Annotated in this window: 93 protein-coding genes, 2 tRNA genes and 1 pseudogene (2 of these 96 running past the window's edge); 44 read left to right on the top strand and 52 right to left on the bottom strand. The window is 59.9% G+C overall.

The features are described 5' to 3' along the window. Positions 1-4,058 carry the 5' portion of a hypothetical protein gene (locus ACA068_RS03135; RefSeq protein WP_497307529.1) on the bottom strand. 430 nt of this gene lie to the left of the window's left edge, so only the first 4,058 of its 4,488 coding nucleotides appear in the window; it begins with the start codon at positions 4,056-4,058; its stop codon lies beyond the left edge, outside the window. A 702-nt stretch (positions 4,059-4,760) separates the two neighbouring features. Here ACA068_RS03135 and ACA068_RS03130 point away from each other — a divergent pair. The 13 genes from ACA068_RS03130 (at position 4,761) to ureC (ending at position 15,981) form a co-directional block, all read left to right on the top strand. Further along, a complete protein-coding gene (locus ACA068_RS03130) occupies positions 4,761-5,132 on the top strand; it encodes a DUF6124 family protein (RefSeq protein WP_497307527.1) in 372 nt (123 codons plus the stop codon). Positions 5,133-5,207: 75 nt separating this feature from the next. After that, positions 5,208-5,507 (top strand): 7(1) septoil knot domain-containing protein, encoded by a 300-nt coding sequence (locus ACA068_RS03125; protein WP_497307525.1) that lies wholly within the window; start codon positions 5,208-5,210, stop codon positions 5,505-5,507. A gap of 223 nt (positions 5,508-5,730) precedes the next feature. Continuing rightward, entirely contained in the window at positions 5,731-6,996 is a 1,266-nt protein-coding gene (gene urtA, locus ACA068_RS03120) for an urea ABC transporter substrate-binding protein (RefSeq protein WP_497307523.1), read from the top strand. A gap of 163 nt (positions 6,997-7,159) precedes the next feature. Beyond that, positions 7,160-8,662, top strand: a complete 1,503-nt coding sequence (gene urtB / locus ACA068_RS03115) for an urea ABC transporter permease subunit UrtB (RefSeq protein ID WP_497307521.1) — start codon at positions 7,160-7,162, stop codon at positions 8,660-8,662. Continuing rightward, positions 8,662-9,741: an urea ABC transporter permease subunit UrtC gene (gene urtC, locus ACA068_RS03110; protein ID WP_010464088.1), complete on the top strand. Its 1,080-nt coding sequence runs from the start codon at positions 8,662-8,664 to the stop codon at positions 9,739-9,741. The genes urtB and urtC overlap by 1 nt, the downstream gene beginning before the upstream one ends. Then, complete coding sequence (gene urtD / locus ACA068_RS03105; RefSeq protein WP_497307519.1) at positions 9,738-10,610, top strand: urea ABC transporter ATP-binding protein UrtD; 873 nt, start codon at positions 9,738-9,740, stop codon at positions 10,608-10,610. The genes urtC and urtD overlap by 4 nt, the downstream gene beginning before the upstream one ends. A gap of 122 nt (positions 10,611-10,732) precedes the next feature. Next, complete coding sequence (gene urtE, locus ACA068_RS03100) at positions 10,733-11,431, top strand: urea ABC transporter ATP-binding subunit UrtE (RefSeq protein WP_008031204.1); 699 nt, start codon at positions 10,733-10,735, stop codon at positions 11,429-11,431. A gap of 30 nt (positions 11,432-11,461) precedes the next feature. After that, positions 11,462-12,301, top strand: coding sequence for an urease accessory protein UreD (locus ACA068_RS03095; protein WP_497307517.1), 840 nt, complete (start codon positions 11,462-11,464; stop codon positions 12,299-12,301). A 138-nt stretch (positions 12,302-12,439) separates the two neighbouring features. Next, positions 12,440-12,742, top strand: a complete 303-nt coding sequence (gene ureA / locus ACA068_RS03090; RefSeq protein WP_497307515.1) for an urease subunit gamma — start codon at positions 12,440-12,442, stop codon at positions 12,740-12,742. Between the two features lie 9 nt (positions 12,743-12,751). Next, positions 12,752-13,285, top strand: coding sequence for a GNAT family N-acetyltransferase (locus tag ACA068_RS03085; protein WP_497307513.1), 534 nt, complete (start codon positions 12,752-12,754; stop codon positions 13,283-13,285). Positions 13,286-13,291: 6 nt separating this feature from the next. Beyond that, positions 13,292-13,825 carry a GNAT family N-acetyltransferase gene (locus ACA068_RS03080; protein ID WP_497307511.1) on the top strand — a complete coding sequence of 178 codons (534 nt, stop codon included), beginning with the start codon at positions 13,292-13,294 and terminating at the stop codon, positions 13,823-13,825. Continuing rightward, positions 13,825-14,130 carry an urease subunit beta gene (locus ACA068_RS03075; RefSeq protein ID WP_008146494.1) on the top strand — a complete coding sequence of 102 codons (306 nt, stop codon included), beginning with the start codon at positions 13,825-13,827 and terminating at the stop codon, positions 14,128-14,130. The genes ACA068_RS03080 and ACA068_RS03075 overlap by 1 nt, the downstream gene beginning before the upstream one ends. Positions 14,131-14,280: 150 nt before the next feature. Further along, positions 14,281-15,981, top strand: coding sequence for an urease subunit alpha (gene ureC, locus ACA068_RS03070; RefSeq protein ID WP_497307509.1), 1,701 nt, complete (start codon positions 14,281-14,283; stop codon positions 15,979-15,981). 65 nt (positions 15,982-16,046) lie between these two features. Here the strand turns inward: ureC and ACA068_RS03065 are convergent, their stop codons facing one another. Further along, positions 16,047-21,332, bottom strand: a complete 5,286-nt coding sequence (locus tag ACA068_RS03065) for an NEL-type E3 ubiquitin ligase domain-containing protein (protein ID WP_497307507.1) — start codon at positions 21,330-21,332, stop codon at positions 16,047-16,049. Between the two features lie 237 nt (positions 21,333-21,569). Here ACA068_RS03065 and ACA068_RS03060 point away from each other — a divergent pair, with 237 nt between their 5' ends. Continuing rightward, positions 21,570-22,697: a sensor histidine kinase gene (locus tag ACA068_RS03060; RefSeq protein ID WP_497307505.1), complete on the top strand. Its 1,128-nt coding sequence runs from the start codon at positions 21,570-21,572 to the stop codon at positions 22,695-22,697. Positions 22,698-22,829: 132 nt separating this feature from the next. Here ACA068_RS03060 and ACA068_RS03055 read toward each other — a convergent pair whose 3' ends face one another. Together ACA068_RS03055 and ACA068_RS03050 are read right to left on the bottom strand one after the other, a co-directional pair. Next, positions 22,830-23,135 (bottom strand): chaperone modulator CbpM, encoded by a 306-nt coding sequence (locus ACA068_RS03055; protein WP_497307503.1) that lies wholly within the window; start codon positions 23,133-23,135, stop codon positions 22,830-22,832. 23 nt (positions 23,136-23,158) lie between these two features. Next, positions 23,159-24,106, bottom strand: coding sequence for a DnaJ C-terminal domain-containing protein (locus tag ACA068_RS03050; RefSeq protein WP_497307501.1), 948 nt, complete (start codon positions 24,104-24,106; stop codon positions 23,159-23,161). Positions 24,107-24,402: 296 nt separating this feature from the next. Here ACA068_RS03050 and ACA068_RS03045 point away from each other — a divergent pair, with 296 nt between their 5' ends. After that, a complete protein-coding gene (locus ACA068_RS03045) occupies positions 24,403-25,677 on the top strand; it encodes an Hsp70 family protein (protein ID WP_497307499.1) in 1,275 nt (424 codons plus the stop codon). 143 nt (positions 25,678-25,820) lie between these two features. On the opposite strand, the gene ACA068_RS03040 is transcribed toward ACA068_RS03045, so the two are convergent. The 4 genes from ACA068_RS03040 to ACA068_RS03025 form a co-directional block, all read right to left on the bottom strand. Then, positions 25,821-26,834: an AI-2E family transporter gene (locus ACA068_RS03040; RefSeq protein ID WP_497307497.1), complete on the bottom strand. Its 1,014-nt coding sequence runs from the start codon at positions 26,832-26,834 to the stop codon at positions 25,821-25,823. Between the two features lie 234 nt (positions 26,835-27,068). Further along, on the bottom strand, positions 27,069-27,374 hold the full coding sequence (locus ACA068_RS03035) for a PsiF family protein (protein WP_497307495.1): 306 nt from the start codon (positions 27,372-27,374) through the stop codon (positions 27,069-27,071). Between the two features lie 98 nt (positions 27,375-27,472). Continuing rightward, positions 27,473-31,873 (bottom strand): dermonecrotic toxin domain-containing protein, encoded by a 4,401-nt coding sequence (locus tag ACA068_RS03030; protein WP_497307493.1) that lies wholly within the window; start codon positions 31,871-31,873, stop codon positions 27,473-27,475. A gap of 148 nt (positions 31,874-32,021) precedes the next feature. Then, positions 32,022-32,804: an AraC family transcriptional regulator gene (locus ACA068_RS03025; protein ID WP_497307491.1), complete on the bottom strand. Its 783-nt coding sequence runs from the start codon at positions 32,802-32,804 to the stop codon at positions 32,022-32,024. A 97-nt stretch (positions 32,805-32,901) separates the two neighbouring features. On the opposite strand from ACA068_RS03025, the gene ACA068_RS03020 reads away from it, so the two are divergent. After that, positions 32,902-33,789 carry a DMT family transporter gene (locus tag ACA068_RS03020; RefSeq protein WP_497307489.1) on the top strand — a complete coding sequence of 296 codons (888 nt, stop codon included), beginning with the start codon at positions 32,902-32,904 and terminating at the stop codon, positions 33,787-33,789. Positions 33,790-33,915: 126 nt separating this feature from the next. Here the strand turns inward: ACA068_RS03020 and ACA068_RS03015 are convergent, their stop codons facing one another. The 3 genes from ACA068_RS03015 to ACA068_RS03005 form a co-directional block, all read right to left on the bottom strand. Further along, entirely contained in the window at positions 33,916-34,806 is an 891-nt protein-coding gene (locus tag ACA068_RS03015) for an esterase/lipase family protein (protein ID WP_497307487.1), read from the bottom strand. 108 nt (positions 34,807-34,914) lie between these two features. Then, a complete protein-coding gene (locus ACA068_RS03010; RefSeq protein ID WP_497297194.1) occupies positions 34,915-35,220 on the bottom strand; it encodes a DMT family transporter in 306 nt (101 codons plus the stop codon). After that, positions 35,220-35,858, bottom strand: coding sequence for an FMN-dependent NADH-azoreductase (locus ACA068_RS03005; protein ID WP_497307485.1), 639 nt, complete (start codon positions 35,856-35,858; stop codon positions 35,220-35,222). The genes ACA068_RS03010 and ACA068_RS03005 overlap by 1 nt, the downstream gene beginning before the upstream one ends. Before the next feature lie 117 nt (positions 35,859-35,975). On the opposite strand from ACA068_RS03005, the gene ACA068_RS03000 reads away from it, so the two are divergent. Then, positions 35,976-36,878 carry a LysR substrate-binding domain-containing protein gene (locus ACA068_RS03000; RefSeq protein WP_497307483.1) on the top strand — a complete coding sequence of 301 codons (903 nt, stop codon included), beginning with the start codon at positions 35,976-35,978 and terminating at the stop codon, positions 36,876-36,878. 176 nt (positions 36,879-37,054) lie between these two features. Further along, positions 37,055-37,205 (top strand): annotated as a pseudogene (locus tag ACA068_RS02995) (ferritin-like domain-containing protein); the annotation flags it as partial. A gap of 102 nt (positions 37,206-37,307) precedes the next feature. Here the strand turns inward: ACA068_RS02995 and ACA068_RS02990 are convergent. Continuing rightward, a complete protein-coding gene (locus ACA068_RS02990; protein WP_497307481.1) occupies positions 37,308-39,383 on the bottom strand; it encodes an AsmA family protein in 2,076 nt (691 codons plus the stop codon). Positions 39,384-39,769: 386 nt separating this feature from the next. Between ACA068_RS02990 and ACA068_RS02985 the strand changes: the two genes are divergently transcribed. The 7 genes from ACA068_RS02985 (at position 39,770) to ACA068_RS02955 (ending at position 45,144) form a co-directional block, all read left to right on the top strand. Then, a complete protein-coding gene (locus ACA068_RS02985) occupies positions 39,770-40,324 on the top strand; it encodes a hypothetical protein (protein WP_497307479.1) in 555 nt (184 codons plus the stop codon). Between the two features lie 175 nt (positions 40,325-40,499). After that, entirely contained in the window at positions 40,500-41,132 is a 633-nt protein-coding gene (locus ACA068_RS02980) for a TetR family transcriptional regulator (protein WP_010464134.1), read from the top strand. A 284-nt stretch (positions 41,133-41,416) separates the two neighbouring features. After that, on the top strand, positions 41,417-41,917 hold the full coding sequence (gene ureE, locus ACA068_RS02975; protein ID WP_497307476.1) for an urease accessory protein UreE: 501 nt from the start codon (positions 41,417-41,419) through the stop codon (positions 41,915-41,917). Next, entirely contained in the window at positions 41,914-42,588 is a 675-nt protein-coding gene (locus ACA068_RS02970) for an urease accessory protein UreF (RefSeq protein ID WP_497307474.1), read from the top strand. The genes ureE and ACA068_RS02970 overlap by 4 nt, the downstream gene beginning before the upstream one ends. Positions 42,589-42,611: 23 nt before the next feature. Further along, the gene (gene ureG, locus ACA068_RS02965; protein ID WP_497307472.1) at positions 42,612-43,229 is read left to right on the top strand and encodes an urease accessory protein UreG; all 618 of its coding nucleotides are present in this window, start codon (positions 42,612-42,614) and stop codon (positions 43,227-43,229) included. Positions 43,230-43,258: 29 nt separating this feature from the next. After that, on the top strand, positions 43,259-43,831 hold the full coding sequence (locus tag ACA068_RS02960) for a HupE/UreJ family protein (protein WP_497307470.1): 573 nt from the start codon (positions 43,259-43,261) through the stop codon (positions 43,829-43,831). Between the two features lie 185 nt (positions 43,832-44,016). Continuing rightward, entirely contained in the window at positions 44,017-45,144 is a 1,128-nt protein-coding gene (locus tag ACA068_RS02955) for an AGE family epimerase/isomerase (protein WP_497307468.1), read from the top strand. A 123-nt stretch (positions 45,145-45,267) separates the two neighbouring features. On the opposite strand, the gene ACA068_RS02950 is transcribed toward ACA068_RS02955, so the two are convergent. The 8 genes from ACA068_RS02950 to amaB all read right to left on the bottom strand — a co-directional run bounded on the left by ACA068_RS02950 (position 45,268) and on the right by amaB (position 55,252). Continuing rightward, on the bottom strand, positions 45,268-46,038 hold the full coding sequence (locus ACA068_RS02950; RefSeq protein ID WP_497307466.1) for an SDR family oxidoreductase: 771 nt from the start codon (positions 46,036-46,038) through the stop codon (positions 45,268-45,270). Between the two features lie 853 nt (positions 46,039-46,891). After that, complete coding sequence (locus tag ACA068_RS02945; RefSeq protein ID WP_497307464.1) at positions 46,892-47,608, bottom strand: ABC transporter ATP-binding protein; 717 nt, start codon at positions 47,606-47,608, stop codon at positions 46,892-46,894. Further along, entirely contained in the window at positions 47,605-48,480 is an 876-nt protein-coding gene (locus ACA068_RS02940; RefSeq protein ID WP_497307462.1) for an ABC transporter ATP-binding protein, read from the bottom strand. The genes ACA068_RS02945 and ACA068_RS02940 overlap by 4 nt, the downstream gene beginning before the upstream one ends. Next, positions 48,477-49,760 (bottom strand): high-affinity branched-chain amino acid ABC transporter permease LivM, encoded by a 1,284-nt coding sequence (gene livM / locus ACA068_RS02935; protein WP_497307460.1) that lies wholly within the window; start codon positions 49,758-49,760, stop codon positions 48,477-48,479. The genes ACA068_RS02940 and livM overlap by 4 nt, the downstream gene beginning before the upstream one ends. Positions 49,761-49,763: 3 nt before the next feature. Continuing rightward, entirely contained in the window at positions 49,764-50,678 is a 915-nt protein-coding gene (locus tag ACA068_RS02930; protein WP_010464150.1) for an ABC transporter permease subunit, read from the bottom strand. A 171-nt stretch (positions 50,679-50,849) separates the two neighbouring features. After that, a complete protein-coding gene (locus tag ACA068_RS02925; protein ID WP_219093672.1) occupies positions 50,850-51,983 on the bottom strand; it encodes an ABC transporter substrate-binding protein in 1,134 nt (377 codons plus the stop codon). 364 nt (positions 51,984-52,347) lie between these two features. Beyond that, positions 52,348-53,631: an L-pipecolate oxidase gene (gene amaA, locus ACA068_RS02920; protein ID WP_497307458.1), complete on the bottom strand. Its 1,284-nt coding sequence runs from the start codon at positions 53,629-53,631 to the stop codon at positions 52,348-52,350. 130 nt (positions 53,632-53,761) lie between these two features. After that, positions 53,762-55,252: an L-piperidine-6-carboxylate dehydrogenase gene (amaB, locus tag ACA068_RS02915; protein WP_497307456.1), complete on the bottom strand. Its 1,491-nt coding sequence runs from the start codon at positions 55,250-55,252 to the stop codon at positions 53,762-53,764. Between the two features lie 175 nt (positions 55,253-55,427). Between amaB and ACA068_RS02910 the strand changes: the two genes are divergently transcribed. The 3 genes from ACA068_RS02910 to nadE all read left to right on the top strand — a co-directional run bounded on the left by ACA068_RS02910 (position 55,428) and on the right by nadE (position 58,636). After that, entirely contained in the window at positions 55,428-56,333 is a 906-nt protein-coding gene (locus ACA068_RS02910; protein ID WP_497307454.1) for a LysR family transcriptional regulator, read from the top strand. Between the two features lie 235 nt (positions 56,334-56,568). Further along, on the top strand, positions 56,569-57,804 hold the full coding sequence (gene pncB / locus ACA068_RS02905) for a nicotinate phosphoribosyltransferase (RefSeq protein ID WP_497307452.1): 1,236 nt from the start codon (positions 56,569-56,571) through the stop codon (positions 57,802-57,804). Positions 57,805-57,808: 4 nt separating this feature from the next. Continuing rightward, a complete protein-coding gene (gene nadE / locus ACA068_RS02900) occupies positions 57,809-58,636 on the top strand; it encodes an NAD(+) synthase (protein WP_497307450.1) in 828 nt (275 codons plus the stop codon). Between the two features lie 191 nt (positions 58,637-58,827). On the opposite strand, the gene azu is transcribed toward nadE, so the two are convergent. Beyond that, positions 58,828-59,274, bottom strand: coding sequence for an azurin (gene azu, locus ACA068_RS02895; RefSeq protein ID WP_497307448.1), 447 nt, complete (start codon positions 59,272-59,274; stop codon positions 58,828-58,830). A 343-nt stretch (positions 59,275-59,617) separates the two neighbouring features. Between azu and ACA068_RS02890 the strand changes: the two genes are divergently transcribed. Further along, a complete protein-coding gene (locus ACA068_RS02890) occupies positions 59,618-60,205 on the top strand; it encodes a cytokinin riboside 5'-monophosphate phosphoribohydrolase (RefSeq protein WP_497307447.1) in 588 nt (195 codons plus the stop codon). Between the two features lie 68 nt (positions 60,206-60,273). Beyond that, positions 60,274-60,462, top strand: a complete 189-nt coding sequence (locus ACA068_RS02885) for a hypothetical protein (RefSeq protein ID WP_007947526.1) — start codon at positions 60,274-60,276, stop codon at positions 60,460-60,462. Positions 60,463-60,683: 221 nt separating this feature from the next. Here the strand turns inward: ACA068_RS02885 and ACA068_RS02880 are convergent, their stop codons facing one another. The 11 genes from ACA068_RS02880 to rnr form a co-directional block, all read right to left on the bottom strand. Then, entirely contained in the window at positions 60,684-61,574 is an 891-nt protein-coding gene (locus ACA068_RS02880; protein WP_497307446.1) for a transglutaminase family protein, read from the bottom strand. Then, positions 61,574-64,060: a circularly permuted type 2 ATP-grasp protein gene (locus ACA068_RS02875; protein ID WP_497307444.1), complete on the bottom strand. Its 2,487-nt coding sequence runs from the start codon at positions 64,058-64,060 to the stop codon at positions 61,574-61,576. The genes ACA068_RS02880 and ACA068_RS02875 overlap by 1 nt, the downstream gene beginning before the upstream one ends. 88 nt (positions 64,061-64,148) lie before the next feature. Next, a complete protein-coding gene (locus ACA068_RS02870; protein ID WP_497307442.1) occupies positions 64,149-67,424 on the bottom strand; it encodes a transglutaminase family protein in 3,276 nt (1,091 codons plus the stop codon). 389 nt (positions 67,425-67,813) lie between these two features. Then, entirely contained in the window at positions 67,814-70,117 is a 2,304-nt protein-coding gene (locus ACA068_RS02865; RefSeq protein WP_497307440.1) for a YgiQ family radical SAM protein, read from the bottom strand. Between the two features lie 287 nt (positions 70,118-70,404). After that, the gene (dnaB, locus tag ACA068_RS02860; protein WP_497307439.1) at positions 70,405-71,799 is read right to left on the bottom strand and encodes a replicative DNA helicase; all 1,395 of its coding nucleotides are present in this window, start codon (positions 71,797-71,799) and stop codon (positions 70,405-70,407) included. Between the two features lie 109 nt (positions 71,800-71,908). Then, entirely contained in the window at positions 71,909-72,355 is a 447-nt protein-coding gene (gene rplI / locus ACA068_RS02855) for a 50S ribosomal protein L9 (RefSeq protein ID WP_003197251.1), read from the bottom strand. A gap of 19 nt (positions 72,356-72,374) precedes the next feature. Beyond that, entirely contained in the window at positions 72,375-73,268 is an 894-nt protein-coding gene (locus tag ACA068_RS02850) for a hypothetical protein (RefSeq protein ID WP_497307437.1), read from the bottom strand. A 36-nt stretch (positions 73,269-73,304) separates the two neighbouring features. Continuing rightward, the gene (gene rpsR, locus ACA068_RS02845) at positions 73,305-73,535 is read right to left on the bottom strand and encodes a 30S ribosomal protein S18 (protein ID WP_002551829.1); all 231 of its coding nucleotides are present in this window, start codon (positions 73,533-73,535) and stop codon (positions 73,305-73,307) included. A gap of 28 nt (positions 73,536-73,563) precedes the next feature. Next, on the bottom strand, positions 73,564-73,986 hold the full coding sequence (gene rpsF / locus ACA068_RS02840; RefSeq protein WP_003236224.1) for a 30S ribosomal protein S6: 423 nt from the start codon (positions 73,984-73,986) through the stop codon (positions 73,564-73,566). A gap of 318 nt (positions 73,987-74,304) precedes the next feature. Further along, positions 74,305-75,072, bottom strand: a complete 768-nt coding sequence (gene rlmB / locus ACA068_RS02835) for a 23S rRNA (guanosine(2251)-2'-O)-methyltransferase RlmB (protein ID WP_497307435.1) — start codon at positions 75,070-75,072, stop codon at positions 74,305-74,307. After that, positions 75,069-77,699, bottom strand: coding sequence for a ribonuclease R (gene rnr, locus ACA068_RS02830; RefSeq protein WP_497307432.1), 2,631 nt, complete (start codon positions 77,697-77,699; stop codon positions 75,069-75,071). The genes rlmB and rnr overlap by 4 nt, the downstream gene beginning before the upstream one ends. Positions 77,700-77,925: 226 nt before the next feature. Between rnr and ACA068_RS02825 the strand changes: the two genes are divergently transcribed. From ACA068_RS02825 to ACA068_RS02810, 4 genes are all read left to right on the top strand, one after another. Continuing rightward, positions 77,926-78,012, top strand: a tRNA-Leu gene (locus ACA068_RS02825). Between the two features lie 166 nt (positions 78,013-78,178). Continuing rightward, positions 78,179-78,265 (top strand) — tRNA-Leu (locus ACA068_RS02820). Positions 78,266-78,501: 236 nt separating this feature from the next. Next, complete coding sequence (locus tag ACA068_RS02815) at positions 78,502-79,512, top strand: iron ABC transporter substrate-binding protein (RefSeq protein WP_497307430.1); 1,011 nt, start codon at positions 78,502-78,504, stop codon at positions 79,510-79,512. Further along, positions 79,512-81,077 carry an ABC transporter permease gene (locus tag ACA068_RS02810; RefSeq protein WP_497307428.1) on the top strand — a complete coding sequence of 522 codons (1,566 nt, stop codon included), beginning with the start codon at positions 79,512-79,514 and terminating at the stop codon, positions 81,075-81,077. The genes ACA068_RS02815 and ACA068_RS02810 overlap by 1 nt, the downstream gene beginning before the upstream one ends. 127 nt (positions 81,078-81,204) lie before the next feature. Here ACA068_RS02810 and ACA068_RS02805 read toward each other — a convergent pair whose 3' ends face one another. The 12 genes from ACA068_RS02805 to ACA068_RS02750 form a co-directional block, all read right to left on the bottom strand. Next, positions 81,205-83,139 carry a methyl-accepting chemotaxis protein gene (locus ACA068_RS02805; RefSeq protein ID WP_497307426.1) on the bottom strand — a complete coding sequence of 645 codons (1,935 nt, stop codon included), beginning with the start codon at positions 83,137-83,139 and terminating at the stop codon, positions 81,205-81,207. Positions 83,140-83,289: 150 nt separating this feature from the next. Continuing rightward, on the bottom strand, positions 83,290-84,582 hold the full coding sequence (locus tag ACA068_RS02800; protein WP_497307424.1) for an adenylosuccinate synthase: 1,293 nt from the start codon (positions 84,580-84,582) through the stop codon (positions 83,290-83,292). Positions 84,583-84,636: 54 nt separating this feature from the next. Next, positions 84,637-85,824 carry an ATP phosphoribosyltransferase regulatory subunit gene (locus tag ACA068_RS02795; RefSeq protein WP_109627704.1) on the bottom strand — a complete coding sequence of 396 codons (1,188 nt, stop codon included), beginning with the start codon at positions 85,822-85,824 and terminating at the stop codon, positions 84,637-84,639. Between the two features lie 315 nt (positions 85,825-86,139). Continuing rightward, a complete protein-coding gene (gene hflC, locus ACA068_RS02790; RefSeq protein WP_497297163.1) occupies positions 86,140-87,009 on the bottom strand; it encodes a protease modulator HflC in 870 nt (289 codons plus the stop codon). Beyond that, on the bottom strand, positions 87,009-88,181 hold the full coding sequence (gene hflK / locus ACA068_RS02785) for an FtsH protease activity modulator HflK (protein WP_497307422.1): 1,173 nt from the start codon (positions 88,179-88,181) through the stop codon (positions 87,009-87,011). Before hflK ends, hflC begins: the two co-directional genes overlap by 1 nt. A 96-nt stretch (positions 88,182-88,277) precedes the next feature. Further along, complete coding sequence (gene hflX, locus ACA068_RS02780; RefSeq protein ID WP_219093612.1) at positions 88,278-89,579, bottom strand: ribosome rescue GTPase HflX; 1,302 nt, start codon at positions 89,577-89,579, stop codon at positions 88,278-88,280. Between the two features lie 12 nt (positions 89,580-89,591). Beyond that, the gene (gene hfq, locus ACA068_RS02775) at positions 89,592-89,852 is read right to left on the bottom strand and encodes an RNA chaperone Hfq (protein ID WP_007902656.1); all 261 of its coding nucleotides are present in this window, start codon (positions 89,850-89,852) and stop codon (positions 89,592-89,594) included. A 94-nt stretch (positions 89,853-89,946) separates the two neighbouring features. Further along, a complete protein-coding gene (miaA, locus tag ACA068_RS02770) occupies positions 89,947-90,918 on the bottom strand; it encodes a tRNA (adenosine(37)-N6)-dimethylallyltransferase MiaA (RefSeq protein WP_497310530.1) in 972 nt (323 codons plus the stop codon). Then, positions 90,918-92,816, bottom strand: a complete 1,899-nt coding sequence (gene mutL / locus ACA068_RS02765; protein WP_497310529.1) for a DNA mismatch repair endonuclease MutL — start codon at positions 92,814-92,816, stop codon at positions 90,918-90,920. Before mutL ends, miaA begins: the two co-directional genes overlap by 1 nt. 8 nt (positions 92,817-92,824) lie before the next feature. After that, positions 92,825-94,204, bottom strand: a complete 1,380-nt coding sequence (locus tag ACA068_RS02760) for an N-acetylmuramoyl-L-alanine amidase (RefSeq protein ID WP_403106319.1) — start codon at positions 94,202-94,204, stop codon at positions 92,825-92,827. 48 nt (positions 94,205-94,252) lie between these two features. Then, entirely contained in the window at positions 94,253-94,723 is a 471-nt protein-coding gene (tsaE, locus tag ACA068_RS02755) for a tRNA (adenosine(37)-N6)-threonylcarbamoyltransferase complex ATPase subunit type 1 TsaE (protein WP_403106167.1), read from the bottom strand. Continuing rightward, entirely contained in the window at positions 94,711-96,210 is a 1,500-nt protein-coding gene (locus ACA068_RS02750; protein WP_497307419.1) for an NAD(P)H-hydrate dehydratase, read from the bottom strand. The genes tsaE and ACA068_RS02750 overlap by 13 nt, the downstream gene beginning before the upstream one ends. 63 nt (positions 96,211-96,273) lie before the next feature. On the opposite strand from ACA068_RS02750, the gene queG reads away from it, so the two are divergent. Further along, a complete protein-coding gene (gene queG / locus ACA068_RS02745) occupies positions 96,274-97,353 on the top strand; it encodes a tRNA epoxyqueuosine(34) reductase QueG (protein WP_497307417.1) in 1,080 nt (359 codons plus the stop codon). Here the strand turns inward: queG and ACA068_RS02740 are convergent. After that, positions 97,335-97,946: a trimeric intracellular cation channel family protein gene (locus tag ACA068_RS02740; RefSeq protein WP_497307415.1), complete on the bottom strand. Its 612-nt coding sequence runs from the start codon at positions 97,944-97,946 to the stop codon at positions 97,335-97,337. The genes queG and ACA068_RS02740 overlap by 19 nt on opposite strands. Before the next feature lie 212 nt (positions 97,947-98,158). Further along, positions 98,159-98,701 (bottom strand): oligoribonuclease, encoded by a 543-nt coding sequence (gene orn / locus ACA068_RS02735; protein WP_008048058.1) that lies wholly within the window; start codon positions 98,699-98,701, stop codon positions 98,159-98,161. 107 nt (positions 98,702-98,808) lie between these two features. On the opposite strand from orn, the gene rsgA reads away from it, so the two are divergent. The 4 genes from rsgA to ACA068_RS02715 all read left to right on the top strand — a co-directional run bounded on the left by rsgA (position 98,809) and on the right by ACA068_RS02715 (position 101,908). Continuing rightward, the gene (rsgA, locus tag ACA068_RS02730; RefSeq protein ID WP_074873186.1) at positions 98,809-99,840 is read left to right on the top strand and encodes a small ribosomal subunit biogenesis GTPase RsgA; all 1,032 of its coding nucleotides are present in this window, start codon (positions 98,809-98,811) and stop codon (positions 99,838-99,840) included. Between the two features lie 212 nt (positions 99,841-100,052). After that, positions 100,053-100,460 (top strand): TIR domain-containing protein, encoded by a 408-nt coding sequence (locus tag ACA068_RS02725; protein ID WP_497297159.1) that lies wholly within the window; start codon positions 100,053-100,055, stop codon positions 100,458-100,460. Between the two features lie 3 nt (positions 100,461-100,463). Beyond that, complete coding sequence (locus ACA068_RS02720; RefSeq protein ID WP_497307413.1) at positions 100,464-101,423, top strand: caspase family protein; 960 nt, start codon at positions 100,464-100,466, stop codon at positions 101,421-101,423. Beyond that, positions 101,423-101,908: a toll/interleukin-1 receptor domain-containing protein gene (locus ACA068_RS02715; RefSeq protein WP_497307411.1), complete on the top strand. Its 486-nt coding sequence runs from the start codon at positions 101,423-101,425 to the stop codon at positions 101,906-101,908. Before ACA068_RS02720 ends, ACA068_RS02715 begins: the two co-directional genes overlap by 1 nt. 45 nt (positions 101,909-101,953) lie before the next feature. Here the strand turns inward: ACA068_RS02715 and motB are convergent, their stop codons facing one another. Further along, on the bottom strand, positions 101,954-102,985 hold the full coding sequence (gene motB, locus ACA068_RS02710) for a flagellar motor protein MotB (RefSeq protein ID WP_497307409.1): 1,032 nt from the start codon (positions 102,983-102,985) through the stop codon (positions 101,954-101,956). Between the two features lie 3 nt (positions 102,986-102,988). Continuing rightward, on the bottom strand, positions 102,989-103,840 hold the full coding sequence (gene motA / locus ACA068_RS02705; RefSeq protein WP_497307407.1) for a flagellar motor stator protein MotA: 852 nt from the start codon (positions 103,838-103,840) through the stop codon (positions 102,989-102,991). Between the two features lie 166 nt (positions 103,841-104,006). Here motA and ACA068_RS02700 point away from each other — a divergent pair, with 166 nt between their 5' ends. From ACA068_RS02700 to asd, 3 genes are read left to right on the top strand one after another with little or no spacing between them, the layout of a single operon-like run. Next, positions 104,007-105,545: an HDOD domain-containing protein gene (locus tag ACA068_RS02700; protein WP_497307406.1), complete on the top strand. Its 1,539-nt coding sequence runs from the start codon at positions 104,007-104,009 to the stop codon at positions 105,543-105,545. A 42-nt stretch (positions 105,546-105,587) separates the two neighbouring features. Next, complete coding sequence (locus tag ACA068_RS02695) at positions 105,588-106,403, top strand: rhodanese-like domain-containing protein (protein ID WP_497307404.1); 816 nt, start codon at positions 105,588-105,590, stop codon at positions 106,401-106,403. 18 nt (positions 106,404-106,421) lie between these two features. After that, a complete protein-coding gene (gene asd, locus ACA068_RS02690) occupies positions 106,422-107,282 on the top strand; it encodes an archaetidylserine decarboxylase (protein ID WP_497307402.1) in 861 nt (286 codons plus the stop codon). A 57-nt stretch (positions 107,283-107,339) separates the two neighbouring features. On the opposite strand, the gene ACA068_RS02685 is transcribed toward asd, so the two are convergent. Continuing rightward, positions 107,340-107,741, bottom strand: a complete 402-nt coding sequence (locus ACA068_RS02685; RefSeq protein ID WP_497307400.1) for a lectin OAA family protein — start codon at positions 107,739-107,741, stop codon at positions 107,340-107,342. Positions 107,742-107,938: 197 nt separating this feature from the next. On the opposite strand from ACA068_RS02685, the gene ACA068_RS02680 reads away from it, so the two are divergent. After that, positions 107,939-109,717 carry a cyclic-di-GMP receptor FimW-related protein gene (locus ACA068_RS02680; RefSeq protein ID WP_497307399.1) on the top strand — a complete coding sequence of 593 codons (1,779 nt, stop codon included), beginning with the start codon at positions 107,939-107,941 and terminating at the stop codon, positions 109,715-109,717. Between the two features lie 147 nt (positions 109,718-109,864). Here ACA068_RS02680 and serB read toward each other — a convergent pair whose 3' ends face one another. Further along, complete coding sequence (gene serB / locus ACA068_RS02675; RefSeq protein ID WP_054053330.1) at positions 109,865-111,079, bottom strand: phosphoserine phosphatase SerB; 1,215 nt, start codon at positions 111,077-111,079, stop codon at positions 109,865-109,867. 135 nt (positions 111,080-111,214) lie between these two features. Between serB and ACA068_RS02670 the strand changes: the two genes are divergently transcribed. After that, positions 111,215-112,741, top strand: coding sequence for an AhpA/YtjB family protein (locus ACA068_RS02670; protein WP_497307397.1), 1,527 nt, complete (start codon positions 111,215-111,217; stop codon positions 112,739-112,741). A 230-nt stretch (positions 112,742-112,971) separates the two neighbouring features. Here ACA068_RS02670 and ACA068_RS02665 read toward each other — a convergent pair whose 3' ends face one another. After that, positions 112,972-113,685, bottom strand: a complete 714-nt coding sequence (locus ACA068_RS02665) for a PqiC family protein (RefSeq protein WP_497307395.1) — start codon at positions 113,683-113,685, stop codon at positions 112,972-112,974. Positions 113,686-113,861: 176 nt separating this feature from the next. Continuing rightward, a protein-coding gene (gene parC, locus ACA068_RS02660) for a DNA topoisomerase IV subunit A (protein ID WP_497307394.1) crosses the window boundary here: on the bottom strand, positions 113,862-115,343 show its 3' portion. The gene runs 786 nt beyond the window's last position; the window shows 1,482 of its 2,268 coding nt (coding positions 787-2,268); the start codon falls outside the window, past its right edge — the gene reads right to left on this strand; it ends in the stop codon at positions 113,862-113,864.

The raw sequence follows: 115,343 nt of genomic DNA, 5'->3' as shown, positions 1-115,343 counted from the left end.
TGCGCACCGGGCACCGTGACCGGTGCAATAGGCCCGCCCGGCCCTGAGTAAAACAGCGCACTGGCAGCCCCACTGCTGGCACCGTCCTCAAGCGGTTCGACGGCCACGAATGAAGAAGACACCGGGTGTATCAGCACACCGCCCAGATACGGTTGGCCGACGTACTCGCCCATCAATCGCTGCGTCGAGCGAGCGGCATCATCGGCATGGGCGAAGACAGGGCCGAGCGCAAACCGGTTGTCCTGCGTCCACTTGATCAGGCTGATACCGGTTTTGACACCCCGGGCGTCAACCCTGAGCGGCGACCAGAAAGCGCTGCGCACCACAACCTGCAATTCACCGTTGGCGATGATTTTGCGCAGGTAGTCGATCAGCGACTCCCGTCCTGATTCCAATACTTTCTCGTAGGCCACCGTGGCATGAAACAGGCTCCACTCAGGTGCCTTGGCCCTGGGGGCGTAGCACAACAAGGCGCCATCAGCGCAAGACAAGTAGACGTTGAGGTACGTGGATCCTTCTGCTGTGCGCACACCGACAGCGTCCAGCCCGTAAGACAGATCACGAGGCGAGATGAAGCTGTGTGCCGCGTCACGAGGCAATCGTCCCGGACTTGTCGACGGACACAAATAGAGGCCCATGACTCGATACCCCAGCGGTAATAAGCCTTCGGGAAATACCCGCTCGACCGTGAGATGGCCTTGCCGCCCGTCGATCGGCAGCGTCGTCACGTACCGATCACCGCTCAGCGCCTTGAGCACAAAGCCGAACATCAGGCTGGCACGGGCGCCCACCGTGCGATGGACATGGCGCATGGCATCGTCCATCTGCGTGAAGACCGGACTGAGCGCCGGCTCAGCAATGGCAAATCGATGCACGTCCGACGAGATCACGCCGGGATAAGCACTCCAGTCCGACAATTGCCTGGCCTTGCCCCACAGTCGGCTCCCCTGAATCACTTGCAACCGGCCGGCTTTTGCAACCTGATTGACGTACTCGCTCGGGGTTTGCGTGCCGTTGCGCATCTGCAGTTCTATCGGGGCATGCCGGCGCTGCAACTGGCTGGGTGGCGCTAATGCCCGAGCGAGTTGCTTCTCGCCGGCGCTTGCACTGAGGGTGTAGCTGATCAGGCTGCCATCGAGCCCCAGCAGGTATTCATTGCCGGGCGACAAAGACGGGGAACGCCCGGAACCGGTCAGGATGTCCGCCAGAAAATCAGTGGAAAACATCGCGTGGTACACGTCCCGCTCGCGGTTCGACAGGGCGAAAATCGGTTCGACCGGGATTCGGGAATGGTACCGGGCAACGACCGTACTCCCCGCCAGAAGCAAGCCCTGTTGAGTCAATTCATCCAGACGAATCCAGCTGACCGGGAAGTTCTCGACCTCGACGGGCACCGGCAACGTTGCGACAAACAAGCCATCAGCGCGACGCAGCACCAGCCCACCGTAGATCCGCTCACGCCGCGACCCCAACTGCGCCAACGCATAGCGCGCAGCATCATCCTGCGCAAAAAAGACCGGGCTGAGCGCCCGCCGCTGGACCTGCGTGAAAGGCTTCCAGTCCGGGCCGACAATGCCCGACTCATCCCACAGCTCACTGGTGCGCAATACCTTCAGTTCTCCAGACTCCGCGACCTTCTGAATGACACTGGCATAGGGTGGCGTGTCCTTGCCCAGGACCGACATCAGTTGCGGCAAACCCTGATTGTCGAATTGTGTTGAGGAGGCCGAGTACTGGTAACGCAACAATGCCCCGTCCAGCGTCGCGATAAAAATGTTCAGGTCCTGAAAATGCGTCAGGCGTTGCGTGCCCTTCTCGTCGACGATCGCGGCCGCCAGCTCGCGGATGGAAGCGAAATGCCGGGCAAACCAGGCGTCCGCTGTCGATAACTCTTTGGGCATCCAGCTTGCCGCGTAATAAAGGCCGAGGGTCTGGAACTCGTCGATCAATACGGGAGCGCCAAAGTCGCTCGCCTGGTTCAGCGTCCCCAGGCGGTTGACCGGGACTGTTTCAGTCGCCACGTACTCATCGCGTTCTTTGTGCTTGAGGATAAATCCCCAACCCGCCGCAGCCGCTCGGTAGTCGAACCTGGCGCGATGGCGGGCGTTCAGCACCGCGTCTTCGGCACTGGTAAAAATCGCCCCCAGCACCGGAGCGGCAATGGCTGTGCGGGCGGCCTCGTTATTTGACTCATCCCCCGGCACCGTTCCCCGCGGCCCCCACACGTCGCTGCCGACCACCACGCGCAATTTTCCCGTGTCGGCCAGTTCGTCGACCACTGTACTGGGCTCCAGTGTGCCGGCCGCCAGCTCCCGATCTATCAGCGTTTTGCCGTCGGCGAGCACGGCCACACGCTGTTGCAGGCGGTTGCGAGCCGCCACTTTCGATGCGTCGGGGCTGTACACCAACAGGGAGTCGGCTGAGCCGGACAGGTAAAAATCCACAACATGCGCGGTCTTGTCGAACACCGAGCGAATGTCTTCGGTGGTGAACATTTGCCCGTGCGTCAGTTGCTCTTGCAAGTCAGTACGCGCAATGGACCTGGAGTCGGCTTGCCAGCGCGAAGCGTACAGTCCATGAAACGAGTGCCCCTCGACCAGCACGATCGGTGCGCCAGTGGCGTCGAGTGGGCACAGCTTGTCCAGTGCAAACCGTTTTGTGGCAAACACCGGTTCGGTGGCGACGAAGCGTTTATTTCGATCCTGCAAAATCATTCCGACAAAGCCCTGTTCACGCCGGCTGCCGATGTGTTCATGAGCAAAACGTGCGGCATCGTCCGCCATGAGGAAAGCGGGACTCAAACGCCGCGACCTGGCATAGGGTTGCCAGTCAGGCCCCACGATTCCGGCAACATCCCAAAGCGCGCTGTCCTTCAGCACCGCCAACTCGCCAGCCGCTGCCACCTGCCTGATGTAATCCGCAGGCTTGAGCGTTCCGGCCTTCAATCGGACGTTGAAATCCGCGCTGTCCTTCAGCGGTACTTCAAGAAGGTGCGCCGAAGGGCGGTACTGCAACACGGCGCCGTCCCGTGCCCGGGCGTACACCTTCAGATAATCCGGGTACGCCTGCCGATGGACTTCCAATAGCGAAAACCTGATGCCCGTAGCCAACTCCAGCGGTGAAAAAAAACGCTCATAAAGCCAGGGCTCGCCGGCACTCTGAGTCGCATCGCCCTGCGGCATGAAGTAGACGCCGTTCAGGTCGAAATCGAGCAGGCGCTCCAGCGTGCGATCAGCATTCAACGGGAATGTCTTGAACAGTTCGGCTGCCGGCTCGCTGGAAAGCACCGGGTAGGTCGCCATGCATTCCGCGCTGCCGGCAGAGGTCACGACAAACCCCAGATAAGCGCTGCCGGTGGACGCAGTTACCGTCGCGGCGGCCGCTTCGATGGCCTTGTCCACTTGATCGAACACCGCACAAAAAAACGGCTGCACTGGGATCGGACTTCGCACCGCAGCCGTACCGAGCGTCCAGTTCGCCGGCACCTTTCCTCGGACGCCGCCCCACGGCGCATTGGCTTCCAGTACGCTCAGCGTGCCGGTCTGGGCGACTTTCTGAATCAGTTGCTCAACGTCGGAGAACGGCCCGAAAGTCTTGCCCCCCTGCTCAAAGAGTTTTTTCTCTTCTGCCGGCTGAGTGGATTCGTACTTAATCAACGAGCCATCCGGCCCCGACAAATAATGGCGCTGGCCATAAGCGCCCGGGTCCTGCATGTGACTCAGCAGATGTCCTCTGGAAAAAAATCCGAGGCTTAACGTGACCTGCTCAGCCGTCCAGCCCGGATGAACCCGCAGGACTTCGGCGTGACTGGCCGAATGGGACAGGTAATACGCCGCGCCACTGTAGCCCGGTGGGGCAAACAGCTCATTGGGGTTACCGGGAGTCAGCAGAAAGTCGAAATCGAAATGCCCCATCCGACCCGCCACCGGCAATGTGGGCTGAAATTTTCCGTCGCCACGCTGCACGATCACGCCGCCGTAGGCTTTGTCACGGCTCGCGCCGATTTGCCGGTGAACCCAATAGGCCGCGTCATCCGCACTGATGAAGGTCGGTCCCAAAGCAGGAAATGTTGTCGTCTTTCGGGGGGCTGAAGGGGGACTGGTAGAGGTGCCGTTCATACGCTGCTCACTCGATTGAGAAGCCACGATGATCAAGATCCCGGAGCGCAGCGGGTGGTACATATGTATCGCCCTCCGGTTTTTTACTTTTGACGCAGCCAGCACCGATGCTGCGCACGCCGATGCACCGAAAATAAATCTGTCCCCTTTCTCCCCCTGCCGGTCGTCACTACGGCGTGTGCTGGTCAAGTCGAATGCAAACAATTGGTCAGCACGGATGCAATTGACTGCTCAGGGGCATTGCAACTGGGTGGTCAAGGCCACGCATAGACGCAAAAGCCTTCTCCCGCGGGAGGGGTGTGATTCTGGGTTTGTTTATGTGTGTTTATACGGATGTAAAAAACACAGACGTTTCCCACGGGTTTTTCAGGTTGTTCGTCGGACGTGGGCTGTCTAGTCTGGGGCTGTCACTGCACATCAGTGATCGGGCGTGAGAACCCGGCAGCCCCTGTTAATCCAACATCAGTACCACCATAATTGCCGCCGGCTTATCCGCTGCCAGCAATGTCTATGGCGGCTGTGTGCGGGCGGACTTCGGTCCGGCCGGATTTGGGGTCACCGGTTTCTCACTCCGCACATAGCTGCCACCCCTTCATCGTGTGAGAACGATTGAGTGGTGGCCTCAATTGAGTAGACCCCAAGATGAATAAGAAAATCGTTCCAGATCCACCCATCGACACCACCACTCCCGAACCCGAACCATCACGCAACGACGACCTGCTCCGAGACCGCGAAGCCATCAACCGCGCCCTCGACTACTACCTCGATCCCCCGGCGCTCTACACCGAAAAACCCCGCCGCCCCAGCACCATGTTCATGATTGCCCCGGACAACGACAGCGAAAGCCTGTTGGTTCATGCCTGTGAATCCCTGGCGTGCGCCAGTGTCCTGGCCAGCGACTTCGCCGCCGAGCTGATCGGCCCGCAACGCCATAAGGCGATGGCGATTCAGCAGGTCATCATGCTCGCGGAATTGGCCGTGAGCCGCGCGGTGGATAACGTTGTCCCCACCTAGAAACACCTGAGCCCGCTCCCACAGGGGCTCAACATTCCCTACACTGCATATCTCACGCCCCTCAGGATGAGCCTCATGTTGAAATCTGTTTTCCTGTTGTTGCTGGTGTTCGGCTCCAGCGCCGCATGGGCCGATACCACCGTCGATGTCTCGAAGATTTACGGCAAGATCCAGTTCGTCGACAGTTTCCCGGACTACAAGGTGCAGGTGGTGAACTCGTTTCCCGATCTGAAGGTGCAGCAGGTCGACTCTTTCCCGGATTCGCCAGGCAAGTGGAAAACCGTCGACAGCTTCCCGGATCACAAAGTCCAGATCGTCGATTCCTTCCCCGACTTCACCATTCAATACGTCGACTCATTTCCCGGTCCCAACTGAGCCCCTCTGCATCACCGCTGCCGCCAAGCGGCAGCACCACAATGACGCATACCCTCGCACCACCGCCCCGCCCTCGTCCCTTCGTGGTGCGCCGCCACCGCGCGCGACCGCTCTAAAACGACATTTCCCTGCCTTTTGCCGACCGGGCACAGCCTTTGCAAAACACCCTTCAGTAGTCCGCATCTGCCAACCAAAAAATTCATAAGTTCATGGAGATCGCACAATGAAGCGTCGTAGCTTGATCAAGGCTTTCACACTCACGGCAAGCATTGCCGCGATGGGCATGACCTGGACCGTCCAGGCCGCCGAGACCATCAAGGTCGGTATTCTGCATTCGTTGTCCGGGACCATGGCGATCTCCGAAACCTCGCTCAAAGACATGGCGTTGATGACCATCGACGAGATCAACGCCAAGGGCGGCGTGAATGGCAAGATGCTGGAACCGGTGGTCGTGGACCCCGCGTCGAACTGGCCGCTGTTCGCGGAAAAGGGTCGTCAGTTGCTGACGCAGGACAAGGTGGCCGTGGTGTTCGGTTGCTGGACGTCGGTGTCGCGTAAATCGGTCTTGCCGGTGTTCGAAGAACTCAATGGCTTGCTGTTCTACCCGGTGCAATACGAAGGCGAAGAGATGTCGCCGAACGTGTTCTACACCGGCGCCGCGCCGAACCAACAGGCGATCCCAGCGGTGGAATACCTGATGAGCGAAGAAGGCGGCAGCGCCAAGCGTTACTTCCTGTTGGGCACCGACTACGTTTACCCGCGTACCACCAACAAGATTCTGCGCTCGTTCCTGCACTCCAAAGGCGTGGCGGACAAGGACATCGAAGAGGTCTACACCCCGTTCGGCCACAGCGATTACCAGACCATCGTGGCCAACATCAAGAAGTTCTCGGCCGGCGGCAAGACGGCGGTCATCTCCACCGTCAACGGCGACTCTAACGTGCCGTTCTACAAAGAGCTGGCCAACCAGGGCCTGAAAGCCACTGACGTTCCGGTCGTGGCGTTCTCGGTCGGCGAAGAAGAACTGCGCGGCATTGACACCAAACCGCTGGTGGGCAACCTCGCGGCCTGGAACTACTTCGAGTCAGTCGAGAACCCGGCGAACAAGAAGTTCGTGGCCGACTGGAAAGCCTACGCGAAGAAACACAACCTGCCGGGAGCCGACAAAGCGGTGACCAACGACCCGATGGAAGCCACGTACGTGGGCATCCACATGTGGGCGCAAGCAGCTGAGAAAGCCAAATCCACCGACGTCGCTAAAGTCCGCGAAGCCCTCGCCGGCCAGACCTTTGCCGCGCCGTCGGGTTACACGCTGACCATGGACAAGACCAACCACCACTTGCACAAGCCCGTGATGATTGGCGAGATCCAGGCCGACGGTCAGTTCAACGTCGTGTGGCAGACCGAAGGGCCGATCCGTGCCCAGCCGTGGAGCCCGTTCATTTCGGGCAACGACAAGAAGCCGGACTATGCGGTGAAGAGCAACTAAGCCACTGGGTGTCGGCCTGAGCACTTCACTCAGGACCGACACAAATCCCTGTAGGAGTGAGCCTGCTCGCGATAGCGGTGGGACAGACAACAGACCTGTTGATTGATAGACCGCTATCGCGAGCAGGCTCACTCCTACATTTAGCCCGCGCAAGGCCTTACATATGCCCACCGCCCTTTACCGCTTGATCTTTGCTCTCGCGCTTTTACTGCCGATGGCCGTACAGGCCGGCGACGCCGAAGACTTTGTCGCCGCCAATCCCGTGCAGCAAGCCAAGCTTCTCGAATCCTGGGCTGCGCAGCCCGAACCGGCCCGTATCGAACTGATCAACGCCCTGCAGCAAGGCGAGTTGACCATCGACGGTCAACCGAAAACCCTGCGCCTGAACAACCGCCTGCGGGGTCTGATCGACACCGCTATGGCCAGCCATCAGCTGCTCGCCGCCGACGCCAAAATCCGACTGGACGCCGCGCAGCAATTGCAGAAAAGTGCCAAACCGGCGCAACTGAAATTTCTCGACCAGCAACTGGCCGGCGAAAAAGATGAAACCGTCCACGCGGCCCTGAGCCTGGCCCTGGCCAACCTGCAATTGGTCGACACCGACCCTGCCGTGCGCCTCGCCGCCGTGCGTTTGCTCGGTGAAACCGGCGACCCACTGGCCCGCACCCGCCTCGAAGGGTTGCTCGAACCCGGCGTCGAAGCTGATGCCGGCGTGCGCACTGCAGCCGAAACCAGCCTGGCCCAGGTCAAACGCAAACTGCTGATCGGCGAAATCCTCGGGCAAGCGTTCAGCGGCATGTCCCTCGGTTCGATCCTGCTGCTCGCCGCCCTCGGATTGGCGATCACCTTCGGCCTGCTCGGCGTGATCAACATGGCCCACGGCGAGATGCTGATGCTCGGCGCGTACTCGACCTACGTGGTGCAGCTGATGTTCCAGCGCTTTGCCCCGCAAGCCATCGAGTTCTACCCGCTGATCGCGCTGCCGGTGGCGTTTTTCGTCACCGCCGCCATCGGCATGGCGCTGGAGCGCACGGTGATTCGTCACCTTTATGGCCGCCCGCTGGAAACCCTGCTCGCGACCTGGGGCATCAGCCTCATGCTGATTCAACTGGTGCGCTTGGTGTTCGGCGCGCAGAACGTTGAAGTGGCCAACCCGGCGTGGTTGTCGGGCGGGATTCAAGTGCTGCCCAACCTCGTGCTGCCGTACAACCGCATCGTGATCATCGCCTTCGCCTTGTTTGTGGTGGTGCTGACCTGGCTGCTGTTGAACAAGACGCGCCTGGGGTTGAACGTGCGCGCCGTCACCCAGAATCGCAACATGGCCGCCTGCTGCGGTGTGCCGACCGGGCGCGTGGACATGCTCGCCTTCGGCCTCGGCTCCGGCATCGCCGGCCTCGGCGGCGTGGCCCTCAGCCAGATCGGCAACGTCGGCCCGGACCTCGGCCAAAGCTACATCATCGACTCGTTCCTGGTGGTGGTGCTCGGCGGTGTCGGTCAGTTGGCCGGTAGCGTCCTGGCCGCGTTCGGCTTGGGCATCGCCAACAAGATTCTCGAACCGCAGATCGGCGCCGTGCTCGGCAAGATTCTGATCCTCGCGCTGATCATTCTGTTCATCCAGAAGCGTCCGCAAGGCCTCTTCGCACTGAAAGGACGGGTGATCGACTGATGAACCAGCCCCTGATGCTCACGGCCAGCCAAAAGGCCGGCCCCAAAGTCACCATCGCGGTCGGCGCGGTGATTCTGGTTCTGCTGCTGGCGTTGCCGTTGCTCTCACTGTTGTCGCCGGACAGCGTGTTTCACGTCTCGGCCTACACGCTGACGCTGGTGGGCAAGATTCTTTGCTACGCCATCGTCGCCCTCGCCCTCGATTTGGTCTGGGGCTACGCCGGCCTGCTGTCCCTCGGTCACGGCCTGTTTTTCGCCCTCGGCGGCTATGCGATGGGCATGTACCTGATGCGCCAGGCGTCGGGCGACGGCTTGCCGGCGTTCATGACGTTCCTGTCGTGGACCGAGTTGCCGTGGTACTGGACCGGCACCAGCAGCTTCCTCTGGTCGATGTGCCTCGTAGTGTTAGCGCCGGGGTTGCTGGCGCTGGTCTTCGGGTTCTTCGCCTTCCGTTCGCGGATCAAGGGCGTGTATTTCTCGATCATGACCCAGGCCCTGACCTTCGCCGGGATGTTGCTGTTCTTCCGCAACGAAACCGGGTTTGGCGGCAACAACGGCTTCACCAACTTCCGCACCATTCTCGGCTTCGGCATCACTGAACCGGGCACGCGCGCGGTGCTGTTTTTTGCCACGGTGGTGTTGCTGGTGGCGAGTCTGTTTATCGGCTGGCGCCTGGCGCAAAGCAAGTTTGGCCGGGTGCTGACGGCATTGCGCGATGCGGAAAACCGCCTGATGTTCTGCGGCTACGATCCGCGCGGTTTCAAGTTGTTTGTCTGGGTCTTGAGTGCGGTGTTGTGTGGTCTGGCCGGTGCGTTATACGTGCCGCAGGTCGGGATCATCAACCCGAGTGAAATGTCGCCGACCAACTCCATTGAAGCCGCCGTCTGGGTGGCCCTCGGGGGTCGCGGCACGCTGATCGGTCCGCTGCTCGGCGCTGGCGTGGTCAACGGCATGAAGAGCTGGTTCACCGTGGCGTTTCCCGAATACTGGCTGTTCTTCCTCGGCGCGCTGTTCATCGTCGTGACCTTGTACCTGCCCAAAGGCGTGATCGGTCTGCTGAAAAAGAGAGGTGAGCAATGAGAGTCACTGCGACGGCTGAATTCATGCTCGAACCGGCGTTTTTCCCGCCGCTGGAACCGAACAAGGACGCCGGCAGCAGCCGCGATGCCATCGGCCTCGGGCAACGTGTCGGCCCCGGCCTGAATACGCGCCACGGCACCATCCTGACCCTGGAAGACATCAGCGTCAGCTTCGATGGTTTCAAGGCACTCAACGCTTTGAACCTGTACATCGGCGTCGGCGAACTGCGCTGCATCATCGGCCCCAACGGCGCGGGCAAGACCACGCTGATGGACGTGATCACCGGCAAGACTCGCCCCAGTCACGGCAAAGCCTGGTTCGGTGAAACCCTGGACCTGACGTCGATGAGCGAAGTGCAGATTGCTCAGGCCGGCATCGGTCGCAAGTTCCAGAAGCCAACGGTGTTCGAAGCCTTGAGCGTGTTCGAGAACCTGGAGCTGGCGCAGAAAACCGACAAGTCGGTGTGGGCCAGCCTGCGGGCTCGCCTCAGTGGCGAACAGAAAGATCGCATCAGCGAAGTGTTGGAAACCATTCGCCTGACGGCCTCGGTCAATCGCCCGGCGGGTCTGTTGTCCCATGGCCAGAAGCAGTTTCTGGAGATCGGCATGCTGCTCATGCAAGACCCGCAACTGCTTCTGCTCGATGAGCCGGTGGCGGGCATGACCGATGCCGAAACCGAATTCACCGCCGAGCTGTTCAAGAGCCTGGCCGGCAAGCATTCGCTGATGGTGGTGGAACATGACATGGGTTTTGTCGGGGCGATTGCCGACCACGTCACCGTGTTGCACCAGGGCAGCGTGCTGGCCGAAGGGTCGCTGGAACAGGTGCAGGATAACGAGCGGGTGATCGAGGTTTACCTCGGAAGATGAAATGGCTCTTGTAGGAGCGAGGCTTGCCCGCGAAGGGGACTCCTCGGTCCAACCGCAAGACCGCGTCATCGTTCTTCGCGGGCGAGCCTCGCTCCTACAGGGGATTTAAGGAGAATCTGAGAATGCTGCAAGTCGACAAGCTGCACCAGTATTACGGTGGTAGCCACATCCTGCGGGGCCTGACGTTTGACGTGAAGGTCGGTGAAGTCACGTGCCTGCTGGGACGCAACGGCGTGGGCAAGACCACCCTGCTCAAATGCCTGATGGGTCTGCTGCCGGCCAAGGAAGGCGCAGTGAACTGGGAAGGCAAACCGATCACCACATTCAAGCCGCACCAGCGTGTGCATGCCGGGATCGCTTATGTGCCTCAGGGCCGCGAGATTTTTGGCCGGCTGACCGTGGAAGAAAACCTGTTGATGGGCCTGTCGCGATTCCCCGGCAGCGAGGCGAAAGAAGTGCCGGCCTTCATCTACGAGCTGTTCCCGGTGTTGCTGCAAATGAAGCAACGGCGCGGCGGTGACTTGTCGGGCGGTCAACAGCAGCAATTGGCGATTGGCCGCGCACTGGCCAGCCGTCCACGGCTGTTGATTCTCGATGAGCCCACCGAAGGCATCCAGCCGTCGGTGATCAAGGAGATCGGCGCGGTGATCAAGAAGCTCGCAGCCCGGGGCGACATGGCGATACTGTTGGTGGAGCAGTTCTACGATTTCGCCGCCGAACTGGCCGACCAGTACCTGGTGATGTCCCGCGGCGAGATCGTGCAGCAAGGTCGCGGCGAAAATATGGAAGCCGAGGGTGTACGTGGTCTGGTTACGATCTAATCTGAAGCGTCCTGACGATAATTAGAAGACATGAATTTACCTCTCCCCACTGCCCTGTTTACCCCGAGCTGGCATGCCGAGCTGGAATTGGGCTACGCCCGGTTCGGCGACAGCACACGCCCGGTTCAGCGCCGACATCAAGGTCCGCTACGGGTGCAAAAGCACCTGTATGCCGAAGGACCGCAAGTGTGCCAACACATCATCGTTCATCCGCCGGGCGGCATTGCAGGCGGTGATCGACTGGATATCTCGGCCAGCGTCGGCACGGATGCCTGGGCGCAAATCACCAGCCCGGGCGCTGCCAAATGGTATCGCGCGGCGGGGCCTGCCTATCAGCAGCTGACGTTGAAGGTGGCGTGCGGTGCAACACTGGAATGGCTGCCACAAGAGACGATTATCTTCAGCGACGCTCAGGCTGAGCTCAGCACTTCGATTGATCTGGAGGGCGACGCCCGGCTGTTTTACTGGGACGTCGTGGCGCTGGGCCGACCGGCCAGTGGCGAACGCTTTGACCTCGGGCATTTTCAGGCACAACTGGACATCCGCCGCGACGGCCAGTTGCTCTGGCACGAACGCCAGCGCATTGTCGGGGATGATGGGCTGCTCGACTCACCGATTGGCCTGGATGGGCAGCCGGTGTTTGCGACGTTGCTAGTGACGGGGGAGATTGATAGCGAACTGCTGGAAACCTGTCGCTCGCTGCCCAATGAAGTGCGCGGGGACTTGACGCAATTGCCGGGGCTTTTGGTGGCTCGGTGTCTGGCCAGTGAAGCGCTGTTGGCGCGGGGCTGGATGATTGATTTGTGGCGTTTGCTCCGGCCTGCGTTACTCGGCCGAGAAGCCCTCCCACCCAGAATATGGAGCACCTGAACACCAATCCCCTGTAGGAGCGAGGCTTGCCCGCGAAGAACGATTACGCGGACTCCCCGTTAAACCGAGGCGCACCCTTCGCGGGCAAGCCTCGCTCCTACGGAAGCTTTTTTAACTGCCGAATTTGGATTCCAAACGATGGACCTGACCCCACGCGAAAAAGACAAGCTGCTGATCTTCACCGCCGGCCTCGTGGCCGAGCGGCGTTTGACGCGCGGCGTGAAACTCAATTACCCGGAAGCCATGGCTTACATCTCCGCTGCGCTGCTCGAAGGCGCGCGTGACGGCCAGACCGTGGCCGAGCTGATGCACTTTGGCACCACCCTGCTCAGCCGCGAACAAGTGATGGAAGGCATTCCGGAAATGATCCCGGAAATCCAGGTCGAAGCGACGTTCCCCGACGGCACCAAACTGGTCACCGTTCACCAACCCATCGCCTGAGGACGCGTCATGACCTATCAAATCCGCGATGCGCTGCACACCGACCTGCCGGCGATCCGCGACATCTACAACGACGCCGTACTCAACACCACGGCGATATGGAATGAACAGGCCGTGGACCTGGGCAACCGCCAGGCCTGGTTCAGCGCCCGGCAAGCCCAGGGTTATCCGATCCTGGTGATTGTTGACGGTGATAACAACGTGCTGGGCTACGCTTCATTTGGTGACTGGCGGCCATTCGACGGCTTCCGCCACACCGTCGAGCACTCGGTCTACGTGCGAAGCGACCAGCGTGGCAACGGCCTCGGCCCGCAATTGATGACGGTGCTGATCGAGCGCGCCAAAGGTTGCGACAAGCATGTCATGGTCGCTGCCATCGAAAGCGGGAATGCCGCTTCCATCCGTTTGCATGAACGGGCCGGTTTCGTGATGACCGGTGAGATGCCGCAAGTGGGCACCAAGTTCGGCCGCTGGCTGGACCTGACCTTCATGCAACTGACCCTCAATCCTGGCGCGGAGCCGCCGCCTGCCAACAAGGAGTAACGCCCGATGAACGCTGCCCAACTGCGCCGCGTCAATGTTGAAAGTTTTGCGCACTATCGACAGGGTTTGATTGATCTGCTGCTCGACGCTGTCGGCTATGGCGCCAGTGTCGGGTTCATGGCCGATCTGGATGCCGCTGCGGCCCGCGCCTATTTCGATGACGTTCAGGACAACCTGAACAAGGGCAACGTGCTGCTGTGGGTGGTGGTCAAGGACGAGCAAGTGCAGGCCAGTGTGCAACTGACCCTGTGCCAGAAAGCCAACGGCCTGAACCGTGCCGAAGTGCAGAAACTGCTGGTGCGTGAACATGCGCGCCGTCGTGGCCTGGGCCAACAATTGATGAGCGCGCTGGAAAAAGCCGCGCTCCAGCACCAGCGCGGCATGCTCTACCTCGACACCGAGGCCGGCTCACCGGCCGAAGATTTCTATAAGGCATTGGGTTACACCAAAGCGGGTGAAATCCCTGATTACGCCTGCGACCCGAGCGGCCAGTACAAACCGACCGCCCTCTACTACAAGATTCTTCAGGGAGCCCACTGATGATTCCTGGTGAATACCAGATCCAGCCCGGTGACATCGAACTCAACGTCGGCCGTCGCACTGTCAGCCTGAAAGTGGCCAACAGCGGCGACCGGCCGATCCAGGTCGGCTCGCATTACCACTTCTTCGAAACCAACGACGCCCTGACCTTCGACCGCGCGGCCAGTCGTGGCATGCGCCTGAACATCCCCGCCGGCACCGCCGTGCGCTTCGAGCCGGGGCAGAGTCGCGAGGTTGAACTGGTCGACCTGGCCGGGCATCGCCGGGTGTTCGGGTTTGCCGGCAGGATCATGGGTGATCTTTAAATTCTATGGCGTCTGAACTGGCCCCTTCGCGGGCAAGCCTCGCTCCTACCGTTTTGTGTCGTCGCGGATAATACGTTCGACGCGGACCTGTTGGAGCGAGGCTTGCCCGCGAATGCGATTTCACATCTAACTTATTACCAAGGCGTGCACATGAAGATTTCCAGACAAGCCTACGCCGACATGTTCGGCCCCACCGTCGGTGACAAGGTCCGTCTGGCCGATACCGAGCTGTGGATCGAAGTGGAAAAAGACTTCACCACCTACGGCGAAGAGGTGAAATTCGGCGGCGGCAAAGTCATCCGTGATGGTCAGGGCCAGAGTCAATTGCTGGCCGCCGAAGTGGTCGACACCTTGATCACCAACGCGCTGATCATCGACCACTGGGGCATCGTCAAAGCTGACGTCGGCCTCAAGGACGGCCGCATCGCCGCCATCGGCAAGGCCGGCAATCCGGACATCCAGCCGAACGTGACCATCGCGGTCGGCGCCAGCACCGAAGTCATCGCCGGTGAAGGCATGATCCTCACCGCAGGCGGCATCGACACGCACATTCATTTCATCTGCCCGCAACAGATCGAAGAAGCGCTGATGAGCGGCGTCACCACCATGATCGGCGGCGGCACCGGCCCGGCCACCGGTACCAACGCCACCACCTGCACGTCGGGGCCTTGGCACCTGGCGCGGATGCTCCAGGCCGCCGATGCGTTCCCGATGAACATCGGTTTCACCGGCAAGGGCAACGCGAGCCTGCCGGAGCCGCTGATCGAGCAGGTCAAGGCCGGCGCCATCGGCCTCAAGCTGCACGAAGACTGGGGCACCACCCCGGCGAGTATTGACAACTGCCTGAACGTCGCCGACCAGTACGATGTGCAGGTGGCGATCCACACCGACACCCTCAACGAGTCGGGCTTCGTCGAAACCACCCTTGCCGCCTTCAAGGGCCGCACCATCCACACCTATCACACCGAAGGCGCGGGTGGCGGTCATGCCCCGGACATCATCAAGGCCTGCGGCTTTGCCAACGTGTTGCCGAGTTCGACCAATCCGACCCGACCGTTCACCCGCAACACCATCGATGAACACCTCGACATGTTGATGGTCTGCCACCACCTGGACCCGAGCATTGCCGAAGACGTGGCCTTCGCCGAAAGCCGCATCCGCCGCGAAACCATCGCCGCCGAAGACATCCTGCACGACCTCGGCGCGTTCTCGATGATCAGCTCCGACAGTCAGGCCATGGGCCGCGTCGGTGAAGTGATCACGCGCACCTGGCAGACCGCCGACAAGATGAAAAAGCAGCGCGGCCCGCTGCCCGGTGATGGCGAGGGCAACGACAACTTCCGCGCCAAACGCTACATCGCCAAGTACACGATCAACCCGGCAATCACCCATGGCATCAGCCATGAAGTGGGCTCGGTCGAAGTGGGGAAATGGGCGGATCTGGTGCTCTGGCGTCCGGCATTTTTCGGCGTCAAACCGACCCTGATCCTTAAGGGTGGGGCCATTGCGGCCAGCCTGATGGGCGATGCCAATGCTTCCATTCCGACTCCGCAACCGGTGCATTACCGACCGATGTTTGCCAGCTACGGCGGCTCGTTGCACGCTACCAGCCTGACCTTCATCAGCCAGGCCGCGCAGGAGGCTGGCCTGCCTGAGGCGTTGGGTTTGAAAAAGAAAATCGCAGTGGTCAAAGGGTGCCGCGAGGTGCAGAAAACCGACTTGATCCACAACGACTATCTGCCGACTATCGATGTCGACCCACAGACCTATCAAGTCAAGGCAGACGGCGTGCTGCTGTGGTGTGAGCCAGCGGATGTGTTGCCGATGGCCCAGCGATATTTCCTGTTTTGATCGGTGGATCGGACTGAAATCCCGGGGGGCCTGGCGTACCAGGTCCCCGGAAAAAGCAGCAGCAATCAAACGTCCGGCTGTACGACAAAGGGGAGTTCTACCCTTTGCAGTTTTGCCCGGTCGATCGCCTGTTGGGTGAAGGTTTTGACCAACGCCTTTTGCTCTTCATCGATCGCATTCAACTCAGCGGCGTATTGCGCATCGGTCATGGTGCGTCCCGGTGCAAAGTCGCTTTCCGGTTTTTTCAGTTCAGCACCGAGCACCCTGAGCTCTTCCTTTAGCTGAGCCTTTTGCTCAAGGGAAAGCGTTGTGTCGTTCGCGCGCTTGTCCAACGCCATGTAGAAGTCTGTCGTGGCATCGATCCGGCGCCTGAACACTTTGAAAGCACGTCGGTTGACACCCTCGACATAGGATGACCAGAACGGCTGCTCGACCAGCAAATCACTGAGCAACTCCCCTTCCTCAAGGTCCAGCACACGCAGATAAGCATCATTGATCATCTGCGATGTGACACCCGCGATCCCTCTGAACTGCATGTTGCGAGACTGCCAGGGCAGGTCCAGCCGGTCGGCAAGATCGGTCATGAACGCCAGGTGAACTTCAACCTCATCAATCGTGCCCGTCACCTCCCCCGCGGCGTTGACACGCCTGAACGCCTCGCCCATCGCCTCGCGCTCGGAGATCGTTTTGCGGGCAATCCTGCTCAGTTCATCCAGACGCGACTTGCCTCGCGCCAGCGACACAAGCTCTCCCTCCACCAGCGCGGGATTGGCCAGCTCATAGGCCTCATGAACCAGCACTTCCAGGCCCATGGCATTGAACAGCTGCGCGCCGGCATCGACGCACGCCGTGGGCACCGTGGTCATGGTGAAGAGTTTTTGCCGAAGCTCGGTGTTTTTGAACATCGCCTCGAGCATGCGCCAGACCTTGGCGGTCATATCGACCCGAAACCCGAGGTCGTTCTTGAAATGCGCCGACTCGGTGAGTTTACGTATCTCGTTGAAAAACCCGACCGAGCCGCGGTCATCCTCGACGCTGTTCCAGACCGCTTGTTTCGCTACCCATTCCGGCCGGGGCATGCCCGCCTCCCAGTCGAGACTGTCGCGCACGCCGCGTGGTGGATACGGTCGATCCGGGTCAAGGCCGACGGACTCGATGTAGTCCCTGAGCGTCTGCAGATTGGCCTCCGCCAACCACTGCGGCTCGCGGTTCAGCACCGTGCGAGCCAGCAATTCCGCCTGCACGGAACCCAGGGGTACCGCCGGAATTTGCGTGATTTCGTTGCCCTGCATATCCAGGAAAAAATGCCGGTACCGCGGTTGTGCGAACAGCCCCTGCGGCCAGGTATGAACGCCGGTGTCAGTCAGGATCAGTGTATGCAACATTCTCATGCTGCCGATATCCGGGGCTTGCCCCAACGGATTGCCAAACAGGTCCAGTGCCTCAAGTCGTGTCAGGTTGCGCAGGTCCGCGATGCCTTGGGCATCCAGGACAATACGGTTGCCTCGCATGCTGAGTTCCGTCAGCCCGCGCATGCGGCGGATGGCAAGTGGAACACCGGTGAGCGCATTGCCGTTGACGTTGAGCAAACGCAAACGGGGGAAATGATCGAGGAAGGAACTGTGTGCGTCGGTCAATTCGGTCAGGGTCAGATTGAGGTTTGTGACGTGATCGAAATGGCCTTCCAGGGCGGGCATGGTGCGCAAATGACGCCCAAGTGGAATGTTTTCCAGGTCAAGCACAACGCCCTGCAGATGACCGAATGAATCCACATGGCGCAACCCGGTGTGTTGCCAGCACTCCCTGACCGCTTTGTACAAGGCGTTTCTGGATTGCCATTCGGCGACGCCGGCAGGCGTGAAGCTGTACGCTTCGGTCGGCGATTTCAACCAGCGTTGAAAATTGGCGTTGAGCCGATCGAATTCCGCTTCGAGTGCGCTCGCCCTCTGCTCCGGACTGAGTTCGCTGCCACTCGCCTGCAGATAGGCCAAGGCTTCGTCCTCGGTCCATCCGGGACGCACGACACGCACCCGCTCTTGCGGCGTCATGGGCTCGTTGACTCTGTGCAGCCCATGAGCAACCCCACGCATGCCGCCCCGCAGACGCATCGTGGCGGGGTCATACGCCGGTTTGCGCACAGGGTTCTCCCCGAGAAGCGCGCTCAACGTGTCCCGTGGTAATGGCGCTTTTTGAATGGCGAGCTTGAGCGTGGCGCCTTGATTGACGTGATACCCCAGCGCGTTTCGTTCGGCATCAGGCAGGGCATGCAACACCGAAGCGTAAAGATCATCGGCCCCGTGCAAATGAAGATCATCGGTATTGCGCGCCTGGTACTCGCCGTCCTCGCTGACCAGGATTCTGCGGTGGGTGGCATCCGTCGGGCCGACGCTGTCGCGCAACGGTCCGTCGAATGAAAACGCACGGATTTCAATCCTGACGTTCGCGGGCCAGTCGGGTAGCGCCTGCATCGAATGCAAGGCCAGCCGCTCGGTGTCCACACCGTAGGGCGCATCGAGGAAGAGCCCTTCATAAGCGCGCGCGGTTCGTATCGCCTGCAAGGTGACTCTCACCCGTTCCTTGAGTTGCAAGGGGATGCGCGACGGCTCGGTGATGTTGAGCAGGTCTTGCGGCTCAATGTCGGCGAGCAACTCCCGGGCTACCGCAATGGGGAGCCCATTGAACGCATCCTGAAGCACCCGAACTTGCGGGTTGTCGGTCAGCTGCAAACGGCGATTCAGCGCGTCAAACAGAGGTCCGCGACGACTGCCTGCTCGTCCGGCAAGCAGGTTTTTCAAGGCGTAGATGCGGACTCGCTCGTCTGTTGAAATGCCCTGCCCGAGCATCGCGTGGATGTCGGTCTCGCTCGCAAACTTCACGGCAAGTTCCGGCAGTTTCCCTGTACTGACCTCGGCACGACTGATCTTCAGCGTGTCGGCCGGCAGTGCATCGACGTTGCCAAACTTGATAGAGCGCCCGCTGTGCCCGGGGCCGTCAAACAGCTCGATGCTTTTTTGCTCAGGCCATCTCGGCCATTCAACCAGCAACCGCGGCACCTGCTCGACGAACGCTTGCGGAACCTCGTTGAGCCTTATCTGCCCGGGCAGTTTTTGCACTTCGGCCCAGGCCCGGAAGCGTTCGATCGTGTCGGTCAGCAACGCGGGCGGCGGGTCGCTGACGACATGCAACCGACGCAATTCGTCCTCACCCATACCGCTGACGAGACGAATCTGCTCCAGGGTGTTATCAGAGAAGCCCTCGACCGTCGGGCCCAAGCGCCGCATGAGGGTGGTTTTGTCCCACTCGATGGGGCGGTCGAGTTCGGTCTTCCACGCGCCGCAACCGTTGTGCTCCAGTGTCGGCTGATAAGCCTTTGGCCGGGTCGGATGTTGCAGGCGTGGCTGGCCGGTGCGTGGATCGTTTATGACTTCGAAGTGTTGGTTTTCATGCTTGAGGATGTCCTTTTCGCTGTGCCGGTACAGCCCCTGCTCGTTTGGCTTTGCCTCTGCGGGCAACACCATGTCATGGGCGTAGGGCGAAAGGTCCGGGTTCCAGAGGCGCGTCTTGCCGTCAGCCAGCTCAACCTTTTTCAACCGGTCGATAAACGCCGAGGGTTTGACGGCCGCCGCCGCGCCGGACGGCAAGACATGCCCGGCGCCCATAATGGCCAACTGTGCGAAATTGATCATGACGCTGGTGAGATGGGACGCCGCTTCTTCCTTGTCCCCTTTGCTCCAGTCCTCGATGCCTTCCAGGGTTTCCAAAACCATCTGCCCGGCCATGACGGCCAGCATCGCTTCGCCCAGACCGGGAACCAACATGGCGCCGAAGTTGAACACGTTCCAGCCGATGTTCAGATAGCTGTTCAACCGGTTCCAGCGGGTGGTGGCATCTTCGTCGCCGGTCGGCACGGCAATCTGCCGCGCATCTGCAATCGCCTTCTCCCTGCGCCACAGACTTGTTTGCGCCCAGAGATCCCCTGAAATGAGATGGGTGACAGGCTCTGCATTGGCGTTTTCAACTGCGGTTTCCCGCCACCACGGCCCCATGTCCAGCGGCTCGCGTTGTTTCCAGGTGAATGTCGAGAGGCGCTCGCGAACCCGGGCAAAAAACTTGCCCTGGTCTTTTTGCGCGACAAAACGGCTGAAAAACTGTTGATAACCTGGCGAGCGCAACTGGCTCGTCAGTTCCTTCATGAAATCAGTGAAGGACTCATATTCTTTGAAGGGGTGGTCGGGATCATCGGGAACATACGCAATCAGCGTCCCCTCCAGACGACTTTGTTGATAAGCATCATCCCGTTGCAACATGGCCTCAACGAGACCAGCGGGGCCATTGGCGAAAAACGCCTGGAGCAGCTTGAACTGTTCAAACTCCTGCCCCGGGAGCAGTGCCAGGCGTCGCGACCATTCCAGCATCGTTCGTTGATGCTGTGGAATCAGCGCGTCGTAAACCCGTTTGATTTTTGAAGGGTCCGCCACCGCACTGAACAACACAATGCCAGACAGTCTGAACCCCATGATTGAAAGCCGATGGCTTTGCAGGGGCCGACGCATTATCAGAATGCCTTGTTCGTTGTCACGGATCTGCCGGAGCTTCCCGTAGCCATAGAACGTGATGTCTTTCTTCAGATACGCGATCAGCGCCGATTCGTGAAACGCGGCTTTTTCACTGGCCGTGCATTGCCGCACGACAGTCGCTCTGGCCGTGACCGCCTCGGGCATCAGCAATGCTTTGATGTGACGTTGGTATCGCGCACCGATATCGAGCGTCCGGCACAGGGCGGCAAATCTTTCGACCGTGAGCGTATGTCGCGAAAGTTCGTTTTCGTCGTCCCGGGTGAAGATGCCCGAGCCATCGCGAAACGCGCCCGCCTGCGTTTCGGGGGCTTCGAAATTGTGTAAGGCCGCTTCCAGCAATGACGATTGCCTGAGCCGACTGGCATGGGTATCGATGCCAATGGCCAGATTGGCTGGGACGTACAGCCGAATCAGCGTCGCGTTGACGTCCAGTTCCAGATTCAAATGCTCTTTCAATGCCTGGACCAGCAAGGGCTCGGCGAAGGCAAGAATGTCCTGCTGCACATTCTTCAGCGTCTCGTCCAATGGCCCCTGCAGGCGCCAGCGCTCGTCGATCAACTCCTTGAGGTACTGGCGATCCATGGCCCTTGAATTCAAATACCATTCTGGAAATTCCGGTTTCGAATGGGCAAGGGCAACCAGGCGCGAAGCGGGTGCGTCTTTGACCGGCGAGGGCAGTTTGCCCAGCAGATAATCACGATAAACATTGCGCTCTGCGTCTCTTGCCTGCCCGGCAATGACGGGTCGATCCAGAGTGTCCGAACGTTCGCTCATTTCGCAAATCCTTATGCGATGAATTGAACCATCAGAGTATTGAGTGGCGACGAAAACAAAAGATCAAAAAGCAGCGCCGAAATCACGAATACATCAACGTCGCATCTGATTTAAGAATCTAAAAAACAAGTAATTACCACCCGAACCCCGCCCAAAGGAGCGCCCCCGCGTAACGGTAGTTTTTAGCGGGCGGCAAAGGGGCTAAGATGCGCCAGACTTCCCATCAGGAAACCGGACATGCGCCTACCCGACTTCATCAGGCAACACGTAGACCGTATCGTCGATGAATGGGAGCAGTTCGCCAGCACCATTACCCCGGCGGCCGAGCACATGGACAGGCTCGCTTTGCGCGATCACGCCAAGGCCATTTTGCTGGCCGCCGCGCGTGACATGACCACCGCGCAAACCTCCAGCGAACAGATGGCCAAGGCCAAGGGCGAAGGCCCGGAAAAAACCCCGAGCCTGGACGAGGCCGGCGCCAGTCATGGCGAACTGCGGCATACCGTGGGGTTTGATCTGGTGCAGATGACATCGGAGTTCCGTCATTTGCGTGCGTGCGTCATCCGTTTGTGGGTCGACAGCCTGGCGTCACCGGACCTGGACTATTTCCAGGACATGATCCGCTTCAACGAGGCCGTTGACGAAGCACTCGCCGAATCCACCGCTGCCTACGCCGAGCAGGTCAATCATTCGCGGGATATCTTTCTGGCGATCCTGGGGCATGACCTGCGGGCACCGTTGCAAGCGGTGAGCATGTCTGCCGAATTGCTGCTGCGCAAAGCAACACTTGAAGGCGATACCCTGGCCTGCGCGGTCAACATCAAGCATAGCGCGCGGCACATGGCGGCGATGGTCAGTGATTTGCTGGAACTGGTGCGCAGTCGCCTGGGTAAGAGCCTGCCGATCGAACCGGCACCCATGGACTTGGCCGATGCCGTACATGCGGCGATTGCCGTAGCCTGCGCCGGTAACCCCGAGTGCGATCCGACGGTCCACGTAAAGGGTGACACCCAAGGTGCCTGGGATGCCGGACGGGTGGCTCAACTGTTGCAGAACCTGATCGGCAACGCGTTGCAGCATGGTTTGAACAAGCGGGACACGACGCTGACCCTGACAGGCGAGCCAGACACGGTTCGCCTCACGGTGCACAACTACGGCGCTCCGATACCCGAGGATGCGATCGGCACGATTTTCGATCCGCTGGTGCGCAGCGCGGACGAGCAACTCGGCCACCCCTCCACCAGCCTTGGCCTGGGCTTGTTTATCGTCAAGGAAGTGGTCGATGCGCACGGGGGAACGATCGAGGTCAGTTCCAGTGAGGCGCAGGGGACGATGTTTACCGTGGTGTTGCCGCGCAAGGTTTAACACCGACGGACCGCGTCATCGTTCTTCGCGAGCAAGCCCGCTCCCACACTGGATCTGTGTACACCGCACTCATGTGGGAGCGGGCTTGCTCGCGAAGGGGCCCTGTCAAACGACACGAAACCGTCAGAATGCTTACTCGACGACCAACCGCCCCAACCGCTGCTTGAGCATGCGATTCTCGGCCCGCAACTGCTGGACCTCTTCAAGCAGGTCCAGCGCCAGGGCGACGCCTTCCCACTCCAGTTCCAGATCGCGCCGCAGCTTGGCGGCGCGCTTGGCCAGTGCCAGCTCATAATCGTTGAAGAGCCAATCCTTGGGCTGCTTGCCCTGAGGTTCGAGGATGCCGTGTTCGACGATTTCGATCACGTAGACGTCCGACAGGTCGGTCGCCTCACAGAATTCTGCCATGTCCAGTTGAACGATCAGGGGGTTGCTCATGATGGGCTACTCCGTCTCTTGGATCAGAAATTTTCTCTCGGGTCGAAAGCGGCTTTTTTCGCCAGTTCCTGCCACAGCGCCTTGACCTCATCGCTCGAGGTCTTGGGCATGACCGCCTTCAATTGCACGAACAGGTAGCCACGCTCGCCCGCCTTGTTCAGCAGACCGTGCCCCTTGGCACGCATGCGCTGGCCATTCTGACTGCCGGCCGGCACCTTCAGGTTGATCTTGCCTGTGAGTGTAGGCACGGCCACTTCGGCACCCAACGCCAACTCCCAGGGAGCCAGCGGCAAGGTAATGATCAGGTTCTCGCCTTCGACGTCGAATTTCGGGTGCGGCGCAAAGCGAATGATCAGGAACAAGTCGCCATTGGCGCCGCCACCGACACCCGGTGCACCCTGTCCCTTGAGGCGGATGCGCTCGCCGTCGGTCACGCCGGCCGGGATTTTCACGTTCAGGCTTTTGCTGGTGTTGCTGACGTGCTGGCCGGCAGCGTTGTATTGCGGCACCTGGAAGGTGACCTTCTTCGACTCGTTCGAAAGGGTTTCTTCCAGGAAAATCCCAAGTTCCATTTCCACGTCTTGCCCCCGACGTCCCGCACTGCGACGCGACTCTCCACCACCAAAACCAGGACCACGGTTGCCGAAGATCGAACTGAAGAAGTCCGAAAAATCGCCCGTGTCCTGACCACCACCAAAACCACCGCCGCCACGACCCTGCCAACCCGGCGGCCCCTGGAACGGTTGGCCGTGCTGGCCGTATTTGCGCAAGTCGTCGTATTCGGCGCGCTTGTCGGCACTTTTCAGCGCTTCATAGGCTTCCGAGGCGTCCTTGAACTTGGCCTCGGCGTCCTTTTCCTTGCTGACATCGGGGTGGTATTTGCGCGCCAGTTTCCGATAAGCCGCCTTGATGGTCTTATCGTCCGCGGTCGGTTCCACACCGAGAATCTTGTAATAGTCTTTGAAGTCCATCGAGGGAATCACCATCCGTTATCGATATCGCGCCGTCACCGGCAGTCTGCGCGTATTTCCAGGCGCCGGGTTGACCGATCTCAAGTTTGTGACCGGGTAGCGCGTCAGAAGTTTATCGGCAGCGGTGGGCGGTTCTTGCGACCGTCCGATGGCTGCCAGGCTCAATGCAGACAAGTTTGGGGCATCCGGCCATCTTATCAAGGCGCCATTGGTGGATTTAGCGGATAGTCGGCCTTCGAATCTGCGCCGCACTGACATACACTGCGCGGCCGTTTTTTAACCGGAACCTGAAAGTCATGAAAAACGCATCTCCAGCCCGTGCCTGTGGTATCGACTTCGGCACGTCCAACTCCACCGTCGGCTGGCTACGCCCCGGCATGGAAACGCTGATCGCGCTGGAGGACGACAAGATCACCCTGCCCTCGGTGGTGTTCTTCAACATGGAAGAACGCCGCCCGGTGTACGGCCGGCTGGCGCTGCACGAATACCTGGAAGGCTACGAAGGCCGGCTGATGCGCTCACTCAAGAGCCTGCTGGGTTCCAAGCTGATCAAGCACGACACCAGCGTCCTCGGCACGGCGATGCCGTTCAAGGACCTGCTCGGGCTGTTCATCGGCCAGTTGAAGAAGCGTGCCGAAGCCGCCGCTGGTCGCGAATTCGAAGAAGTGGTGCTGGGTCGTCCGGTGTTCTTCGTCGACGACGATGAGCTGGCCGACCAGGAAGCCGAAAACACCTTGGTGGATGTGGCTCGCGCCATTGGCTTCAAGGACGTGTCGTTCCAGTACGAGCCGATTGCCGCGGCGTTCGACTACGAGTCGACCATCGAAAAAGAAGAGTTGGTGCTGATTGTCGACATCGGCGGTGGTACCTCCGACTTCTCGCTGGTGCGCCTGTCCCCTGAGCGCCGCATGCACGACAACCGCCATGACGACATCCTCGCCACCGGCGGCGTGCACATCGGCGGGACCGATTTCGACAAGCAGTTGAGCCTGCAAGGCCTGATGCCGCTGTTCGGCTACGGCAGCCGCATGAAGAGCGGCGCCTACATGCCGACCAGCCACCACATGAACCTGGCAACCTGGCACACCATCAACTCGGTGTACTCGCAGAAGTCGACCCTGGCCCTGGGCAGCATGCGCTACGACATCGAAGACACCGGCGGCATTGATCGCCTGTTCAAGCTGATCGACCAGCGCGCCGGCCACTGGCTGGCCATGGAAGTGGAAGAAACCAAGATCCAGCTGACCCACGCCGACAGCCGCCACGTGCCGCTCGACCGCATCGAGCCGGGGTTGAGCGTGGAGCTGAGCCGCGCGCTGTTCGAGTCGGCCATCGACAACCTGCTGGAGCGCGTGCGCAACAGCGTGACCCAACTGCTGAACGACGCCAACGTGCGCGTCGATCAGGTCGACACGGTGTTCTTCACGGGCGGTTCGAGCGGAATTCCGGCGCTGCGCAACAGCGTGTCGGCGATGTTGCCGAATGCACAGCATGTGGAAGGGAACATCTTCGGCAGCATCGGCAGCGGGTTGGCGATCGAGGCGATGAAGCGCTACGGCAACATGGACTGATCCAAAACCCTGTGGCGAGGGGGCTGGGTGGCGAGGGGATTTATCCCCGTTGGGCTGCGAAGCAGCCCACTTATAGCTAAATGCGGGGACTGCTGCGCAGTCCAACGGGGATAAATCCCCTCGCCACAGAGATCAACCGCGGATCAAACCATTCCCACCTGCTTCAACTCGCTCTTGAGGTACGCGTAATAAATCGGCCCCGCCACCACCCCCGGCAGGCCGAACGCGGCCTCGAACACCAGCATCGCCAGCAGCAACTCCCACGACTTGGCACTGATCTGCCCGCCGACAATGCGCGCGTTGAGGAAGTACTCGAGCTTGTGGATAAAAATCAGATAGCCCAGCGCCGCCATGGCGACCCAGATCGACAGCGACAAGCCGACGATGGTGATCAGCGTGTTCGACATCAGGTTACCGATCACCGGCAGCAGGCCGAGCAGGAAGGTCAGCACGATCAGGGTTTTGGTCAGCGGCAGCGTGATGCCGAACATCGGCAGGATCACCGCCAGGAAGATCCCGGTGAAGAAGGTGTTGAGCAGGGAAATCTTGATCTGTGCGAACACGATGTTGCGAAACGCCTGGACCAGCAGGTGCAAGCGGTCGAACAACGCGGCAGCGAGAGGCTTGCGCTTGGTCAAGTCCGGTATGCGCTGCAAGGCGATGATCGCCCCGAGCACCATGCCGATCAGCAGCGTCACAAACATGTGCGCCGCGTCCTTGCCGACCAGTTGCAAGTCGCTCAGGTGTTTGCTCATCCACTCGCCGATGGCCACGCGGAATTCGGCGGCACTGGCGGGCAGATAGGCGTCGATAAACGGCGGCAATTGTCCGCGCGCGCGGTCAACCACGTGCATGAATTTGTCGAGGGACGCGCCGGGGTTTTCCGCCTCGTGCAGCAAAAAGCTGATGGCGCCGGCGAAGATCAGGGTCAACACGCTGACCACCAAAGTCCCCAGCAACGCCACCGCCAGCCAGCGCGCGCGCCGACCTTCGATCAGCCGCTGCAATTGTGGGGTGAGCATGTTGACCAGTTCGAACACCAGCAACCCGGCCAGCAGGCTGGGCAGCAGTCGCAGTGGGATCACCAGCAGCAAACCACCAAAGATGATGACCCAACTGATCAGCAGCAAAACGTGGCGTTGAGAAAACGTTGGCATACAGCCTCAAAACGAACGACGTAAAAGGATTGGCAGTCTGCCAGCGTTCGCAGGCCAGCACTAGGGATTGTGTAGGTCGACCTTAGTGGGGCATTGGCGATTTTTTGCAGCGCCCATGCCGGCCTCTTCGCGAGCAGGCTCGCTCCCACAGTTGTCTTGCGCACACAGATCCATTGTGGGAGCGAGCCTGCTCGCGATGGGGCCATTACAGCCACCGCACATCTCCCGCTCCAGTTATTTTTTCTTCAGGCAATCACTCATGAACGCTTTGCGCTCGTCACCCTTAAACGCTTTGGTCGCAGCATCGGCGTTGCAGGTTTTCATTTTCTCTTGCTGAGGGGTCAGGGTCTTGGCGTCATTGGCGGCCGGCGCCGCCTTGAGGCAGGTGCTCATGAAGGCTTTGCGCTCGTCGCCCTTGAGGCTTTTCGCGGTGGCGTCAGCGTTGCAGGTGGTCATCTTGTTCTGTTGCGCAGTGGCGGCGAACCCCTGGGCACTAAGCAGCAAACCGATCATCAACAAAGGGACACGCAACATCTTCATGGAGTTTTCTCCTTGTTGCCGCACCGAGGGGTGCGGCCTCATTCTGGAGTGTAGACAACCCCTGTTACACCTTCATCCACCGACGCAACAGATGGCCCTCAATCGACCTCCGATTCCAGAAGATCCTTAAAGGCTTCCCGGTATCGCTGATAGGCCTCAATCCGGTTATCAATAACCGATGCGGGCATCCGCTCGAACAAGACCGGCGTGCCCCCCTCGACCGCATAAGTCTGTCCAAGCTCACGTAACGACGTCCATTGGGCATATGCCGCATCCTCCTCATAGAGCTTGTTGATTTTTATCTGCCGGAACGTGTTCGCCTCGGAAACCGCAGGCAATGCCGCAGCCCCGGGTGGTGTTTCATTGATAAAGTCGTACTCGGCCAAGGCCGGCCCGGGGGCTAGTGTGGTCACCGGCGGCATTTCAAAGTTGAAGTGTGCATTGCTGGCCACGTGCGCCGCGGGAAATTCCGGCCAGGAGTCAGCGACGACCAGTGCATCGAGATTGCTCAGATCATCCCCAATCACTACATATTGATGGTCAAAAAGGGTGGCCCTGACAATGTGAACACTGGACGTCCGGGGCTGGCTCGCCAGAATCGATAACGTGACCTTCGAGTTCTCCGAGCAATTGCCCCCCTTGATTTCAATGGCTTTGCGAGCAGCTTCGGCGGTGGTCAGTTTGGCGGAGAATCCGCCCTCCTCAAGGTCCATCCCTCGCAGGCCTTTGATTTTGGCAATGGCCGAACCGCCGTTTTGCCAAATGCTCGGCAACTGATTACCGGACAACGGCAGGAGCTCCTTGGATCGATAGATCGCTTCCTGCGCCATTTTCAAGTTGGCCATGGTTTGAGCCGATACCTGAATCGGCTCCCCGGACGTGGTTACGTCTGCGGACAGCAACTCTCCATATTCACTTAAATCCCTCAGCTCCGGACTTGGCGTTACACCGTTCTCCCGGACTGAACGTAACAGCGCCTGGTAGGCATTGGTCCGCCCGGTCTGTTCCAGATTGCGCGCATTCAAACCCAGGTTTCGCTCCAACTCCGTAAGCGGCACCAAGCCCTCGTCGGTAAACAGGCGCCCGGTCAATGCGCTGAACTGCCCTGGCAGCATCAGCTTCTGAAGATCGGGCAACGCCTCGATACTTTGGACGATGTCCAGGCCTGGCCCGGCCTCGCCGGTCGCATTGGCGGCGTTCAGGGCCTCGAACAGATCGAAGAGGTAATCCTGTGGAAAGCTGTCGTGAATCAGTTTCAGGCCACGCAGATAATCGAATTGCTTGAACGCTGAAACAGAAGGATGGAACGCTACCGTGACCAGATCGCTGTATTGGCCGCCGATGTCTTCCAGAGCTGTACGTTCGCCGCCAGCACCCAGCGCGCCGCCACGCAGGCGCATCCATTGAGGATCGTAAGTGAGAGGCTCAAGCACCGGCAGACCGTCCAGCACCTTCAGCAACTGATAGGGCTTCAACGCGTTGTCCCGCAAGGCCAGCTTCAGTTTTAGTCCTTGGCCGATATGGATGTTCAGCGCGATACGCTCGGCATCCGGTAACGCCTGCAAAATCGAGGAAAACAAATCCATGCCCGAATGCAGGGCGTTACCGTCTCCGTCATAAGCGATGAACGTCGAGTCGTGAAGCTCGACGAGCGTGCGGCGAATCCCAGCGTCGTCCTTGCCGATACTGTCGAGCAGGTGGCCGTCGTACTCGAACCGTCTGACTTCAATGCGCACATCGGAATTCCAGCCGCGAAGATGCTCAAGGGAGTGCAGCGCCAGTCTGTCCAGGTCAGCACTCTCGACCGAGTCCAGGTAAAAACCTTCATAAGCACGACTCATGCGCACATCTCGAAGCGCCCAACGCGCAAGGTTTTCCAGCCTTGCGGGCAACTGCCCACGCTCAATCGCCTGGACTTCGGAGGGCCTGGCGATGGACAGCAACTCGCGGGCGACAGTGCCGGGAAGGCCCGGCACTTTGGCCTGGATGGTTTTTGCGCTGTTACTCGTGGCAGCTTCGATACGACGATAACGTGCGTCGAATAGCGACGTGCGCTTGCTCTTGGCCCGTTTCGCCAACTCGGCCCGCAGATTTTTGACGTTCATTTCCTGCGTGCTGGGCGCAATACGAAACTCGACGTTCAACAAGGTGTTCAGCTGTGCGTCATCCAGGTGCGATAACAGCCTCTTGACCAGATCAACATCAGACAGACGATTGCTGTTTATCCGGACACGCGGCCCATCCACGCGACCAATGACCCGAAGCACTTCGCCACGTGCGTCTACCAGTTCAATCGCATTGCCCGGCCACAGACCATCGAGCAGTTGAAATTGCATCTTGGGATCGGCGCTTGAGTAATCTTGCGCACGTTCGCTACCCATCTGCTCGATGAAGGTCTGAATGTCGCGATCGATGCGGAACCGGGTTACGGTATCGCTGAGTAAAGGCGACGGCCGCTGATTGTCGGCATACATTCGGCGGATCGCGCTGGCGTCGGTCTGGCTGACCGCGCGGATGTCGCCGTAGGATTCAGCCAACTCACCCATGTCTGGCCCGAGTCGCGCCATCAAAGTCGAGTCATCCCAGGTGTGGGGCTGCTCGCCTTCAATCACGAAGGCACCTTCGCCGTTGCTGTCCACCACGGGTTGATAGGCATCGGATCGAGTCGGATGTTTAACCCTGTGCTGGCCGGTCTGTGGATCTTTCGTCAGTTCGAAGTGCCGGGTGTCCAGCTTGAGAATCGGCTTGCCCTCATGCCGGTGCAGCCAGGTTTCATCAGGCTTTGAATCCGCAGCCAGGGTCAGGTTTTGTTTTTGATAGGGTTCCAGGTCCCGGCTCCACAGTCGTTTGGCGCCGTTGGCAAGCGTGACCGGTGTTGTCGACTCGATGAACGATGACAACCTGGGCAGTACAACCTCCCTGCCGATTTTCATGCCGCCGGCGAAGGCCACCAACTGGATCACGCTTTCGACAAACCCGATGATGTGCTCGGCCCCCTCCAGATAGAGACCTTCAGCCAGATCCACAACGCCTTCGACGACCTCGCTGACCAACTGATAAACCATGTAACCCATCATTATCTCGCCCACAAAGGGTATGAAAGGCCCCACCACCATCAACGCGGCATTGAAGATATCGGAAAGCATTTTTTCCAGATTATCGAACCACGCCCAGCGCTCCATGCGATCAGCGTCTTGCGTCGAGATGACCATTTCCCGGGCATCGTTCAGGATTTTGTTTTGCTGTTGCTGATAGAGATAGAGCCAAGGGTCGCCCGTAAAAAAGGTATGGGTGTCGTTCTCGAACCGAACGTGGTCAAAGTGCAGGCGCGGATTCTCGATGGGCGTTTCGCGCCATACCGGCTGATCGACGCCCGGGACCTTTTCATTCAGGGTGATTTCTACCAGCGCGGCGTTGAGCGCTGCGAAGAAGCGCCCCCTTTGTTGATGGTCGACAAAACGGCTGAAGAACTGCTGATAGCTGTTTGTGGAATTCTTTGGGGAGTCACGCAATTGACGAGTGAGCTCACGGGCGAACTCGGCCTTCGAGGCGTACTCTTTCAGTGGATGTTGCGGATCGTGCGGCACATAGGCAATGACTCGCCGGGCGGCGCCGTCGTGGATATGCAGATCAGGGGCGATCAGTACGATGCCTCTCAACTGAACATCGAGCATTTTCAGCTGATAGTAATGAACGGGAAGGCCATCCATCTTCCACTCTTTAATATCCTTGAGCAGGCTTTGTACAGCCAGGTAGCCACTTCCCGAGATATCATTTTTAAGGCTGGCCAGATACAGGGCTGCTTTTAACGCAGCCTTTTGGCTTTTAGTAATTTTTTGCTGCACCACAGCGCGCGCCAGTCCATCGACCGGGCGCACATAGTTTTCAAGATAGATTTTATATTGAGCACCGATATCCAGACTGCGGCACAGCGTCTTGAATTGGTCGACACTCATTTTGTTGCGGACACCGGTTATGTCGAACCGATTCGACTTGTCCGGTCGGGTAATAAACTGCGAATCAGAGGTTAATACTTCTTTATCCGAAAAATTATGCAATGCCGCATCCAACAGCGAAACAATGCGCGATTCCACGCCGTTATTGAAATTGTTGGCCCAGGGGGATAAATGAGGTGGAGAAAACAACTGCAAAAAAGTTTCCTTTACATCGACGTCAACACCGTATTGATCTTTCAACGCCTGACGAAGCAGCGGTTCAGCAAAGGCGTAGACATCTTGCGCCTCGCTCAGCATCTGGTCGACGTCGTTTTGTGCGCGCCAGCCTTCCTCCGAGGCACGCTGCAGGGCTGCGCGCTGCATCGGTGAAGCGCAGATGATCCATTCTGGAACAGGGGCAATCGCGCTTTTTAACGCGCTGATCCTGTGGGGTGAAGTCTGGCGTATCCATTCGGGGATAGCTTTTTTTATAAGTTCGTGGTGAATGCTTTTTTGTTGTGTCGCGGCTGTTGATGTTTCATCGATTCGGGTTGAAGTGGCCACATTGATACTCTGCATAAGTAAGCTGAACAGGAACGGCTTATGCAACTAGCGTACAACGTTAATCACTCGATCAAATGAAGTGCGATTCCGATTAGCCTGTAAGAAACTTCACCACTTAAAACCTCTAATACAAACTTACTTCTTTAACTCAGATAATTCGTTGCCGCCGATATTGCTCTGGTGTACACCCGGCCTGACGTTGAAACATCGCAATAAATGCCGATCCCGTGCTGTAACCCATGTCAAAGGCAATGTTCTGAACACTGCGTTGACTGTCCAGCGCTTCGATCGCCGCGAGAAAACGCAAGCGTTGCCGCCACTCGCCGAAACTCATGCCCAGTTCACGGACAAACTGCCGCGCCAAGGTGCGTTCGCTGACATGGATCTGCGCGGCCCAATGCGCCAATGGCCGATTGTCCCCGGGCTCGGCTTGCAGGGCTTCAAGTATTACGAGCAATCCTGAACGGCTGGCGTAAGGCAAATAACACTCTTGGATGGGCGCCTGTTGCAACTGGTCCACCAACACCTGCGCCAGACGTTTGTCCGCGTCGTGTTCGGGAATTTTCACGTCGCGGACGGCGAAGTCCTTGAGGATCGCCTTGAGAATGTCGCTGATCGCCAGCGTGCATGCTTGCTGCGGCAACGCGCGGCACAACGCCGGCGCCAGGCAGACAGCACGGTAGTTGATCGGTTGATTGCTATAAAAACTGTGCTCGGTCTCAGGCGGCACCCATACGGCGTATTGCGGCGGCGACATGAAGCGGCGGCTGCCGATTTCCATGTGCAAGACTCCGTTGGCCGAATACTCGAGGGTGCCCCACGGGTGACGGTGGGCCGAGGCATATTCGTGGGTGTCGAAGTCGGCATAACGGAAATAGACAGGGGACGGCAATTCTGCGAAGTCGAGCAGATCGATGTGTTTACTGGTCATGCTGTCCGTCATCAGGGGCAGGTTGTCTGGATTGAAGTATAGGCTTGTATCCAGACAGGCGGATAATCGCTCCTCACTAACGTTGATGGTTTTTCTGATGCAATACGCTTATCCCCTGCTGGCCATTTTCATTTGGGCCGGCAACACCGTGATCAACAAACTGGCGGTCGGCGCGATCTTCCCTGCGGAAATCGGCTTCTACCGCTGGCTGCTGGCCGGGATTCTGTTCACGCCGTTCATGCTCAAACCGGTGATTGCGCATTGGCCAAAAATTCGCCCGAACCTGGGCAAGATTTTCATCCTGGGCGTGCTCGGCATGGCCGTCTATCAGAGCCTGGCGTACTTCGCCGCAACGCTGACTACAGCCACCAACATGGGGATCATCTTGTCGCTGATGCCCTTGATGTCGCTGGCCATGGCAATCGTCAGCCTGGGCCAACGCCTGACGGCGGGCGCATTGGCCGGCGCGGTGCTGTCGTTCGCCGGGGTATTGGTGGTGGTGTCGTCCGGCAGCCTTGGCGCGCTGCTGGAACATGGCGTGAACCTGGGGGATGCGATGATGCTGATCGCCACGCTGGCCTATGCGATTTACAGCACGCTGCTGAAAAAATGGCAGCTGCGCTTACCGCCGCTGGTGTTGTTGTATTTGCAGGTGCTGGTGGCGGTGGTGGTGCTGTTTCCGCTGTTTGTCGCTTCACCGAAGGTCGGACCGACCTTGCAGAATATTCCGCTGGTGCTTTATGCCTGTTTGCTGGCTTCGATGCTGGCGCCGCTGGCGTGGATGCAGGCCGTGGTGCGTCTGGGCCCGAGCCGGACCACGCTGTTTTTCAATTTGCTGCCGTTGATTACGGCGTTGATTGCGGCGGTGGTGCTGAATGAACAGTTGGCGATGTATCACCTGGTGGGTGGGGTGTTGACGCTGGGCGGGGTGGTGCTTTCGGAGCGGTGGACTACCGTGCTCGGCCGTAAGGTTAGTGTTGCCTGAGCCGACGCTTTCGCGGGCAAGCCTCGCTCCCACAGGTTTTGTGTCGTGCCCGAAATCGGCGAACCACACAAAACCTGTGGGAGCGTGGCTTGCCCGCGAAGAACGATAACGCGGTCTAACTGACGTTTACACGCCGGCCGCTTTCAACCGCGCCGCATGCTCGACAAATAACCGCACCGGATCCGCCCCCTTCCCCACCAGCCCCAGCGACTGATTAACGATGTCGAAGTGATCCATCGGATATTCATCGCCAATCACCGTCCCCAGGTGCGAGCTGTAACGCCCGACCATTCCGTCGCAGTGCCCGGTTTCGCGCACAAAGGTTCTGGCAAACAACCGGCAACTGCGGTTGGTGCCGTCGAACAGGTTACCGCCGCGATCCGTCTTGCCTGGTTGCAGCGTCCCGGACCACGAGTAATAGCGCACGCCGTTGACCTCTTCCGGCCCGTGTCCGCCCCAGGTTTCAGGCAGGCCCTGTGGATAAAGCTGGTTGAACGCTGCCACACCTGTACTGGTCAGGGACTCATGGGAAGCGTGGATATCCACGGGCAATTTTGGTCCGCGATACCCGGTCTCCAACAGGCTCATCAATGCGCCGATCAGCCGCAGCAGTGCGGCGAGAAGCCGACCTTTGGCGCTGTCCGCCGGGTAATGTTTTTCCAGATAATCCGCCAGCTCCGAGCCATGGTTGGGGCCTGCGACCGACGTGACAGACGCCACGCGATCAGGGCGTTTGGCGGCCGCGTAACGGGCTGTGAGCGAGCCTTGGCTATGACCGATCAAGTTGACTTTGTCAGCCCCGGTTTCCCGCAGAATCTCCTCGATTCGCGCCAACAACTGCTCGCCGCGCACCTCGCTGGAATTGAGCGGCGAGACCTGCACCGCAAACACCGTCGCCCCTCCCCGGCGCAACGCCGAAATGATCCCGTACCAGTACGGATACAGCACCAGACGGATAAACCCGAGCATTCCCGGGACCAGCACCAACGGATAACGCGTGGCAGAACCTTGCGACATGGGCGGACATCCTTGTGATCGGTGAGATGAAGCAAGGCGCGATGCAAGACATTAGCCAAGCATCGTCACCCAAGATGACAACTCGACGACCAGTCTATGACATCCACCCTACTTCAGCCCCACCACGCCCACCACGATCAGCCCCACCGACACCAGTTTGATCGCCGTCAGGCTTTCGCCCAGCAGCGCAAAGCCGAGAAACACCGTGCCCAGTGAACCGATGGCGGTCCAGATCGGGTAGGCGATGCTCACCGGCAACTCGCGCATGGCCAGGGTCAGGAAGTAAATCCCGCCGACGGCGGCCACCCCCGTGATCAGCGATGGCCAGAGCCGGGTAAAGCCTTCGGCGTACTTCATGCCCATGGCGAAGGTGACTTCGAACCCGGCGGCGATCAGCAGAAACAGCCAGGCCATCAGAACTCTCGGGCCAGCGCCAGCAAACGCTGCTCGGCCTCGGCCAGCGAAATCGCGAACGTGCGCTCGGCCGACTCTTCGCCTTCGGCAGCCACCACGGTGATGTCGGTGATGCCGATGAACCCCAGCGCGGTGCGCAGCAACGGATCGGCATGGTTCATCGCCTCCAGTTCGCCGCCAGGCCCGAAACCGAAGCCGCCGCGGCTGGTGACGATCAGCGCTTTTTTGCCGTGCACCAGCGGCTCGTACTGCGCCACGCCATTGTCCAGGGTGTGATTGAACGTCAGCCCGAGCCGCACAATCTGATCGATCCACGCCTTGAGGCCGCTGGGTACGCTGAAGTTGTACATCGGCGTGGATATCACCAGCAAATCGTGACCGAGCAACTCGCCGACCAATTCATCGCTGAACGCCAGATCGGCCTGCATCGACAGGGGGCGTGCATGGGGCTCGGGGTAAAACGCCGCAGCCACAAAGGCTTCGTTGGCCGGAGGTATCAATGCCCGACCGATTTCCCGGCGAGTCAGCTGCGACTGAGGATGTCGCGCCTGCCAGGCGCAGAGAAACACTTCCGCCAGACGCCGGGAGTGGGACCGCTCGCCACGGGGGCTGGCATGGATCGCAAGAATCTTACTCATCTGAATCTCCTTAAGGGCTAAACTGCCTGTGGCTTGCAGATTGAAGCTCACAGCCGCCCCTCTTCAACTGAGTAGAAATCAGTCAGGATGAATTAATTTCATCCATGGAGTATTTGAATGTTTGCCTCGCTGCCGCTGACCGCCCTGCGCGCCTTTGAATCCGCCTCGCGCCTGCTGAGTTTCAAGGCTGCCGCCGAAGAACTCTCGGTGACGCCGACGGCGGTGTCCCATCAGATCCGCTCGCTGGAGAGTTGGCTCGGTGTGCCGCTGTTCGAGCGGCTGCCACGGCAGGTGCGCCTCACCGATGGCGGCGAACGGTTGTTCCGCAGCCTGCACGGCGCGCTGCTGGACGTGGCGCAAAGCGTCGATACCCTGCGCCCGCAACGTAGCGGCGCGAGCCTGACGATCTCCACCACGGCCGCCTTCGCGGCGCTGTGGCTGGTGCCGCGGCTGGGTCGGTTCTACGCTCGCCATCCGAATATCAACCTGCGCCTGGACACCCACTGCGAAGTCATCGATCTGCATCAGGACGCCAGCGTCGACCTGGTGGTGCGCTACAGTCTTGATGACTACCCGAACCTGTATGGGCTGTGCCTGTTCGACGAATCGTTCGGCGTCTATGGCTCGCCCGAGCAGGTGGCCCTGGCGGCTGATCGGGCACCCACGCTGATTAGCGTGCGCTGGCACAACTCCAAACTCTACGCCCACGGCTGGGCGGCCTGGTGCGCTCAGTCCGGAGAGACCTGGCTGACAGGGCAACCGGCGGTCCGTGAATACGACGAAGAGCATTACGCCCTGCAAGCGGCGATCGCCGGGCAAGGCCTGGTGTTGGCAAGCAATATTCTGGTGTCGGAAAGCGTGGCCAATGGTTTGCTGGTGGCTTACCGGGACGAGGTTCAGGTCAACGGCGCCGGCTACAGTGCGCTTTGCGTGCCGGGACGTGAACGACATCCACCCGTGCGGGCGTTTTTTGCATGGTTGCGCGAGGAGGCGTTGCTGTCCGGGCATGCGCTGGCTTGATCGTCTCGGGGCAAATCACATAAAACTTTTCGCCGCGCCCATCACTCACACCTCAAGTCGCGATCACTTCCCTAGAAGGTGACGCAAACCGGATTAGCCTCCAGGAGAACGAGATGAGTGACATACATTTGTCCGATGTAACCACCCTTCGCGAACGGGCCCGCAAGAACGTCGAGAACGCCGAACGGATTGCCATCGACAGCTACCGCGAGATCATTCAGTACATCGGCGAAAAAGACCCGACGACCCCGGCGCATCTTTGAAGACATCCTGGCGCAGGAAGAAAAGCATGCGCATGACATGGCTGACATTCTGAAAGATCTTTAGCGCCTTTCAGATCGCCTTCGCGGGCAAGCCTCGCTCCTACGGGTTCAGTATTCCCCTGTGGGAGCGAGGCTTGCCCGCGAAGGCGCCCACACTGACACCCCATTATTTTTTGGGCTTGACGGTCACCGGTGCCTTCCCCGCCTTCATCTGTTCCAGCAACGGCGCACACTGGTTCGGCTCACCCCCGCTCGGTGCCACCAACGCCAGCAGCCCCGCCGCCGGCGCTGCAATCACGCCCAACGCAACCATTCCCGCGCCTCGCAAAATCAGCGGCACCGCCTTCACACCCGCATCCGGCTTGATGAACTTGCCCCGCACATACAGCGGCGAGCGCAACGAAATCAACCGCCAGCCTTTGGATTCCGGGGTAATGGTCAGGTCCAACTGCTCCGTCGCCATGTTCGCGGTGCCGTCGATATAGATGATCGCGTTCTCGGTGTCGAAGACGAACAGTCGGGTAGTGGCCAAACCGGTCTTAATGTCGAAGTCGGCCGCCGCGCAATTGATCTTCACTTCCTTGTCGCCAAAGATCTTGCCCACCACGTAGTTGCCGACGTTGAGCCCGGCCAGTTCCATCAACTCGCGGCTGATGGCGCCGTCGTTAATCAGCATTTTCAAGTTGCCATTGGCGCTGCCCAACAGCTTGGCCACCGAGTTGCCACGGCCGGTGATGTCGGCATCGCCGTTGAGCTCGCCGAAACTGGTTTTCATCGGTTCAAAGGTCGGGAACAACTGCTTGAGCTGGAACTTGCGCGCAGTGAGCCTGGCCCGACCTTCCAACGGTTCGGTGCGGCCATTGAGGCGAATCTGCGCATCCAGAGTGCCGCCCGCCACGCCGAAACGCAGGGGTTCAAGACTCAGGACGCCGTCTGTCAGTACCAGATGCGTGTAGAGGTCATTGAACGGCAGTTTTTCGCTGTGGACGATGCGCTTGCCGGTGAATTCGACATCGGCGTCCATGTCGCGCCAGCGCTCGGTCTTGAACTCCTCGACCGGCAACACCTTGTCCGTCGGCTGTTTGCTTTCGCCGCCACGGGCCTTTTGCTTGGCGTTGGAATCGGCGCCGATCAGCGGGGCCAGGTCGGCGAACAGCAGTTGATTGGAGATCAATGAACCGCTGAGTTTCGGCCGCGGTTGGCTGGCGACATAGGCCAGGCTGCCGTGGATGTCGCTCTCGCCGATCTTGCCGTTGAACGCTTCATAGCGGAACACCGCGCCACCCGGCTCATGCAGTTTGGCGATCAAATGCCCGTCTGTCTCGTAGGGCGGCGTATCCGGCAGCGTCACACCGGTCAGCGGGTAGAGATTGCCCAGGCTGGCGCCAGCCAGCTTCAAGCGCAGGTCCAGGGCGCCGAGGTTCATCGGATCGGTCAACGTGCCGGCCAGTTCGACGCGGGTATCGGCGATCTTCACTTGCGCCTGGAGCGGGAACGGCCTGGCCGCGTCCTGCAACGCCAGCAACCCGCCGATCTTGCCTTCGCCTGCGAGTTTCTGGTCGTGGTATTGGCCTTTGACCTTCAGCGCGAACGCGTAATCCTGGGGAGCCGCGCCTTTCTCCTGCGCGGTTTTCGCAGCTTTTTCGCCGACGATATCGCTGAACGGAATGGGTTTGCCCAGCGGATCAATCAGCACATCGAGCTGAGTCTTGAGGTTCTGGTCGTCGAGGGTGACGTGGCCCTTGTCAAAGCCGATGGCACCGATGTCCACCACCCAGCTTGAAGGTTCGGCATTCGGGTCTTTGGGGTCGAACTGGAACGTCCAGTTGGCGCGACCATCGGCCAGACGTTGAAGGTCCGCATTCGGCTCAGTCAGGTCAATACGAGGGATCACCACCCGTTGCGCCAGCAGTGCCAGGGGAGAAATGCGCAGTTCGACGCGTTTAAGGGTGACCATCTGTGGTTTTTTCGACCAGTCCGGGTTGCCCAGGCTCAGGTCTTCTGCCACCACGTGCGGCCACGGCACCCAGGCCCGCCAACCGCCCTCGTCGGGCTCGCGCTGCCAGACCACCGCGAGGTTGCCATTGATGGCGAACGGACGATGCAGCTCTTCAGAAACTTTGGCGTTAAGGGGCGGTTTGATCCGGTTCCAATCGAAGAACACGATGATCAGAACCAATACCGCCAGCAAGACAATTAGGCTGGCGAAGGTCCAGGTAACAATTTTACGAGTGCGCGTCATTGCACAGGGCTCCTGATACGACTGAGCGCCCTGATTGCGACGCACGTGTGAAACGTTAGGCCAGAACCGGCCTGCCATGGAATCTACGACTGAAAAACGGCCCGCAGGTTTAAACCAAACGCCGATTAATCCTCAAATAATCGACTGGGGAGAGACTGCCCCCGAATCCGGCGTTACCGCCCCCGCACTTTTGTGCGGCACGAGTGGGTCGAAAATACCCACCCCAGTGCAAAAACGATCGCCGGAGACGCCCGTTCTAGAGCGCTTCGGCAGAACAATCAATTCCGTTGATTATTACCATTGCGTTTATGAACTTTTATATCGACTTATCGAGAGTAGCATTGCCCTCGTACCCACTTTATCGCCCTCCCAAGGAGCAACCCATCATGAAACGCCAATTACTGCTTAGCCTTACCCTCTCAATGCTGGCCAGCACCGCTTTCGCTCTACCCGCTGCTGATCAGGCCACTCCGCAAGTCAAAGACAGCCACTCGGTGTTCAGCCAAACCGTTGCTGCCGATGGTTCGGACCGCACTCCACAAGGCCAGACCCTTGCCGAAGGCGGTAATGATCGCCTGAAAGAAAAAGGCCTGATCACCCAGGATGGCTCGGATCGTACTCCACAAGGTCAAACCCTGGCTGCTGACGGTTCCGATCGCACCCCACAAGGTCAAACCCTGGCTGCTGACGGCTCCGATCGCACTCCACAAGGCCAGACCCTGGCTGCTGACGGTTCCGATCGCACTCCACAAGGTCAAACCCTGGCTGCTGACGGTTCCGATCGCACTCCACAAGGTCAAACCCTGGCTGCTGACGGTTCCGATCGCACTCCACAAGGTCAAACCCTGGCTGCTGACGGTTCCGATCGCACCCCACAGGGTCAAACCCTCGCTGAAGGTGGTGGTGACCGTGTAATCGAACGCAACAGCGCTGTGAGCTGAGCCCATGGTGGCCCTGAAAAAAAGCCCAATCCCCGGATTGGGCTTTTGACTTTATAGGGTTTGGCCTTGTTGGAAGTTGCATCTCCCCCGCTTGATCCCCCGATAGTCGTTCGACGCCAGCGAAGCCGATTTGCTAGAGTGCGCCGCTGTCCCTGTCCAGAAAAACACCCTTGCGATGCTGCCCCGCGCCGAACAGAAACAACAAACCCGCAACGCCCTGATGGACGCTGCCCGTCACCTGATGGAATGTGGCCGAGGATTCGGCAGCCTGAGCCTGCGCGAAGTCGCGAAAACCGCCGGGATCGTGCCCACCGGTTTCTACCGGCATTTCGCCGATATGGATGAACTGGGCCTGGTGCTGGTGAGCGAAGTCGGCCAGACCTTTCGCGAAACCATTCGCCTGGTACGCCATAACGAGTTTGTCATGGGCGGCATCATTGACGCTTCGGTTCGCATATTCCTCGACGTGGTCTCGGCCAATCGCTCGCAGTTCCTGTTTCTGGCCCGTGAGCAGTACGGCGGATCGCTACCCGTGCGCCAGGCCATTGGCCGTCTGCGTGAAGACATCAGCTCGGACTTGGCAGCCGACCTGTCCTTGATGCCGAAATTGCAGCATCTGGACATCGCCGGCCTGAGCGTCATGGCGGACCTGATCGTCAAAAGCGTGTTCGCGACCCTTCCGGACATCATCGATCCACCGGCCGAGGCGCTACCCGAGCACCTCACGCCACAGGCAAAAATCACTCAGCAACTGCGCTTCATCTTCATTGGCCTCAAGCATTGGCAAGGCCTGGGCAGCACCGAATAACCCCTGCAGGAATGAGCCTGCTCGCGATAGCGGAATGTCAGCCACATCAATGTTGATTGTGCCGACGCTTTCGCGGGCAAGTCGAATCGTCGCACCGCCGCTCCCACAAAAAACAGTCAAAAGCATCAATTTGGTGCCGCCGAACAATCCTCGCACCATTGCAGTTCAAAATCCTGCAGCATCCTGAAACACCCACTCAGCTCCGACAGGCATTTCCTACGTATCGCCCGATTGGCAAGCCCCTTGCTCTAGCCTGAACATTGTCCATTGCTGGAAGCCTCCCGATGCTGGTGATTCATCGCAGAATCGACCCTCAACCCGTCTGGGCCTCCGAGCTGCACCTGATCTTCGAAGCCCGGAGCAAAAGCCGTTTGCGCTGTTTCAGTGCCGAAGGCGAAGACGTCGGGTTGTTTTTGGAGCGCGGTCAGCCGCCACTGTATGACGGCGAGTGCCTGCAAGCCGAAGACGGGCGCATCGTCCGCGTCTGCGCCCGGCCCGAACAATTGCTGCACGTCACTTGCGCCAACGCGTTCGAACTGACTCGCGCGGCCTATCACCTGGGCAACCGCCACGTCCCGCTGCAAGTCGGCGACGGCTGGTTGCGCCTGCTCGACGATTACGTGCTCAAGGCGATGCTCGAACAGTTGGAGGCCAAGGTCGACAACATCGAGGCACCGTTCCAGCCGGAACACGGCGCCTATGGCGGCGGCCATCACCATTCCCGCCACGGCGACGAGGACTTCAACTACCCGCCGAAACTGCACCAGTTCGGCGTCCGGTTATGAACCCTGCCTGGGCGCTGCTGCGCCTGGCCAGCCCACAACTGCCGATTGGCGGTTACAGCTATTCGCAAGGCCTGGAAATGGCGGTGGATAACGGCCGGGTGAAGGATGCAGACAGCGCGCGATGCTGGATCAGCGATCAATTACTGCTGAACCTGGCACGCTTCGAAGCGCCGCTGCTGCTCGCCCACTGCTCCGCTGCCGCCGAAGAAAACTGGGCAGCATTGCTGCAACGCTGCGAGGAACATCGCGCCAGCCGGGAAACCCGCGAGCTGCATCAGGAGAGCCGGCAGATGGGCTATTCGCTACAGCAACTGCTCAACGGCTTGCCGGAACTCGATGCGCCGGCCCGCGCCTTTCTGCAACAGCGCCCCGAACCGCACTTGGCCCTCTGCTGGGCGCTGGCGGCTCGCGCCTGGCAGATCAGCCCGCAAGATGCGCTGGCCGCGTGGCTCTGGAGTTGGCTGGAAAATCAATTGGCGGTGCTGATGAAAACTTTGCCGCTGGGCCAGCAAGCCGCGCAACGCCTGACCAGCGAACTGCTGCCGCTGCTGCAACAAGCGCAGCAGGACGCCACCCGAATCAACCCCGAGCACTATGGCAGCGCCGCGTTCGGCCTGTCCCTGGCGTGCATGGCCCATGAACGTCAGTACAGCCGTCTGTTCCGTTCCTAGGGCCTTTAAATTTGGAGAACAACATGAACACACAACCCCTGCGCGTCGGCATTGGCGGCCCGGTCGGTTCCGGTAAAACCGCCCTGACGCTGGCGCTTTGCCTGGCCCTGCGCGACCGCTACAACCTGGCCGTCGTCACCAACGACATCTACACCCGCGAAGACGCCGATTTTCTGGTGCGCAACGAAGCCCTGGCACCTGAGCGCATCATCGGCGTGGAAACCGGCGGCTGCCCGCACACGGCGATCCGCGAAGACGCCTCGATCAACCTCGAAGCGGTGGATCAACTGAACCGCCGCTTTCCGGGGCTGGATCTGATTCTGGTGGAGTCCGGCGGCGATAACCTGTCGGCGACCTTCAGCCCGGAACTGTCCGACCTGACCATTTACGTGATCGACGTCTCGGCGGGCGACAAGCTGCCGCGCAAGGGCGGGCCGGGGATCTGCAAATCCGACTTGCTGGTGATCAACAAGGTCGACCTCGCGCCGCAGGTGGGGGCGTCGCTGGAACTGATGGACAGCGACACCCAGCGCATGCGCAACGGCAAGCCGTTTGTCTTCAGCAATCAGAAAACCGGTTTGGGCCTGGAAGCAATCATCGCCTTCATCGAACGCCAAGGCCTGCTGACCGACGCCGCCTGATCACGACTTATCAACAAGGAAGCTTATCCATGACACTTAAACGCATCCTGGGCGCCATGGCCCTGCTGCTGACCCCGGCCATCGCCTTCGCCCACCCGGGCCATGGCGATAACGGTTTAATCGCCGGCATCAGCCATCCGATTGGCGGCCTTGATCACTTGCTGGCAATGGTGGCGGTGGGCTTGTGGGCGGCGCAGCAGAAAGGCGCCGCGCGCTGGGCGCTGCCGTGCACGTTCGTTGGCATCATGCTGATTGGCGGGTTGCTGGGTTTTGAAGGACTGAACCTGCCGGCGCTGGAAAGCGGCATCGCGGCGTCGGTGCTGGCGCTGGGCCTGGCGGTGGCCTTGGCGGTGCGTCCGCCGTTGAGCGTGGCAGTCGGTGCGACGGCTTTGTTTGCGCTGTTCCATGGCGTGGCCCATGGGCTGGAGCTGCCTGATATGTCGAGCCCTTGGGCGTATGCGGCAGGATTTGTGGCGGCGACGGCTGCGTTACATGCCGCGGGTTATGGCGTAGTGCGCGTGTTGCCGCAAGCGGCGGCGCCGTTGGTTCGATTGGCCGGTGTGGCTTCGGCGGCGACCGGGGCCTGGTTGTTGGCGGGCTGATTTCTTGATTGGCTGTGACGGCCTCTTCGCGAGCAAGCCCGCTCCCACACTCCACCGCATTCCATCTGGAGAAACCCGGTCCCATGTGGGAGCGAGCCTGCTCGCGAAGGCGGCCTGACAGACACCACTTCTCTCAGGCCTGCTAACATGTCGCGCAATCAACCCTGCCGTGACGACGCCAGCCAATGCCGCCTGTTTCCCGCTCCGCCTCCCAGCCTGAATTGACCGCTCTGTTCGCCTCGGTGCAACAGCATTTCCAGGACGTGATCGTGCCGCTCTGGCAAGGTCCCGGCTGGAATGCCGACATGGCGTTGCCTTATGAAGCGCTGGATGCCGGGCATCAACCGCTGCCACCCCAGCGCTATCGGGCGATGGCCTGCGCGCGGCAGCTGTATCTTTTTTCCAGCCTGATCGGCCAGGTGCCGGGCGCCGAGGAGCGTGCTGCAGCGCTGTTCCGTTCCTTGCAACAGCATTTCCACGACGCCGAGCACGGCGGCTGGTTCTACAGCATCGACCCACAAGGTGCGCCGCTGGATCAGCACAAAGACCTCTACACCCATGCCTTCATCCTGTTCGCGTGCGCCCATTACTGGGACAAGGTTCGCGAGCCGCTGGTGGAATCGGTGCTCAACGCCACGCTGGAAGTACTGGCACGGCGCTTCTCCACAGGCGATGGTCTGTATGAAGCCAGCCTCGACCGTGACTGGTCCTCGCTCGACTCCGGCCCCCTGCAAAACCCCCTGATGCACTTGGCCGAAGCCTTCCTCGCGACCCTGTCGGTGCGCGACGACATCGCCGTACAGCGCGCGCTGGTCGAGTTATGCACAGCCATGCAGAAGCGTTTTATCGACCCGCAGCACAGCGTGTTGATGGAGAAGCCGCTGGGCGCTGTGGATAACTGGTTTGAACCGGGGCATCAGTTCGAGTGGTATTTCCTGCTGGAGTCGTCGCCACTGCTGCGAGGTTCAAAACTGCATGTTTCGCTGGACCGTGCATTTGTACTCACCGAACAACTGGGGGTTGATCCAAAGACGGGTGCCGTAGCGGCAATGCTTGATCTCGATGGCTCTGCGAAGGATGCCACCCAGCGCATCTGGGCCCAGGCTGAATACCTGCGCGCCCTGACCTTGCGTCGAAATAGCGAAGGCTCGGTGCAACGCCAGTTGCAGGCATTGCAGCAACGGTTTTTGCATGCAGGGGGGTGGTATGAATGTCGCGACGAGCAGGGCGAAGTCAGCCGCAAGGACATGCCATCGACCACGCCTTATCACTTGGCAACCTGCTATCGCGGGCTGGTCGACTATCTCCGCTGACTGTCCGGCCGCTTTCGCGAGCAAGCCCGCTCCCACACTTGACTTGTAGTGTGTCCAAAATAGCAGACACGCCATAAATCCAATGTGGGAGTGGGCTTGCTCGCGAAGAACGATAACGCGGACTTATGCCTTGCCACCATTGCGCTCAATGGAAAAACCAGCCCACGTCTGGCTCACCGGCATCAGCTCCAGGCTGTTGATGTTGATGTGCGCCGGCGCATTGAGCACCCAGAAAATGGTCTCGGCGATGTCCTGCGGCTGGATCGGCTCGGCACCGGCGTAGGTCGCGTTGTAACGCTCCTGGTCACCGGCGAAACGCACCAGCGAGAACTCGCTCTCGCACAGGCCTGGCTCAATGTTGCTGACACGCACGCCAGTGCCTTGCAGGTCGCAGCGCAGGTTCAGTGAGAACTGCTTAACGAACGCCTTGCTCGCGCCGTACACATGGCTGCCCGGGTACGGGTAGTTACCGGCAATGGAGCCGAGGTTGACGATACCGGCACCGCGACCGTGGGCGATCAGGCGTGGCAACAGCAGGCGAGTGCTGTACATCAGGCCTTTGATGTTGGTGTCGACCATGGTGTCCCAATCGTCGAGGTCGCACTTCGGCGCCGGGTCAACGCCCAGTGCCAGACCGGCGTTGTTGATCAGCCCGCGCAGCTTGGCAAAGGACGGCGGCAAATTGGCGATCGCCTCCTCCATGGCCTTGCGATCACGCACGTCGAGCACCAGGCCATGGACCTCGGTCTGCTTCGACAACTCGGCGCACAAGGCATTGAGGCGTTCTTCACGACGGCCCGTCAGCACCAGTTTCCAGCCTGCGTCGGCAAAACGACGGGCACAGGCTTCACCAAAACCGGAGGTCGCGCCGGTAATAAACAGGGTGTTGGACATCGTGTTCTCCTTGCTTCGGCTGATGGACAGCCATTGGAATAGAAAATCAGCTGGCAGCATGCCCGGCCTTGCCCACAGCGGCAACCACCGCAAAAACTGTATAAAAAACAACCAGACCTTGCGAAGCCACAGGCGCCGTGGCTTGCAGCCATGTACGCGCACCTTATCCACAGGCCGGTCCACAGTTTCCGGGGGCAAGTGGAAAAGCTGGAAGCCGCTATCCACAAGGCTTTGCGGGCAGATTACAAAGTTTTTTGCTTGACCCTCGGGTGCCAGCTGTGTAGCCCATGGCATTTTGCACGATGGGCTGGTCAAACCGACGATGGCGCCAAGCCAGTAACTACGGCCCTCAGCCGAGTCTTTCCAGAGTTTAACCACAGACTTATCCACAGGCTGGCCCATCACATTTCCAGCCACTGTGGTCACCAACAAAAAGGTTGACAAAGCCTGTTCCGGGTCAAGCAAAAATACCTGATCAAAAAACAACCACATCGCTGCAAGCCACGGATTCAAAGGCTCTCAGACAGCTACTCCCACGTTATTCACAGCCAGTTCCACAGTAAACGGGGACAAGTCAAAAGCGTGACAAAACAACTATTTGCAGCGGCTTTATGTCGCGCTTTGAGAGCTTGTGAATATTGTTTTCCACAATTTCCGGAAAGCACACAGATACACCTGGGGAAGATACCTGTGGGAGTGAGCCTGCTCGCGATAGCGGTAGGTCAGTCAACGTTGAAGTGACTGATCCACCGCTATCCCGAGCAGGCTCACTCCCACATTAATTTGCGATGTTTGGGAATGTAAAAAAGCCCCGGCGATTGCTCGTCGGGGCTGTGGGTATTTCAGCGGGGCATCAATGCCCGCCGAGATAGGCGTTACGCACTTCCTCGTTGACCAGCAGTTCCTTGCCGGTGCCCGTGATGCGGATCTCGCCGTTGACCATCACGTATGCCCGGTCCGACAGCTTCAACGCATGGTTGGCGTTCTGCTCGACCAGAAAGATGGTCATGCCGGTACTTGCCAGTTCCCGCAGGGTCGAGAAGATCTGTTTCACCACGATCGGCGCCAGCCCCAGGCTCGGCTCATCGAGCAACAACAGTTTGGGTCGACTCATCAACGCACGGGCGATGGCGAGCATCTGCTGCTCGCCGCCGGACATGGTCATGGCGCGCTGGTTACGGCGTTCCTTGAGCCGCGGAAACAGCTCGAACATGCGTTGCATGTCCTCGGCGGCGTACTTGTCGCCGATAGGGATGGTGCCCATCAGCAGGTTTTCCTCGACGGTCATGTCGGGGAACACCCGCCGGCCTTCAGGCGACTGAGCGATGCCGTTGGACGCGATGTAGTGCGACGACTTGTGGGTGATGTCCACGCCCTGATAAATGATCTGCCCGTTAGCCGCTCGCGGTTGGCCGAAGATCGACATCAGCAAGGTCGATTTACCGGCGCCGTTGGAGCCGATCAGGCTGACGGTTTCACCTACTTCGATATGCAGCGAGACCTTCTTCAGGGCCTGGATCGGCCCGTAAAACACATCCAGATCCTTGAGTTCGAGGATGGGTTGACTCATAGCGCCACTTCCTCTTCATCAGCGCCCAGATAGGCCGCAATCACTTTCGGGTCGTTACGAATCGCTTCAGGCCCGCCCTCGGCGATGACGATGCCGTGGTCCAGCACCACGATGTGGTCGGAAATGCTCATTACCATGCCCATGTCGTGTTCGATCAGCACCACGGTCAGATCGTGCTCGTCGCGCAGCAGACGGATCATCGCGCTCAGCGCTTCGGTTTCCTGAGGGTTGAGGCCGGCAGCCGGTTCGTCGAGGCAGATGATCTGCGGACGGGTACACATGGCCCGGGCGATTTCCAGACGGCGCTGTTGGCCGTAGGACAGCTCGCCGGCCAGACGGTTGGCGCAGTCCACCAGGTCCACGACTTCCAGCCAGTAGAAGGCGTGGTCCAGCGCATCGCTTTCGGCCTTGCGGTAGCCCTTGGTGTTGAGGATGCCGGCCAACATGTTGCGGTTGACCCACATGTGCTGGGCCACCAGCAGGTTTTCCAGCACCGACATTTCCTTGAACAGGCGAATGTTCTGGAAGGTGCGCGCCAGTCCGGCACGGTTCACCAGGTGGGTGCCGCCGAACATCTTGTAGCGCATCCGGGTGATGAAGCTTTTCGGCGAAACAAAATCCGTGGCTTTGAACGATTCGCCCAGCAGCTGGATGACATCGGTGCGCTCGCCGCGGGTATTGAGTTCGATCTTGCCGCCGGAGGCCTTGTAGAAACCGGTCAGGCAGTTGAACACGGTGGTCTTGCCGGCGCCGTTGGGGCCGATCAGGGCAAAGATCGAGTTGCGATGCACCTTGAGGCTGACATCGCTCAACGCCTTGATGCCGCCGAAGTGCATCATCAGCTTCTCGACCGAGAGTACGACTTCGCTCATGGCGCTACTCCTTTACGCGGGGTCACACCGGTACGGCTGATCCGAATCAGGCCGCGCGGTCGCCAGATCATCATCAACACCATCAGGACGCCGAACAGCAGCACGCGATACTCCGCAAAGCCGCGCAGCAGTTCCGGGGCAACGGTCAGCACGAAGGCTGCAATCACCACGCCGATGGTCGAGCCCATCCCGCCGAGTACTACGATGGCGAGGATCAGGGCCGATTCGAAAAAGGTGAACGAGGTCGGGTTGACGAAGCCTTGATACGTGGCGAAGAACACCCCGGCCAGGCCGGCCGTCGAGGCACCGATGGTGAATGCCGAGAGCTTGACCAGTACGTGGTTCAGGCCCATGGAGCGGCAGGCGATTTCGTCTTCACGCAAGGCTTCCCAGGCGCGGCCGACCGGCATCTTGACCAGACGATGCTTGATGTACAGCACGGCCAGCACCACCAGGAACAACACCGCATAGATGAAGTAATACTTCACGTCCGGGTTATAGGCGATGCCGAAGAACTCATGGAACGGGACACCCCCTTCCTTCGCGCGCTTGCCGAACTCGAGGCCGAAGAAAGTTGGCAACGGAGCCGCCATGCCATTCGGGCCGCCGGTCAGGGACAGCCAGTTGTTGAGGACCAGGCGAATGATTTCACCGAAACCCAGGGTCACGATCGCCAGGTAGTCACCGTGCAGTCGCAACACCGGGAACCCGAGGATGCAACCGGCCAGGCCAGCGGTGATGGCCGCCAGCGGCAGCACCGTCCAGAAACCCAGTCCGAGGTATTGATAACCCAGCGCCAGGCCGTAGGCACCGATGGCGTAGAACGCCACGTAACCCAGGTCGAGCAGGCCGGCCAGGCCGACCACGATATTCAGGCCCAGGCCCAGCAATACGTAAATCAGCCCGAGAATGACAACGCCCAGCAGGTAGGAGTTGGAGAAAAACGGGAACACCACGGCAACGAGGATCAACAGCGGGATGATCCAGCGCAAGCGGGATTTGTAATCAGGTGGCAGTACATGAACCCCGGAGCCGGTGCTTTCAAAGCCTTCAAGGATTTTCAGGCCCTTGGGCGTTTGCAGGAACAGGCTCAGGGCAAACCGGCCAGCCATGACGATGGCGACAATCCAGGCCACCCGGGTCGTTTCCAGATTGAAGCCGTAGCCGTCGAGGACCACGCCGACAATCGGGCCGAACACAATCAGGGCGACAAGGCCGGCAAGAATCGCGTCAACCAGGCTTCTTTTGAGATCAATGGTTTTTTTAGTGGTTGAAGACATCGCTTACACCTTCGACACAAGAGGACGGCCGAGCAGGCCTTGGGGCCGAAAGACCAGAACGAGAACGAGCAGCGAGAAGCTGAAAACGTCTTTGTAGTCCGAGTTGACCAAACCTGAGAACAGCGACTCGGAGATCCCGAGAATAATCCCGCCAAGCATCGCACCAGGCAGCGAGCCGATGCCGCCGAGTACCGCGGCGGTGAACGCCTTGATGCCGATGATGAAGCCGGCATAGAAGTCGAACGTGCCGTAGTTCATGGTGATCAGTACGCCGGCCAGGGCCGCCATCGCTGCACCGATGATGAACACGTAGGAAATCACGCGGTCGGTGTTGATCCCCAGGATCGAGGCCATCTTGCGGTCTTGCTGGGTGGCGCGGCACATGCGGCCGAGCTTGGTGTACTTGATGATGTAGGTCAGCAGGGCCATGCCGGCGAATGCGGCAATCAGGATAAACACCTTGGTGTAGGTCAACTGCACGAAGCCGGTGCCGATTTCGACGCGCCAGGCTCCCGTCAACAAGGTCGGAACGCCCTGTTGCTTGGCGCCTTGGGCGATTTGGGCATAGTTTTGCAGGATCAGCGAAATCCCGATGGCGCTGATCAGCGGTGCCAGTCGGGTAGAGTTGCGCAGGGGCTTGTAGGCGACGCGCTCGATGACCCAGCCATACACCGCCGTGACCACGATGGTGAAGATCAAGGTGCCGAGCATCAACAGCGGGAAGGATTCAATACCGAAGTATGCCAGCAGAGCCAGACTGATTGCCGCGAGGTAAGCGGAAATCATGTAAACCTCGCCGTGGGCGAAGTTGATCATGCCGATGATGCCATAGACCATTGTGTAGCCGATGGCGATCAGGCCATAGACCGACCCGAGGGTCAGGCCGTTGACCAGTTGCTGCAGGAAAATACCATCCATAACGCAATCTCACGCATTTGAGAGACTGCACAGAAGCCGGGTGCGACGGACCGGGGTTCAGCCGCCGACGCAACTCGGTTGTGTGCAGCTCTACGAGAAAAGACAGGTACTGCACGGACATGTTGGTTGATTGCCCGGCGTACAAGGTGCCGGGCAGATCAGCAAGTCATATCACTTCTGTTTTTCCAGTTGGTGGTATTTGCCGTCCTTGTCCCACTCGTAAACCACGTAGTCGGAGACTTTCAGGTCGCCCTTGGCGTCCCAGGTCTTCTCGCCCATCACGGTTTTGACCGGGTTTTTCTTCAGCCACTCGGCGGCTTTTTCGCCACTGTTGGACTTCGCGCCATTGAAGGCAGCAGCCAGGGTCTGGACCGAAGCGTAAGCGTAGAGGGTGTAGCCTTCAGGCTCGGTACCGGCCTTGCGGAACGCGTCTACCACGGTTTTGCTGTCTGGCAGCAGGCGTGGGTCGGCGCCGAAGGTCATCAGCACGCCGTCAACGAATTGCGGGCCGCCAGCAGTGGTCACCAGTTCGTCGGTCACGATGCCGTCATCGGACATGAACTTGACGTCTTTGAGGCCTTGCTCACGCAGTTGACGGACCAGTGGACCGGCTTCCGGGTGCAGACCGCCGAAGTAGACGACGTCGGCGCCAGCGCCGCGGATCTTGGTGACGATGGTGCTGAAGTCTTTCTCACCACGGGTCAGGCCTTCATACAGCACAGGCTTCACGCCGCGTTTTTCCAGTTGGGCCTTGGTAGCGTCCGCCAGGCCTTGACCGTAGGTGTCCTTGTCGTGAAGGACGACGACTTTCTTGCCTTTGAGCACGTCGACGATGTAGTCACCGGCCACGATGCCTTGCTGATCGTCACGCCCGCACATACGGAACATGGCGCTCAGGCCGCGTTCGGTGACTGCCGGGTTGGTGGAACCAGGGGTGATTGCAATGATGCCCGCTTCGTCGTAGATCTCGGAGGCCGGGATGGTCGACGAGGAGCAGAAGTGACCGACCACGCCGGCGACTTTCTGGTTGGTCAGGTCCTTGGCGACCGTCACAGCCTGTTTCGGTTCGCAGGCGTCATCGCCCTTCACCAGTACGATTTTTTCCCCGTTGACGCCTCCCGCCGCGTTGACCGCGTCGGCTGCAGCCTGTGCACCCTTCATGTACTGCTCGCCAAATGCCGCGTTGGCACCTGTCATCGGACCCGCCACACCGATTTTCACATCAGCCTGTGCAAACGCAGAAACACCCAACGCAGTTGCCACTGCGAGGGCCAGAAAGCCTTTCTTGTAAAACGTCTGGGACATGAGGTGGTGCTCCAAGGTTTTTTTTAGTTGGCACTTCGACTTCTCTGAATGCTCAGAGCAAGGGCCGTGCCATCGGTTTTTTATTCTGAAAAAAGTCGCTGCTTTATTGTTATTTCGACTGTTTCGATCCCATTTTCATTGGGCGTGCAACCGTCTAAACCGCGGAAGGTGAAACCATTTATTTTTAAAGGCGCAACCCTCGCGCGCCATCATTGCAACCGCGGCGCCAAACGACGTGCAACCAGCCTGTAACAACGTGCGTCACCGAAGTGCACACTGCTGGTGCGGTACTGCTACGACCCGCACCTTTTACAGGCTAGTCGCTGCGCGAAAAAGCGCCGCTCCCAGCAACAAATTTCAACAATCAAATAACGATCCGCAAGCACTGGCCTGCGTGATACAGCGAGAAACCGGCCTCGTACAAACAGCTGCGCAAACCCACCCCCGCCAAGGGCTGCATGGGGGCGAAGGGAATCGGCAGTGCCTGAGGATTTCCGTTACACAGATAATCGGCAAAGGCTTTGCCGACCACCGTCCCCGTTGTCACGCCCCGGCCGTTATAACCGGTGACTGCCACTAAACCGGGCGCCGGCTCGAATAAACGCATCAGGTGGTCGGGGGTAAACGCAATGCAACCGGTCCAGGTGCATTCCCATTCCACGGGTTTGAGGTAGGGAAAATAGTGCTGCTGCACCCGATCGGCCCAGGCCTTGAGGAACCAGGCCGGTTTCTGATTGCCGTTACCGAGGCTACCCAGCAACAGACGACCGTCTTTGTCGCGCCGAATACTGCTCAGTACCTGACGCGTGTCCCAGGAACCCTGGCCGCCAGGCAGAATTTGCTGCGCGGCGTCTTCGGTCAGCGGGACCGACGCTACTTGATAGTAATAACCGGGGAAGAAATTGCGCCGCAACTCCGTCCAGTCACCTTCGGTATAAGCATTGGAGGCGATGACCACTTGCTCGGCGAGCACTGACCCCTGAGCGGTTTGTACCGACCAGCGTTGGCCCTGACGTTCGAGTCGGGTCACCGGAGAATGATCGAACAGCTGACCACCGAGGCCGATGGCCGCTTTGGCGAGCCCCGTGGTGTAGGCCATCGGGTTGATCGTGCCAGCACGCTTGTCGAGCAGCGCGGCAGCAATCTTTTTGGTCCCCGTCGCTTGTTCGCACGCTTGTCCGGTCAGCAGTTCGACCGGTGCCCCCCGACGTTTCCATTGTTCTTCACGACTGCGCAAGTCCGCTTCACCACGGGCGTTGTGCGCCATGTGCAGCGTGCCTTCGCGACGTAACTGGCAATCGATGTTGTATTTGTCGACCAGGCTGAACACCAGGGAGGGCGCGGCACCCAGCATGCGATTGAGCTGACTGCCCACCGCTTCGCCGAACCCGGCTTCGATCTCGTCCGGTGGAATCCACATCCCGGCGTTGACCAGACCGACATTGCGCCCCGAACCACCATGACCCGCGCGATGGGCTTCGAGCACGCAGACCGTTTTACCTTTTTCCAGCAGATGCACCGCCGCCGACAGACCGGTGAAACCGGCGCCAATGACGCAGACATCGACGGTTACTTCGCCCTTGAGCGCGGCATTGTCGGGCCTTTGCGGCGTCAGTTTTTCCCACAGACACTCTTCGCGTAACGGCATTGCCAGACTCCAACAGAAACCTAACAAACAACAAAGCAAAAGCTTCGCGGGCAAGCCTCGCTTCTACAGGTGTTGAGTGATCCTGTAGGAGCGAGCGGGCGGCGATCCGACTTGCCCGCGAAGGGGCCTATCAGTCGAACGTAATACCCTGAGCCAACGGCAACTCCAGCGAGTAGTTCACGGTGTTGGTCTGACGGCGCATGTAGCCGCGCCATGCATCGGAGCCCGACTCACGACCACCACCGGTTTCTTTCTCGCCACCGAACGCGCCGCCGATTTCCGCGCCGCTCGGGCCGATGTTGACGTTGGCGATCCCGCAGTCGCTGCCGACCGCCGACATGAACTGCTCGGCTTCACGCACGTCGGTGGTGAAGATGCACGAGGACAGGCCTTGTGGCACCGAGTTGTTCAGGCGCAGGGCTTCGTCGAAATCCTTGTAACCGACCACGTACAGGATCGGCGCGAAGGTTTCGTTGCAGACCACATCGCTCTGCTCCGGCATTTCGACGATGGCTGGCGAGACGTAGTAAGCGTTCGGATATTTGTCTTCCAACTGACGCTTGCCGCCAAACACCCGGCCGCCTTCGCTCAAGGCCTGTTCCAGCGCGTCCTGCATGTTTTCGAAACTGTTTTTGTCGATCAGCGGACCGATCAGGTTGCCCTCGAGCGGATTGCCGATGCGGACCTTGGAATAGGCAGCCTTGAGGCGGGTGACGATTTCTTCCTTCACCGACTCATGGGCAATCAGCCGACGCAGGGTGGTGCAACGCTGACCGGCGGTGCCGACGGCGCTGAACAGGATGGCGCGAACGGCCATGTCCAGATCGGCACTTGGGGCGAGGATCATGGCGTTGTTGCCGCCCAGTTCCAGGATGCTGCGGGCAAAACGTGCGGCGATTTTCGGCGCCACTTCTCGGCCCATGCGGGTGCTGCCGGTGGCGCTGATCAGCGCGACACGCGGGTCATCGACCAGTGCTTCACCGGCATCGCGGCCGCCGATGATCACTTGGCTCAGGTGTGGAGGTGCGTCGCTGAAGTTCTTCAGTACGCGGTCGAACAACGCCTGGCAGGCCAGTGCGGTCAGCGGGGTTTTCTCGGACGGTTTCCAGATCACCGGGTTACCGCAGACCAGCGCCAGCGTGGTGTTCCAGGCCCAGACCGCAACAGGGAAGTTGAAGGCGCTGATGACGCCGACGACGCCCAGCGGGTGCCAGGTTTCGCGCATGTGGTGGCCAGGACGCTCGGAGGCGATGGTCAAGCCGTACAGCTGACGGGACAGGCCGACCGCGAAATCACAGATGTCGATCATTTCCTGAACTTCACCCAGGCCTTCCTGAGTGATCTTGCCCGCTTCCCAGGACACCAGCTCACCGAGGTCAGCCTTGTATTCGCGCAAAATGTCGCCCAGTTGGCGCACCAGCTCGCCACGGCGCGGAGCCGGGACCTTGCGCCACAATTCGAACGCATGATCTGCACGACTGATGTGCTGCTCGACTTCAGCGGCGCCTTCCCAGTTCACAGCGGCAATCCGGCTGCCATCGATCGGCGAATGCACCGGCACTTTGCCGTTCTGGTACAGGGCCGGGTTCACACCAAGACGATCAAGCAATGCAGCAACCATGGGTTACTCCTCAAGCAAAAAACAGAAAACGTGCAGCCGGATATTCACGGCTGATCAGGCCTGTAGTTTTAGCTCCCCGGAGGTTACCCAACAAACGACCTTTAAGAGAGATATCATTCCGTTTATTCATGCTTTGAATTGCTGGCAGTAAAAGAAACAAGAAAAAGGACCGTCCATGCTGAATAAACGCTACTTGCCGTCGATCACCGCGCTGCAGTGTTTCGAGGCCGTGACCCGGCATTTGAGCTTCACCCGGGCCGCCGAAGAGCTGAACCTGACCCAGAGCGCCGTCAGCAAACAAGTCGCGCAACTCGAAGAGTTGTTGCAGCACTTGTTGTTCCGCCGGGTGCGCCGACGCCTGCAAATGACCCCGGCCGGAGATTTGTACCTGGTGGAGGTACGAAAAATCCTCACGCAGGTCGAAATGTCGACCCATTACCTGCGTTCCTACGGTGGCGAGACCGAAGTCTTGCGAGTTTCGACGCCGCCGACCTTCGGCGCGCGCTGGCTGGTGCCACGCCTGAAAGGCTGGCGCCTGCGCCACCCGTCAATCCATCTGGACCTGTGCAGCGAGCAGGAAGCCGATGATTTGCTGCAAGGTCGCAGCGACCTGGCGTTCTACTTCGGCCAGGGCTCGCGGCCAGGCACCGAATGCCTGAAGCTGTTTGGCGAGGAGCTTGTTCCTGTGTGTGCACCGGGCAGCCTGCCGGACACGCCGTTCACCGATCCTACGCAGCTTACCGATTTGGTCCTGCTGCAAAACGCCTCGCGCCCCCAGGCCTGGCACGACTGGTTCGGCAGCCAGGGCTACCACACCGAACACAGCTACCACGGCCCACGCTTCGAAACGTTCTATATGTGCATCCGCGCCGCGCAAGTCGGCTGCGGCGTCGCGCTGTTGCCACGGTTTCTGGTGGAAGAGGAATTGGCCGACGGCAAACTGGTCATACCCTGGCAGCACGCGATGCCCAGCGCTGATGCCTATTACCTGGCATATCCCGAGCACTCGGCGGAAGTGCCCAAGGTGCGGGATTTTGTGAAGTGGATGCTGGAGCAGATTGATGGCCCGGCTGCACCGTAGATTTGAAGCCCCTGCATATATTTGTGGCGAGGGAGCTTGCTCCCGTTGGACTGCGCAGCAGTCCTGTATTGGGGGCGCTTCGCACCCCAGCGGGAGCAAGCTCCCTCGCCACAAGGATATGCACTGTCTAAAAAATCGCTGGCAATACCCACCACTGATATGCGCCACTAGCCCCATTCATTGAACAGCTGAAACGTCGCGACCACGGGCCGCGGCAAGCCTGGAGAATCCCGTTATGAGCGAGAGCGTGTTTGGCGATCGCATCGTGCAGAACCTGCTCGACACCGACTTCTACAAACTGACGATGATGCAGGCGGTGCTGCACAACTACCCGAATGTGGAAGTCGAATGGGAGTTTCGTTGCCGTAACAGCGAAGATCTGCGCCCGTATCTGGCAGAGATCCGCTTCCAGATCGAACGCCTGGCCGACTTGAGCCTGAGCGCCGACCAGTTGAGCTTCATGGAGCGCATCAGCTTCATGAAACCGGATTTCCTGCGTTTTCTCGGGTTGTTCCGCTTCAACCTGCGTTACGTCCACACGGGTATCGAAAACGGCGAGCTGTTCATTCGCCTGCGCGGGCCGTGGTTGCATGTGATTCTGTTCGAGGTGCCGCTGCTGTCCATCGTCAGCGAAGTGCGCAACCGTTATCGCTACCGGGAAATCGTTCTCGAGCAGGCTCGCGAGCAGCTCTATCGCAAGTTTGACTGGCTGACCGCAAACGCCAGCAGCGAGGAACTATCCGAATTGCAGGTCGCCGATTTCGGCACCCGCCGGCGCTTTTCGTACCGCGTGCAGGAAGAAGTCGTAAACGTGCTCAAGCACGATTTCCCCGGGCGTTTTGTCGGCACCAGCAACGTGCACCTTTCACGCGAATTGGACATGAAACCCTTGGGCACCATGGCCCACGAATGGATCATGGCGCATCAGCAACTCGGTCCCCGGCTGATCGACAGCCAGATTGCCGCCCTCGATTGCTGGGTCCGCGAGTACCGGGGCCTGCTGGGGATTGCGCTCACCGACTGCATCACCACCGATGCTTTCCTCAATGATTTCGACCTGTATTTCGCCAAACTCTTTGACGGTTTGCGCCACGATTCCGGTGACCCGGTCATCTGGGCGGAAAAGGCCATCGCTCACTACCACAAGCTCGGCATCGACCCGATGAGCAAGACGCTGGTGTTCTCCGACAGCCTGACACTGCCCAAATCCCTGGAAATATTCCGGGCGTTGCGCGGTCGGATCAATGTCAGCTTCGGTATCGGCACCAACCTGACGTGCGATATTCCGGGTGTTGAACCGATGAGCATCGTGCTTAAAATGGCGGCCTGCAACGGCCAGCCCGTGGCAAAGATTTCCGATGAGCCTGGCAAGACTCACTGCAAAGACCCGAATTTCGTCGCCTATTTGCGACACGTTTTCAAAGTACCTGCCGCCCCTTCCAGCACATCTGGCACCACTAGCAAGGAGTGAGTTCATGCAAGCCGTACAGCGTGAGATTGCTGAGCAGCTCAAGGTTCAGCCGCCATTCGCCGACCACGCCGCCCTCGAGGCCGAAGTCGCCCGGCGGGTCAGCTTCATTCAGGATTGCCTGGTCAATTCCGGTCTCAAGACCCTGGTGCTCGGCATCAGCGGCGGCGTCGATTCGCTGACCGCCGGCCTGCTGGCCCAACGCGCCATGCGTGAGTTGCGCGAGCAAACCAGCGACAAAAGCTACAAGTTCATCGCCGTGCGCCTGCCTTACGAGACCCAGTTCGATGAACACGACGCCCAGGCCTCGGTGGATTTCATCGCCCCGGACGAACGTCACACCGTGAACATCGGCCCGGCGGTCAAATCCCTGGCCAATGAAGTGGCGGCCTTCGAAGGCAAGCACGCGGTCTCGGTGGATTTCGTGCTTGGCAACACCAAGGCGCGGATGCGCATGGTCGCCCAATACACCATCGCCGGCGCGTCGCACGGCCTGGTCATTGGTACCGACCACGCGGCGGAAGCAGTGATGGGTTTCTTTACCAAGTTCGGTGATGGCGCCTGCGACCTGGCCCCGTTGAGTGGCCTGGTGAAAAACCAGGTTCGAGACATCGCCCGCAGTTTCGGCGCACCGGAATCGCTAGTGGAAAAAATCCCGACCGCCGACCTTGAAGACCTGTCGCCCGGCAAACCGGACGAAGCGTCCCATGGCGTGACCTACGCCGAGATCGACGCGTTCTTGCACGGTAAGCCTGTGCGTGAGGAAGCGTTCAAGATCATTTGCGACACGTATAAGAAGACGCATCACAAGCGCGTGATGCCGTTCGCGCCATAAGGACGGAGGCGTCTGTGCCGACGCCTTCGCGGGCAAGCCTCGCTCCTACAGAATCTGCGTCGTGCCCATTTTCGGGTCCGACACAAAATCTGTGGGAGCGAGGCTTGCCCGCGAAGAACGACGACTCGGTCTTTCGTCAGGCACAAAAAAAGCGTCCCAATCGGGACGCTTTTTTTATGAACTTGATTCGATTACTTCAGCGTAACCGTGCCTTTCATCATCGAGATGTGGCCTGGGAACGAGCAGAAGAAGCCGTACTTTTCGTTAGCATCAAGCTTCGACACGTCGAAGGTCACCGAGTCGGTTTCCTTGGCACCAATGATTTTGGTGTGGGCGATGACGCGCGCGTCACCCGCTGGCAGGTAGTCTTTGTCGATGCCCGCAGCCAGGCCTGCGGTGGCGATGGGCTGCATGTCAGCTTCTTTACTCAGCACCCAGTTATGGCCCATGACGTTTTTCGGCAAGCTGCCGGAGTGAGTCAGTTCTACGGTGAACGTCTTGCAGCTTTTGTCGATTTCAATGGCCTTGGTGTTGAAGGACATTTGATCGGTGGAGTCGACAGTGACCTTGCATTCGGCAGCCATCAGTTGGCTGCTGGCCAGTGTCAGCAGGGATACCGCAACAAGTTTGGCAAACATGGTGAATCTCCAAGGCAGGGTTATCAAAAGTGCGAATGGACAGAAGACTGCCTGAAAACTTCGCAAGTTCCTATGACCTGAATCAAAAATTGTATACAACTTTCGGGCTATGACACCTATCGAAACAATCTACCAGCCAGACGTCTGGCCCAGCCCTATCATCAGGCCGTCATCCCTCATCTGGAGCGCCTGTCATGTCCTTTAACAGCCTGTTGCGCAGTTTGCTCGCCGCCTATGCCTGTGGCGCCAGCGGCAGCTACGAAACACCTGAACGCGAAGTTTAGACCTTGGAGCGCCGTGCGCCTGCCTTTACTCTGTGGCCATCCTGACCGTGGAGTAAGGCATGTCTTTAGCGTCCGTTTGTGTATTTTGCGGTGCCAGCACCGGCACCCACCCGGCTTATCGTGAAGCGGCTGTCGCCTTGGGGCGAACTCTGGCCGAGCGCAAGCTGACCCTGGTCTATGGCGGCGGCGCCGTCGGGCTGATGGGCATTGTCGCCGATGCGGCACTGGCGGCCGGCGGCGAAGTGATCGGGATCATCCCGCAAAGCCTCAAAGACAAGGAAATCGGCCACAGCGGGCTGACTCGCCTGGAAGTGGTCGACGGCATGCATGCACGCAAGGCGCGGATGGCAGAGCTCAGCGACGCCTTCATCGCGCTGCCCGGCGGCCTCGGCACCCTCGAAGAACTGTTCGAAGTCTGGACCTGGGGCCAGCTCGGCTACCACGGCAAACCGCTCGGCTTGCTGGAAGTGAACGGTTTCTACAGCAAATTGACCGGTTTTCTTGATCATATCGTCGGCGAAGGCTTCGTTCGCGAAGCACACCGTGACATGCTGCAAGTGAGCGAATCGCCGCAAACCCTGATCGATGCGCTGGACGCTTGGCAGCCGACAGTGGCGCCCAAATGGACAGAGCAAAAACCCAGCTAACGGCTCGACACCGATACAGGGCAGAATATGCGCCGCTCAACCTCACCTTCGACCCCAGAGGATCGCCCATGGCTAAACCTAATTATTCCTTCGCCAAACGTCAGAGAGACTTGGCCAAGGAGCAGAAGAAAGAGGAAAAGCTTCAGCGCAAGAAAGCTACAGCTGAAGAAGAAGCAGCAGCACTGAACCCGGATGCCGAAGGCGAAGTGGCTACAGACGAAACTGAAGCACCGAAAGATCAGGCGCCCGACGCCTGAGACCCTCAGGGCCCGATGATCTGATCAGGCCCACCGGATCTGTGTCCAGGGTCAGCAGTCACATTGCTGACCCTCACAGTCCCCTCTGAAATATCCCTATCTAAAGTAAGCACACAGTCCCTGTGGGAGTAAGCCTGCTCGCGATAGCGGTGGCACATTCAGCATTTAATTTTCTTATACACCGCTATCGCGAGCAGGCTCGCTCCCACAGGGGATCATTGCTACTCCAGTGGCATCACGGTGACGCGGACCTCGGGGTCGTGATTGCCCCCCCCCAGAATCACCCCACGCAACGGCGACACATCGGAGAAATCCCGGCCCCAGGCCAGGGTGATGTGTTCCTGCGCCGGTTGCACATTGTTGGTCGGGTCGAAATCCACCCAACCGAGCGCCGGGCAAAACACCGAAACCCAGGCATGCGAAGCATCGGCGCCGATCAGTCGCGGCTGGCCGGGCGGTGGCTGGGTCAGCAGGTAGCCGCTGATATAACGCGCCGCCAATCCGCGGGAACGCACACACGCGAGCATCAAGTGGGCAAAGTCCTGACAGACCCCGCGCCGACGCTCCAGCACCTCCACCAGCGGCGTTGCCACTTGCGTCGCCTCGGCGTCGAAGGTGAACTCGCTGAAAATCTTCTCCATCAACGCCTGGACACCCAGCAACAAAGGCTGTCCTGATGGAAAACAGCTTTCCGAGAACTCGACAAAGTTGCGTTTCAAATGCACATAGGGCGATTCAAACCGGTAACGGCACGCTTCCAGCAGCTCAGGGGAAAGCGGCTGACTGCTGTAGGTCAGCGCGTTGCGGGTTTCCTCCCACGCGGGGGATTGATTGAAATCCAGCGTCGGCCGGGCCAGGACCTCGACGGTGAGCCGGGCGTTGACCAGCAATTCATCGTGCGGCCGCTCAAACGCCAGCCGGGTGAGCGGATTGCCAAACACATCCAGCTCATCCCGGCGCGAGGTCGGGTCAGGACTTATCTGCAAGTGCTGCTCGGTGCAACGCTGCCAGGCACAGGCCCGTGGCCACAGGTGTGCGAGTTGTTGGGCTAGGGACACCGGGCTGTCGTAGTGATAATGGGTGTCGTGGAGAATCTGGTAACGGGCGCTCATCAGACGGACACCGTGCGCTGGCTGACATCATCGACATGGGCGAAATGGCGCAAGGCCAGACGATCCGACACTTGCCCGCTGGCATCGGCGATTTCTTGCAGCAAATCGGCCAGACCGTTGATGGCGGCGCGAACGCTGGCTTCGCCGAACAGCGAGTTTTCCAGGCAGCCCAGATCGAAACGCGCCAAGCGCTCCACCAGTTGCGGCAGACCCGCTTCGCGAGGCACGCCAAAATCGTCGTTCAAGCGTTTCAGTGTGCGCGTCACCAGTTTCAACTGGAACAGCACCGCGTGAGGGTTTTGCTCGTCGAGCAACAAAAGGTCGAGCACCGGAATCAACTGCGCCACCGCCAGGTACCTCGAGCGGTAAGTAATGCTGCTATTGCCCAGCTCCAGCAGCCATTCCAGCCCGGCCTGATCGAAAGCACCAGCACCACGCAGAAACGCCGCGAGGCTGCCGCTGAGAAACTGCAAGCGCTCGATCCGCCGGCCGATCATCAGGAAGCGCCAGCCTTCGTCCCGGGTCATGTCGTCCAAGGCAAAACCGGACAGTGCCGCCAGGGACATCACCAGCCGGTTGAGGAAATCCAGCAGCTCGCCGAAATCCGGCTCTTCGGTTTCCAGCTCCATTGCTTCGCGCTGCAATTCCACCAGCGCCTGCCAGTTTTCCCGCGAAAGTTTGCCGCGTACTTGCGAAGCAGCCCACTGCAAGCGCTGCAGGTTGGAGCGCAGGCTGAAGGGCCAATCATCGCCGAGTAGGGCAGCCAACAGCCGCTCGGGCAACTCACCTTCGTCTGGCAACAGATTCAGTCGCTCGCCGAGGTCGACCGCCGCTTCCAGGGCCTGCGGGTCATCGCCATCGACGTAGCGTGCCAGCATGATCCGCAGCAATCGCGCGCTGTCATCACACCGTTCGCAATAGCGGCCAAACCAGAACAGATTCTCGACCACCCGCGACGGCAGGTAAGGATCGCGTCGGACCAGGTCATGCACACCGATCGTGCGCTGGGTTTTCCATTGCTCGCCGCTGGGAGGACGATCCCCCAACACCCACGTGTCCTTGCTCGCGCCGCCGCGCTGCATCGACACCACTTCGGCATCCGCTTCGGCGGCCACCCGGGTCAATCCGCCCGGCAACACCCGATAACCGTCTTGACTGGCCACCGCATACACACGCATCCCAATGGCTCGCGGTTGCAGTTGACCGTCTTCGGCCTGCCAGATCGGTGCCTGGGACAACTGCGCCAATTCTTGCGCAACGTAGGCATATGGACGAGCCTGCATGCGCTCAGCCAGGGCCTGACGCTGTTTTTCACTCAAATCGCGGCCAAACACAGGGGCGAAGCTTTGCGACGGGAAGGCGGGTTTGATCAGCAATTCCGGCAGTTTCTCCAACGCCTGGGCCAGTACCGGCGCTTCGCCACACCACCACGTCGCGATGGACGGAAGGATCAGCTCTTCGCCGAACAGGAATTGATTGATCTTCGGCAGAAAGCCCAGCAACCCCGGCGATTCCAGCACACCGCTGCCGAGGGCATTCGCCACCAATACGCGCCCCTGCCGCACGGCTTCAAGCAAACCCGGCACACCGAGTGCCGAATCGGTACGCAATTCCAGCGGATCGCAGAAGTCGTCGTCGAGCCGACGCATAATCGCGTGAACCCGGCGCAGGCCACTGAGGGTTTTCAGGTAGACCGTGGCATCGCGCACCGTGAGGTCGCCGCCTTCTACCAGTGGATAACCGAGCTGTCGCGCCAGGTACAAATGTTCGAAATAGCTTTCGTTGAAACGCCCCGGTGTCAGCAGCACGATCAGCGGCACGTCATCATCGCTTGGCGCCTGGCGGGCGAGGGTTTCCTGAAGCGTGCGGAAGAACCCGGCCAAGTGCTGCACCTTCAGGTCGCGGTACAACTCGGGAAAGGCCCGGGACACGATGGTGCGGTTTTCCAGCGCATAACCGGCGCCGGAGGGTGCTTGAGTCCGATCCGCCGTCACCCACCAACGGCCGTCCGGCGTGCGCGCCAGATCGACAGCGTATAGATGCAGGAAGGCCCCGTCCGGCGGCGTAATGCCCTGACAGGGCCAGAGGAAATTGTTGTGACCGAACACCAGTTCAGCCGGCAGCAGCCCTTCGGCAATCAACCGCTGTGGGCCGTAGAGATCAGCCAGCACGGCGTTCAACAGCCGAGCTCGCTGGGCGATCCCGGCCGATAACTGCTGCCACTCATCAGCGGCAATCACATGCGGCAGCAAGTCCAGTTCCCACGGCCGATCCGCGCCCTTGGGGTCGGCGTAGACGTTGTAGGTCACGCCGTTTTCCTGGATCTGCCGGGTCAACAGGGCCTGACGCTGCACCAATTGCGCTGGCGTGCTGCGTTGCAATTGGTCGAACAACCGGCGCCAGTGCGGGCGCACGGCGCCGCTGTCGTCGAGCAGTTCGTGATAAGTGCCCGCCGTCAGCGGGTAGCGGTCAAGCAGGTCAGGCATGGAAAGCTCGGCAGACAACAAAGTACGGTCAGACTAACGCAGGCTCATGACGCCCGGATATACGAAAAGTCCGAGCGTCGTGTACGGTTTAGAAACGTCGCAAATCGAGCGTCATCGGCAGCTCGTCGTTAATTTCCACATTCGGTATAGGAAGTTTCCCAGGGCTGTGTCCGATACGGAAGAATCGCGCCATTCGACGGCTCTCGGCCTCATTCGCGTTGACCGGCAGGCTGTCGTAGTTGCGCCCGCCCGGATGGGCAACGTGGTACTGACAGCCACCCAGAGAACGTTGCATCCAGGTGTCGAGCAGGTCGAACACCAGCGGTGCGTGGACCGGGATGGTGGGTTGCAGGCAGTTGGCCGGTTGCCAGGCGCGGAAACGCACACCCGCGACAAACTCGCCGACTCTCCCGGTGGGCTGCAAGGGCACCGGAACACCGTTGCAGGTCAGCAAATAGCGCTGCGGCGGCAGACCGGTGAGTTTGACCTGCAAGCGCTCCAGCGACGAATCCACATATCGCACCGTGCCGCCGACCGCGCCCTCCTCGCCCAGCACATGCCAAGGCTCCAGCGCCTGACGCACTTCCAGCTCGATGCCGCTGACCGCGTAATCGCCAACCTTGGGAAAACGAAATTCCAGATGCGCGGCAAACCACTCTGCGCGCACGGGATAACCGGCGGCATTGAGATCGACGATCACATCAGCGAAATCCTGCTCGATAAAGTGTGGCAACAGGAACCGGTCATGCAGCTCAGTGCCCCAGCGCGCCAGTTTCGGCGGCGCATAAGGCTCGCGCCAGAACCGCGCTACCAGCGCCCGCAGCAGCAACTGTTGCGCCAGGCTCATGCGCGCATGCGGTGGCATTTCAAAGGCGCGCAACTCAAGCAATCCAAGACGCCCCGTCGCGCCATCCGGCGAATAGAGCTTGTCGATGCAGAACTCGGCGCGGTGCGTGTTGCCGGTCACGTCGATCAGCAAGTTACGCAGCAACCGGTCGACCAGCCACGGCGCGCACTCCTCGCCTGGTTCGGGCATCTGGGCGAAGGCGATTTCCAGTTCGTACAAGGCATCGTTGCGCGCTTCATCGACACGCGGCGCCTGGGACGTCGGGCCGATGAACAATCCGGAAAACAGGTAGGACAAGGACGGGTGGTTATGCCAGTAACTGATCAGGCTGCGCAGCAGATCGGGACGACGCAGGAACGGGGAGTCAGCCGGCGTCGCGCCACCCAGGACGAAATGGTTGCCGCCGCCCGTACCGGTGTGCCGGCCGTCGATCATGAATTTCTCGGTGGTCAGTCGAGTCTGGCGCGCTTCTTCGTAGAGAAACTCGGTGCGTTCGACCAGCTCATCCCACGTGGCGGACGGCTGCACATTGACCTCGATCACACCCGGATCGGGGGTGATGCGGAAGTTGCTCAGGCGTGGATCGCTCGGCGGCTCGTAGCCTTCCAGCAACACCGGGCAATGCAGTTCCTGAGCCGTCGCCTCGATTGCGGTGACCAGCTCCAGATAATCCTCGACCCGCTCCAGCGGCGGCATGAACAGGTACAACCGGCCTTCCCGAGCCTCGGCGCAAAACGCGGTGCGGGTCAGCCAATCGGCGGATTCATCGACCTCCAGATCCCGCTCGAGCGCTTCGGCCGGCGCCCCCGGGCTGTTCAATTGCTGAGTGTCTGGAAGCGCGGGGAATTCCTGGTTGGGGTCGTTCGGGTAGATGAACGGGTACTCGGCGGCTTTCACCCAAGGCTGCGAGCCCAGCGGCAGACGATAACCCAGCGGAGAGTCTCCAGGCACCAGCCGACAATGCTCGTCACGCAGGTACCAGCGACCGGTTTGCCATTGATCGCCCTTGGCGGTGCGCGCCAGCGGCAGGACCTGGCCGATCACCTTGTCCAGGCCCTGGCTGAAGACTTTACGCAGGCGCGCCCGCTCCAACGGTTCTTCGAGACGTGAATCTTCAGCGCTGACGTTCAGCGGCAACGTGCCTTCGCGCCAGAGGTAATAGAAATTGTCTTCGTAGGCAGGAAAAACAAAGCGTGGCGGAATGTTCAGGCGTTCGGCGACACTCGACAGAAAACGCCCGGCCAGTTCGCCATCGGCGCCGTAGTCTTGCTGCTCATCAGCGATCAGCGCGCTGTTGTGCCAGATCGGCACGCCATCGCGGCGCCAATAGCAGTTCAGCGACCAGCGCGGCAATTGCTCGCCGGGGTACCACTTGCCCTGACCAAAATGCACCAGGCCTTTGGGCGCGTAGTGTTTACGCATGCGCTGGAACAATTCTGCGGACAAATGACGCTTGTCCGGCCCGAGCGCGGCGGTGTTCCACTCGGCACCGTCCGGATCGTCGATGGAAACAAACGTCGGCTCGCCGCCCATGGTCAGGCGCACGTCGCCTTCCAGCAGGTCGGCATCGATCTGCCGCCCCAGCGCCTGAATCGCCAGCCACTGGTCTTCGGTGTAGGGTTTGGTGACCCGCGGCGCTTCCCAGATCCGCTCCACGGACATTTCGTGGGTGAATTCGCACTCGCACGGTTCCACCAGGCCACTGATCGGTGCCGCAGAGCCCGGATCGGGGCTGCACGCCAACGGAATGTGTCCTTCACCGGCAAACAGCCCTGACGTCGCGTCCAGGCCGATCCAGCCGGCACCGGGCAAATAGACCTCGCACCAGGCGTGCAAGTCGGTGAAGTCCACTTCCGTGCCCGAGGGGCCGTCGAGGCTTTTGACGTCGGCAGTGAGTTGAATCAGGTAGCCGGAGACGAAACGCGCCGCCAGCCCGAGGTTGCGCAGCAATTGCACCAGCAGCCACGCCGAATCACGGCACGAACCGGAGGCGTGTTCGAGGGTGTGCTCGGGGGTTTGTACGCCGGGCTCCATGCGGATCAGGTAGCCGATGTCTTCGCTCAGGCGCTGATTGAGCGCCACGAGGAAATCCACGCTCGGCAGTGGCGTGCGGTCGATGCCGTCCAGATAGGCCTTGAACTTCGGCGTCAGGGGCAGGGTTTCCAGGTACGGTGCCAGTTCCTTGCGCTCGTCTGCGGCGTAGGTGAACGGGATCTTTTCCGCATAGGGCTCGAGGAAGAAGTCGAACGGATTGAAGACCGCCATCTCTGCCAGCAGATCGACTTCGATTCGCAGCTCATCGGTTTTCTCCGGGAACACCAACCGCGCCAGGTAATTACCCTGGGGGTCTTGCTGCCAGTTGATGAAATGCTGCTCGGGAGAGACTTTCAGCGCATAGGACAGAATCCGCGTGCGGCTGTGGGCGGCCGGGCGCAGGCGAACGATCTGCGGACCGAGCTCGACGGCGCGGTCGTAGCGGTAATGCGTGACGTGGTGCAATGCGACATGAATCGACACGGCGTGCCTCCTGCGAGCCTTAAGCGTATTGGGAAAGCGCGCAAGACTTATGCCATCCAGCGGTGCTGGCGCTTTCTTCGGTTGCTTGAGGCAGTACAGCACCAAAATCGGGCGATGCGGGAAATTGGTTCGAGGGAGTTGCACGAAAATGTTGCGGCCGGTGACCGCCAGCCTGGATGTGTAATGGCTGTGCTGGCCTCTTCGCGAGCAAGCCCGCTCCCACATTTGATCGGCGCCTTCTTTGCGAGCACGGTCTAATGTGGGAGCGGGCTTGCTCGCGAAGAGGCCAGTTGCCCCGAAACAGCTACCGCCCGGCGCCCTGTTTTTCGTAGCCCAGAAACGCAAAACGCCAACCCGAAGGTTGGCGTTCTGTTCAGCTCAAACGAGGCTTAGCGCGGCACAACCGGTTTGCGCGCAGGCTTGGGCCCTTTGCCTTTGGCCGCGTCCTTGCGCTCCTTGGCCGCCTGCTGGTTGCGGGCAAATGCCGCCGCCTTGGCCTGTTCACGCTTGTCCCACGGATTGCCGCCATCGCTGGCACGCGGTGGCAGGCCGGTATGCTGGGTCAGGATCTTGGTGGTCTTTTCCGTGGCCACTTTATGGCTGCCGGCCGGCGTCGAGTTCTTGCGACGGGCGCTCTGGTAGCTGTCGGTCGCCGGCTGATGCAGCGGGATCAACTGGTTCTTGCCCGGCCCGATCAGGTCGGCGCGGCCCATGCGGGTCAGCGCTTCACGCAGCATAGGCCAGCCTTTCGGGTCGTGATAACGCAAGAACGCCTTGTGCAGACGACGCTGCTCTTCGCTCTTGACGATGGTCACGGCGTCACTCTTGTAAGTGACCTTGCGCAGCGGGTTCTTGCCCGAGTGGTACATCGCGGTGGCGGTGGCCATTGGCGACGGATAGAACGCCTGCACCTGGTCGGCACGGAAGCCGTTGCCCTTGAGCCACAGGGCCAGGTTCATCATGTCTTCATCGGTGGTACCCGGGTGGGCGGCGATGAAGTATGGAATCAGGTACTGCTCTTTCCCGGCTTCCTTGGAGTACTTCTCGAACATGCGCTTGAACTTGTCATAGCTGCCGATGCCCGGTTTCATCATCTGGTTGAGCGGACCTTCCTCGGTGTGTTCCGGGGCGATCTTCAGGTAACCACCGACGTGGTGGGTCACCAGCTCTTTGACGTATTCCGGCGACTCGACCGCGAGGTCGTAGCGCAGACCGGAAGCGATCAGGATCTTCTTCACACCCGGCAAGGCACGGGCGCTGCGGTACAGCTGGATCAGCGACGAGTGATCGGTGTTCAGGTTCGGGCAAATGCCCGGGAACACACACGACGGCTTGCGGCACGCGGATTCGATTTCCGGGCTCTTGCACGCGATGCGGTACATGTTCGCGGTCGGGCCGCCGAGATCGGAAATCACGCCGGTGAAGCCTGGGACCTTGTCGCGGATCTCTTCGATTTCGCGAATGATCGACTCTTCGGAACGGTTCTGGATGATCCGGCCTTCGTGCTCGGTGATCGAGCAGAACGTGCAGCCACCGAAGCAGCCACGCATGATGTTCACCGAGAAGCGGATCATGTCGTAGGCCGGGATTTTTTCCTTGCCATACGCCGGGTGCGGAATACGCGCATAAGGCATGCCGAACACGTAGTCCATTTCTTCAGTGGTCATCGGAATCGGCGGCGGGTTGAACCAGACGTCGACTTCGCCATGCTTCTGCACCAGCGCACGGGCGTTGCCCGGGTTGGTTTCCAGGTGAAGCACGCGGTTGGCGTGAGCGTACAGAACCGCGTCGCCACGGACTTTCTCGACCGATGGCAGACGAATCACGGTTTTGTCACGGGTCATTTTCGGGCTGGCCAGGATCTGTACGACCTTGGCTTCGCTCGGGTCTTCAACCGGGCCTTTTTCCTGCTCGATGACGCAAGCCTGGGTGTCTTGAGTATTCACGTACGGGTTGATGATCTTGTCGACCTTACCCGGACGGTCGATACGCGTGGAGTCGACCTCGTACCAGTCTTTGGGCGTGTCACGACGAATGAACGCGGTACCGCGCACGTCGGTGATGTCTTCGATCTTGTGACCGTAAGACAGACGCTGAGCGACTTCGACGATCGCACGCTCGGCGTTGCCGTAGAGCAGGATGTCGGCGCTGGCGTCGATCAGGATCGAGTTGCGCACCCGGTCCTGCCAGTAATCGTAGTGGGCAATGCGGCGCAGGGAAGCTTCGATGCCACCGAGTACGATCGGTACGTTCTTGTAGGCTTCCTTGCAGCGCTGGCTGTAAACCAGGCTCGCGCGGTCCGGACGTTTGCCCGCCAGGCCACCGGGGGTGTAGGCGTCATCGGAACGGATTTTCTTGTCGGCGGTGTAGCGGTTGATCATCGAGTCCATGTTGCCGGCCGCGACGCCGAAAAACAGGTTCGGCTCGCCGAGCTTCATGAAGTCGTCTTTGGACTGCCAGTTCGGCTGGGCAATGATCCCGACGCGAAAGCCTTGCGACTCCAGCAGCCGGCCGATGATTGCCATACCGAAAGACGGGTGATCGACGTAGGCATCACCGGTGACGATGATGATGTCGCAGGAATCCCAGCCAAGCTGATCCATCTCCTCCCTGCTCATCGGCAGGAATGGCGCTGGACCGAAACATTCGGCCCAGTACTTGGGATAGTCAAATAACGGCTTGGCTGTTTGCATGACGATGACCGGTGTTGAGATGAAAAATCGCGGGCGCGGAATATAGCACAAAAAATAACCAATTCCGACGGCTATGGTCGGAAATTGGTGTCGACCGTTTTGCGCAAAGATCCAGAGACTAGGCGCAACCCTTGTGGCGAGGGAGCTTGCTCCCGCTGGGCAGCGAAGCGGCCCCAAAACCTTCGACCGAATTTTTCCAGACGGACCGCATTTCTCAGCTTTGCGACTGCTGCGCAGCCGAGCGGGAGCAAGCTCCCTCGCCACAGGGCAAGCGTCCTGCCTGGGCGTTATTCGTCGTCGAAGTTATAGCTGCCCGGCGCGAGGTTTTCGAAGCGGGTGTATTTACCGATGAACGCCAGTCGCGACGTGCCGATCGGGCCGTTTCGCTGCTTGCCGATGATGATCTCGGCGATGCCTTTATGCTCGGTCTCCGGGTGATACACCTCGTCCCGATACACAAACATGATCACGTCAGCATCCTGCTCGATCGCTCCGGATTCCCGGAGGTCGGAGTTGATCGGGCGCTTGTTCGGTCGTTGCTCCAGGGAGCGGTTGAGCTGCGACAGCGCCACCACCGGGCAGTTGAATTCCTTGGCCAGGGCCTTAAGGGAACGGGAGATCTCGGAAATCTCGTTGGTCCGGTTGTCGCCGCCGGAACCTGGAATCTGCATCAATTGCAGGTAGTCGATCATGATCAGGGCGACATCGCCGTGCTCACGCACCAGACGCCGGGTCCGCGCACGCATTTCCGACGGGCTGATACCGGCCGTATCGTCGATGAACAGCTTGCGATCATTCAGCAGATTGACCGCCGACGTCAGGCGCGGCCAATCGTCATCGTCCAGGCGACCGGCACGAACCTTGGTCTGGTCGATACGGCCCAGGGACGACAACATACGCATGATCAGCGATTCGCCTGGCATCTCGAGCGAGTAAACCAAAACGCACTTGTCACTGCGCAACACGGCGTTTTCCACCAGGTTCATCGCAAAGGTGGTTTTGCCCATGGACGGACGGCCGGCGACGATGATCAGGTCAGACGGTTGCAGGCCGCTGGTCATCTCGTCGAGGTCGGTGTAACCGGTGGACAGGCCGGTAATGGCGTTGTCGGTGTTGAACAAGGTGTCGATGCGGTCGATGGCCTTGGTCAGCAGGTCATTCACGCTCACCGGGCCGCCGGTTTTTGGCCGGGCCTCGGCGATCTGGAAGATCTGCCGTTCAGCTTCGTCGAGAATCTCTTCAGCCGTGCGGCCTTCGGGGTTGAAGGCACTGTCGGCAATTTCGGAAGCAATGCCGATCAGCTGTCGCAAGGTTGCCCGCGCGCGGACAATCTGCGCATAGGCCTTGATGTTCGCGACGGACGGCGTGTTTTTTGCCAGTTCACCGAGGTAACCGAGGCCACCAACCTGCGAAGTCTGACCTTCCTTGTCCAATTGCTCGGCCAGGGTCACGACGTCGATTGGCGAGTTCAGGTCCGCCAGTTTGGCGATTGCACGGAAGATCAAGCGGTGGTCATGCCGATAGAAATCACCGTCCGAAACTTGATCGAGCACGCGTTCCCAGGCGTTGTTGTCCAGCATCAAACCACCGAGCACAGCCTGTTCGGCCTCGATGGAATGCGGCGGTACCTTCAGGGCAGCGGTTTGCAGATCGTATTGCTCGGGAGCGGAGATATCGTTCATGGCCACTTGGAATTAGGAATTTCAGAAAAACAAAAGGCACGACCTGTAAACAGGATCGTGCCCGATGTTAACCGTCTGACGGGCAAGCCGCCAGTCGATCAAGTGCTGCTTAAGCTGCTACCACGACAACGCGTACAGTGGCTTCAACTTCGGCGTGCAAGTGCACGGCTACGTCGAATTCACCTACGTTGCGGATGGTGCCGTTCGGCAGACGAACTTCGCTTTTTGCCACTTCAACGCCAGAGGCGGTCAGTGCATCAGCGATGTCGTGAGTACCGATCGAACCGAACAGCTTGCCTTCGTCACCAGCGGTGGCAGTGATAGTCACTTCCAGCTCAGCCAGTTGGGCGGCACGGCTTTCAGCCGAAGTTTTACGGTCTGCTGCGGCTTTTTCCAGCTCAGCGCGACGCTCTTCGAACGCAGCCAGGTTGGCAGCGGTCGCAGCGGTAGCTTTGCCGTAAGGCAGCAGGTAGTTACGACCGTAACCAGCCTTAACGTTTACTTTGTCACCCAGGTTGCCCAGGTTGGTGACTTTTTCCAGAAGGATCAGTTGCATGTGAAAATCCTCTTAACTTTTAACCTTCACCGTTCGCGCTATCGGCATCTTTCGGTGCCGAACGACCGCGAAAATCAATCAGGCTGTCGACGATGGCCAAGACCACCAGCAACGGATAGATCAGCTGCATGAACAGCAACAGCGTGACGTACAACCCCACCAGCCAGAACCTGGCCAGTCGCTTTTGCGCCACCAGCCCGTGAATCAGGGCCAGCCCGGCGAACACCAGCGGTACGCTGCACAACGGCGTCAACATCGCCATCTGTGGGCCAATATTCGGCCCCAGAAGCATGAACGCCAGCAGCAACATCGCTGGTAAAAGCGGGAATCGGATGGCGCGAAACTCGCGACCAAAACCACCCGGGTTGTACAACAACGCCTGCCAGTAGCGCCCGACAATCAGGCTCAGCACACTGACGATTTGCAACAAGGCCGCAATCAGGCCGGTCAGGACCGGTGCAATCAGGGACGCAAAATGCGCTTGCTCGTCTACCGACAACTTCTGGTAGACATCACCGAGTAGCGACGGCATGACTTTTATCAAAGCCTGCGCCAGCATCTCGATTTGGGGAGCAAAAACTGTCCCCAGCACCACTGCAAACACCACTCCCATCGCTATGCTGACCAGCAGCACGCGGTTCCAGGACTCGCTTGCGCGTAAAACCAACGCAAGGCTCGTAGACCCCAGCAGCACCAGAAGTGCTCGTGGGTCATCGGAGTAAAGCCACCAGATCAACGCCGGCAGCAGTCCCAGAGCAAGTACGCCAATGGCGTCCTTCAATCCGCGCCGCAGAAGCACGAGGCATCCAGCGGCAGCACCCAACCAATACAACAACGGCAATATTGCGCATCCAGCCACTACCAGAGTGGCCTGCATACGGCCGCGCATGATGAACTCAGCTATGGCGCGCATGCATTCAATCCTTTGCTACGTGTCGACTGCCCGGTCTCAGCGGCCGTGGCTGTCGGTGTAGGCCAGCAGGGCCAGGAAGCGGGCGCGCTTGATAGCGGTGGCCAGCTGACGCTGATAACGAGCTTTGGTACCGGTGATGCGGCTTGGAACGATTTTGCCGGTCTCGGATACGTAGGCTTTCAGAGTGTTGAGATCTTTGTAATCGATCTCTTTCACGTCTTCAGCGGTGAAGCGGCAGAATTTACGACGACGGAAGAAACGTGCCATTTGATAGGCTCCTTAAAAGGTCCGTGGATTACTCGTCAGCGTTATCGCTGTTGTCGCTGTCATCACTATCAGCGCTATCAGCGCCTTCGTGCTCAGGACGGTCGCGACGCTCACGGCGCTCACTGCGGTTTTCTTCAGCCTTGAGCATCTCGGATTGGCCGGTAACGGCTTCTTCGCGACGGATGACCAGGTTACGGATCACTGCATCGTTGTAGCGGAAGTTGTCTTCCAGCTCGGCCAGGGCCTTGCCAGTGCATTCAACGTTCAGCATCACGTAGTGAGCCTTGTGAACATTGTTGATTGCGTAGGCCAGTTGACGACGGCCCCAATCTTCCAGACGGTGGATTTTGCCGCCGTCTTCTTCGATCAGCTTGGTGTAACGCTCTACCATGCCGCCGACTTGCTCGCTTTGATCCGGGTGGACCAAAAAGATGATTTCGTAATGACGCATGAATGCTCCTTACGGGTTGTAGCCTGCCGTTCAAAAACGGTCAGACAAGGAGTGAATGACACTTATGGACTTGCTTGCGATAGACACATCAGTGCCTGCCGTCACAGCAAGGGGCGCAATTGTAGAGAAGGGGCGGGAGAGGTGCAAGGCAATTGGTGATTATTTGAACAGTTCGTTCGCACCACAGATCTTTGCTCCAACACAGAACCAATGTGGGAGCGGGCTTGCTCGCGAAAGCGGTACATCAGTCAACATTGATGTCGACTGACACTCCCTCTTCGCGAGCAAGCCCGCTCCCACATTTGAATCGCGTGCAAATCAGGACTTCTTGGCGGCTCCGGCGGCCTTGACGCTACGCTGGCGCTGGGCCTCGAACAGGCAGACGCCGGTCGCCACGGACACGTTGAGACTGCTGACGCTGCCAGTCATCGGCAGATGCACCAGGTAGTCGCAAAGATCGCGAGTCAGGCGACGCATGCCGCTGCCTTCCGCCCCCATGATCAGGATGGTCGGGCCGGTCATGTCTTGCTGATACAGACTCTGCTCAGCCTCGCCCGCCGTACCGACAACCCACAAGCCACGCTGCTTGAGTTTTTCCAGAGTGCGCGCCAGGTTGGTCACGGCAACCAACGGAATCACTTCCGCCGCACCGCAGGCCACCTTCCGTACCGTCGGGGTCAGGGTGGCTGACTTGTCCTTCGGCACGATCACCGCCAGCGCACCGGCCGCATCGGCCGAGCGCAGGCAAGCGCCAAGGTTGTGCGGATCGGTCACGCCGTCGAGCACCAGCAACAGTGGTGCGCCTTCGGTGCGATCGAGCAACTCGTCGAGCATCGCCTCGCCCCAGACCTGGCTCGGGCTCACATCCGCCACGACGCCCTGGTGCACGCCTTCAACCCAGGCATCCAGCTCACGGCGCTCAGCCTGGCCGACGGCCACGCGATTTTCCGCAGCCAGGGCGATCAGTGTCTGAACCCGCGGATCACTGCGGCCTTCAGCCAGCCAGATCTGCTTGACGCGTTTCGGGTGGTGACGCAACAACGCTTCTACAGCGTGCACGCCGTAGATCTTTTCCAAATGACTCATGACTTGGCCTTAGGTTTACGCGCCCCGCCGCTTTTGGCTGGGGCCGAACCCGCTTTCGGCGGGCCCTTACGGTGTTTGCTTGGCTTGCTGCCGGGAGCCTTGTCAGGCGCCGACCGTCCGGTCTTTCCCCCAGACGCCGCTTTACCGCCGCTTTTCGCTTCAGACAGCAACGCCTGCTTCAGTTCACGACTTTTACGCAGCTCGGCATTTTTCGCCGCGGCATCGCTTGGGCGATAGGCCTCGACAGCCTTTTCCTTGGCAGGACGACGACCGGTTTTAGCCGGGGCCGGCTCTGCAGCGGTTTTAGCCGCGGTCTTGGCGGCAGGCTCAGTCTTTTCAGTGCCGCGCTTCTTGCGGCCGATCGGCGCGCTGATGGTTTTTTCAGCCATCTCGAAGTCGATCTTGCGCTCGTCGAGGTCAACGCGCATCACGCGCACTTCAACGGTGTCGCCCAGGCGGAAGCTGCGACCGGTACGCTCACCGGCGAGGCGGTGGTGCACTGGATCGAAGTGGTAGTAATCGCCCGGCAGCGCGGTGACGTGCACCAGGCCTTCGACGTAGATGTCGGTCAGCTCGACGAACAGGCCAAAACCGGTCACCGCGGTGATCACACCTGGGAACGATTCGCCCACTCGGTCTTTCATGAACTCGCACTTGAGCCAGTTCACCACGTCGCGGGTTGCTTCGTCGGCACGGCGTTCGCTCATCGAGCATTGCTCGCCAAGCTGTTCCAGCGCCGCTTCGTCGTACGGATAGATACGCGCTTTCGGAATGGTCATCGCGCCGGCACGGCGAACGTGCGGGGTGTCTTGCTTGGAATGGATGACGCTGCGGATCGCCCGGTGCGTGAGCAAGTCCGGGTAGCGGCGGATCGGCGAGGTGAAGTGGGTATAGGCTTCGTAATTCAGGCCGAAGTGGCCCTGGTTATCGGCGCTGTACACCGCTTGGCTCAACGAGCGCAGCATGACGGTCTGGATCAGGTGGAAATCCGGACGATCCTTGATGCTCGCCAGCAATGCCTGGTAATCCTTCGGCGACGGGCCGTCCTTGCCTTTGTGCAGGGACAGACCGAGCTCGCCGAGGAAGGCGCGCAGTTTTTCCAGACGTTCCGGTGGCGGACCATCGTGGACGCGATACAACGCAGGGATTTCGTGCTTCTTCAGGAATTCGGCGGTGGCCACGTTGGCCGCCAGCATGCATTCCTCGATCAGCTTGTGCGCATCGTTACGGACGGTCGGACGGATTTCGGCAATTTTGCGCTCGGTCCCGAAGATGATCCGGGTTTCCTGAGTTTCGAAATCGATCGCGCCACGCACGTGACGAGCGGCCAGCAGCACCTTGTACAGTGCGTAAAGCTGCTTGAGGTGCGGCAGAACGTCGGTGTACTCGCCACGAAGCTGACGCGCTTCGGTGAGTTTCGGCGTTTCCAGCATCGCGCTGACCTTGTTGTAGGTCAGGCGAGCATGGGAATGAATCACCGCTTCGTAGAAGCAGTAGTCGGTCATCTCGCCGGATTTGGAGATGGTCATCTCGCAAACCATGGCCAGGCGATCGACGTGCGGGTTCAGCGAGCACAGGCCGTTGGACAACTGCTCCGGCAGCATCGGCACGACGCGCTCGGGGAAGTACACCGAGTTGCCGCGAACCTGGGATTCGTTATCCAGGGCCGAACCGATCTTCACGTAGCTGGAAACGTCGGCAATCGCCACGTACAACTTCCAGCCGCCGGAGAACAGCCGCAGCTTGCCTGGCTTGGCTTCGCAGTAAACCGCGTCATCGAAATCGCGCGCGTCTTCACCGTCAATGGTGACGAACGGCAGATGACGCAGGTCGATGCGCTTCTCTTTGCCTTTCTCTTCAACTTCCGGCTTGAGCTTGGCGGCTTCTTTGAGCACAGCCTCAGGCCAGACGTGAGGAATATCGTAGGTGCGCAGGGCAATGTCGATTTCCATGCCCGGCGCCATGTAGTTACCCACGACTTCAACCACGTCGCCTTGCGGCTGGAAGCGTGGCGTCGGCCAGTGAGTGATCTTCACTTCGACGAACTGACCGACCTGCGCGTTGGCGTTACGGCCCGGGGTGACCAGCACTTCTTGCTGGATCTTCGGATTGTCCGCAACCACAAAACCGATACCGCCCTCTTCGAAGTAGCGGCCGACGATGGTCTCGTGGGCACGGGATACCACTTCGACGATCATGCCTTCGCGGCGACCGCGACGGTCGAGGCCGGAAACACGGGCCAGGGCCCGGTCACCATCGAACACCAGGCGCATTTGCGCCGGGCTCATGAACAGGTCGTCACTGCCATCGTCCGGGACCAGGAAGCCGAAGCCGTCACGGTGACCGCTGATGCGGCCGAGGATCAGGTCGAGCTTGTCCACCGGCGCATAGGTGCCGCGACGGGTATAGATGAGTTGGGCATCGCGCTCCATGGCGCGCAGGCGGCGACGCAGGGCTTCGATCTGGTCTTCTGTGGTCAGACCAAACTCCTCCACCAGCTGCTCGCGGTTAGCAGGCGAACCCCGATCAGCAAGGTGCTGAAGGATCAGTTCGCGGCTAGGAATAGGGTTGTCATATTTTTCCGCTTCACGAGCGGCCTCGGGATCGAGGGACTGCCAATCGGCCATTAGAGAGTTTTCACCTTGTCTATATGCGGGTTAGTTTGGCATAGGCGTAATGAAACGGGAAATTTCAGGCTGTGACAGCCTGTCTAAAGCCTTATATCGACCGCGTGAAGCTGATTTAAATGCCGCTGGTAAAATTTTCAAGGTTTTTTTGATGCCAGGGGTTTACAGTTAAAAAGACGCTCCGTATAGTGCGCGCCATCGACGACGCACTAGCATTGCCGATACTGCCCAGATGGTGAAATTGGTAGACACGCCAGCTTCAGGTGCTGGTGACCGCAAGGTCGTGGAAGTTCGAGTCTTCTTCTGGGCACCAATTTAGAGCTTGAGATTAGATCAATTTCAAGGCTCACACAAAAACCCGCGAAAGCGGGTTTTTTGCATTCTAAACATCTGATTTATTAAATTTAAATCAGGGGTTTACAGATCAAAACGCTCTCCGTATAGTGCGCCACATCGACAGCGGTGACGCTGAAGATTATGCCCAGATGGTGAAATTGGTAGACACGCCAGCTTCAGGTGCTGGTGACCGCAAGGTCGTGGAAGTTCGAGTCTTCTTCTGGGCACCAATTCAAATTCAAGGTCACGATCTTGAATTTCACAGAAACCCGCGAAAGCGGGTTTTTGCGTTTCTGGCCCCCTAAAAAACAAGCCAACACCCCTTCCTGAGTGAAAGGGCTTTTTGTGGCGAGGGGATCGCAACCCCTTTAGCAAAACCCTCCCAACCCCGCAAGGCGCACTTGAGAAACAATATCGTTTATCATTGTTTCAAGTTTTTGCAATGCGACAGTGAGGAACCCTGCGAATGATGTTTCGAAATACCCTGCGCCGAGGCCTGACCTTCACCCTGCTCGGCCTGGCACTCGCCACTCCCCTCACCCAGGCTGCTGATCCAGTTTCCCTGACCCTCTACAACGGCCAACACAAGGAAGTCGGTGACGCCATCGCCAAAGCCTTCGAAGCCAAGACCGGCATTCACGTCAACGTGCGCAAAGGCAGCAGCAACCAGCTCGCCAGCCAGGTCGTCGAAGAAGGTGATCGCTCCCCTGCCGATGTGATCTACACCGAAGAATCGCCACCGCTGAACAAGCTCGGTGAACAGGGTCTGCTGGCCGAGACCGACGCCGCCACCCTCGCCGTTCTGCCGAAAGACTACGTCGCCGGCAATGGCACCTGGATCGGCATCACCGCCCGGGTCCGTGTGGTCGCCTTCAATCCGAAACTGATCGATGAAAAAGACCTGCCCAAGTCGGTGATGGAATTCTCCGATCCGAAATGGCAAGGCAAGGTCGGCTTCGTACCCACCAGCGGCGCGTTCCAGGAACAGGCCGTGGCAATCATCAAAGTGCACGGCATGGACGCGGCCGAAGAATGGCTGACCGGCCTGCGCGCGTTCGGCAAGACTTACAGCAACAACATGGTGGCGCTGAAGGCAGTGGAAAACGGCGAAGTCGCCACCGTACTGGTGAACAACTACTACTGGTTCGCTTTGCAACGTGAAAAAGGCCAGCTCGACTCGAAACTGCATTACTTCACCGGCGGCGACGTCGGTGGGCTGATCACTGTTTCCAGCGCCGCCGTGCTGAAATCCAGCAAACATCCAAAAGAAGCCCAGCAATTCCTCGCCTACATGGCCAGCGAAGAAGGCCAGCGCGTGATCACCCAGACCACCGCCGAATACCCGCTGCACAAAGGCATGGAATCGGATCGCGGCCTCAAGCCATTCAGCGAACTGGAGGCACCGAAAGTCACCCCGGCCGACCTCGGCAACGCCGAAGAAGCCCTGGACCTGGAACGTGACGTTGGCCTGAACTGATGAGCGCATCGTTATCCGCCCCCGCCTCGCGCGGGGGTTACGTGCCACGGCGCAAGCAGCCGTCGATATGGCTGCTGCTGCCGGTTTTGCTGTTGGTGGTGCTCAGTCTTTTGCCGCTGGTGTATGTCGGGCTGAAGGCCTGGCAGGCCGGCTGGGCTGAGGCACTGCACCTGCTGTGGCGGCCTTATGTGTTCGGGCTGCTGCGCAATACGTTGGCGCTAATGATCGGTGTGACAGTCGCGTGCGGCGTGATCGGCTTGTCCCTTGCCTGGTTGCTGGAACGCAGCAATCTTCCGGGGCGGCGTTTGTGGGGCGTGATCCTGTGCTTGCCGTTCGCCGTGCCGGCGTTCGTCAGCAGCTTTACCTGGGTGTCCCTGAGCGCGCATTTCGAAGGCTTGGGCGGGGCGATCCTGGTGATGACCCTGTCAAAGTACCCACTGATATTTCTGCCCGTCGCAGCGACCCTGCGCAACCTTGATCCATCCCTGGAAGAATCTGCCCGCACCCTGGGACAGAATCGCTGGGGCGTATTTTTCAGGATTACCCTCCCCCTGCTTTGGCCGTCCCTGCTTGCCGGTTCACTGTTGATAGCCCTGCACATGCTGGTGGAGTTCGGCGCCCTGTCGATCATCGGCCTGCAAACCTTCACCACCGCAATCTATCAGCAGTTCGAACTGGAATTCAGCAACGCCAACGCGGCGATGCTGTCGGCGGTGCTTCTGGCGCTTTGCCTGGTGCTGTTGTGGCTTGAGTTGCGAGTACGCGGCAAGGGCCGGCACGTGCGCACCGGCCAGGGCGCAGCGCGGCAGGCGGGACAAGTTCGACTGGGGCCGTGGACAGTCGCCGGACAGGTTTACTGCCTGGCATTGGCGATCATCGGCAGCGGCATTCCGCTGGGGATGCTGGCGTACTGGCTGGCGGTAGGTTCGTCGGCGGCATTCCCGGTGGCGGCGATCAGCGAGGCACTGCTGTCGTCCCTGGCGCTGTCGCTGGGTGGCGCCGCGCTGTGCCTGGTGCTGGCGGTGCCGGTGGGATTGCTGGTAGTGCGGCATAAAGGCCGGCTGGCGATCTGGGCCGAGCGCTTGCCGTATCTGCTCCACGCGCTGCCAGGCTTGGTCATTGCGCTGACGCTGGTGTATTTCGCTCTGCATTATGTGCCAGTGCTGTACCAGACGTCGGCACTGCTGCTGATCGCTTATGCGCTGCTGTTTCTGCCCTTGGCGCAGGCGCCGATTCGCACGGCGCTGAACAAGGCAGCGCCGCAACTGGAAGAGGCGGCACGCACGCTGGGGGCGTCGTCTTTCAGCGCGTTTTGCCGGGTGACGCTGCCGATCATTTTCCCGGCGCTGGGTGCGGCGTTCGCGTTGGTGTTTCTGGATGCAATGAAGGAACTGACGGCGACACTGCTGTTGAGTCCGACCGGGCTCAATACGCTGGCAACGGAGGTTTGGGCGCATACCGCGAACGTGGAGTTTGCGGCGGCGGCGCCTTATGCGGCGCTGTTGATTTTGGTGTCGGGGCTGCCTGTGTACCTGTTAACAACCCGGATGTATTTGAGCCGCTGAAAAGCTTCGCGGGCAAGTCGAATCGTCGCACCGCTCGCTCCTACAGGGAATGCGTGATCCCTTGTAGGAGCGAGCGGTGCGACGATTCGACTTGCCCGCAAAGGCGTCAGACCCGCCAATACAAATCTTACGCCCTGAACTGCCCCAGGCTCGCCTTCAACTGCGCCGCCAACCCATCCAGCACCTTGCCGCTGGCCGTGGTTTCCACCACCGCCTGAGCCGCTTTCTCAGCCTGCGCATGAATCGTCTCAACCCGACCCCGCACCGCTTGCGCACCTTGTGCCTGATGCGCCGCTGCCTGGGTCGCCAGACCAATCGCAGCATGCACCTGCTCGACCGACGCCTGCACCGATTGCTGCAACCTAGCGCTGTCACGCAACACCAGCAACCCTTCATTGGCCTGACGCCCGGCCTGACCAATCGCAGCCACCGCTTCTCGCGCACCTTGCTGCAGGGCCACGATATGCGCCTGGATGTCGCCGGTAGAACTTTGGGTCTTGCTCGCCAACGCCCGGACTTCGTCCGCCACCACGGCAAAGCCGCGACCGGTTTCTCCGGCACGCGCCGCTTCGATGGCGGCGTTCAGGGCCAGCAGGTTGGTTTGCTCGGCGATCCCGTGAATCACGGTCAGTACCACTTCAATCTGCTCACTCTGCTGCGCCAGCCGCTCGATGACTTTCGCCCCGGTATCGACCTGCCCGGCCAATGCCTCGATGAGGCTGCCGACCTTGGCCGAAGTCCGAGTGTTTTCATCGGTGGCAGAACGAATGTCCACCACTTGCTGCAACGCCGCTTGCATGGCGTGGCTTTCTGATTGAGCTTCATCCGCCATCTGTGACAACGCACGCAGGCTTTCGGCCACTTCATCGCGCTGCATGCCCGCCGCCGCATCGGCTCCGGCATTGCGCAGGGTCATGGCGCCGATTTCCACGCCGGTGCGCTGGGCCACATCGCCCGCTTCGCGCACGATCGGCTGCAACTTATCCACAAAGCGATTGACCGCCGCGGCCATGTCGCCGATTTCGTCTTTGCTGTTGATCTGCACGCGCTTGGTCAGGTCACCCTCGCCCGCCGCTAAGTCATCCATCGCAGCGATGAGCATTTTCAAGCGATTGACCACTCGACGGCCCAACACAACAGCGAGCAACAGCAGCACACCGCAACCGACCAACGCCAGGAACATCCCGATGCGCCAGCGCAAGGTCGCCGCCGCTTCCTGCACGGTGCTGGTGGTGTTGGCTTTCATTTCAGAGGCCGTGGCCTGCGCGGAGGTGAGACGCGCACGCATCGCGGTGGCACTGTCGGCAGCCGCACCCTTGAGGCTGTCGCCGACCAGTTGATCTCCGCTGGCGATCAGCGCCGCAAAACGTTTATCCAGGGCCGCCAGATCGGTTTCCACTGAGGCGGTCGAGACACCCATCAAGACCTTGCCGATTTCCACGCCGTTGGGGTTGATCGAGGCTTCGAGGTAGTAGACCGACGGATCGTTCTTCGCCGCGTCCAGCACTTTGTCCAGCGCCCGCTCGCCCTGGCCTTTCTCCAACAGCGCCTTGTTGATCGGGTTTTCGCGATTGAGGTAGCGCGTCAAGTGCTGACCTGTCGCGTCGTCATATACCACGAACAACACGTTGGGATTGCGTTGGGCCCGACGGGCAAATTCGGACAGGGTTGGAACGTCGCTGTCCCACATGGCGCGAGGCGCGACCGAGGCCAACAACTGCGCCATATCGTTGGCTGAATCCTTGAGATCCTTTTCCAACGTCGCACGCAATTGCACCTGCTCGTCTTTCAATCGCGTCGACAAGCCGGCGGTGAGTCGCTGACGGGTACTGGTGGAGAGATTGTCCAGGCTCGACGTGACTTCACGCCCCGCCTGCTCGAGTTCGCCAGACAGTTTTTGACTATCCGTCCCAAGACGCACGCCGAGATCGGCTTCAAGCGCAGTCACCGTGCTCCGAGTTAGGGCGACAGCCACCAGCACCTGCACCAAAAGGGCGATACCAAGGGTAACGAACACTGGCCGCAACAAACGGCTTTGTAACAATGAGAGAACGGCCGACACTTGGAATCCCTCTGCTTTGGCGCCATTAAATTGATGGCGCACTGGAAGCGATGCTTTTATTCAACATCACAGCAAAGGTCATGCCGTCCGGCAGGTATAAACGACAAAGGGCCCAATCAAGGGCCCTTTGCTTTCTACATCAACGACTTATTAAGCGAACGGGTGACGCAAAACGATGGTTTCGTTGCGGTCCGGGCCCGTCGAAATAATGTCAATCGGCGCACCGACCAACTCTTCGACGCGCTTGATGTAGTTGCGAGCAGCTTGTGGCAGCTCTTCCAGCGTCTTGGCACCGACGGTGGATTCAGTCCAGCCTGGCATCTCTTCGTACACCGGCTCCAGGCCGATGTAGCTGTCGGCGTCAGTCGGTGCGTCGATCACTGCACCATCCTGGTTCTTGTAGCCAACACAGATGTTGATGGTTTCCAGACCGTCCAGCACGTCCAGCTTGGTCAGGCACAGGCCCGAGATGCTGTTGACGTCGATAGCGCGACGCAGGATGACGGCATCGAACCAGCCGCAACGACGGGCACGGCCAGTGGTAGCGCCGAACTCGTGGCCACGCTTGGCCAGGAATGCACCCACGTCATCGAACAGCTCAGTCGGGAACGGACCCGAACCGACACGAGTGGTGTAAGCCTTGGTGATGCCCAGGATGTAATCCAGGTACATCGGGCCAAAACCGGAACCGGTGGCAATGCCGCCCGCGGTGGTATTGGAGCTGGTGACGTATGGGTAGGTACCATGGTCAATGTCCAGCAAGGAGCCCTGGGCGCCTTCGAACATGATGTCTTTGCCAGCGCGACGCAGCTCGTGCAGCTCGGCGGTGACGTCGAGCATCATCGGCTTCAGCAGCTCGGCGTGTTCCATGCACTCGTCGAGCGTCTTCTGGAAATCGATGGCTGGTTCTTTGTAGTAATTGACCAGAACGAAGTTGTGGTAATCCAGCAACTCGCCCAGTTTGGCGGCGAAACGCTCACGGTGGAACAGGTCGCCGATGCGCAGGCCACGACGTGCAACCTTGTCTTCGTAAGCCGGGCCGATGCCGCGCCCGGTGGTGCCGATCTTCAGCTCGCCACGAGCCTTTTCACGGGCCTGGTCCAGCGCTACGTGGTAGGACAGGATCAGCGGGCAGGACGGGCTGATACGCAGGCGCTCACGCACCGGTACGCCTTTCTCTTCCAGCTTGATGATTTCCCGCAGCAGAGCGTCGGGTGCAACCACCACGCCGTTGCCGATCAGGCACTGCACGCCTTCACGCAGCACGCCCGACGGGATCAGGTGCAAGACGGTTTTTTCACCATCGATCACCAAGGTGTGACCCGCGTTGTGGCCACCCTGGTAGCGCACTACGGCGGCAGCATGTTCGGTCAGCAGATCAACGATCTTGCCTTTGCCCTCATCACCCCATTGGGTGCCCAGGACTACGACATTCTTACCCATAACACTTGTCCTCATTCGCGCAAACTTGGTGCCGGCCGCAGCCGACAGGAAAACTCAAGAAGCCAGTGGCGATACTTGCCAAAGCCCGTTCTGCTGAATCAATTGCCGGTCGCAGTCCGCTTCACGGGCGGCGGCCAAAGGTTGTCCAGGCAATGCCTGAACGACACGCTGACCCTCACTGCGCAACTGGCAAACCTGCTGCCAGAGTGCCGCATCCGTACTGTCAGGCATCCAGATACCGCCAGACGGTAGCTCGATCTCAGCACGCCCCAGGGTCACCAGGGTTTTCAAATCGGTAGAGAAGCCGGTTGCCGGACGAGCGCGACCGAAGTCGGCGCCGATGTCGTCGTAACGACCGCCCTGGGCAATGGACTGGCCAACACCCGGTACGAACACCGCGAACACGACACCGGTGTGGTAGTGGTAACCGCGCAACTCGCCCAGGTCGAAGTAAAGCGGTAATTCCGGGAAACGCGTGGACAGACGCTCGGCAATCGCCAGCAAATCGTCCAGCGCCGCCAGAACCGGTGCCGGCGCATTCGCCAGACGCTCGCGGGCAGCGCTCAATACTTCGCGACCGCCACACAGATCGACCAACGCGCGCAGCATGCCCGACAGATCGGCAGGCAAGCCTTCGGTCAAGGTAATGACCTCGTCGATTGCCTTGCGTTGCAATGCATCGAACAACTGTTGTTCAACTTCACCGGAAAGACCGGCCGCACGGGCCAAGCCGCGGTAGATGCCGACATGACCGAGGTCCATGTGCACATCCGGCACATCGGCCAGTTGCAGCATGGCCAGCATCAGGCTGATGACTTCCACGTCGCTGCTCGGGCTGGCATCGCCGTACAACTCGGCGCCCAGCTGGATCGGGCTGCGCGAGGACGACAAGGCGCGCGGCTGCGCATGCAGCACGCTGCCGGCGTAGCACAGACGGCTCGGGCCTTCGCGGCGCAGGGTGTGCGCATCGATGCGCGCCACTTGCGGCGTGATGTCGGCACGGAAACCCATCTGCCGGCCCGATTGCGGGTCGATGACCTTGAAGGTACGCAGATCGAGGTCCGAGCCCGCGCCGGTCAGCAGGGATTCCAGGTACTCGATATGGGGAGTTACGACAAACTCGTAACCCCAGCTCTGGAACAGATCCAACACCTGACGACGCGCGACTTCAATGCGCGCCGCCTCTGGTGGCAGTACTTCTTCGATGCCATCTGGCAGCAGCCAGCGGTCTACCGTTGCCATTACGCCATTCCCCTATGATCCGGGCGGCCAGCCGTTGGGCGAGCCTTGAGTGAAGCAGAAAATGGTCGGCTCATGTGCAAACCACGCGCATAAACAACGTGGCGAAAAGCCTGAAACCGGCTTCGCCAACCACTTTCCTCGAAAAACCTGTCGAGTCATTCAACTCGGGCGCCCGCTTAAAACAGCAATCAAACGTGCAGACGCAAAAAAGCCGGGAATTTCCCGGCTGCCGCATCATACACACGTTTTCCCAAAGGATCACCCCGCCCGAGGCTTTAGCCGCCAGGCGGGGGGATGATTCAGGTCAACGTCGTATCAAGGCTTGGCTTTTTCCAGGTAACGGAAGAAGTCGCTGCTTGGGTCCAGGACCATGACGTCGGATTTGTTCGCGAAGCTTTCACGGTAGGCGCGCAGGCTACGGTAGAAACCGTAGAACTCCTGATCCTGGCCGTAGGCCTTGGAGTAGATCGCAGCAGCCTGGGCATCACCGTCACCGCGAACCTCTTCAGATTCACGATAGGCTTCAGCCAGCAGCACGCGGCGTTGACGATCGGCGTCGGCACGGATGCCTTCTGCCAGCTCGTTACCCTTGGCGCGGTGCTCGCGAGCTTCACGCTCACGCTCGGAGCTCATACGCTCGAACACACTGCGGTTCACTTCTTTCGGCAGATCGATGGCCTTGACCCGGACATCGACCACTTCGATACCCAGCTCTTTTTCCGCCATCTTGTTAAGCGAGGCGGTGATGTCGGACATCAGCGCATCACGCTCACCGGACACCACTTCGTGCAGCGTGCGCTTACCGAACTGGTCACGCAGGCCCGATTCCAGACGACGGGACAGACGTTCGTCGGCAATCTGCTTGAGGCCGGAGGTCGCGGTGTAGTAACGCTCAGCGTCCTTCACGCGCCACTTGGCGTAGGCATCGACCATCACGGCTTTCTTTTCCAGCGTCAGGAAGCGTTGCGTCGGCGCATCCAGCGTCATCAGGCGTGCGTCAAATTTGCGCACCTGGTTAACGTAAGGCACTTTCACATGCAGGCCCGGCTGAACATCGGTCTGGACCACGCGACCGAACTGCAGCAGCACCGCACGCTCGGTCTGAGCCACGATGTAGAAGCAGTTCCAGGCAGCGATGGCCACGACGACGCCGACAATAAGGGCGATCAGCGATTTATTGCTCATCAGCGACTCTCCCTGGTACGTGCTTGCTGTTGCTGCAGATCAGCTGCCGCACGTGCATTCGCTTCATTGCTGGTGGCTGCCGCACCGGTCACCGGAGTGCTGGTGTTGCGACCACTTTCGACCATCTTGTCCAGCGGCAAGTACAGCAGATTGCTCTGGCCATTCTTGTTGCCGGTCACGAGCACCTTGCTGGTGTTGGTGAAGACTTCCTGCATGGTGTCCAGGTACAGACGCTCACGGGTCACTTCAGGAGCCTTGCGGTACTCGCTCACCAGTTTGGTGAAGCGATCGGCCTCACCCTTGGCGCGCGAGACGGTTTCGTCACGGTAGCCGTTGGCATCCTCGAGGATACGCTGGGCCTGACCACGGGCTTCCGGCACGACGCCGTTGGCGTAGGTTTCAGCCTGGTTGCGCGAACGCTGCTCGTCTTCACGGGCACGGATCACGTCATCGAAGGCTTCCTGCACTTCACGCGGTGCCGCTGCGCTCTGCACGTTCACCTGAGTGATGGTGATACCGGTGCGATAGGTATCCATGAAGCGTTGCAGACGCTCCTTGATCTCGCTGGCCATCAATTCACGACCTTCGGTCAGCACCTGATCCATCGCAGTGGAACCCACCACATGGCGCAAGGCACTTTCGGTCGCGTGCTGCAGGCTGATTTCCGGCTGATCAACGCTCAGCACGAAGTCCTGCAGGTTGCTGATCTTGTACTGCACGGTCAGCGGCACTTCGACGATGTTCTCGTCTTCAGTGAGCATTTGCCCCTGCTTGGTATAGGCACGCTCACGCGTGACGTTTTCCAGGTACTTGCGATCGATCGGCGGGAAGTAGATGTTCAGGCCCGGGCCGACGGTTTCGTAATACTTGCCGAAGCGCAGTACCACGGCTTGCTCCTGCTCGTCGACTACGTAGACCGCGCTGTACAGCCAGACGGCCGCCAACACGACCAGGCCGATGCCGAGCAGGCCGCCAAAGCCGCCACTCTTGCCCGAACCACCGCCGTCATCACCGCGTTTCTTACCACCACCGAACAACCCGTTCAGGCTTTCCTGCAGCTTTCGGAAGGCCTCGTCGAGATCCGGTGGTCCCTTGCGGTCGCCGTTATTGCGGCGTTTGCCACCCCAAGGATCCTGATTATTCGAGTTGCCACCCGGCTCATTCCAAGCCATAGCGCTCTCCATCTGATAAAGCAAAGACGCACCCACGGCGCGCCGACCAATGCTACAGAATGCCTGTCACCACGGCACAACCGCTTTCTCAGGCTTTTATTGCAAAGTGTGTTGCTCGATAAACTCCGTCGGCACAACGCCTTCACGGCTGACCAGCCGATTGAGCTCCGAACGCGGCAATCGAACGGCCAGCAAGCTGACACCTTCTTCGTCGTGTTCTTCTTTCTGCACCGCACCGAGTTCAAAAAACTGTGCACGCAGTCGAGCGAATCGTTGCGGCAGGCGCAAGGTACCGATAAACAACTCACTGCCAAGCAACTCGGCAATGGCTTGCTCAAGCAATTCCAGACCAGTGCCATCACGCGCCGACAGCCAGACCCGCTGGGGCTTGCCGTTTTCGTCGCGCTGAATTTGTGGCTCAACGCCTTCAAGCAAATCGAGTTTGTTATAGACCTCGAGGATCGGCAAGTCCTGGGCACCAATCTCGCCCAACACCACCATCACCTGCTCGATCTGCAACATGCGGTCTGGTTCGGCCGCATCGATCACGTGCAACAACAGATCGGAGTTGCTCGACTCTTCGAGGGTAGACCGAAATGCCTCGACCAGCTTGTGGGGCAAGTGGCGAATGAAACCCACAGTGTCAGCCAGGACAATCGGCCCCAGGTCGTCTAGCTCCAGACGGCGCAAGGTCGGGTCCAGCGTGGCAAACAACTGGTCAGCCGCGTACACGTCGGATTTCGTCACGTTATTGAAGAGCGTGGATTTACCGGCGTTGGTGTACCCCACCAGCGACACGGTAGGGATATCCGCACGCATACGGCCACGTCGCGACTGTTCGCGCTGGCTGCGCACTTTCTCCAGCCTGCCCTTGATCTGTCGCAGGCGAACCCGCAGCAAACGGCGGTCGGTTTCGAGTTGGGTTTCACCCGGGCCACGCATGCCGATACCGCCACCTTGACGCTCAAGGTGAGTCCAGCCACGAACCAGCCGGGTGCTCATGTGATCAAGCTGGGCCAGTTCTACCTGGAGCTTGCCTTCATGGGTACGGGCGCGCTGGGCGAAAATATCGAGAATCAGACCGGTGCGGTCGATCACGCGACACTCGAAAACACGTTCGAGGTTACGTTCCTGACTGGGCGTAAGGATGTGATTGAAGATCACCAGATCTGCCTTCTCGGCATGGACCAGGTCGCGAAGTTCCTCGACCTTGCCGCTGCCAATCAGGAATTTGGCGGTTGGCCGATGACGCGGCACGTTAAAAAACGCAACGGTCTCGGCGCCGGCCGAATTAGCCAACTCCTGAAACTCCTGCGGATCTTCGCGCGCCTCAGGGTCCTGTCCATCCAAGTGAACGAGAATTACTCGTTCACCACCACCGTGGCGCTCAAAGAACAAAGGAGACTCCTATCAGGCGTTACCTGGCTCAGCGTCACCCGCTTCGGATTCGGTTGCGCTAGGCAGACGAATTGGACGAACCGGCACCACTGTAGAGATAGCGTGTTTGTAAACCATCTGGCTGACGGTGTTTTTCAGCAGGATAACGAACTGGTCGAAAGACTCGATCGTGCCTTGCAGTTTGATCCCGTTCACCAGGTAGATGGACACCCCAACTTTCTCTTTACGTAAAGTATTCAAGTAAGGGTCTTGTAGCGAATGCCCTTTTGACATGTGCCGCACTCCTTTAAGGATTCAATATAAAAAATAGGTAAACAGATGGCTTGTGGCCGTCACACCCCCAAGGATAGACGGCAATTGCAAGGACTCAGCTCAATATGGAGATGGTCCCCAGGTATTTCAAGGCGCGCGGCAGATTGTCGCAATCCAGGCTGTCCAACCAGTGTAAATCAGCCCAACTGCGCAGCCAGGTGAACTGACGCTTTGCCAATTGGCGCGTGGCAATGATTCCACGCTCCTGCATTTCGGCTTGGGTCAGCTTGCCATCCAGGTAGTCCCAGACTTGTCGGTAGCCTACCGCACGTATAGACGGCAACCCTGAATGCAGGTCACTTCGCTTACGCAGGGCTACGACCTCGTCAATGAATCCCTGTTCCAACATAACTGTGAATCTTTGTTTAATTCGCTCGTGCAGTACCTGGCGATTTGCCGGAGCAATGGCCAAGTTCGCGACAGTATAGGGCAATTGTTGCAGTCCCGAAGCGGCTGCTTCAGTACTTTGCGCACTTTGTCTCAGTCGCAGCTCGGTCATGCTCTGACCGCTGACGCGATAAACTTCCAGCGCTCGACTGAGCCGCTGCGGATCGTTCGGATGAATTCGCGCCGCCGAAACCGGATCAATGAGCGCCAATTGTTCGTGCAGGGCTTGCCAGCCAAGGCGTGCAGCCTCTTCTTCGATCTGCGCACGAACCTCGGGATCGGCCGCCGGCATTTCTGCCAGTCCTTCGACCAAAGCCTTGTAGTAGAGCATCGTGCCGCCTACAAGCAGCGGAATTTTGCCCCGCGAAGTGATCTCGGCCATCGCCTCAAGCGCATCACGGCGAAAATCCGCCGCCGAATAGCTCTCGGCCGGGTCAAGAATATCGATCAACCGGTGCGGAAACTCGGCCAGAATCTCTTTCGAAGGCTTGGCGGTGCCGATGTCCATGCCGCGATAGACCAGCGCCGAGTCGACACTGATCAGCTCGCAAGGCAGCACTTTGGTGAGTTCGATCGCCAGATCAGTCTTGCCCGCTGCGGTCGGGCCCATCAGGAAAATCGCAGGTGGGAGCTGGCTCATCAACGACCGCGCAAGAACAGTTTGTCCAGATCGTCCAGGCCCAATTGGGTCCAGGTCGGTCGGCCATGGTTGCATTGACCGCTGCGCTCGGTGTTTTCCATGTCCCGCAGCAGACCGTTCATTTCCGGCAGCGCCAGACGCCGGTTCGCCCGAATCGCGCCGTGACAGGCCATGGTGCCAAGCAGTTCGTTGAGGTGCGCCTGGATACGGTCACTGGTGCCGTATTCCATCAGATCGGCCAATACATCACTCACCAATCGATTGGCTTCGGCTTGCTTGAGCAAGGCCGGGATCTGCCGGATCGCCAATGTTTCCGGGCCAAGTCGCTGCAGTTCGAAGCCCAGACGCTGGAACCAGGCGACGTTTTCTTCGGCACAATCGCCTTCGCGCTCACTCACCGCCAACGATTCCGGCACCAACAGCGGCTGGCCGCTCAGGCCTTCGCTGGCCATGGCGATTTTCAGGCGCTCGTACATGATCCGTTCGTGGGCCGCGTGCATGTCCACCAGCACCAGCCCTTGGGCGTTTTCCGAAAGAATGTAGATGCCTTTGAGTTGCGCCAAGGCGTAACCCAGCGGTGGAATATCGTCCTGCCCGGCCGGAAGTGCAGCTGCGTTGGCTTCTGGCAGCGGCGCAAAAAATTCCTTGTACGCAGCCTGAGCCTCAGCCGCCGGCACGCCGGACTGAGGACGTGGCGTGTATTGATACTGATAACCGGCGCCAGCGCCCGAGCCCGCCAGCGTATTGAACGACGGTTGTGCCTGCGGCTGCTCCAGCAACGCGTTGGCCGCCAGGCGCATTTCACCCTGCGGACCGAACTCGCCCGCATCGATACCGCTCGGTCGAACGATCGCCGTCGCCACCGGTGCAGCCAGATGATCATCCGGACGCACGTCGCCCAAGGCGCGGTGCAAGGTGCCGTAGAGGAAGTCGTGAACCATGCGCCCGTCACGGAAGCGTACTTCGTGCTTGGTCGGGTGCACGTTGACGTCGACACCGGCCGGATCGACTTCGAAAAACAGCACGAACGTCGGGTGCCGACCATTGAACAGCACGTCGCGATACGCCTGGCGCACCGCGTGGGCCACCAGTTTGTCGCGCACGGCACGGCCGTTCACAAAGAAATACTGCAAATCCGCCTGGCTGCGGTTGAACGTCGGCAACCCAACCCAACCCCACAAATGCAGGCCATTGCGCTCGATCTCGATCGGCAGCGCCTGCTCCAGGAAACCCGAGCCGCAAATCGCCGCCACTCGCCGCGCGCGGGCAGCGTCGTCATGTGCTTCATGCAGGCTGAGGATGGTCTTGCCGTTGTGGCGCAAATGAAACGCCACGTCGAAACGCGCCAACGCCAGCCGCTTGATCACTTCTTGCAGGTGATCGAATTCGGTTTTTTCGGTCTTGAGGAATTTTCGCCGCGCCGGGGTGTTGAAGAACAGGTCGCGGACTTCCACCGAGGTGCCCACAGGATGGGCTGCGGGTTGGACACGAGGCGCCATGTCCCGGCCTTCGGTCTCGACCTGCCAAGCCTGATCGGCATCCTTGGTCCGGGACGTCAGGGTCAAACGTGCCACGGAGCTGATCGAGGCGAGTGCTTCGCCGCGAAACCCGAGGCTCATGACCTGCTCGAGGTCTTCCAGGTTGCGGATCTTGCTGGTGGCGTGTCGCGCCAGGGCCAGCGGCAAGTCATCGGCCGAAATGCCGCTGCCGTCATCGCGCACCCGCAGCAGCTTGACACCGCCCTGTTCCACATCGACATCGATACGCTTGGCGCCGGAGTCGAGGCTGTTTTCCAACAGCTCCTTGATCACCGAGGCCGGACGTTCAACCACCTCACCGGCGGCAATCTGGTTCGCCAGTCGCGGGCTGAGCAGCTCGATGCGAGCCGTGTTGGACAGCACCTGATTCATTCTTTGGACGCCAGTTCTGTGCCGGGAATGGTCAGGGTCTGACCGATTTTCAGCTCGTCGCTTTTCAGGTTATTAGCGCTGCGCAAGGTGGCCGGAGACACCTGGTAACGCACGGCAATCATCGCCAGCGTCTCGCCCGGGTTTACCCGGTGGTCACGCGGGCCTTGGGCGATCTTGCCGGAATCACGCAGCCAGGCGATGTAGGTGCCCGGTGGCGGGTTCTGCTGGAAGAACTGGCGCACGCCGCTGCTGATCGAACGCGCCAGCGCCTGCTGGTGGTTCGCCGCAGCTAGCTTGGAGGCTTCGTTGGCGTTGGAGATGAACCCGGTTTCCACCAGGATCGACGGGATGTCCGGCGACTTCAACACCATGAACCCGGCCTGCTCCACGCGCTGTTTGTGCAGCGGCGTGACGCGACCGATGTTGCTCAAGACTTTTTGGCCAACGTTCAGGCTGGACGTCAGGGAGGCGGTCATCGACAAATCAAGGAGCACACCCGCGAGCATGCGGTCCTTGTCGTCGAGGCTGACGTTGCCGGCACCGCCGATCAAGTCGGAACGGTTTTCGCTATCGGCCAGCCAGCGGGCAGTCTCCGAGGTTGCGCCGCGATCAGACAGAGCGAACACCGACGCACCGAACGCTGCAGTCGAAGGGGCGGCATCGGCGTGGATCGAGACAAACAGGTCGGCGCCTTTTTTGCGGGCGATTTCGGTACGGCCGCGCAATGGAATGAAGTAGTCGCCGGTGCGGGTCAGTTCGGCGCGGAAGCCTTTCATGCCGTTGACCTGACGCTGCAGTTCTCGGGCGATGGCCAGCACCACGTCTTTTTCACGCTGACCGCGAGAGCCCGAAGCACCCGGGTCTTCGCCGCCGTGGCCGGCGTCGATCACCACGATGATGTCGCGTTTGCCGGCAGGCGCAGGCGGCAGCTTCACTGCGGGCTCTACCGGAGTCACCGGCACCGGGGCCACCGTCGCGACGTTGGTCGGCACCGGTATAGGTGCGGCATCGGCGGCGTTATCGAACAGGTCGACCACCAGGCGATTGCCGTACTGGGCGTTTGGCGCCAGGGTGAAGCTTTTTGGTGTGACTGCTTTTTTCAGGTCGATGACCACCCGCAGGTCGGTCGGCGTGCGTTGAGCCGAGCGCATGGCGGTGATCGGGGTATTGGCGCTGTTGACGTTCAGTGGCGCACCAAGGGTGGCGCCATTGATGTCGATCACCAGCCGATCCGGGGAGGTCAGGGTGAAAACACTGTGCTGCACCGGCCCCGTCAAGTCGAACACCAACCGTGTGTTGTCCGGCGCCCGCCACAGGCGCACGCTGTTGACCTTAGTCTCGGCCACAGCGTCGACGGTCACCGCCAAAAACAACATCCCTACGGCAGCTACCATCGCGCGAAAGCGCATACCTGACCCCATCATTTAATTGGTTTCCAATGCCAAAGCGGCACACCACGACTCGCCGCGCGAGCCCTGGGACAAAATTTTCAGCGAACGCCCGCTGTCTTGCGGGCTAATGGTAATGGTCAGGTCGGGCTTTGGCAAAAAGCCTGCACCCTTCTGGGGCCATTCGATCAGGCACATCGCGTCGTCTTCGAAGTAATCGCGGATGCCGAGGTACTCCAGCTCTTCCGGATCGACCAGTCGATAGAGGTCGAAATGGAAGGCCCGGATGTCACCGATCTCGTAGGGCTCGACCAGGGTGAATGTAGGGCTCTTTACTGCTCCGACATGCCCCAGACCACGGATGATGCCCCGTGACAGCGTGGTTTTCCCCGCCCCCAGATCGCCCTCCAGAAAAATCAGACCGTGCCCTTGGGTGGTTTGTGCGATGCGTGCGCCAAATGCGGTCATCGCCTCTTCATCGGCCAGGTACAGGGTTACTTCAGACACGGTGCTTGCTCCTCCAACAACTGACGAATGGCTGGGATCAGATCACTGGCCGCCAGCCCGCGGCCCGATTTACCTTGTTGCGCGCCGGCATTGGCGTGCAGCCAGACCGCCAGGCAGGCGGCGTCGAACGCGGCCATGCCCTGGGCCAGCAATGCGCCGACCAGACCGGCCAACACATCCCCCAACCCCGCGGTGGCCATGGCTGGATGCCCCTGATGACACAACGACAGGCGCCCATCGGGGCTGGCGATGAGGCTGCCGGCGCCTTTGAGAATCACAACAGCTGTATACTTTTTGCTCAACGCGCGAGCCGCAGCCGGGCGATCAGCCTGAACCTCGGCAGTGCTGATCCCCAGCAACCGCGCCGCCTCACCCGGATGCGGCGTGATCACGCAGTCGGTGGGCAGGCTCACGTGCTTCGAAGCCAGCAAATTCAACGCATCGGCGTCCCAGACTTGCGGCAACGGCGCGTTGGCCGCCGCCGACAAAAGGCTGCGCCCCCAGGCAGCCTGACCCAGGCCCGGGCCGACCACCAGCACGGAAACCTTTTGCAGCAGTTCCATCAGTTGATTGGCCGACGAAGCCCCCAACACCATGGCCTCGGGAATTCTCGCCAACGCCGCCGGGACATGCTCATTGCGCGTGGCCACAGACACCATGCCCGCACCACTGCGCAACGCGCTCTGTGCGCTCAGCAAAATGGCACCGCCGAAGCCACGATCACCGCCGATCAGCAAGACGTGGCCGAATATACCTTTATGGGCGGTTGGCGCACGACCCGCCAGACGCGGCAAATTGCCGGCTGTCAGACGACGGGCATCAACGGCAACCCCATTAAAAGACTCGGCGCTGGCTTGCAGATCATTGAACACCAACTCACCGACCACATCCGCCGCGTCGCCCGTAAACAGTCCCAACTTCAATCCAATGAACGTCACAGTCAGATCAGCTCGAACAGCGGTGCCCAATATGCGCCCTGTATCGGCGCACAATCCCGAAGGGATATCCACCGCCGCCACCGACAATCCACTGGCGTTGATCGCAGCGATCGCGCTGGCGAAGGGCTCTCGCACTTCCCCGGTCAAACCGGTGCCGAGCAAGGCGTCCAGCACGATCCCACGCAATTCCGACTGCGCAGTGAAGGTTTGAACCGCAATGCCCTCGGACACAGCCTCGGCATGAGCCAGCGCCGCATCGCCCTGCAAACACTGGGGATCACCGGCCGCCAGCACCCGGACATGCCAACCGGCACGCCGCGCCAGCACCGCCACCAGATAACCATCGCCCGCGTTATTGCCGTGACCGGCCACCACGCTCAATTCATTCGCCGACGGCCACTGACGGACCAGCGCACGCCAGGTCGCTCGCGCTGCGCGCTGCATCAATTCGAAGCCCGGCGTGCCGGCCGCGATCAGGTTCGCATCGAGGGCTCGCACGTGCGCGGCACTGTACAGCGCGTCGGGTAAATCATCTTTAGTGTGCGGCATGCGTCTTCGGGCTCCGATGTCTGGCAGAATTATACGCACCTCAGCTCCGGTTTCTCTCGCCTCATGCCCGCTATTACTACAGACCTGCCCGCCCTCGCCCAATCCATCAAGGACTGGGGCCGCGAGCTGGGCTTTCAGCAAGTCGGCATCAGCGGCCTGGACCTGGCCGAGCATGAGCAGCACCTGGAGCGCTGGCTCGCGGCCGGCTACCACGGCGAAATGGACTACATGGGCGCCCACGGCAGCAAACGCTCGCATCCCGAAGAGCTCGTCCCCGGTACGTTGCGCGTGGTTTCCCTGCGCATGGACTACCTGCCCGGTGACACCCAAATGGCGCAATTGCTGGCGCAACCGGAAAAAGCCTACGTATCGCGTTATGCCTTGGGCCGCGATTACCACAAATTGATCCGTAAACGTGTGCAACAACTGGCAGAAAAAATTCAGGCGGTCATTGGGCCGTTCGGCTACCGCGCCTTCGTCGACAGCGCGCCGGTGCTGGAAAAAGCCATCGCGCAAAAGGCCGGCCTGGGCTGGATCGGCAAAAACACCCTGGTCTTGAATCGCAAGGCCGGCAGTTACTTCTTCCTCAGCGAGCTTTTTGTCGATCTGCCGCTGCCGGTCGATCCACCGCACAGCACCGAACATTGCGGCCGCTGCACGGCGTGCCTGGACATTTGCCCGACCAACGCCTTCGTCGGCCCGTATGTGCTGGACGCCCGGCGCTGCATCTCTTACCTGACCATCGAGCTGAAAAGTGCGATCCCCGAAGACTTGCGCCCGTTGATCGGCAATCGGGTGTTCGGTTGCGATGACTGCCAGATCGTCTGCCCGTGGAACCGCTTCGCCCGCCCGTCCGGCGAAAGCGACTTCAAGCCACGGCACAACCTGGACAACGCCGAGTTGGCCGAACTGTTCATGTGGGATGAGGACAGGTTCCTCAGCAGCACCGAAGGTTCACCGCTGCGCCGTGCCGGTTACGAGCGTTGGTTGCGCAATCTTGCGGTGGGATTGGGGAACGCGCCGTCGAGCATTCCGGTGTTGGAAGCGTTGAAGGCGCGCCGCGACTATCCCTCGGAACTGGTACGGGAACATGTCGAATGGGCGCTGAAACAACACGCCGACCGTCAAGCCTCGTCGTTATAAACGAACTTAGGCATTTCCCAGTGGAAACGGATCGCCAGCAACCGCAGCAGGAAGCCGCCAAACAAGGTGACGAGAATCGCCTGTTCGCCGGGCAATTGCAGGTAAATGCAGAGCATGTAGCACCACGCTGCAGCGAACGAGACGCTAGCGTAGAGTTCGCGGCGGAAGATCAGGGGGATGTCGTTGCAGAAGATATCGCGCAGGATGCCGCCGAAAACCCCGGTGATCACGCCACTGACCGACGCCACCAGCATGCCGTGGCCCATTTCCAGCGCAGTCATGCAGCCGATCAGGGTAAATGCCACTAGCCCCACGGCGTCGAGCACCAGAAACAGCGAGCGCAAGTGGCGCATCCAGCGTGCGGCGAAGACGGTGAACATCGCCGCGATCGAGGTCAACACCAGGTATTCCGGGTGTTTGACCCAAGTCAGCGGATAGTGACCGAGCAACACGTCACGCACCGAACCGCCGCCGAGCGCCGTGATGCACGCGATCAGCACCACACCAAACCAGTCCATGCCTCGACGGCCGGCGGACAGGGCACCGGTCATGGCTTCGGCGGTGATGGCGATCAGGTAGAGCATCAGCAACATGGTGGCGGTCCTTGCAGAAAGGCGCGCAGTCTAGCCATTTAGTCCCGGCACCAAAAGAGGGCGATCACCCACGAAGACCGAGTCGACTGCTTCGCGGGCAAGCCTCGCTCCTACGTGCACAACGCAGATCCCGTAGGAGCCGGCTTGCTGGCGATGGCGTACTCAAGGGCCCCATCGCCAGCAAGCCGGCTCCTACAATCCGTATTCCAGACTTAGAACTTGATGAAGTGCTTGCGGTAGTGCTGCAACTCGGCGATGGATTCGCGGATGTCGTCCAGGGCCAGGTGGGTGCTACCCTTTTTGAAGCTATCGCGCACGTCCGGCGCCCAGCGTGCGGCCAACTCTTTAAGAGTCGACACGTCGAGGTTGCGGTAATGGAAGTAGCTTTCCAGGGATTTCATGTGGGTATAAAGGAAGCGACGGTCCTGGCAGATGCTGTTGCCACAGATCGGCGACTTGCCCTTCGGCACCCATTGCTCCAGGAAGGCGATAGTTTCGGCTTCGGCCTCGGCCATGCTGATGCGGCTGTCGCGAACGCGCTGGGTCAACCCGGAGCCGCCGTGTTGACGGGTATTCCACTCATCCATGCCAGCGAGAATCTCGTCGCTGTGGTGAATGGCGATCACCGGCCCTTCGGCCAAGGTGTTCAAGTCACTGTCAGTGACGATGGTGGCCATCTCGATGATGACGTCGGTATCAGGGTTCAGACCGGTCATTTCCAGGTCGATCCAGATCAGATTCTGCGGGTTTTGCATGTGTCGGCTCCTAGGCAATGCTGCGCAGTTTAGCCTAGGGCGGCGCCCGGGCGTGCTAAACTCGCGGCCGTTTTACCTAATCGCTGCATTCTTGATACGGAACACCCATGGCCAAACGCCAACTCAATCGTCGTCAAAACTGGCGCATCGAAAAGATTCAGGGCGAACGCGCTGCCCGCGCCGCCAAACGCGAGTCCTCAGCTGTCGAGGCACTTGAAGGTGGCGACCTGGGTCCGGAACAGACGGGCCTGGTGATCGCGCACTTCGGTGTGCAGGTCGAAGTCGAAGCGCTCGATGGCGATTTGGCGGGTCAGGTGTTCCGCTGCCATTTGCGCGCCAACTTGCCTGCACTGGTGACCGGCGATCAGGTGGTCTGGCGTGCCGGCAACCAGGGCATCGGTGTGATCGTGGCGCAACTGCCGCGTAAAACCGAACTCTGCCGTCCAGACAGCCGTGGTCAGCTCAAGCCTGTTGCCGCCAACGTCGACATGATTGTCATCGTCTTCGCCCCGCTGCCTGAGCCTCATGCGAACTTGATCGACCGTTACCTGGTGGCTGCTGAGCACGCCGGCATCCGGCCACTGCTGTTGCTCAACAAATTCGACCTGATCGACGAGCAGAACGCCCCCGCGCTGAATGCCTTGCTGGCGGTTTACCGCACGCTGGGTTACCCGGTGCTGGAAGTCTCGGCGCACCATGGCAATGGCATGGAGCAATTGCAGGCACAACTGGACGGGCACATCAGCGTGTTCGTCGGCCAGTCCGGCGTCGGCAAATCCTCGTTGGTCAACACCCTGTTGCCTGAAGTCGAAGCCCGTGTCGGCCCGCTGTCCGAGCTGTCTGGCCAGGGTACCCACACCACCACGACCGCTCGGTTGTTCCACTTCCCCGGTGGCGGTGAGTTGATCGACTCCCCGGGTATCCGCGAATTCGGCCTGGGCCACGTCAGCCGCGCCGACGTCGAAGCCGGCTTCATCGAGTTCAACGACTTGATAGGCACCTGCCGCTTCCGCGATTGCAAACACGACCGCGAGCCGGGTTGCGCCCTGCTCAAGGCCCTGGAAGAGGGTCGCGTGCAGCAGCAGCGGATGAACAGTTATCGGTCGATTATCGCCAGCTTGCCCGAAACCAGCTACTAAACAGACACTCCAGCCGCCCCGATGCAGACGGGGCGGCGGGTTGTTCGTTGCGACCTGCAAATCCCCCCGTCTTTTAAACGTCAGACAGCTCTGTAGGACATTTGCGCGCCTGCTTGAAGGACCCGTCTCTTTAACCGCGCAGACCTTGTTGCGGCCATCCAAGTGCATACATTCAAGCCCTCTTCGCATTCCGGCGATACCGAGGGACATCCATGCAAACCTACCATTTGTTCATCAGCCATTCGTGGAACTACCCCCACGCCCACGACAACCTCGTGCGGCTGCTCAACGCTAAACCCGGCTTCACGTTCAAAAATTTTTCGGTGCCGCCGGACAACCCGATCATCGGCGCGAAAACTGACAAACAGCTGGAAGAAGCCATCGAAAACAAGATCCGGCCCTGCTCGGCGGTACTGATCATGGCGGGGATGTATTCGACCTACAGCAAGTGGATCAACAAGGAAATCGAGATCGCCAAACGAATGGGCAAGGTGATCATTGCTGTCAAACCCTTTGGTGCGGAGCGGATTTCTGCCGTAGTGCGCCAGGCCGCACATGCCGAATGCGCCTGGAATACCAACAGCATCATCAGTGCCATTCGCACTCACGCGGCGGGTTGAACCATGCGCAAGGGATTGTTCATCGGGATCAACCATTACGCCCACGCCTCCCCGTTGAGCGGATGCAATAACGACGCGATGGCCATGGCCTCGGTGCTGGAGCGTCACGCCAACGGGCGGCCGAACTTCAGCAGCAAGGTGCTGACCTCAGCCGAAGACGACCTTTCGCTGACGGCCATGAAGCAGCACATCCAAAGCCTGTTTTCCGGCGATTGTGATGTGGCACTGCTGTATTTCGCCGGCCATGGCCAGTTCGATACCAGCATCGACGAAGGGCTGCTGATTCCTCAGGACTTTGCACCGGGTGGCGATGGCATTCGCATCAGCGACATATTGAGTTGGGCGGACAACGCCCCCCACATCAAGAACAAAATCATCATCCTCGACTGCTGCCAGGCCGGCGCAGCCGCAGCGATGCGCGGGTTACGCGGCGGCAACAGCGTCATCGGCGAGGGCATGACCATCCTCACCGCCTGCAAAAAAGACCAGGTTGCGCTCGAGGGTCGCGGTCACGGCGTGTTTACCGATCTGCTGCTGCAAGCGCTGCACGGCGGGGCCGCCAATGTGCTGGGCAAGGTCACTCCCGGCAGCGTGTATTCATTCGTCGACAATGCGCTGGGCGCGTGGGAACAACGGCCGGTGTTCAAGACCAATGTCTCGCAATTTGTCCCCTTGCGCGAGGTCACGCCACTGATCGCCGAAGAGACCCTGCGCAAACTCAAGGACTGGTTCCCGGAGCCCAGCCATGTCTTTGCACTCGACCCCAGCTACGAACCCACCGAAACATCGTTCGACCCGGACCACGGTGAAGTCTTCGCTCAATTGCAAAAATGCAATCGCCACAGCCTGATCGAACCGGTGGACGCCGAGCACATGTACTACGCCGCCATCCATTCCACCGGCTGCCGCCTCACGGCCCTGGGCGCCTATTACCGCGAACTCGCGATCAAGGGACATTTTTGATGCCAGTGTTTATCAGCTACCGCCATAGCGATCGGCCACACGCCATCGCCATCAACACCCGTCTGATTCAGGCCAACATCAAGACCTACTTCGACGTGCTGGATCCGGAGTCACAGACCACTGACGACATCACCGGGGTCATCACCCGCAACATCACTGCGTGCACGCATCTGATAGCAGTGGTGTCGGACAAGACCGCGCTGTCTTGGTGGGTACCGTTCGAAATCGGTGAAGCGACCATCAGTAACCGACGGATCTGCTCATTCAAGACAGAGCCGGCGAAACTGCCTCTGTACCTCGATAAATGGCCAAAGCTCAGCACCGACAAGGATCTGGAGTTTTTTATTGATGCCTATCGAGAAGAAGTGACGACCAAACGCTCAATGACATTGGATTCGATCAACGACTCCCTATACGGCACTTACAGACGCAATGCCGAACTGTTCCACGACCAGCTCAAAAATCGCATCCGGCGCGGTTTCTGACAGGCAAAAAAAAGCCGCGATCATCTCGCGGCTTTTTTCGGGTCACTACTTCGCCGGCTCCACCGGTTTCGGTGCCGGGTCTTCGAAGATATTCAAACGCTCGCGAAGCTCATGGGCCGGCAGCGGTTGTTTATCCGCCGGCAACGCGTTTGGATCGACCGGCGTGGCGGGCACTTCGCCTGGGCCACCCTGGCCTTGCGCGGGCGTCGGCGCTGGCGCAGGTTCAGCGCCTTGCGAACCTTCGATGGCGCGCTGGGCCTTTTTGGTCAGCACCACGATGTCGATCCGGCGGTTGACCGGGTTGAACGGGTTCTCGCGGTCGAACAGCGCCGACGAGGCATAACCGACCACCCTCGCCACTTGCTGATCCGGATAGCTGCCAGCGATCAGCGCACGACGAGCGGCGTTGGCTCGGTTGGCCGAGAGTTCCCAGTTGCCGAAATCACCGACGCCCGAGTACGGCTTGGCATCCGTGTGACCGCTGATGCTGATCTTGTTCGGCACCGCTTTGATGGTGTCGGCCATGGCCAGCAGGATGTCTTCGAAATACGGTTTCAGGCGCGCGGAGCCTGAGTCGAACATCGGCCGGTTTTCCGCGTCCATGATCTGGATGCGCAAGCCGTCCTGTGTGATCTCGAACAGGATCTGATCCTTGAATTTCTGCAACTGCGGGTTTTCATCGACCTTGTTCTGCAACTCTTGCAGCAACAGTTCCAGGCGTTCCTTCTCAACCTGCTCGGCCATCCCTTCGACCTGGTCGGTGTCGACGGTGACTCGGTCCGGCTGCGGCTGAGACTTCACCTCGGGGTTGAGGGTGTTCTCCGGCGCCAGGGTCGGGGAGCCGCCCAAATCGATGATGTACGGCGTGCCGCTTTCGGAAAAACCGACCGGATCCTTGAAGTAACCGGCGATGGCAATCTTCTGTTCCGGCGTTGCGGTGGACAGCAGCCACAGCACCAGGAAGAACGCCATCATCGCCGTCGCGAAGTCAGCGAAGGCGATTTTCCAGGAGCCCCCGTGATGCCCGGCCGCGTATTTTTTTACGCGCTTGATGATTATCGGCTGGTTATTTTCCATGACTTAGCGACCGCGAACCGCTTGTTCCAGCTCAGCGAAGCTAGGACGGTGCGCCGGATACAGAACTTTGCGACCGAATTCCACCGCCAGCGATGGCGGCATGCCGGAAGCCGAAGCCACCAGCGAGGCCTTGATGGCTTCGTAGACGTTCAGTTCTTCCTTGGCATCGTGGGCCAGGGCATGGGCCAGCGGGCCAAAGAAACCGTAGGCGGCGAGAATACCGAAGAAGGTACCCACCAGTGCGGCACCCACGTGTAGGCCGATCATTTTCTGGTCGCTTTCACCCAGGGAGGCCATGGTCACCACGATACCCAATACGGCCGCGACGATACCGAAACCGGGCATGGCGTCGGCGATGCCGTTCACCGCATGGGAAGGATGATCCAAATCTTCCTTGAGGCTGGTCAGCTCCATGTCGAACAGGCCTTCGAGCTCGTGGGGAGCCATGTTGCCGGAGGACATGATGCGCAGGTAATCGCAGATGTACGCGGTCATGCGGTCATCTTTCAGGACCGCCGGGTACTTGGCGAAGATCGGGCTCGCGGCGGCGTCTTCAATGTCGCCTTCGATCGCCATCATGCCTTCGCGGCGGCTTTTGTTGAGGATCTCGTAAATCAGGCCCAGCACTTCCAGATAGAACGTGTGGCTGAAGCGCGAGCTGAACATCCCCAAGGCTTTCTTGAGAACGAGTTTGAACATGTGACCTGGGTTGGCCTGCAGGAATGCACCGAGGGCCGCACCACCGATAATCATCACCTCGAAAGGTTGAATCAGGGCGGCAATCTTGCCGTGGGAGAGCACGTATCCGCCGAGCACGCTCGCGAATACGACGATGATGCCGATTAATTTAGCCATAGGTAGGAGAGCACTTACTGAGTCGGGTTCAAGGTCATATTCGGAAGTTAAAAAATCTCTTCTTCTACTTATCGGCAAAACTGCGCCAGACTATAGCCCGTTCAAGCGAAAAGCTAATTTAGCCCTCTCCGGGCATAGGTAATGCAGACGATGATCACGTCCAACCATGGCTAACGAAACGAACACCCCACCCCCAAAACCGACCACGCTTGAAGGCTGGGTCAAGCTTCTCGACGGCGTGCGCCTGCCGGTTCCGCAAGACAGTCACGACCGTGTCTGCAAAGCCCTAGCCGATAACCGCAGCTCGCTTCGCGACATCGCCGAGTTGCTGCAAGACAGCCCGGCCCTGGCCTTGAGCGTGATTCGTGAAGCCAATCGCCACACCCACGGCAGCATGACCACGCCTGCTGAAAACCTTGAGGTGGCGATCAATCGTCTCGGGTTGAAACGCACCGAAGAATTGCTCGCCCGGTTGCCTGCCGAACCGCAATCCCAGATCCCGGTGGCGTTGCGTCAGCTGCAGATGATCAGCCAGCACGCGACCCAACAGGCCAACGGTTTTTTCGCCGGTCGGCTGGCGCGGCTCTGGCAGGACATCCACTGGGGCAGTCTGCTGTTTCTCTCGCCGCTCTGGCCGATGGCGTTGACTCATCCGCAACTGCTCGAAGAGTGGGAGTTGCGGGTCATCCATAAAGGCGAGTCAGCGCGCAAAGTCGAAAAGCAATTGTTCGGCGTTCGCCTGCTGGACATCTGCCAGGCGCTGGTGGACATCTGGCGCCTGCCGATCTGGGTGCAGCAAGGTTATCGCCTGTTGCTCAACGAGCAACGAGAACTGGTCAAAGTCCTGCGCATTGCCCGGGACAGCGAGCATCCATTGCGTCAGCAAAACCGCCTTGATGACGATCCGACCCTGCGTCGCTGGCTCAACCAACCAGCCAATACCGTGTTGCTGGCCAATGGGCTGGCACTGTCGGCGCAACAAGCCTGGGACAGTCCGCACAGCGAGCGCTGGCAATACCTGACCAGCCTTTACCTGCAAATGCCGATGAGCGACGTGCAGCAGCAACTGCATCAACAAGCCGTCAACAGCGCGCATCAGCACGCCATGCCGGACATCTGGCACCCCGCCGTGGCGCTGATCTGGCCCTCGGGCATGAACCGCATTCACGCCGGGTTGTTGCCCGCTCCGGCGCCGACCACCGAAGACCTGACGGCATGGCGTAAACAATGTGCCGAACTGCTGGTCGAGCCAAGCCGCTTCACCAATGCGATGCACTTGACCACGTCGGCCCGGGACGCGCTGGTCGCATGTGGCATGCATCGGGTGATGATTTTGATGGCTGACCGCACCCACGCCAATTTGCGTGCGCATCAAACGGCCGGACTGGAGAAGGAAGCGGCAGGGCTGAACCTGGCCGTGAGTCAGAGCACCGTGCTGCAACGATTGCTTTCGCAACAGGCCCAAGTACGATTGACGCCGGCCAACAACGCCCAGTTCTCGGCCTTGTTACCCGCCAGCCTGCGCGCGCAGTTTCGCGGTGAACACTTGCTGTTGCGTTCGCTGGTCAATAATGGTCGGGTGATCATGGTCGTTGTGGCCGATCAGGGCGGCGGGCCCTTTTCGGAAATTACCGTGCAAGCCTTTGGCAAAACCGCGCAGTGCATTGAAAAGGCACTCCATAGCTTTAGCCTGCGCGGCCAATAAGGCTGCGCTACAATCCTCCCCTTTGTGCTCTGGAGACCTCACATGTCTGACTTCTCTGGCTTGGCGCTGGTCATCGAGCCGAGCGACTTGCTCCCTCGCCTTGAGTCCCGCGAACTGATTCTGGTGGACCTGACCAGCAGCGCCCGTTATGCCGCAGGGCATATACCCGGTGCGCGTTTTGTCGATCCCAAACGCACTCAGCAGGGTCAAGCGCCTGCTCCAGGCCTGTTGCCGACCCACGCCGCGCTTGAAGCATTATTCGGCGAACTGGGCCACAACCCTGATGCGGTCTATGTCGTCTATGACGACGAAGGCGGCGGTTGGGCCGGGCGATTCATCTGGTTGCTGGATGTCATCGGCCACACCAAGTATCACTATGTTGACGGTGGTCTGCCGGCCTGGCTGGCAGAAGGCTTGCCCATGTCGATCCAGATCCCGCCAGCAGTCGGCGGCCCGGTGAGTCTGACCTTGCACGACGAACCCACCGCCACTCGCGAATACCTGCAAAGCCGTCTCGGTGCCGCCGACCTGGCGATCTGGGACGCGCGCGGCCCGCTGGAATACTCCGGCGAGAAAGTCCTGGCGGCCAAGGCCGGGCACATTCCCGGCGCGGTGAATTTCGAATGGACGGCCGGCATGGATCAGGCGCGCAACCTGCGCATCCGCACGGACATGCCGCAGATCCTGGAACAACTCGGTATCACCAAAGACAAAGAAGTCATTACCCACTGCCAGACTCACCATCGCTCTGGCTTCACCTATCTGGTGGCCAAATCCCTCGGTTATCCGCGGGTCAAAGGCTACGCTGGCTCCTGGGGCGAATGGGGCAACCACCCCGATACGCCCGTAGAGATTTAAGGTTTTTAAGGACAGTTAATGAATAAGCGTCTGTTTATCCTCAGCCAATACCTGCTGCCTCACCACTTGCTCTCGCGACTGGCCGGCTGCATTGCCGAATGCCGCGTGCGCTGGTTCAAGAACGCCTTTACCGCCTGGTTCGCCAAGCGTTATCAGGTGGACATGTCCCAGGCGCTGGTCGAAGACCTGACCGCCTACGAGCATTTCAACGCGTTCTTCACGCGCGCCTTGAAAGACGGCGCGCGCCCGCTGGACGAAACCCCGGGTGCGATCCTCAGCCCGGCCGATGGCGCCGTCAGCCAACTCGGCCCGATCGAACACGGCCGCGTGTTCCAGGCCAAGGGCCACAGCTTCAGCGTCCTGGAGTTGCTGGGCGGTGATGCCGCGAATGCCGCGCCGTTCATGGGCGGCGATTTCGCGACGATTTACCTGTCGCCAAAAGACTACCACCGCGTGCACATGCCGCTGGCCGGCACCCTTCGCGAGATGGTCTACATCCCGGGCCGGATTTTCTCGGTCAACCAAACCACTGCCGAAAACGTGCCGGAACTGTTTGCCCGCAACGAACGTGTGGCGTGCATTTTTGACACCGAGCGCGGGCCGATGGCCGTGGTGCTGGTGGGCGCGATGATCGTGGCGTCGATTGAAACCGTGTGGGCCGGGTTGGTGACGCCGCCGAAACGCGAGCTGAAAACCTTCCGTTATGACGAAGCCGCCCGCGCGCCGATCCATCTGGAAAAAGGTGCGGAACTGGGTCGCTTCAAGCTGGGTTCGACCGCTGTCGTGCTGTTCGGGCCGGACCAGGTGAAATGGGTTGAAGGGCTCGGTGCCCTGTCGCCCGTGCAAATGGGCCAGGCGCTAGGCCTGCCAAACGCCTGACTTGGCTAATCCGCCCCGTCGAACGTCTTCGAAGGGGCGGATATTTCGGTAGCGCCGTTACTCTATCTGCCCGCGGAAGCCGATCGGCCCTTCGTTGGCGTAGGTATTGGTGCCACTGAGGTTTTTCCCTCCATCATTGGAGGTGACGCTCAACGCCACAACGTTCTGATTATCACGGCCGCCGATGACCCACTTGCCACCCGGATGCCATGGAGCGTCGTTGCCGCCCCACTGATTTTCCACGTTGTACTGGTTCTGGCCCGTGCGTTGAGCCTTGAAGCCAATGGGACCTTCACCCGCGTAAGTCATGGTGCCGGTGAAGCTCTTCCCGCCATCGCCCGATTTGATCTCGATCGCGACGACGTTCTGGTTGTCCCGCGCGCCTAACGTCCAGTCTCCGCCCGGATGCCAGGGTGCCGAACTACCGCCCCATTGATTTGCCACTACGTATTTAGACATGAACCTCATCTCCTTGAAGTTACAAGAGACCTGCCCTGCATAGGCAGCAGGCCGTACGACTGTGCGTATCCAGTCGCACGTTTGTGAGATTAGTAGTACGCCCGAGCGGCACTCGGCTGACAGACAAACGGTAATCACGCGCAGCTGCTACAGTCAGGTCATTCACTGCCCATTTTCCGGCTGGAGTTTTCCAAGGCATGAATGAGACCAGTCCCCACCTGCTGCTACGTGCGCCGATCCCGACACAGCTGCGCCTGTCGTTCTGTGAACCGACGCCACGCGACCTCAAGCGCTGGATCGCCAACCTGCCCAAAGCCAATATCGGCGAAACCGCCCGCCTGCTCTATCAAGGCTTGAGCGAACTCAACCAACTGCTCACCCCCAGCGACATTCGCCTGCAACTGCTCGAACTGTTGCGACCTGAGGTGTATTACGTCTGCAAACACCTGGAACGGCATTTCCTGCACCAAGCGATTGTGCTCGACGAGCGTTCACGCAAGATCGCCAACCTCTGCCAGGCCCTGCAAAGTCACTTGGCGATTGGTTACAAACAGATCGTCGTGCGCATCACCCCGCGTTTCAGCAAGGACCGAGCCTCGCTACTGACCCAAGCGTTGCAGCGGGCGATCCATTGCCTGAACGGCCCGCTGATTCGCTCGACTCAACTGTATTGCCCGGTACCGGAAGGCCTGTGGCTGGAGCTGCATCAACTGTTTCGGATCGCCTGCGCACTCAAACTCCAGCACCTGAGCCTGCGCGATGAGTTGGCCAGTCAGACCAAAACCCTGAGCATCGAACAGACTTACGTCACCGCCCTGCTGTTGGGCGCCTCCCGCTGCAATCAGTTGCGCCAGAGCCAGATCGCCCGGCTCGCCGAGGTACTGGAGCCGTGGAGCCAGTGGATCAAACTACAACCGGGCCAACTGGCTGAAGGATTATTTGCCGTCGCGCCGGACCTCGACACCGGGCCGCGCTATCGTTCGAAATTCAGGGCCGAGCAGCAGGCCGGTTTGCTGGGGATTGATGCGCAGCCACTGGTCGCCGCCATCGAAGCGCATCTGCAAGGCAATGACGGCACCCCGCCGCTGCCCGTGCCGACCGGACTGAGCCTGGATACGCTGCAACACCTGCACGCCGCCTGGGGCCAGGCGGCCGAGCGCAGCTTTCAGCGCACGGTCGGCCAAGGCACCTTGACTTTGTGCGTGGGCATGAGCGCATTGCACTTCTACCTGGGCGGGCAACGTTCGTTCAGCGATATTCTGAAAAACCCCGGCACCCGACTCGCGCAGTTCTCGGTAACGTCCCCGACGAGCCAGGGAAAGGACCAATGGCACCAGGCGTTCGACGCCGCGCCCCATGGCAGCGCCGATACCTTGCTGCCCTATGAAGAAATTGAATACCCGCACCTTCAGAACGACGACGGCCAAGAGGCGGCTGATAGCAATCGGCACTTTCCGACCTACGCCCTGCCGGTCATCAACCACAGCCCCGGCGGTTATTGCCTGGCGTGGCCCAACGTGGTGCCCGCCGAGTTGCAGGCTGGCGAAATGGTCGGCATCCAGGACTCTGCCAATCAGGGCTGGAGTATTGCGGTGGTGCGCTGGATTCGTCAGGTGCGGGGCGGCGGGACGCAGATGGGGATCGAGCAGGTCGCGCCTTACGCCGAGCCTTGCGGGCTGCAATTGGTGCGAACGCGGGACGACCACAGTCAATATCTGCGTGGCCTGTTGCTACCGGAAATCAGCGCCATCGACCTGCCCGCCACGTTGCTCGCCCCGCGCCTGCCCTTTCAGGAAGGTAGCAAAGTGCTGATCAACACCAACGGCCTGGAACGCCGTGCCGGGCTGGATCGGCAGGTGGCGAGCACCAACAGCTTCAATCAGTTTGCTTACCGCTCGTTGGAGGCGAGCAGGAACGACAACGCCGCGGGGAGCGGCGTCGAGGAGGATTTTGATTCGTTGTGGAAGTCGCTTTGAGGGTGAATCCAATACCTGTGGCGAGGGAGCTTGCTCCCGTATGGACTGCGTGGCAGTCCTTTTTTGGGGCCGCTTCGCAGCCCAGCGGGACGGTGCGGCGATCCGACAAGCTCCCTCGCCACAAGAGCCTTTCAGGCTTGGGGAGACTCAGAGTTGCCCGTCGCGATCCCGAAAGCCCAGCAGATACAGCACGCCATCGAGCCCAAGGGTGGAGATCGCCTGCTTCGCCGACTGCTTCACCAGCGGCTTGGCGCGGAACGCCACGCCCAGGCCGGCAATTGCCAGCATCGGCAAATCGTTGGCACCGTCGCCGACCGCAATGGTCTGCTCCAGGCGCAAACCTTCCTTGTGCGCCAGCTCCTTCAGCAGATCCGCCTTGCGCTGCGCATCGACAATCGGCTCGACCGCCACGCCGGTGACCTTGCCGTCGACCACTTCCAACTCGTTGGCAAACACATAGTCGATGCCCAACTTGGCCTGCAATTGCTTGGCGAAGTAGGTGAATCCGCCCGACAGAATCGCGGTCTTGTAGCCCAGGCGCTTGAGCTCGGCAAACAGGGTTTCGGCGCCTTCAGTCAGACGCAACGAAGCACCGATCGAATCCAGCACGCTGACGTCCAGCCCCTTGAGCAAGGCCAGGCGCTCCTTGAAGCTCGCGCGAAAATCCAGCTCACCGGCCATCGCTCGCTCGGTGATTTCAGACACTTGGTCACCCACGCCCGCTGCCTTGGCCAGTTCGTCGATGACTTCGGCTTCGATCAGCGTCGAGTCCATGTCAAACACTGCCAGGCGGCGGTTACGGCGGAACAGCGAGTCTTCCTGGAAGGCGATGTCGACGTTCAGTTCCTGGGCGACGCTAAGGAATTCGGCTCGCAGCGCTTGCGGATCAGCCGCTTCGCCACGCACGGAAAACTCGATGCAGCCTTTGCCCTTGTCGGCCGGGGTGTCCAGCGGCATGCGCCCGGACAAACGATCGATGTGATCAATGTTCAGGCCATATTTGGCGGTGATCGAGCTCACGGCCTGCAATTGCCCGGCGGTCACTTTGCGGGTCAACAGCGTCACGATGTGGCGTTTTTTACCCTGATTGCCGACCCACTGCTGGTAATCCTCTTCGGACACCGGGGTGAAGCGCACTTGTTGATCGAGCTCGTAACCCTTGAACAGGATGTCCTTGAGCACCGACTTGCCTTGTTCGGTATCAGGAATTTCAACCAGGATGCCGAACGACAGGGTGTCGTGGATCACCGCCTGACCGATGTCGAGAATGTTCACACCACCCTGGGCCAGAACGCCGGTGATGGCCGCAGTCAGACCCGGTCGGTCGACTCCCGTGATGTTTATCAGGACGATTTCGCGCAAGGCGCACCCCCGCAAGTGGAAAAAAACCGCATTCTACCCACTTTCAGTGACCATCGGGCACCGTGAGCGCTTTGCCGGTCTAGGGCCTGTCGCTATACTGCGCGTCAACTTCACGGACAAAAGAGCCGAGCTCAAGTGAACCGGCCCACGCCAGTAAAAACCGATAACTTCTTTCTGCTGATCTTCCGTGCACTGCGCCACCGCCGTGTACCGATTGCATTGCGCATCGCCAGCCATAACGTGATCCTGGTCGCTCTGGCCCTGGTGATCTACGCCTGCGTGATGGGTTTGCAGTTCAAGCAGGCCATGCATGAGCAGGCTGACGCGCTGGGCGAAAGCCTGACCACGCAGACTGCCACCTCCGCCACGGAGCTGTTGGTGTCCAACGACATCCTCAGCCTCAACGTACTGCTCAACAACCTGACCAAAAACAAGTTGGTGGCCCACGCCGCCATTTATAGCGTGGATAACCGCATCCTCGCCGAAGCCGGTCAGCGCCCCAAGCACAGCCTGTTGGGCGAAGCCGAGGGCATGTACCAGAGCAAGATCACCTTTCAGGACGTGACCGCCGGGCAACTGCGCATCAGCCTGGACATGGATCAGTTCCAGCAGCCGATGACCATCAGCCTGCAAAGCATGGGCATTTTGAGTGCGATTCTGCTGGCCCTGTCCCTGGCCTTGAGCCTGCGCCTGGGTCGGCACATCTCCACGCCGTTGCTGCAACTGCGCGTGTGGCTGCGCAATATCGACGAATACACCCCGGCCACCGAGCGCCAGGACGAGATCGGCGACCTGGCCCGTCAGCTGCACGCCAATTTCGCGCCGGAGCCGGCCGAACCGGAACCTGAGCCGGAATACGACGACAGCGACTACGAAGACGCCGACGATAACGAGCCGTCCTTCGAAGTGCGCAACCTGCGGGATCCGAGTTTCGACGAAAGCAAGCCTGTGGCCGGCCTCAAGCCTGCGCCACGGCGCAGTGTCAGCACCGTTGAAGACGACGATGACGACGATGCGTTTGCTGACTTGCGTGATGAATCAGCCGACGTTGCGCCTAAACCGCTCGCAAAACCGGTGATTTCGAACGTGCCACAGCACAGCGCCGTCCTGGCCGTGCAACTGGGCGCTCAGGATCAGTTGCGTCGTCTGCCTCGCACACGCTTGGAAGAACTGCTGAAACGCTATCGTGATTGCCTCGATCAGGCGGCTTCGCTCTATCAGAGTGAACTGCACACCCTGAACGATGGCAGCACGCTGATGCTGTTCCACACCGAAGACAGCGGCGACGACTACCTGACCAACGCGATCTGCTGCGGTGAATTACTGCGAGCCTTGGGCCATCAGCTGCAGATCGAAGTTGCGGACAGCGGCATCACCCTGCAATTGCAGCTGGGCCTGACGCTGGGCGACGAATTATTCGGCCTGACCCAGATCGACCTGCTGCTGACCGAAGCCGCTCAGGATGCCCTGGCATTGTCGCAACACAGCCGCAACCTGCTGCTGGTGGAACGCAAGATCAGTGACGATGCGCTGATCCGCCAGCGTGCGCGAATCCGCCCGATTGCCAGCCCTGAGGGTGCGTGCTGTGTGGAGCGGTTGATGGAGCCTTATCCGTCGATGCTGGAGCGGCAACTGGCGCGGATGCATGAGCGTCGGGCGTAAATAACCCAGCTATGAAAAAGCCCGCAGACGAGCAATCGGCTGCGGGCTTTTTGTTGCCTGTTCTGACGCCTTCGCGGGCAGGCTCGCTCCCACAGGAGATCTCGGCCTAACACACATCCACTGTGAGCGAGCCTGCTCGCGATGAGGCCAGGACAGGCAGCACAGATCTCCAACCTCCAGAAACAACAAAGCCCGCATCACGGCGGGCTTTGTGTTGAATCAATCCAGGCTTAGAACCTGAACACTTCCATATCCGTCCGGATCGGCGAAGCCATCGGGATCTTTGGTTGTTTCTCTTGCTCAGCCGCTGGTGCTACAGGCTTTGGGGCAGGCTTTTTTGGCGCTTCAGCGATCGGTGGCTGATTAGCCAGTGGCTTGAGCGCCACGGACAATTGCTCGGCCAGACGCTGCAGCAACACACCCTGAGCCTGAACCTGAGCCGCCGTACCGCCTGCGTGCTGTTCCTGCAGGTGAATGATGCGGTTATCGCGTACCTGGCCACGACGGTCGATCAGACGCCATTGCGCATCCAGGATCGCCGGTTGCGATTTGCCCGAGTCCAGGCGAGTAATCGTCAGCAGCACTTGAACATCCGGCGTGAAGCCGAGGGTCGCAGGCGCCAGTACAACCCGCTGGCTGTCCAGATGGCCCGCTACCTGACGCAGCAACAGCTGATCAATGTCCGAAGACAGGCTTCCAGCCCAACGACCGTCGGTCGACGCCTGAAGGCTGCCATCCGGCTGTCGCTGCAACAGGGTTTCGCGTTGCAGGTAATCCGCAACCGTTACCGGGCCGAGCAATACCGCCATGCCCGCGCTTTGCGCAGGCTGAACCGGACTTCCGCTGTCCAGCTGATACAGCGACACCGGTTGGTGAACGCTGCAACCCGCCAGGCCAAGAACGCCAGCAAGCATCAAAATAAAAGGAAGGCGCAGAGCAGTCATCGTCCCATCCAGGTGGTTGCCACAAGGCTCACCACAGTGAAAATACTCAATAAATATGAAGAACGCTCGGCCACGCCGGCGCTTGAAAGGCCATATCATCCGTGAATATGCGTTCCGACTCCAGCGGCAAAGCGTCGATCTACGCGTTAAATCGTAGATCGAGCGCTCTAGCACGCTTAATTGAGGTTTTCGACGAGCAGCGCATCAACCCGCTGGAAGCCACGTGGCAGTTTGTTACCACGACGACCACGCTCACCTTTGTAGTGTTCGAGGTCGTCTGCTTTCAGCGACAACGTACGTTTTCCGGCCTGCAACACTAAAGTGGCGCCATCCGGAAGTACGGCGATGTCCGTGACATATTCTTCGCGACTGGCCACACGCTCACCGTTGATCCCGATAATCTTGTTGCCTTTGCCCTTACCTAATTGTGGCAGATCACTGATCTTGAAGATCAGCAGGCGACCTTCGGTGGTCACCGAGGCCAGCCAATTGTTCTCACGATCCGTCACCGGGCGCGGAAGAATGACCTTGGAGTTGTTCGGCAAGCTCAACAACGCCTTGCCGGCCTTGTTCTTGGCTTGCAGGTCTTCACCCTTGACCACGAAGCCGTATCCGGCGTCGGAGGCGATCACGTACAGCGAATCGTCTTCCGGCATCAGCACGCATTCGAAGCTAGCCCCTGGCGGTGGCGTCAGACGGCCGGTCAACGGCTCGCCCTGGCCACGGGCCGATGGCAACGTGTGCGCTGCCACCGAATAACTGCGACCGGTTGAGTCGATAAACACCGCGAACTGGTTGGAGCGGCCCGGCGCTAAGGCCCTGAAGCCATCGCCAGCCTTGTAGGAAAGCCCGGTGGCGTCGATCTCGTGGCCTTTGGCAGAACGAACCCAGCCTTTTTCCGACAGCACGACAGTCACTTTCTCGTTCGGCAGCAGATCGTGCTCGGTCAGGGCCTTGGCTTCGGTGCGCTCGACAATTGGCGAGCGACGGTCGTCGCCGTAGGTTTCGGCGTCCTTGATCAGCTCGGTGCGTACCAGTTTTTTCAGCTTGGCTTCACTGCTCAGCAGGGCTTGCAGCTTGGCCTGTTCCTTGAGCAGTTCATCCTGCTCGGCCCGCAGCTTCATTTCTTCCAGTCGCGCCAACTGACGCAAACGGGTGTCGAGGATGTAGTCGGCCTGGATTTCGCTCAGGGCGAACCGTGCGATCAGCGCGGCTTTCGGGTGTTCCTCAGTGCGGATGATGTGAATCACTTCATCCAGGTTGAGGTAGGCAATCAGCAAACCGTCCAACAGGTGCAGGCGACGCTCGACCTTGTCGAGGCGGAATTGCAGACGACGACGCACGGTTTGAACGCGGAATTCCAGCCATTCCACCAGCAGCGCACGCAGGTTCTTCAGCTGCGGCTTGCCGTCGAGGCCGATGATGTTGATGTTGACCCGGTAGCTCGACTCCAGCTCGGTGCTGGCGAACAGGTGTTGCATCAGCGCATCGTGGTCAAAGTTCTTCCGCGCGCCCGGAATGATTACGATCCGGCACGGGTTCTCGTGGTCGGATTCGTCGCGCAGGTCAGCGATCTGCGGGGCTTTGGACGGCTTGGCCTGCATCATGGCCGCGATCTGCTCCAGCACCTTGGCGCCCGAGACTTGATGCGGCAGCGC

It is taken from the genome of Pseudomonas sp. LBUM1660 (assembly GCF_059695935.1).
The sequence above is the reverse complement of the archived record's forward strand: the minus strand, read 5'-3'. Positions and strand labels throughout refer to the sequence as shown.

Bases quoted from the DNA above. Each gene is read 5' to 3' on its own strand.
- ACA068_RS03130 (WP_497307527.1), top strand. From the start codon at position 4,761: ATGAATAAGAAAATCGTTCCAGATCCACCCATCGACACCACCACTCCC.
- ACA068_RS03125 (WP_497307525.1), top strand. From the start codon at position 5,208: ATGTTGAAATCTGTTTTCCTGTTGTTGCTGGTGTTCGGCTCCAGCGCC.
- urtA (WP_497307523.1), top strand. From the start codon at position 5,731: ATGAAGCGTCGTAGCTTGATCAAGGCTTTCACACTCACGGCAAGCATT.
- urtB (WP_497307521.1), top strand. From the start codon at position 7,160: ATGCCCACCGCCCTTTACCGCTTGATCTTTGCTCTCGCGCTTTTACTG.
- urtC (WP_010464088.1), top strand. From the start codon at position 8,662: ATGAACCAGCCCCTGATGCTCACGGCCAGCCAAAAGGCCGGCCCCAAA.
- urtD (WP_497307519.1), top strand. From the start codon at position 9,738: ATGAGAGTCACTGCGACGGCTGAATTCATGCTCGAACCGGCGTTTTTC.
- urtE (WP_008031204.1), top strand. From the start codon at position 10,733: ATGCTGCAAGTCGACAAGCTGCACCAGTATTACGGTGGTAGCCACATC.
- ACA068_RS03095 (WP_497307517.1), top strand. From the start codon at position 11,462: ATGAATTTACCTCTCCCCACTGCCCTGTTTACCCCGAGCTGGCATGCC.
- ureA (WP_497307515.1), top strand. From the start codon at position 12,440: ATGGACCTGACCCCACGCGAAAAAGACAAGCTGCTGATCTTCACCGCC.
- ACA068_RS03085 (WP_497307513.1), top strand. From the start codon at position 12,752: ATGACCTATCAAATCCGCGATGCGCTGCACACCGACCTGCCGGCGATC.
- ACA068_RS03080 (WP_497307511.1), top strand. From the start codon at position 13,292: ATGAACGCTGCCCAACTGCGCCGCGTCAATGTTGAAAGTTTTGCGCAC.
- ACA068_RS03075 (WP_008146494.1), top strand. From the start codon at position 13,825: ATGATTCCTGGTGAATACCAGATCCAGCCCGGTGACATCGAACTCAAC.
- ureC (WP_497307509.1), top strand. From the start codon at position 14,281: ATGAAGATTTCCAGACAAGCCTACGCCGACATGTTCGGCCCCACCGTC.
- ACA068_RS03065 (WP_497307507.1), bottom strand. From the start codon at position 21,332: ATGAGCGAACGTTCGGACACTCTGGATCGACCCGTCATTGCCGGGCAG.
- ACA068_RS03060 (WP_497307505.1), top strand. From the start codon at position 21,570: ATGCGCCTACCCGACTTCATCAGGCAACACGTAGACCGTATCGTCGAT.
- ACA068_RS03055 (WP_497307503.1), bottom strand. From the start codon at position 23,135: ATGAGCAACCCCCTGATCGTTCAACTGGACATGGCAGAATTCTGTGAG.
- ACA068_RS03050 (WP_497307501.1), bottom strand. From the start codon at position 24,106: ATGGACTTCAAAGACTATTACAAGATTCTCGGTGTGGAACCGACCGCG.
- ACA068_RS03045 (WP_497307499.1), top strand. From the start codon at position 24,403: ATGAAAAACGCATCTCCAGCCCGTGCCTGTGGTATCGACTTCGGCACG.
- ACA068_RS03040 (WP_497307497.1), bottom strand. From the start codon at position 26,834: ATGCCAACGTTTTCTCAACGCCACGTTTTGCTGCTGATCAGTTGGGTC.
- ACA068_RS03035 (WP_497307495.1), bottom strand. From the start codon at position 27,374: ATGAAGATGTTGCGTGTCCCTTTGTTGATGATCGGTTTGCTGCTTAGT.
- ACA068_RS03025 (WP_497307491.1), bottom strand. From the start codon at position 32,804: ATGACCAGTAAACACATCGATCTGCTCGACTTCGCAGAATTGCCGTCC.
- ACA068_RS03020 (WP_497307489.1), top strand. From the start codon at position 32,902: ATGCAATACGCTTATCCCCTGCTGGCCATTTTCATTTGGGCCGGCAAC.
- ACA068_RS03015 (WP_497307487.1), bottom strand. From the start codon at position 34,806: ATGTCGCAAGGTTCTGCCACGCGTTATCCGTTGGTGCTGGTCCCGGGA.
- ACA068_RS03010 (WP_497297194.1), bottom strand. From the start codon at position 35,220: ATGGCCTGGCTGTTTCTGCTGATCGCCGCCGGGTTCGAAGTCACCTTC.
- ACA068_RS03005 (WP_497307485.1), bottom strand. From the start codon at position 35,858: ATGAGTAAGATTCTTGCGATCCATGCCAGCCCCCGTGGCGAGCGGTCC.
- ACA068_RS03000 (WP_497307483.1), top strand. From the start codon at position 35,976: ATGTTTGCCTCGCTGCCGCTGACCGCCCTGCGCGCCTTTGAATCCGCC.
- ACA068_RS02990 (WP_497307481.1), bottom strand. From the start codon at position 39,383: ATGACGCGCACTCGTAAAATTGTTACCTGGACCTTCGCCAGCCTAATT.
- ACA068_RS02985 (WP_497307479.1), top strand. From the start codon at position 39,770: ATGAAACGCCAATTACTGCTTAGCCTTACCCTCTCAATGCTGGCCAGC.
- ACA068_RS02980 (WP_010464134.1), top strand. From the start codon at position 40,500: ATGCTGCCCCGCGCCGAACAGAAACAACAAACCCGCAACGCCCTGATG.
- ureE (WP_497307476.1), top strand. From the start codon at position 41,417: ATGCTGGTGATTCATCGCAGAATCGACCCTCAACCCGTCTGGGCCTCC.
- ACA068_RS02970 (WP_497307474.1), top strand. From the start codon at position 41,914: ATGAACCCTGCCTGGGCGCTGCTGCGCCTGGCCAGCCCACAACTGCCG.
- ureG (WP_497307472.1), top strand. From the start codon at position 42,612: ATGAACACACAACCCCTGCGCGTCGGCATTGGCGGCCCGGTCGGTTCC.
- ACA068_RS02960 (WP_497307470.1), top strand. From the start codon at position 43,259: ATGACACTTAAACGCATCCTGGGCGCCATGGCCCTGCTGCTGACCCCG.
- ACA068_RS02955 (WP_497307468.1), top strand. From the start codon at position 44,017: ATGCCGCCTGTTTCCCGCTCCGCCTCCCAGCCTGAATTGACCGCTCTG.
- ACA068_RS02950 (WP_497307466.1), bottom strand. From the start codon at position 46,038: ATGTCCAACACCCTGTTTATTACCGGCGCGACCTCCGGTTTTGGTGAA.
- ACA068_RS02945 (WP_497307464.1), bottom strand. From the start codon at position 47,608: ATGAGTCAACCCATCCTCGAACTCAAGGATCTGGATGTGTTTTACGGG.
- ACA068_RS02940 (WP_497307462.1), bottom strand. From the start codon at position 48,480: ATGAGCGAAGTCGTACTCTCGGTCGAGAAGCTGATGATGCACTTCGGC.
- livM (WP_497307460.1), bottom strand. From the start codon at position 49,760: ATGTCTTCAACCACTAAAAAAACCATTGATCTCAAAAGAAGCCTGGTT.
- ACA068_RS02930 (WP_010464150.1), bottom strand. From the start codon at position 50,678: ATGGATGGTATTTTCCTGCAGCAACTGGTCAACGGCCTGACCCTCGGG.
- ACA068_RS02925 (WP_219093672.1), bottom strand. From the start codon at position 51,983: ATGTCCCAGACGTTTTACAAGAAAGGCTTTCTGGCCCTCGCAGTGGCA.
- amaA (WP_497307458.1), bottom strand. From the start codon at position 53,631: ATGCCGTTACGCGAAGAGTGTCTGTGGGAAAAACTGACGCCGCAAAGG.
- amaB (WP_497307456.1), bottom strand. From the start codon at position 55,252: ATGGTTGCTGCATTGCTTGATCGTCTTGGTGTGAACCCGGCCCTGTAC.
- ACA068_RS02910 (WP_497307454.1), top strand. From the start codon at position 55,428: ATGCTGAATAAACGCTACTTGCCGTCGATCACCGCGCTGCAGTGTTTC.
- pncB (WP_497307452.1), top strand. From the start codon at position 56,569: ATGAGCGAGAGCGTGTTTGGCGATCGCATCGTGCAGAACCTGCTCGAC.
- nadE (WP_497307450.1), top strand. From the start codon at position 57,809: ATGCAAGCCGTACAGCGTGAGATTGCTGAGCAGCTCAAGGTTCAGCCG.
- azu (WP_497307448.1), bottom strand. From the start codon at position 59,274: ATGTTTGCCAAACTTGTTGCGGTATCCCTGCTGACACTGGCCAGCAGC.
- ACA068_RS02890 (WP_497307447.1), top strand. From the start codon at position 59,618: ATGTCTTTAGCGTCCGTTTGTGTATTTTGCGGTGCCAGCACCGGCACC.
- ACA068_RS02885 (WP_007947526.1), top strand. From the start codon at position 60,274: ATGGCTAAACCTAATTATTCCTTCGCCAAACGTCAGAGAGACTTGGCC.
- ACA068_RS02880 (WP_497307446.1), bottom strand. From the start codon at position 61,574: ATGAGCGCCCGTTACCAGATTCTCCACGACACCCATTATCACTACGAC.
- ACA068_RS02875 (WP_497307444.1), bottom strand. From the start codon at position 64,060: ATGCCTGACCTGCTTGACCGCTACCCGCTGACGGCGGGCACTTATCAC.
- ACA068_RS02865 (WP_497307440.1), bottom strand. From the start codon at position 70,117: ATGCAAACAGCCAAGCCGTTATTTGACTATCCCAAGTACTGGGCCGAA.
- dnaB (WP_497307439.1), bottom strand. From the start codon at position 71,799: ATGAACGATATCTCCGCTCCCGAGCAATACGATCTGCAAACCGCTGCC.
- rplI (WP_003197251.1), bottom strand. From the start codon at position 72,355: ATGCAACTGATCCTTCTGGAAAAAGTCACCAACCTGGGCAACCTGGGT.
- ACA068_RS02850 (WP_497307437.1), bottom strand. From the start codon at position 73,268: ATGCGCGCCATAGCTGAGTTCATCATGCGCGGCCGTATGCAGGCCACT.
- rpsR (WP_002551829.1), bottom strand. From the start codon at position 73,535: ATGGCACGTTTCTTCCGTCGTCGTAAATTCTGCCGCTTCACCGCTGAA.
- rpsF (WP_003236224.1), bottom strand. From the start codon at position 73,986: ATGCGTCATTACGAAATCATCTTTTTGGTCCACCCGGATCAAAGCGAG.
- rlmB (WP_497307435.1), bottom strand. From the start codon at position 75,072: ATGAGTCATTTGGAAAAGATCTACGGCGTGCACGCTGTAGAAGCGTTG.
- rnr (WP_497307432.1), bottom strand. From the start codon at position 77,699: ATGGCCGATTGGCAGTCCCTCGATCCCGAGGCCGCTCGTGAAGCGGAA.
- ACA068_RS02815 (WP_497307430.1), top strand. From the start codon at position 78,502: ATGATGTTTCGAAATACCCTGCGCCGAGGCCTGACCTTCACCCTGCTC.
- ACA068_RS02810 (WP_497307428.1), top strand. From the start codon at position 79,512: ATGAGCGCATCGTTATCCGCCCCCGCCTCGCGCGGGGGTTACGTGCCA.
- ACA068_RS02800 (WP_497307424.1), bottom strand. From the start codon at position 84,582: ATGGGTAAGAATGTCGTAGTCCTGGGCACCCAATGGGGTGATGAGGGC.
- ACA068_RS02795 (WP_109627704.1), bottom strand. From the start codon at position 85,824: ATGGCAACGGTAGACCGCTGGCTGCTGCCAGATGGCATCGAAGAAGTA.
- hflC (WP_497297163.1), bottom strand. From the start codon at position 87,009: ATGAGCAATAAATCGCTGATCGCCCTTATTGTCGGCGTCGTCGTGGCC.
- hflK (WP_497307422.1), bottom strand. From the start codon at position 88,181: ATGGCTTGGAATGAGCCGGGTGGCAACTCGAATAATCAGGATCCTTGG.
- hfq (WP_007902656.1), bottom strand. From the start codon at position 89,852: ATGTCAAAAGGGCATTCGCTACAAGACCCTTACTTGAATACTTTACGT.
- miaA (WP_497310530.1), bottom strand. From the start codon at position 90,918: ATGAGCCAGCTCCCACCTGCGATTTTCCTGATGGGCCCGACCGCAGCG.
- ACA068_RS02760 (WP_403106319.1), bottom strand. From the start codon at position 94,204: ATGTTGTTTTTGGCGGTGACCGTCGACGCTGTGGCCGAGACTAAGGTC.
- ACA068_RS02750 (WP_497307419.1), bottom strand. From the start codon at position 96,210: ATGCCGCACACTAAAGATGATTTACCCGACGCGCTGTACAGTGCCGCG.
- queG (WP_497307417.1), top strand. From the start codon at position 96,274: ATGCCCGCTATTACTACAGACCTGCCCGCCCTCGCCCAATCCATCAAG.
- ACA068_RS02740 (WP_497307415.1), bottom strand. From the start codon at position 97,946: ATGTTGCTGATGCTCTACCTGATCGCCATCACCGCCGAAGCCATGACC.
- orn (WP_008048058.1), bottom strand. From the start codon at position 98,701: ATGCAAAACCCGCAGAATCTGATCTGGATCGACCTGGAAATGACCGGT.
- rsgA (WP_074873186.1), top strand. From the start codon at position 98,809: ATGGCCAAACGCCAACTCAATCGTCGTCAAAACTGGCGCATCGAAAAG.
- ACA068_RS02725 (WP_497297159.1), top strand. From the start codon at position 100,053: ATGCAAACCTACCATTTGTTCATCAGCCATTCGTGGAACTACCCCCAC.
- ACA068_RS02720 (WP_497307413.1), top strand. From the start codon at position 100,464: ATGCGCAAGGGATTGTTCATCGGGATCAACCATTACGCCCACGCCTCC.
- ACA068_RS02715 (WP_497307411.1), top strand. From the start codon at position 101,423: ATGCCAGTGTTTATCAGCTACCGCCATAGCGATCGGCCACACGCCATC.
- motB (WP_497307409.1), bottom strand. From the start codon at position 102,985: ATGGAAAATAACCAGCCGATAATCATCAAGCGCGTAAAAAAATACGCG.
- motA (WP_497307407.1), bottom strand. From the start codon at position 103,840: ATGGCTAAATTAATCGGCATCATCGTCGTATTCGCGAGCGTGCTCGGC.
- ACA068_RS02700 (WP_497307406.1), top strand. From the start codon at position 104,007: ATGGCTAACGAAACGAACACCCCACCCCCAAAACCGACCACGCTTGAA.
- ACA068_RS02695 (WP_497307404.1), top strand. From the start codon at position 105,588: ATGTCTGACTTCTCTGGCTTGGCGCTGGTCATCGAGCCGAGCGACTTG.
- asd (WP_497307402.1), top strand. From the start codon at position 106,422: ATGAATAAGCGTCTGTTTATCCTCAGCCAATACCTGCTGCCTCACCAC.
- ACA068_RS02685 (WP_497307400.1), bottom strand. From the start codon at position 107,741: ATGTCTAAATACGTAGTGGCAAATCAATGGGGCGGTAGTTCGGCACCC.
- ACA068_RS02680 (WP_497307399.1), top strand. From the start codon at position 107,939: ATGAATGAGACCAGTCCCCACCTGCTGCTACGTGCGCCGATCCCGACA.
- ACA068_RS02665 (WP_497307395.1), bottom strand. From the start codon at position 113,685: ATGACTGCTCTGCGCCTTCCTTTTATTTTGATGCTTGCTGGCGTTCTT.